This is a genomic window from Reyranella sp. (assembly GCF_050185545.1).
Lineage (GTDB): Bacteria > Pseudomonadota > Alphaproteobacteria > Reyranellales > Reyranellaceae > Reyranella.
The window spans coordinates 1-97,690 of sequence record NZ_JBFWZI010000006.1 but is presented as its reverse complement, the minus strand read 5'-3'; the positions used below and the strand labels follow the sequence as shown (position 1 = coordinate 97,690).

Annotated in this window: 82 protein-coding genes and 2 pseudogenes; 43 read left to right on the top strand and 41 right to left on the bottom strand. The window is 66.3% G+C overall.

Annotation, left to right across the window (positions count from 1 at the left end):
• Together AB7O82_RS03140 and AB7O82_RS03135 are read left to right on the top strand one after the other, a co-directional pair.
• Positions 1 to 182 (top strand): annotated as a pseudogene (locus AB7O82_RS03140) (c-type cytochrome); the annotation flags it as partial.
• A 199-nt stretch (positions 183 to 381) separates the two neighbouring features.
• Positions 382 to 1,341, top strand: a pseudogene (locus AB7O82_RS03135) (PAS domain S-box protein); the annotation flags it as partial.
• Between the two features lie 496 nt (positions 1,342 to 1,837).
• Here the strand turns inward: AB7O82_RS03135 and AB7O82_RS03130 are convergent.
• The gene (locus AB7O82_RS03130) at positions 1,838 to 2,038 is read right to left on the bottom strand and encodes a hypothetical protein (RefSeq protein ID WP_428553604.1); all 201 of its coding nucleotides are present in this window, start codon (positions 2,036 to 2,038) and stop codon (positions 1,838 to 1,840) included.
• Between the two features lie 248 nt (positions 2,039 to 2,286).
• Between AB7O82_RS03130 and AB7O82_RS03125 the strand changes: the two genes are divergently transcribed.
• Entirely contained in the window at positions 2,287 to 3,054 is a 768-nt protein-coding gene (locus AB7O82_RS03125; RefSeq protein ID WP_428553602.1) for an HpcH/HpaI aldolase family protein, read from the top strand.
• Between the two features lie 190 nt (positions 3,055 to 3,244).
• Here AB7O82_RS03125 and AB7O82_RS03120 read toward each other — a convergent pair whose 3' ends face one another.
• The 6 genes from AB7O82_RS03120 to AB7O82_RS03095 form a co-directional block, all read right to left on the bottom strand.
• On the bottom strand, positions 3,245 to 4,105 hold the full coding sequence (locus AB7O82_RS03120; protein ID WP_428553610.1) for an ABC transporter permease: 861 nt from the start codon (positions 4,103 to 4,105) through the stop codon (positions 3,245 to 3,247).
• A 36-nt stretch (positions 4,106 to 4,141) separates the two neighbouring features.
• Positions 4,142 to 5,071 (bottom strand): ABC transporter permease, encoded by a 930-nt coding sequence (locus AB7O82_RS03115; protein ID WP_428553599.1) that lies wholly within the window; start codon positions 5,069 to 5,071, stop codon positions 4,142 to 4,144.
• The gene (locus AB7O82_RS03110; protein WP_428553596.1) at positions 5,071 to 6,057 is read right to left on the bottom strand and encodes an ABC transporter ATP-binding protein; all 987 of its coding nucleotides are present in this window, start codon (positions 6,055 to 6,057) and stop codon (positions 5,071 to 5,073) included. Before AB7O82_RS03110 ends, AB7O82_RS03115 begins: the two co-directional genes overlap by 1 nt.
• Positions 6,054 to 7,058, bottom strand: coding sequence for an ABC transporter ATP-binding protein (locus tag AB7O82_RS03105; RefSeq protein WP_428553593.1), 1,005 nt, complete (start codon positions 7,056 to 7,058; stop codon positions 6,054 to 6,056). Before AB7O82_RS03105 ends, AB7O82_RS03110 begins: the two co-directional genes overlap by 4 nt.
• A 7-nt stretch (positions 7,059 to 7,065) precedes the next feature.
• Entirely contained in the window at positions 7,066 to 8,703 is a 1,638-nt protein-coding gene (locus AB7O82_RS03100) for an ABC transporter substrate-binding protein (RefSeq protein ID WP_428553590.1), read from the bottom strand.
• A gap of 264 nt (positions 8,704 to 8,967) precedes the next feature.
• Entirely contained in the window at positions 8,968 to 9,753 is a 786-nt protein-coding gene (locus AB7O82_RS03095; RefSeq protein WP_428540357.1) for a crotonase/enoyl-CoA hydratase family protein, read from the bottom strand.
• A 396-nt stretch (positions 9,754 to 10,149) separates the two neighbouring features.
• Here AB7O82_RS03095 and AB7O82_RS03090 point away from each other — a divergent pair, with 396 nt between their 5' ends.
• The 4 genes from AB7O82_RS03090 to AB7O82_RS03075 all read left to right on the top strand — a co-directional run bounded on the left by AB7O82_RS03090 (position 10,150) and on the right by AB7O82_RS03075 (position 15,580).
• Complete coding sequence (locus AB7O82_RS03090) at positions 10,150 to 11,256, top strand: TRAP transporter substrate-binding protein (protein ID WP_428540351.1); 1,107 nt, start codon at positions 10,150 to 10,152, stop codon at positions 11,254 to 11,256.
• A 105-nt stretch (positions 11,257 to 11,361) separates the two neighbouring features.
• The gene (locus AB7O82_RS03085; protein WP_428540348.1) at positions 11,362 to 11,913 is read left to right on the top strand and encodes a TRAP transporter small permease subunit; all 552 of its coding nucleotides are present in this window, start codon (positions 11,362 to 11,364) and stop codon (positions 11,911 to 11,913) included.
• Positions 11,910 to 13,247 (top strand): TRAP transporter large permease, encoded by a 1,338-nt coding sequence (locus AB7O82_RS03080; protein WP_428540345.1) that lies wholly within the window; start codon positions 11,910 to 11,912, stop codon positions 13,245 to 13,247. The genes AB7O82_RS03085 and AB7O82_RS03080 overlap by 4 nt, the downstream gene beginning before the upstream one ends.
• 617 nt (positions 13,248 to 13,864) lie before the next feature.
• Entirely contained in the window at positions 13,865 to 15,580 is a 1,716-nt protein-coding gene (locus AB7O82_RS03075; RefSeq protein ID WP_428540342.1) for a tetratricopeptide repeat protein, read from the top strand.
• Here AB7O82_RS03075 and AB7O82_RS03070 read toward each other — a convergent pair.
• The 13 genes from AB7O82_RS03070 to AB7O82_RS03010 all read right to left on the bottom strand — a co-directional run bounded on the left by AB7O82_RS03070 (position 15,554) and on the right by AB7O82_RS03010 (position 30,547).
• Positions 15,554 to 16,312: an SDR family NAD(P)-dependent oxidoreductase gene (locus AB7O82_RS03070; protein ID WP_428540339.1), complete on the bottom strand. Its 759-nt coding sequence runs from the start codon at positions 16,310 to 16,312 to the stop codon at positions 15,554 to 15,556. The two genes, AB7O82_RS03075 and AB7O82_RS03070, sit on opposite strands and share 27 nt — an antisense overlap.
• A 9-nt stretch (positions 16,313 to 16,321) precedes the next feature.
• Complete coding sequence (gene purF, locus AB7O82_RS03065; protein WP_428540336.1) at positions 16,322 to 17,818, bottom strand: amidophosphoribosyltransferase; 1,497 nt, start codon at positions 17,816 to 17,818, stop codon at positions 16,322 to 16,324.
• Positions 17,819 to 17,828: 10 nt separating this feature from the next.
• Complete coding sequence (locus AB7O82_RS03060; RefSeq protein WP_428540333.1) at positions 17,829 to 18,431, bottom strand: CvpA family protein; 603 nt, start codon at positions 18,429 to 18,431, stop codon at positions 17,829 to 17,831.
• 21 nt (positions 18,432 to 18,452) lie between these two features.
• Positions 18,453 to 19,904, bottom strand: coding sequence for a DNA repair protein RadA (gene radA / locus AB7O82_RS03055; RefSeq protein ID WP_428540330.1), 1,452 nt, complete (start codon positions 19,902 to 19,904; stop codon positions 18,453 to 18,455).
• A gap of 235 nt (positions 19,905 to 20,139) precedes the next feature.
• Positions 20,140 to 20,916 carry an ABC transporter ATP-binding protein gene (locus AB7O82_RS03050; RefSeq protein WP_428540327.1) on the bottom strand — a complete coding sequence of 259 codons (777 nt, stop codon included), beginning with the start codon at positions 20,914 to 20,916 and terminating at the stop codon, positions 20,140 to 20,142.
• Positions 20,913 to 21,692, bottom strand: a complete 780-nt coding sequence (locus AB7O82_RS03045; RefSeq protein WP_428540324.1) for an MlaE family ABC transporter permease — start codon at positions 21,690 to 21,692, stop codon at positions 20,913 to 20,915. Before AB7O82_RS03045 ends, AB7O82_RS03050 begins: the two co-directional genes overlap by 4 nt.
• Positions 21,689 to 22,831: an alanine racemase gene (gene alr / locus AB7O82_RS03040; RefSeq protein ID WP_428540321.1), complete on the bottom strand. Its 1,143-nt coding sequence runs from the start codon at positions 22,829 to 22,831 to the stop codon at positions 21,689 to 21,691. The genes AB7O82_RS03045 and alr overlap by 4 nt, the downstream gene beginning before the upstream one ends.
• 169 nt (positions 22,832 to 23,000) lie before the next feature.
• Complete coding sequence (locus tag AB7O82_RS03035; protein ID WP_428540318.1) at positions 23,001 to 24,524, bottom strand: replicative DNA helicase; 1,524 nt, start codon at positions 24,522 to 24,524, stop codon at positions 23,001 to 23,003.
• Between the two features lie 606 nt (positions 24,525 to 25,130).
• Complete coding sequence (locus AB7O82_RS03030) at positions 25,131 to 26,675, bottom strand: ABC transporter ATP-binding protein (RefSeq protein WP_428618640.1); 1,545 nt, start codon at positions 26,673 to 26,675, stop codon at positions 25,131 to 25,133.
• A 10-nt stretch (positions 26,676 to 26,685) separates the two neighbouring features.
• On the bottom strand, positions 26,686 to 27,366 hold the full coding sequence (gene biuH, locus AB7O82_RS03025; RefSeq protein WP_428540312.1) for a biuret amidohydrolase: 681 nt from the start codon (positions 27,364 to 27,366) through the stop codon (positions 26,686 to 26,688).
• Between the two features lie 71 nt (positions 27,367 to 27,437).
• The gene (locus tag AB7O82_RS03020) at positions 27,438 to 28,367 is read right to left on the bottom strand and encodes an ABC transporter permease (protein ID WP_428540309.1); all 930 of its coding nucleotides are present in this window, start codon (positions 28,365 to 28,367) and stop codon (positions 27,438 to 27,440) included.
• Between the two features lie 2 nt (positions 28,368 to 28,369).
• Positions 28,370 to 29,407, bottom strand: coding sequence for an ABC transporter permease (locus tag AB7O82_RS03015; protein ID WP_428540306.1), 1,038 nt, complete (start codon positions 29,405 to 29,407; stop codon positions 28,370 to 28,372).
• 27 nt (positions 29,408 to 29,434) lie between these two features.
• Positions 29,435 to 30,547, bottom strand: coding sequence for a BMP family ABC transporter substrate-binding protein (locus AB7O82_RS03010; protein ID WP_428540302.1), 1,113 nt, complete (start codon positions 30,545 to 30,547; stop codon positions 29,435 to 29,437).
• Between the two features lie 289 nt (positions 30,548 to 30,836).
• Between AB7O82_RS03010 and AB7O82_RS03005 the strand changes: the two genes are divergently transcribed.
• The gene (locus AB7O82_RS03005; protein WP_428540299.1) at positions 30,837 to 31,493 is read left to right on the top strand and encodes a GntR family transcriptional regulator; all 657 of its coding nucleotides are present in this window, start codon (positions 30,837 to 30,839) and stop codon (positions 31,491 to 31,493) included.
• A gap of 266 nt (positions 31,494 to 31,759) precedes the next feature.
• Here AB7O82_RS03005 and AB7O82_RS03000 read toward each other — a convergent pair whose 3' ends face one another.
• Entirely contained in the window at positions 31,760 to 33,001 is a 1,242-nt protein-coding gene (locus tag AB7O82_RS03000) for a class I SAM-dependent methyltransferase (protein ID WP_428540296.1), read from the bottom strand.
• A gap of 233 nt (positions 33,002 to 33,234) precedes the next feature.
• Between AB7O82_RS03000 and AB7O82_RS02995 the strand changes: the two genes are divergently transcribed.
• Positions 33,235 to 34,266 carry a Fe(3+) ABC transporter substrate-binding protein gene (locus AB7O82_RS02995; RefSeq protein WP_428540293.1) on the top strand — a complete coding sequence of 344 codons (1,032 nt, stop codon included), beginning with the start codon at positions 33,235 to 33,237 and terminating at the stop codon, positions 34,264 to 34,266.
• Here AB7O82_RS02995 and AB7O82_RS02990 read toward each other — a convergent pair.
• From AB7O82_RS02990 to rpsF, 4 genes are all read right to left on the bottom strand, one after another.
• Complete coding sequence (locus AB7O82_RS02990) at positions 34,241 to 35,905, bottom strand: ABC transporter permease (protein WP_428540290.1); 1,665 nt, start codon at positions 35,903 to 35,905, stop codon at positions 34,241 to 34,243. The two genes, AB7O82_RS02995 and AB7O82_RS02990, sit on opposite strands and share 26 nt — an antisense overlap.
• Positions 35,906 to 36,387: 482 nt before the next feature.
• A complete protein-coding gene (rplI, locus tag AB7O82_RS02985; protein WP_428540354.1) occupies positions 36,388 to 37,023 on the bottom strand; it encodes a 50S ribosomal protein L9 in 636 nt (211 codons plus the stop codon).
• Positions 37,024 to 37,044: 21 nt separating this feature from the next.
• Positions 37,045 to 37,278 (bottom strand): 30S ribosomal protein S18, encoded by a 234-nt coding sequence (rpsR, locus tag AB7O82_RS02980; RefSeq protein ID WP_296346202.1) that lies wholly within the window; start codon positions 37,276 to 37,278, stop codon positions 37,045 to 37,047.
• On the bottom strand, positions 37,275 to 37,733 hold the full coding sequence (gene rpsF, locus AB7O82_RS02975; RefSeq protein ID WP_428540286.1) for a 30S ribosomal protein S6: 459 nt from the start codon (positions 37,731 to 37,733) through the stop codon (positions 37,275 to 37,277). The genes rpsR and rpsF overlap by 4 nt, the downstream gene beginning before the upstream one ends.
• A 295-nt stretch (positions 37,734 to 38,028) precedes the next feature.
• Between rpsF and fabD the strand changes: the two genes are divergently transcribed.
• From fabD to AB7O82_RS02925, 10 genes are all read left to right on the top strand, one after another.
• On the top strand, positions 38,029 to 38,970 hold the full coding sequence (fabD, locus tag AB7O82_RS02970) for an ACP S-malonyltransferase (protein ID WP_428540283.1): 942 nt from the start codon (positions 38,029 to 38,031) through the stop codon (positions 38,968 to 38,970).
• Between the two features lie 11 nt (positions 38,971 to 38,981).
• Positions 38,982 to 39,719 carry a 3-oxoacyl-[acyl-carrier-protein] reductase gene (gene fabG, locus AB7O82_RS02965; RefSeq protein ID WP_428540280.1) on the top strand — a complete coding sequence of 246 codons (738 nt, stop codon included), beginning with the start codon at positions 38,982 to 38,984 and terminating at the stop codon, positions 39,717 to 39,719.
• A 134-nt stretch (positions 39,720 to 39,853) separates the two neighbouring features.
• Positions 39,854 to 40,093: an acyl carrier protein gene (locus tag AB7O82_RS02960; RefSeq protein WP_428540277.1), complete on the top strand. Its 240-nt coding sequence runs from the start codon at positions 39,854 to 39,856 to the stop codon at positions 40,091 to 40,093.
• Between the two features lie 34 nt (positions 40,094 to 40,127).
• Complete coding sequence (gene fabF / locus AB7O82_RS02955) at positions 40,128 to 41,384, top strand: beta-ketoacyl-ACP synthase II (protein ID WP_428540274.1); 1,257 nt, start codon at positions 40,128 to 40,130, stop codon at positions 41,382 to 41,384.
• Between the two features lie 17 nt (positions 41,385 to 41,401).
• Positions 41,402 to 42,571, top strand: coding sequence for an endolytic transglycosylase MltG (gene mltG, locus AB7O82_RS02950; protein ID WP_428618638.1), 1,170 nt, complete (start codon positions 41,402 to 41,404; stop codon positions 42,569 to 42,571).
• Positions 42,572 to 42,574: 3 nt separating this feature from the next.
• Entirely contained in the window at positions 42,575 to 43,285 is a 711-nt protein-coding gene (locus AB7O82_RS02945; RefSeq protein WP_428540268.1) for a DnaJ domain-containing protein, read from the top strand.
• Positions 43,286 to 43,456: 171 nt separating this feature from the next.
• The gene (gene galU, locus AB7O82_RS02940; protein WP_428540265.1) at positions 43,457 to 44,332 is read left to right on the top strand and encodes a UTP--glucose-1-phosphate uridylyltransferase GalU; all 876 of its coding nucleotides are present in this window, start codon (positions 43,457 to 43,459) and stop codon (positions 44,330 to 44,332) included.
• A 4-nt stretch (positions 44,333 to 44,336) separates the two neighbouring features.
• Entirely contained in the window at positions 44,337 to 45,653 is a 1,317-nt protein-coding gene (locus AB7O82_RS02935) for a UDP-glucose dehydrogenase family protein (RefSeq protein WP_428540262.1), read from the top strand.
• A 108-nt stretch (positions 45,654 to 45,761) separates the two neighbouring features.
• Positions 45,762 to 47,162 (top strand): phosphoglucomutase/phosphomannomutase PgmG, encoded by a 1,401-nt coding sequence (gene pgmG / locus AB7O82_RS02930; protein WP_428540259.1) that lies wholly within the window; start codon positions 45,762 to 45,764, stop codon positions 47,160 to 47,162.
• A gap of 254 nt (positions 47,163 to 47,416) precedes the next feature.
• Positions 47,417 to 47,851, top strand: a complete 435-nt coding sequence (locus AB7O82_RS02925; protein WP_428540256.1) for a gamma-glutamylcyclotransferase family protein — start codon at positions 47,417 to 47,419, stop codon at positions 47,849 to 47,851.
• Here AB7O82_RS02925 and AB7O82_RS02920 read toward each other — a convergent pair.
• On the bottom strand, positions 47,820 to 49,274 hold the full coding sequence (locus AB7O82_RS02920) for a D-alanyl-D-alanine carboxypeptidase family protein (RefSeq protein WP_428540253.1): 1,455 nt from the start codon (positions 49,272 to 49,274) through the stop codon (positions 47,820 to 47,822). The genes AB7O82_RS02925 and AB7O82_RS02920 overlap by 32 nt on opposite strands.
• A gap of 166 nt (positions 49,275 to 49,440) precedes the next feature.
• Between AB7O82_RS02920 and AB7O82_RS02915 the strand changes: the two genes are divergently transcribed.
• From AB7O82_RS02915 to AB7O82_RS02900, 4 genes are all read left to right on the top strand, one after another.
• Entirely contained in the window at positions 49,441 to 50,148 is a 708-nt protein-coding gene (locus AB7O82_RS02915; protein WP_428540250.1) for a hypothetical protein, read from the top strand.
• Positions 50,149 to 50,213: 65 nt separating this feature from the next.
• Positions 50,214 to 50,639 carry an ATP-dependent Clp protease adapter ClpS gene (gene clpS, locus AB7O82_RS02910; RefSeq protein ID WP_428540247.1) on the top strand — a complete coding sequence of 142 codons (426 nt, stop codon included), beginning with the start codon at positions 50,214 to 50,216 and terminating at the stop codon, positions 50,637 to 50,639.
• 39 nt (positions 50,640 to 50,678) lie between these two features.
• A complete protein-coding gene (clpA, locus tag AB7O82_RS02905; RefSeq protein WP_428540244.1) occupies positions 50,679 to 53,003 on the top strand; it encodes an ATP-dependent Clp protease ATP-binding subunit ClpA in 2,325 nt (774 codons plus the stop codon).
• Positions 53,000 to 53,179, top strand: coding sequence for a hypothetical protein (locus tag AB7O82_RS02900; RefSeq protein WP_428540241.1), 180 nt, complete (start codon positions 53,000 to 53,002; stop codon positions 53,177 to 53,179). The genes clpA and AB7O82_RS02900 overlap by 4 nt, the downstream gene beginning before the upstream one ends.
• Before the next feature lie 550 nt (positions 53,180 to 53,729).
• Here AB7O82_RS02900 and AB7O82_RS02895 read toward each other — a convergent pair.
• The 5 genes from AB7O82_RS02895 to AB7O82_RS02875 all read right to left on the bottom strand — a co-directional run bounded on the left by AB7O82_RS02895 (position 53,730) and on the right by AB7O82_RS02875 (position 64,360).
• Complete coding sequence (locus AB7O82_RS02895; RefSeq protein WP_428540238.1) at positions 53,730 to 54,908, bottom strand: GNAT family N-acetyltransferase; 1,179 nt, start codon at positions 54,906 to 54,908, stop codon at positions 53,730 to 53,732.
• A gap of 57 nt (positions 54,909 to 54,965) precedes the next feature.
• Positions 54,966 to 58,079, bottom strand: coding sequence for an efflux RND transporter permease subunit (locus AB7O82_RS02890; protein WP_428540235.1), 3,114 nt, complete (start codon positions 58,077 to 58,079; stop codon positions 54,966 to 54,968).
• Positions 58,080 to 58,303: 224 nt separating this feature from the next.
• Entirely contained in the window at positions 58,304 to 59,440 is a 1,137-nt protein-coding gene (locus AB7O82_RS02885) for an efflux RND transporter periplasmic adaptor subunit (protein WP_428540232.1), read from the bottom strand.
• Positions 59,437 to 60,096: a TetR/AcrR family transcriptional regulator gene (locus AB7O82_RS02880; protein WP_428618636.1), complete on the bottom strand. Its 660-nt coding sequence runs from the start codon at positions 60,094 to 60,096 to the stop codon at positions 59,437 to 59,439. Before AB7O82_RS02880 ends, AB7O82_RS02885 begins: the two co-directional genes overlap by 4 nt.
• 568 nt (positions 60,097 to 60,664) lie before the next feature.
• Positions 60,665 to 64,360 carry a vitamin B12-dependent ribonucleotide reductase gene (locus AB7O82_RS02875; protein ID WP_428555454.1) on the bottom strand — a complete coding sequence of 1,232 codons (3,696 nt, stop codon included), beginning with the start codon at positions 64,358 to 64,360 and terminating at the stop codon, positions 60,665 to 60,667.
• A gap of 301 nt (positions 64,361 to 64,661) precedes the next feature.
• On the opposite strand from AB7O82_RS02875, the gene AB7O82_RS02870 reads away from it, so the two are divergent.
• The 4 genes from AB7O82_RS02870 to AB7O82_RS02855 all read left to right on the top strand — a co-directional run bounded on the left by AB7O82_RS02870 (position 64,662) and on the right by AB7O82_RS02855 (position 66,315).
• Positions 64,662 to 65,012, top strand: a complete 351-nt coding sequence (locus AB7O82_RS02870) for an NADH:ubiquinone oxidoreductase subunit NDUFA12 (RefSeq protein WP_428546060.1) — start codon at positions 64,662 to 64,664, stop codon at positions 65,010 to 65,012.
• 24 nt (positions 65,013 to 65,036) lie between these two features.
• A complete protein-coding gene (gene mlaD, locus AB7O82_RS02865) occupies positions 65,037 to 65,486 on the top strand; it encodes an outer membrane lipid asymmetry maintenance protein MlaD (protein WP_428546058.1) in 450 nt (149 codons plus the stop codon).
• Positions 65,486 to 65,713, top strand: coding sequence for a hypothetical protein (locus AB7O82_RS02860; RefSeq protein WP_428546055.1), 228 nt, complete (start codon positions 65,486 to 65,488; stop codon positions 65,711 to 65,713). The genes mlaD and AB7O82_RS02860 overlap by 1 nt, the downstream gene beginning before the upstream one ends.
• A gap of 98 nt (positions 65,714 to 65,811) precedes the next feature.
• A complete protein-coding gene (locus tag AB7O82_RS02855; RefSeq protein WP_428618634.1) occupies positions 65,812 to 66,315 on the top strand; it encodes a DUF2155 domain-containing protein in 504 nt (167 codons plus the stop codon).
• Here AB7O82_RS02855 and aat read toward each other — a convergent pair.
• From aat to AB7O82_RS02830, 5 genes are all read right to left on the bottom strand, one after another.
• The gene (gene aat / locus AB7O82_RS02850) at positions 66,252 to 66,899 is read right to left on the bottom strand and encodes a leucyl/phenylalanyl-tRNA--protein transferase (protein WP_428546050.1); all 648 of its coding nucleotides are present in this window, start codon (positions 66,897 to 66,899) and stop codon (positions 66,252 to 66,254) included. The two genes, AB7O82_RS02855 and aat, sit on opposite strands and share 64 nt — an antisense overlap.
• Before the next feature lie 10 nt (positions 66,900 to 66,909).
• Positions 66,910 to 68,253 (bottom strand): acetyl-CoA carboxylase biotin carboxylase subunit, encoded by a 1,344-nt coding sequence (accC, locus tag AB7O82_RS02845; protein WP_428546047.1) that lies wholly within the window; start codon positions 68,251 to 68,253, stop codon positions 66,910 to 66,912.
• 16 nt (positions 68,254 to 68,269) lie between these two features.
• Positions 68,270 to 68,725, bottom strand: coding sequence for an acetyl-CoA carboxylase biotin carboxyl carrier protein (gene accB / locus AB7O82_RS02840; RefSeq protein WP_428546044.1), 456 nt, complete (start codon positions 68,723 to 68,725; stop codon positions 68,270 to 68,272).
• Positions 68,726 to 68,749: 24 nt separating this feature from the next.
• Positions 68,750 to 69,220 (bottom strand): type II 3-dehydroquinate dehydratase, encoded by a 471-nt coding sequence (gene aroQ, locus AB7O82_RS02835; protein ID WP_428546041.1) that lies wholly within the window; start codon positions 69,218 to 69,220, stop codon positions 68,750 to 68,752.
• Between the two features lie 67 nt (positions 69,221 to 69,287).
• Positions 69,288 to 69,737, bottom strand: coding sequence for a MarR family winged helix-turn-helix transcriptional regulator (locus AB7O82_RS02830; protein ID WP_428546038.1), 450 nt, complete (start codon positions 69,735 to 69,737; stop codon positions 69,288 to 69,290).
• A 63-nt stretch (positions 69,738 to 69,800) separates the two neighbouring features.
• Between AB7O82_RS02830 and hppD the strand changes: the two genes are divergently transcribed.
• From hppD to AB7O82_RS02805, 5 genes are all read left to right on the top strand, one after another.
• A complete protein-coding gene (hppD, locus tag AB7O82_RS02825) occupies positions 69,801 to 70,889 on the top strand; it encodes a 4-hydroxyphenylpyruvate dioxygenase (protein ID WP_428546035.1) in 1,089 nt (362 codons plus the stop codon).
• 17 nt (positions 70,890 to 70,906) lie between these two features.
• On the top strand, positions 70,907 to 72,268 hold the full coding sequence (locus AB7O82_RS02820) for a homogentisate 1,2-dioxygenase (RefSeq protein WP_428618632.1): 1,362 nt from the start codon (positions 70,907 to 70,909) through the stop codon (positions 72,266 to 72,268).
• Positions 72,162 to 73,139, top strand: coding sequence for a fumarylacetoacetate hydrolase family protein (locus AB7O82_RS02815; RefSeq protein WP_428546029.1), 978 nt, complete (start codon positions 72,162 to 72,164; stop codon positions 73,137 to 73,139). The genes AB7O82_RS02820 and AB7O82_RS02815 overlap by 107 nt, the downstream gene beginning before the upstream one ends.
• 414 nt (positions 73,140 to 73,553) lie before the next feature.
• Entirely contained in the window at positions 73,554 to 74,198 is a 645-nt protein-coding gene (gene maiA, locus AB7O82_RS02810; RefSeq protein ID WP_428546026.1) for a maleylacetoacetate isomerase, read from the top strand.
• On the top strand, positions 74,195 to 75,670 hold the full coding sequence (locus AB7O82_RS02805; RefSeq protein ID WP_428546023.1) for a hypothetical protein: 1,476 nt from the start codon (positions 74,195 to 74,197) through the stop codon (positions 75,668 to 75,670). Before maiA ends, AB7O82_RS02805 begins: the two co-directional genes overlap by 4 nt.
• Positions 75,671 to 75,877: 207 nt before the next feature.
• Here the strand turns inward: AB7O82_RS02805 and AB7O82_RS02800 are convergent, their stop codons facing one another.
• Positions 75,878 to 76,651 carry a DsbA family protein gene (locus AB7O82_RS02800; RefSeq protein WP_428546020.1) on the bottom strand — a complete coding sequence of 258 codons (774 nt, stop codon included), beginning with the start codon at positions 76,649 to 76,651 and terminating at the stop codon, positions 75,878 to 75,880.
• A 15-nt stretch (positions 76,652 to 76,666) separates the two neighbouring features.
• Positions 76,667 to 78,043, bottom strand: a complete 1,377-nt coding sequence (locus AB7O82_RS02795; protein ID WP_428546017.1) for a M48 family metalloprotease — start codon at positions 78,041 to 78,043, stop codon at positions 76,667 to 76,669.
• Between AB7O82_RS02795 and AB7O82_RS02790 the strand changes: the two genes are divergently transcribed.
• The 3 genes from AB7O82_RS02790 to AB7O82_RS02780 are packed head-to-tail and all read left to right on the top strand — an operon-like array spanning position 78,027 to position 81,565.
• Positions 78,027 to 79,421 (top strand): gamma-glutamyltransferase, encoded by a 1,395-nt coding sequence (locus AB7O82_RS02790; RefSeq protein WP_428618630.1) that lies wholly within the window; start codon positions 78,027 to 78,029, stop codon positions 79,419 to 79,421. The two genes, AB7O82_RS02795 and AB7O82_RS02790, sit on opposite strands and share 17 nt — an antisense overlap.
• Positions 79,422 to 79,430: 9 nt before the next feature.
• Entirely contained in the window at positions 79,431 to 80,582 is a 1,152-nt protein-coding gene (locus tag AB7O82_RS02785; protein WP_428546011.1) for a pyridoxal phosphate-dependent aminotransferase, read from the top strand.
• Positions 80,579 to 81,565, top strand: a complete 987-nt coding sequence (locus AB7O82_RS02780; RefSeq protein WP_428546008.1) for a DUF3298 domain-containing protein — start codon at positions 80,579 to 80,581, stop codon at positions 81,563 to 81,565. The genes AB7O82_RS02785 and AB7O82_RS02780 overlap by 4 nt, the downstream gene beginning before the upstream one ends.
• A gap of 114 nt (positions 81,566 to 81,679) precedes the next feature.
• On the opposite strand, the gene AB7O82_RS02775 is transcribed toward AB7O82_RS02780, so the two are convergent.
• Positions 81,680 to 82,237, bottom strand: a complete 558-nt coding sequence (locus AB7O82_RS02775; protein WP_428618628.1) for a nuclear transport factor 2 family protein — start codon at positions 82,235 to 82,237, stop codon at positions 81,680 to 81,682.
• Here AB7O82_RS02775 and AB7O82_RS02770 point away from each other — a divergent pair.
• From AB7O82_RS02770 to AB7O82_RS02755, 4 genes are all read left to right on the top strand, one after another.
• The gene (locus tag AB7O82_RS02770; protein ID WP_428546002.1) at positions 82,230 to 83,387 is read left to right on the top strand and encodes an acyl-CoA dehydrogenase family protein; all 1,158 of its coding nucleotides are present in this window, start codon (positions 82,230 to 82,232) and stop codon (positions 83,385 to 83,387) included. The genes AB7O82_RS02775 and AB7O82_RS02770 overlap by 8 nt on opposite strands.
• A 12-nt stretch (positions 83,388 to 83,399) precedes the next feature.
• Positions 83,400 to 84,449, top strand: a complete 1,050-nt coding sequence (locus AB7O82_RS02765) for an acyl-CoA dehydrogenase family protein (RefSeq protein WP_428545999.1) — start codon at positions 83,400 to 83,402, stop codon at positions 84,447 to 84,449.
• 369 nt (positions 84,450 to 84,818) lie between these two features.
• Positions 84,819 to 86,111 carry an MFS transporter gene (locus tag AB7O82_RS02760; RefSeq protein WP_428545996.1) on the top strand — a complete coding sequence of 431 codons (1,293 nt, stop codon included), beginning with the start codon at positions 84,819 to 84,821 and terminating at the stop codon, positions 86,109 to 86,111.
• A gap of 126 nt (positions 86,112 to 86,237) precedes the next feature.
• Entirely contained in the window at positions 86,238 to 87,326 is a 1,089-nt protein-coding gene (locus tag AB7O82_RS02755) for a TRAP transporter substrate-binding protein (RefSeq protein WP_428545993.1), read from the top strand.
• Between the two features lie 138 nt (positions 87,327 to 87,464).
• Here AB7O82_RS02755 and AB7O82_RS02750 read toward each other — a convergent pair whose 3' ends face one another.
• Positions 87,465 to 90,512: an Rne/Rng family ribonuclease gene (locus AB7O82_RS02750; protein WP_428618625.1), complete on the bottom strand. Its 3,048-nt coding sequence runs from the start codon at positions 90,510 to 90,512 to the stop codon at positions 87,465 to 87,467.
• 485 nt (positions 90,513 to 90,997) lie between these two features.
• Here AB7O82_RS02750 and AB7O82_RS02745 point away from each other — a divergent pair, with 485 nt between their 5' ends.
• The 3 genes from AB7O82_RS02745 (at position 90,998) to prfB (ending at position 95,568) form a co-directional block, all read left to right on the top strand.
• Entirely contained in the window at positions 90,998 to 91,849 is an 852-nt protein-coding gene (locus AB7O82_RS02745) for an N-acetylmuramoyl-L-alanine amidase family protein (protein WP_428552229.1), read from the top strand.
• Positions 91,850 to 91,904: 55 nt separating this feature from the next.
• Positions 91,905 to 94,355: a penicillin-binding protein 1A gene (locus tag AB7O82_RS02740; RefSeq protein ID WP_428552227.1), complete on the top strand. Its 2,451-nt coding sequence runs from the start codon at positions 91,905 to 91,907 to the stop codon at positions 94,353 to 94,355.
• 90 nt (positions 94,356 to 94,445) lie between these two features.
• A protein-coding gene (gene prfB / locus AB7O82_RS02735; RefSeq protein WP_428552224.1) for a peptide chain release factor 2 occupies positions 94,446 to 95,568 on the top strand; the annotation gives its coding sequence in 2 pieces (ribosomal slippage) (positions 94,446 to 94,514 and positions 94,516 to 95,568; 1,122 coding nt in all).
• A gap of 154 nt (positions 95,569 to 95,722) precedes the next feature.
• Here the strand turns inward: prfB and AB7O82_RS02730 are convergent.
• Positions 95,723 to 96,079: a hypothetical protein gene (locus AB7O82_RS02730; protein ID WP_428552222.1), complete on the bottom strand. Its 357-nt coding sequence runs from the start codon at positions 96,077 to 96,079 to the stop codon at positions 95,723 to 95,725.
• Between the two features lie 236 nt (positions 96,080 to 96,315).
• Here AB7O82_RS02730 and AB7O82_RS02725 point away from each other — a divergent pair, with 236 nt between their 5' ends.
• Positions 96,316 to 97,158, top strand: a complete 843-nt coding sequence (locus tag AB7O82_RS02725) for an amidohydrolase family protein (protein ID WP_428552220.1) — start codon at positions 96,316 to 96,318, stop codon at positions 97,156 to 97,158.
• Positions 97,159 to 97,690 lie beyond the last annotated feature (532 nt).

Genomic DNA, 97,690 nt, shown 5'->3' with positions numbered 1-97,690 from the left:
GTACAAGCCCCCTGCAGGCAGCACCGGCCTTCCGCGCCCTCCATCTCCGGTACCCTGTGGAGAATCTTGCAGAGGCACTCGCCGAAGGCATCGTGACTGCGCATCCGGCCATGCCTCAGTTTCGACTGGAGGTCGGCGAGGTCGGCGACCTGATCGCCTATTTAAAATCCCTCGAAGGATGACCAGCGCGCGGCGAACGCGGCGGTAGGATGGCCTCGAGAGGCCACTGTCTCAGCATTTTCACGTTTTCAGGCAAGAACGTCCGCTAACGTACGGACCCCGGACAGTGAAAACCTTGCGCTTTCTCTGCATATCAAAACATCCCCAAGCTCGTTATATTATTACCATAAAGATACTGTGAAATGGGGACGGGCAGGGGCAATGCCGTACTCTCTTGGCTTCAGGCTGTACCCATGGCTTGAGCCCCTTCTCGCGATCCGGCGGAAATGGTGGGCAGCATACGGCATCGCGCTCGGCCTGGTGGCCGTTGCCCTGTTGATGCGCTGGCTGGTCGCGCACTACGTGGGACCAAGAGTTCCCTTCATCACCTTCTACCCCGCGATCATCGTTGCCGCGCTTCTTGGTGGGCTGGGCCCCGGCATCGTGGCGACGATGCTGTCGACAGTTGCGGCTTGGCACTTCTTCTTTCCTTCCGACTCTGTCTTTTCTCTTGGGACGCAGGAAGCGATTCAACTCCTGTTGTTCCTGTTCATCAGTGCGGTGAACGTCGCTATCGCTGTTGTGCTCAACGGACTGGTGGAGCGGCTCGTCGTCCAGCAGCGCAACATACGGCTCCTGCTCGATGCGGCTCCGAGCGGCTTCCTGCTGGTCGACGAGGCGGGAACGATCATGCTCGCCAATGCGAGCATTGCAAAGACGTTCGGCTACAAGCCCGAAGAATTGGCCGGCAAGCCTGTCGAGCTGCTGGTCCCCCGGTCGCATCAGGACGGCCATCGCAGGCTGCGGCTCGTGTACCAGCAAAATCCAGAAGCCCGCGCAATGGGGGCAGGTCGCGACCTCAATGGCCAGCGCAAGGATGGAGGCGAGGTCCCGGTCGAGATCGGGCTCAATCCAATCGAGCAGGATGGCAGGCAGGCGGTGCTTGCGACGGTATTGGACATCAGCGAGCGCAAGCGCGTCGAGCAAGGCCAGCGTCTCCTTATCAGGGAGCTCGAGCACCGCACCAGAAACCTGTTCTCTGTCTTTCACGCCCTGATTGTGATGACGGCACGTGACAGGGCGGGTGAGGGCAAGGAGCTTGTCCAGGACCTTACCGGTCGTGTGCAATCGTTGGCACAAACCTACAATCTCTTCTCCGCATCCTCCCAGAATCTCTCGCTGGCGAAGCTGGTCTCCATTCAGATGGCTGCGCTGCCGGGCCGGGTCAGGTACGAGGGGGACGATGTCTTGATCAGTCCGCGAATGGCCGAGCAGTTTGCCCTCATCATCCATGAGCTGCGGACGAACGCGCTGAAGCACGGCGCCTTGTCCAGCCCAGGGGGCAACATCGTCGTGACCGGCAGCCTGCAGGGCGACGGCTTCGTCTTCTCCTGGCGGGAAAGTGGTGGACCGGCGGTGACACCACCGACCCGTCGAGGGTTCGGCACGGCGATCGTGCAAGATGCGGCGAGGCAGCATTTCCGGCAGGTCGTGGTGGAGTATTTGCGCTCAGGTCTTCACTACCAGGTGCACGCCGACGTACGCGACCTCCAGCCCCAGGCAATAGTTACCTCGCCGGTAGCTCGGGCCACTCGAGTCGGTGCATGGAGTAAGGGGCAAGCGCTTCCGGCAGTGGGCTCGACACTCGGAGCCGAGGGGCACGGCCAATCGAGGCCGCTCACTTGCACTTGGCGAGGCAGTCCTGGGCACGGCCGCCGCACTGGCTCTTGTTGCCGGTGCGCTTCAGGCAAGCCTGCTCGTCGTCGGTGCACTTGCTGCGGCAGGTGGCCTGGGCACAGGCATCGGGAACGGCGATCGTGGTTGCTCCCGTGGTCGCGAGCAGGGCCACGAGCGCCAGGGTCAGGATCGTGTAACGCATGGTGCATCTCCCCCGAAATTTCAGATCGCGAGACTAGGGATTTCAGTCGCTGCGGTGCAAGCGCCCTCCAGAAGCCGGGCGGGCGGCGGCGTGCCGTGGCGGCAAGGATTTTGCCGGGCGGTCGCCGAACCTGGTGATCAGTGCCGATCCGGCCTTGCTGCGACGGTGGCCCTTGATTCGCAGGGCCGTTTGCGTTTGATAGCGATCAACCCGATCATGGGATGGAATGTAAGGCCGGAGGAGCGACCGTGCGACCCAACAAGATCAAGCAGATGTGGCGTGCCGGAAAATGCGCAACGCTGGGCTGGCTCTCCGTGTCCCACGGATTCACCGCAGAGGTCATGGCGCGCCAGGGCTTCGACGCCCTGTGCGTCGACCTGCAGCACGGCACTGCCGAAATGAAGGACGTCGCGCCGCTGTTGCAGGCGATCTCGCAGACCGACACGGTCCCGGTCGTGCGCGTCGCCTGGAACGAGCCGGCGGCCATCATGAAGGCCCTGGATCTCGGCGCCTACGGCATCATCGTGCCGCTGGTGAATTCCGCGGCGGAAGCCGCCATGGCCGTGTCGGCCTGCCGCTATCCGCCCGTCGGCATGCGTTCGTCCGGGCCCGTGCGCGCCGTGCACTATGGCGGCGCCGACTACGTCGCCCACGCCAACGACGAGATCGTCGTCATGGCCATGATCGAGACGAAGGAAGGCCTCGCCAACCTCGATGCCATCTGCGCCACGCCCGGCCTCGACGCGGTCTATATCGGGCCGGCCGACCTCTCGTTCGCGTTGGGCCTGGCGCCGCGTGGCGACAACCCGGATCCGCTCCACCTCGCCACCTGCGACAAGATCCTGGCGGCGGCGCACAACGCCGGCATCAAGTGCGTCATGCATTGCGCCAGCGCGGCGTTCGCCGCCGGCGCGGTGAAGCGCGGCTTCGACATGGTGATGTTGACGTCCGACCTGTCGTGCATGATCGCCGGTGCGCGGACGCAGCTCGACGAGCTCAAGGCCAAGACGGCCTGAGGCCCGGTACTTTCTCGGCGCTTCCGACTTCGGCTGCGCGATGGGAAAGCAAGGGTCCCCCTTGCTACGCTCGGGATGACAGCCCTATCGTCATCACGAGCGCAGCGAGTGATCTTCGTTTCAGTCACCCTCGCGACTGGAAGCGCTGATCGAAAAGTCACAGGCGCCGAGAAGGCCGTCATCGTCCCCGTCAACGCAGGGTCGGATCGAGCTTGTCGCGCAGCCAGTCACCCAGGATGCTGATCGACAGCGTCGTGAGCACGATCACGGTGGCCGGCGCAAGCATGATCCAGGGCGCGCGGGTGATGTACTCGCGGCCGTAGCCGACCATGTTGCCGAGCGATGTGAGCGGCGGCTGAACGCCCAGCCCGAGGAACGACAGGCCGGATTCCAGCAGGATGATCTCGGGGAAGGTCAGCGTCATCGACACGATCAGGGTCGAGGCGATGTTGGGCAGGATGTGCAGGCCGTAGATGCGACCGGGTCCGGCGCCGAGCTGGCGCACCGCCGAGGCGTAGCCCTGCTCGTTGGCCGCCAGCGTCAGCCCGCGCGTGATCCGGGCATAGCGTTCCCAGGAATGGAAGCCCATCAGGGCGACGAACAGCGGCAGGCTGTTGCCGAAGAAGGCGAGCACAGAGAGCGCGATGATCATGAACGGCATGCTGGCCTGGAAGTCGATCGCCATCAGGATCAGCGTCTCGACGTGGCGGCGGAAATGCGCGGCGAGGAAGCCGAGCGCCGTGCCCAGGGTGGCGGCGATCAGCGTGCCGAACAGGGCGATCAGCAGGCTGATGCGGATCGACATGATGAGCCGCGAAAGCACGTCTCTGCCGAGCTCATCGGTGCCGAGCGGATGGGAGATGACGCCGCCGAACAGGAGGGGCGGCGAGAGCCGCGCCTTGAGGTCGAAGGCGGTGATGGAATAGGGCATCAGGAAATCGGCGCCCAGGGCGACCACGACCATCAGCACCAGCCACAGCGCGGCCAGGCCGATGGCGAACGGCAGGCGCCCGATGCGGCGCACAATGTCGCCCAGGGTAGAACCTGGCAGGCGAACGGGCAGGGAATCGCGGAGGGCCATGGTGCCTCAGTGCCCCGCCGCCGCGCCGCGGACGCGCGGATCGAGCCAGCCATAGGCCATGTCGACCGTGAAGTTGGCGGCCACCATCCAGGCGGCGATCACCATCAGGATCGACTGCACAACCGCGAGGTCGCGGTTGGCGACGGCCGAGACCAGCAATCGGCCGACGCCCGGCCAGGCGAAAACGCTTTCGACGACGACAGCGCCCGCCACCAGGCTGCCGATCATGAAGCCGATGATGGTGACGGTCGGGATGGCGGCGTTCGGCAGCGCGTGGTGGGAGACGACGCGTCGCCATTGGACGCCCTTCGCCGAGGCGGCGCGGATGTAAGGCTGTCCCAGGACCTCGAGCATGGCCGAGCGCGTGAAGCGCGCCATGATCGCGGCACCCGAGGCGCCGAGGGTGACGATGGGCAGGATTGCGTAGATCGGCGAGTCGGCGCCGCTCGCCGGCAGCCAGCCCAGATTTACCGCGAACACCAGCACCAGCAGCAGCGCCAGCACGAAGCTCGGCATGGTGAAGCCCGCCACCGACACCACCATGGTCAGGCGATCGGCCAGCGAATTGCGATGCAGGGCGGCGTAGATGCCGGCGGGGATTCCCAGTCCGATCTTGAGCGCCAGCGCCGGCAGGGTGATGGCGAGCGTCGCCGGCACGCGCTCCATCACCAGGTCGATGGCGGGGCGGCCGTCGCGCATTGACTTGCCGAAGTCGCCGGTGAAGGCGTGGGCGATGTAGGCGAGGTACTGCTCCCAGATCGGCTGGTCGAGACCCCAGGCCTGGCGGAAGGCCTTGATCGCCTCGGGGGGCGCATCGACCGACATGATGAGCAGGGCGGGATCGCCCGACAGCCGCAGCACCACGAAGGCGAATGTCATGACGAACAGGATCGTGAGCGCAGCGCGCAGCAGGCGCGAGGCGGCGAACGACAGCATCAGGCGGCGACCTGCAGGGCGGGTTCGCCGACGCGATGGCAGGCGACCTGCCGGCCGCCGACGACTGGCCTCAAGGCCGGTAATTCGGCTCGGCAGGCCGTGGTCGCGAACGGGCAGCGCGTATGAAAAGCGCAGCCCGGCGGGACGTCGACCGGGTTCGGCGGATCGCCCTGCAGCAGCAGACGCTCCCGCCGCGGCCCCAGGACGGGAATCGCCGACACCAGCGCGCGCGTATAGGGATGCAAGGGCCGGGCAAACAGATCCTCCGCCTCGCCCTGCTCGACGATGCGGCCGAGATACATGACGGCCACCTCGTGGCTTACCTGGCGCACGACCTTCAGGTCGTGGCTGATGAAGAGGTAGGCGATACCGAGCCGCTCCTGCAGGTCGAGCAGTAGGTTCACGACCTGCGCCTGGATCGACACGTCGAGGGCGGAGATCGGCTCGTCGCACACCAGAAGGTCCGGCTCGGTCATCAGCGCACGCGCCAGCACGACCCGCTGGCGCTGGCCGCCGGACAGCTCGTGCGGATAGCGGGCGAACTGGTGCCTCTGCAGGCCGACCGCCGTCATGACCTCGGCCGCGCGCTCGCGCCGCTCGATCGGGGACCGGGTGCCGTGGATGGTCGCCGGCTCCATGATCTGGATGCCGACGGGCAGGCGGCGATCGAGCGCGCCCAGCGGATCCTGGTAGACCATCTGCAGGCGCGGCCGCAGCGCGCGCCAGTCGGCGCTGCCAGCGGCCGGCATCTCCTCGCCCATGAAGCGCACGGTGCCGGACGTGGGCGGGATCAGGCCCAGCACGAGCTTGCCCGTCGTCGACTTGCCGCAGCCCGACTCGCCGACAAGACCCAGGGTGCGGCCGGCCTCGAGTCGGAGCGACACGCCGTCGACGGCACGCAACGATGCCTTGGCGGTGAACGGGCCGCGGCCAGTGCGGACTTGATAGACACGGCGAAGGTCCGTCGCCTCGAGCAAGGCGCTCATTCGGCGGCCCTGGGCAGGGCCCAGGCGGAGAAGCCCGGTTCGATCGACAGATGACAGGCGCTGCGATGCAGCAGGCCGACGCGGCGGCTGGCCGGTGGGTCGCTCTGGCAACGCGGCTCGGCCACCGGGCAGCGCGGCGCGAACGAGCAGCCGGCCGGTGCCTTGCCTGGCTCGGGCACGGTGCCGGGGATGGCAGCGAGCTGGCGGCGCGGGCCCGTCAGGTCGGGAAGGGCCGCCAGCAGGCCTTGCGTGTAAGGATGTCGGGGGCCGCCGAACAGATCCTTGCCCAGCGCCTCCTCGACCAGGCGACCGGCATACATGACGGCGACGCGGCTGACGTTCTCGGCGACCACGCCGAGGTCGTGACTGATCAGCACCATGGCCATGCCGGTGTCGCGGCGGATGTCGCCCAGCAGGGCCAGGATCTGCGCCTGGATGGTGGCATCGAGCGCCGTCGTCGGCTCGTCCGCGATAAGCAGGTCGGGCTGACCGGCCAGTGCCATTGCAATCATGACGCGCTGGTTGAGTCCGCCGGAAAGCTGATGCGGATGGTCGCCGAGACGGCGCCGGGCATCGGCGATGCCGACCTGGTCGAGCAGGCGCAGGGCCTCGGCCCGAGCCGTTGCCCCGTCGAGCCGGCGATGCAGCTTCAGTGCCTCGACAAGCTGCCAGCCGATGCGATGCACCGGATTGAGGCAGCTCGACGGGTCCTGAAAGATCATGGCGATGCGCTTGCCGCGCACCTGCTCGAGCAGTCGCGGCGATGCCGCGACAAGTTGCTGCCCGTCGATGCGCACCGAGCCGCCGACGCGGGCTCGGGCGGGCAGGAGCCCCAGCGCGGCCAGCCACATCACGCTCTTGCCCGAGCCCGATTCGCCCACGATGCCCAAAGCCTCGCCCGGTGCGACCGCGAGGTCGATGCCGTCGACCGCGCGCGACAGTCGCCCATCCTTCTCGAAATCGACGGTCAGGCCGGCGATCTCGACCAGAGGTACGGTCATCGCCTGCTCAATTGGTGGCGAAGTTGACGGTGCGGAATTCCATGGCGAAGGAGGGCGAGGCCTTCCAGCGGATGTCCTTGCGCTTGGCGGTGAACGTGGCGTTCTGGTGCAGCACCGTGTAGGCGGGATCTTCGCGCTCGCAGATCACGAGCATGCGGGCAAACATCGCCTTGCGCCTGGCCATGTCGGTCTCGACCTCCATGGCAGCGGAGAGCTTGTTCATCTCCTCGTTGCTCCATTCGCCGACCTGCTGCTGCTGGCCCTGCGGGCCGTGCTGGGCGACGATCGAGGAGATGGGGTCGTTGTAGCCCGCGCTGTTGGACCAGTCGCGCACGGCGCGCTGCCCGTTGCCCTCGAAAATCTGCTGCCAGTTCTCCTTCATCTCTATCTGCACGTTGAGCCCGGCCTGACGCCACATCTCGACCAGCACCTGCGCCGTCGCCACCTGGTTGGTGTAGTAGTTGTTGAGCAGGCGGTAGGGGATCGGCTCGCCCTTGTAACCCGCGTCCTTCAGGAGCGCCTTGGCCGCGGCGAGATCGTAGTCCGGCACCGTCCAGTTCTCGACGAACATCGGTCCGTAGAACTCCCATTGCAGGCCGGCCGGCACGCGCGTGCGACCCGACCACAGCGCGTCGACGATCGCCTTGCGGTCGATCGCATGGGTGAAGGCGCGGCGGATGCGCGGATCGGCGAGCCGCGGATGGTTCTTGTCGAACACCGTGAGGCGGTGATTGACGATGGTGCTGCCCAGTACCTCGAACCTGGCGTTCTTCTCGATGCCCGGGATCTGGTCGGGCGGCACGTCGCAGATGAAGTCGAACTGGCCGGCCAGCAGGCCGTTGATGCGGGTCGCCACCTCGGGCACCACCACCATGCGCACGCTCTTCAATGGCGGTCGGCCGCCCCAGTAGTCGTCGTGGGCGTCCATCACCAGCGATTGGTCGGGCACGAATTCGCGCACCTTGTAGGGACCCGTCGCAACCGGCGCGCGCGACCATTCCATCCAGCTCTTCGCGTGGTCGAAGGTGCGGCGCGAGACGATGTCGCTGCCCATGCGGCCCAGCCGGCCTTCCAGGGTGACGTCGGGCGTGCGGTTGGTGAAGCGCACGGTGTACTTGTCGATCGCCTCGACCTTCTCCAACGCGGGCAACAGGCGCTTGGCGACCGCCGGCACTTCCGGAGGCAGGGTTTTGCCCTGGACAGAATCGCGGATCAGCACCGAGGTGAACAGGGTCTTGTTCGAGCCGATGTCGTAGTCCGGCCCGAACATGCGCTCGCGGCTGAAGGTGAAGACCACGTCGTCGGCCGTCATCTCGTCGCCATTGTGGAATTTCACGCCCTTGCGCAGGGTGAACTCGACGGTGCGCGCGTCGAGGCGCTTCCAGCTCTCGGCCAGGCCCGGCACCGCTTCGAGCTTGCCCAGCAGGTTCTGCATGATCAGCGGCTCGAAAAGGAACGAGAAGACGCGCTGGCCGACATTGGACTGCTCGCGCAGCGGCTCCAGCGAGGCGCTGTTGGCGATCTGCTGCACGGCGATGGTGATGCTGGGCCGCTGGTCCACCTGGCCGATGGCGATGCGCGGAAGGCTCAGGCTCGCGGCGGCGAGGCTCGTGGTGGCGATCAGGCCGCGGCGACGCAGGAACATGGCGCGAACTCCCCTCGATGAAGGCCGCGACGCTAATCCGCGAAGATGAACGGCAGGTGTCGGTCCTGTGACGCTTCTCTTGTGCGGTGCCGCATGAGCGGGGGCAGCTTCAATGCGCCGGGAGCGCGCCACTCCAGTGGCGCTCATGGCTTGCGATCGACGAAGAATGCGCCACTGGAGTGGCGCGCTCCAAGCGCATGACCAGCCAAATTTAACGCCTATGGGGCACCTCCCGCGATTACGGGGAGGGATTGAGAGGTTGACTTACCGACTATGGGGCCGTCCCACAGCTTCGCCATGCCGGCCGGTGCCCGACACGAAGCGCTGTGCGCCGGATTGGAACCCCTGCTGCATGGCGGGTGCGCTGCCTGCGATCTCGCGTCGGATCGCCTCATCCTCGGGAAAGTCCCATTGGCCCATCAACGACGCGCGATCCGACAGCATCGCGACCTGAGGCAGGCTGGCCAATTCGAGCGCCAGCCGCTCGGCTTCGCGGCGCGCCTCGCCCTTCTTCACCAGACGGTTGGCGAGACCCATAGCGTGGGCCTCGCGGGCATCGACGGCGCGGCCGGTGAGCATCATGTCGAGCGCGCGGCTCTGGCCGATCAGGCGCGGCAGGCGCACCGTGCAGCCGTTCGGCATCGGCCCGCCGTAGCGCCGGCAGAACACCCCGAACACCGCCGTCTCATCGGCAACGCGAAGATCGCACCACACCGCGAGCGCGAGGCCTGCGGCGACGGCGTGTCCTTCGACGGCGGCGATGACCGGCTTGGCGAGCGAGCGGCGCGTCACGCCCTTGTCCTCGCCGGCCCAGCAGAAGCCGATCGCTGCGCCGCTCGCCAGCTCCTTGAGGTCGGCTCCGGCGCAGAAGCTGCCACCCGCGCCGGTGAGCACGGCCACCCGCGCCGCATCGTCGACCTCGAACGCCCTGAACGCGTCATGCAGCGCCTTCACCGTTTCGACGCGGCAGGCGTTGCGCGCCTCGGGCCGGTTGATGATCACGGTGGTGACCGGGCCGTTGCGTTCGACCAGGACGTCGTTGCGGGTCATGTTGCGATCTCCTCCAGGAACTCCCCCGGCAGACCTTAACACGAGGCCAAGCTGCGAAGCGGTGGAGCCGGCGGCGACAAACTCGAAGTGGTTCGAGTCGATGGCCAGAGAGCCTCCGGGGACTGCACTCGCGTCGCTGCCGAATGCCTTGTCTTCGGTTCGACGGCCGTCGGGCAATCGAAGACGGCTTTCCGTGCACGGCAATCCGCGATAGAACTCAGAGCGAGTCAGCAAGATGGCGGTCTACAACATCGCCAATCGGTCGGGGTCGCAGCGATGCGGCCCGCCGGGTCAACCAGTCGACCCTGCAGCGTTGCGTAATCAGCGTGGTAACCCCGAATCACATTCGGGGCTGCGTAAATTGGGGAGGATAAACGCTTACGAGGAGGCAGTTTGATGAGAAGGTTCCTATTGGGGCTTGGGGCGCTGGCCGTGTCGGCCATGATAGCGTTGCCACTGCAGGCACAAGCGCCCGCGCAACCGCGCGTACTTAAGATCCAGACCAGCTGGCCGGCATCGTCCCAGGCTTTCGACCAGATGCAGGCCTTCGGCAAGCGGCTGGAAGTGGTCACCGGCGGTCGAATCAAGATGGAGGCCCTGCCGGGCGGCCAGATCGTGCCGCCGTTCGAGGTGCTCGACGCCACCCACAAGAAGGTCATCGACGGCGCTCACAGCTGGCCCGGATACTGGGTCGGTCGCAACAAGACCGCGATTCTATTCACCGGCGGTCCGGGCGGGCCACACGGGATGGACCTCATCGATTTCATGAGCTGGATGTGGCACGGCGGCGGCTTCGACATGATGCAGAAGTTCTACCGCGAAACCATGAAGATGAACGTCATCTCGATTCCGATGCACACCCAGAGCCCACAGGCGCTGGGCTGGTTCAAGCGCAAGATCGATAACGTGCAGGACTTCAAGGGCATGCGCTGCCGCGAGACGGGCATTGCCCAGGAAGTTTTCAACGAGATGGGGATGCGCACGGTCAACATGCCGGGCGGCGAAATCATGCCGGCGGCCGAGCGCGGCGTGATCGATTGTGCCGAATGGGTCGGCGGCATCGACGACCTGAAGTTCGGCTTCCATACCATCTGGAAGTGGCACTATGCGCCGTCGCTGCACGAGCCGGTCTCGATCGGCGAGCTGATGATCAACCTCGATGTGTGGAACACCTTCACTCCGGCCGACCAGGAATTGATCAAGACCGTCGCCTGGGAAACCCTCTTCTGGCACTGGGCGAAGTGGCAGCGCATGAACGCCGAGGCGGTCGAGGAGTTCAAGACCAAGCACGGCGTCAACGTCATGTACACGCCGCCGGAAATCCTGAAGGAGTTTCTCGCCGCTTGGGATCGTGTTGCGGCCAAGGAAGCCGCGAAGAACCCGATCTTCAAGGAAGTCTACGAGTCGCAGAAAAAGTGGGCGTCGGTCACCGTGCCGATGAAGAAGGTCTACTTCCCGCCCTACGCGATTGCGGCCGACCACTACTGGCCCGACAAGAAGTAAACAGCGAAGACTAGAGGCAAACCCGCACCGCGCGCCAGCGCGTTGCGGGTTCTGCCTCCGATTCGGCGCCGTAGTTTTCCGGGGAGAGTTTTTGGGGGAGAGTACATGGCAACGCCATCACCCGCCTATCTCGCGACGATACGGGGGATAGACAAGTTCACTGAATATACTGCGTACCTTTTCTGCCTGTTCAACATACCGCTGATTGGCGCGAACACTTACGAGGTGATCTCGCGCTATGGCTTCGGCGAACCGACCGAGTGGGCGCTCGACACCACCACCCAATCCTTCGGTGCGATGTTCATGCTGGGCGCGGCCTATGCCCTGGCGAAGGGCGGGCATGTGCGCACGGACATGTTGTGGGAGGGCTTCTCCGACCGCACGAAGGGCATGATCGATTCGGCCGGCTATATCCTGTTCTTCCTGCCGACGATGGCCGTTCTGGTGTTCATCAGCATCGACGACTTCTTCTATGCGATGTCGATCAACGAGCGGTCGAACACCACATCGTGGCAACCGATCCTCTGGCCGTTGCGCGGCGTCATCCCGCTGGCCTGCGCGCTGTTGTTCGTCCAGGGCATCTCGGAGCTTCTCAAGAGCCTGTGGGCCGCCCGAACCGGCGAGTTCCTCGTGCATCAGGAGAAGCTCGAGCTATGACCGGAGACCAAATCACCGGCCTGATCATGCTCTTCGGCATGATCACGGTCATCTTCGTGGGCTTTCCCATATCGTTTACGCTGCTGTTCCTGGCCATGGTCTTCGGCTGGATCGGCCTGGGGCTGGAGCTGACCTTCAACCTCACGTACCTCCAGATCTGGGGGACGATGAAGGACGAGGTGTTTCCCGCCGTCCCGCTGTTCATCTTCATGGGCTTCATGACGGAGCAGGCGGGGCTGATGGAACGGCTGTTCGGCGCCTTGCGCAATTTGCTCGCTCCGGTGCGCGGCGCGCTCTATCTGGCGGTGATTCTGACGGCCACGATCTTCGCCATGGCGACGGGCATTGTCGGCGCGGCGGTGACCGTTCTCGGCATCATGGCTGCGCCCATGATGATCAAGGCCGGCTACGATGCGCGGCTGTCCTCGGGCGCGATCGCTGCCGGCGGGACGCTGGGCATCCTCATCCCGCCGTCGGTCATGCTGGTGGTCATGGGACCGACCATGGGCGTCCCGGTGAACCTGCTCTACTCCGCCTCATTCGGTCCGGGATTCCTGCTGGCCAGTCTCTACATCATCTATACTCTCGGCCGCAGCTTCATGAACCCCAGCCTCGGCCCGCCGGTGCCGAAGGAAGACCGGGTCACGGACCCCCTTGTGCTGATCAAGGAGTTCATCGTCGGCGTGCTGCCGCTTGCGCTGCTGATCGGGTTCACCCTGGGCACGATCCTGGCGGGCATGGCGACACCCACCGAGGCGGCGGCCTGCGGCGCCAGCGGCGCAACCTTGCTGGCGCTCTGCTACCGCAAGCTGACGTTCACGGCCCTGAAGAATGCCGCCATCATGACCATGATGACGGCTGGCGTGGTGATCCTGCTGGCCGTCGCGTCCAACGTCTTCGGCGCGGTGTTCACCAAGCTCGGGACGGCACAGGTCATCACGCAGACCTTGGCAGGGATCCCGCTACCCGACATGGGCAAGCTGATCGTCATCATGATCGCGGTGTTCCTGCTCGGCTGGCCGTTCGAATGGCCGGCGATCGTGCTGGTCTTCATGCCGATCGTCCTGCCCGTCGTCGAAGGACTTCAGCTCGGCCTGAGCAAGCTCGAGCTGCTGATATGGTTCGGCGCCCTGATCGCGGTGAACCTGCAAACGGCTTTCCTGTCTCCGCCCGTGGCGATGTCGGCGTACTACCTGCGCAACGTCGTCCCGCAGTGGAGCCTGGGAACGATATATCGGGGGATGGGCGATTTCATGATCATCCAGGTGATCTGCCTCACCATCGTCATCCTGTTCCCCGACATCGTCCTGTGGCTGCCGCGGTCGTTGCGGTAGTCGATCCGGTCAGGGGCGGCATTGGCCGCCCCTGAACTCTTGTCGACGCCGCCGCGTAGCGGCTGTGCATGCGCGCATAGCTGGAGTCCGCTCTCCGGATCTTGCACGGCGCCGGTCGCGATGATCGTATTGAGGAAGAGGAGGGTCCCATGCCCCGCTCCCTCAGCCCTCTCGAGGAAGTCGAGCTGCGCCGCGTCGCCCACGGATCCGTCATGATCGATGCACGGATCGCCGCCCGGTTGCGCGCCGTAGCCCTGGTCGAGGAAGGGCCGGGTGGATTGCGTCTGACACCGCTCGGTCGCCGGCGCCTCGATGCGCTTCCTCGGGCGCCTCTGCTGAAACCCCGGGGTGAGGTGCCTGCAATCTCGAGCGTCATCGCGAACCTGCTCGACAGAGCTGACAGGCGCAGAAGGAATGGCGCTGTCGGGAGGCCCGCATCGTCGGGAGGGCGGCCGCACTCCTGACCGTGGAGACGCCGTCAACAGGGCGGCTGCGCGGCGCGCACGAGGACATCGATGGCAAGCGACCCAGGTCCGAGCGGAACTTCTCGAAGCGAAGACGAGCCTAGACCGCAGGCACAGGCACCGGGCAAGGCGTCCACGCCCGCCTTCGGGGCGATGGAAACGCTATCGAAGTGGCTGGAGCAGATTCGCAAGGTGACCGTGTCCGCGGCGGTCGTCCTGGGCGTCGTCATCGTGGCCGTCCTGGTGGTGCGCGAGGTCTCCAAGGAGGGAATGATCGTCGAGCCGGTGGTCGTTCAGTTGCCTGATCTGAAGTCGGCGCCGACGCCCGACCTCGCCGCACAGCAGATCGCCGCATCGCTCAATCTGATCCAGAGTGCCGGCGTCGCCGAATGGCAGCGGCTCTATGTCGATCAGTCGACCAATCCCATCGACCTTCAGGTTCCGGGAGCGCCGCTCACCCTGCGCGCCAGTATCCGCGAGATCGCGGCTCTGTTCGGCGTCACCCGGCCGACCATTCGGGCGTCGCTCGCGGTGCGCCGCGAGCCGGCCGGTTATGTGGGATCGGTCAGCCTGGTCGGCGAGCCGGGCGCGCGCGCAATCTGCGAGGCCGCCGACGTTCCGTCGGGCGTGGACGAGGTCCTGGAGTGCCTCGCCCTCAGCGTGATGACTCTGCGCGATCCCAAGGTCGCGGCACTCTACGTCTTTCGCGCCGAAGAGAAGGCCTGCAACAGTCTCGACACTCCGCAGGTGCCCGATGCCTCGGACGTGACCCGCGAGGAACGGCGCATCCGCAATCGGCGCGAGCGCTGTGCCTTCGAGCGGACGCAGGCGCTGATCGCCCGTACGCTCGAGAGCGGTCGCGCTGCCGACCTGCCCTGGGTGCCCTATGTCTTCGGCCTGGTCCATCTGGCGCGCGCGGCGGCACTGGCCGACATCGATCGCGCCCAGCAGCTCGGCGAGCTCGACCAGGCGATCGGACGATTCAGCGACACGCTGAGCCGCATGCCGAACTCACCGACAGCGCTTGCCGTCCTGATCGACGCCTTCATCCGCAAGGGAGTGTCGATTCACGAGACCACGCCCGGCATGGCATGGACGGACGATCCCGCCTCGCCCCTGCAATGGCAGCTCTATCTCGCCGAGTCGACGTTCGCCGAGGCGGTGGAGAAGTTGCGCGACATGCCGCAGCGACGCGACCGTGCCCTCGATGCCCTGGTCCGCCGCCTCGAGGGCCACCTGATCTACCGGCAATGGCTTCTCGTGGCGCATCGGCGAACGCAGCTGCCCCTGGTGACCGTGGCGCTTGGCCAGCCGGCCGAGCTCGAGATGCTGACCGATGCGGCCAACCGCTACGCCGCGGCGGCTGCCAACGGGCCGCAATCCGTTGGCCTGTTCCTCGAATGGGGCGACGTGCTGCGCGCCAAGGGCGAGTTCGACGGCGCGGTCGAGAGATATCTCCGCGCCGCCGACTTGAGCCCGGGTGACGCGACGCCGCGCCTCAGCATTGCCATCGCCTACCTGGATCGGGTTGGTCATGGTCCCGAGCCGGCCGTGCCGATCCATCTCCTGGTCGCTCTCGGGGCCTCGTCGAGCTATCTGTCATGGGCTTCCAACGGCAGCCCCGATCCGACCTTCATCGGCCGTGTGGTGCGGGCGCTCGGCCGCTCGGGCCACGCCGAGGACGGCGCGGCCTTCAAGTTCTGCCTCGAGGAAGCACTCAACTCGACGGGGACGCCGGACGACCACGATGTGGAGCGCTGGAAACTGGCCGCGGCGCTCAAGCTGTGCATCGACGAGGCGATCGAGCAGGTCAACGGCCGTGTCGTTGCCGCGCCGCGCGAGTTAGTGGCGCCCGCCAGGGTCCGCTGACCGGGCGAGGGCTGCGTCGCCGGCGACCAATTGGCCGTTCATCGTGCAGCCTGGAAGCGCGAGACGGACGAGGGACTCGGCGTGCGCCTCGGGCGGCGTCTGCCGTGCTTCATCCTCTCCGGGATAGGCTTGGCCGCGCATCGTCGTGCGCATCGGCCCTGGATCGAACAGGTTGACCCGCACCGACGTATGCGCGACCTCGGCGGCATAGATGCCGACCAGCATGTCGAGCGCGGCCTTGCTGGCGGCGTAGGCGCCCCAGTAGGGCACGGCGCGGCGCCCGACGTCGGACGTCACGAAGATGGCGCGCCCGGCATCGGAGCGGCGCAGCAGCGGGTCGAGCGAGCGGATCAGGCGCCAGTTCGCGGTCAGGTTCACCGCGATCACCTGCTCGAAGGTCTGCGGCTCGATATGGCCGAGCGGCGACAGGGTGCCGAGGATGGCCGCATTGCCGAGCAGCACGTCAAGACGGCCGAACCGCTCGTACAGCGCGGCGCCCAGGCGATCGATGCCCGGCCCGTCGGTCACGTCGAGCGGCACCAGCGTCGCCGAGCCGCCGAGGGCCTTGATCCCGTCGTCGACGGCCTCCAGCCCGCCGACCGTTCGCGCCACCAGGATGCAGTGCGCGCCTTCCCTGGCATATGCCAGCGCCGCTGCCGCACCAAGGCCGCGCGAGGCGCCTGTGACCAGCGCGATGCGACCGGCCAGGCGGCCGGCACTGCCGTTGGACATGGGCCGGCCTCAGGCCGATTCGACGAGAAGGGAGAGCTGGCGGTCCTCGACGCCCAGAACGTCGTCGAGCGCGATCGGATAGTCGCCGGTGAAGCAGGCATCGCAGAAGGTGGGATTGGCGGGGTCGCGTCCCGGCAGGCCCATCGCCCGGTAGAGGCCGTCGATCGAGAGGAAGGCGAGCGAATCGACGCCGATGAACTTCGCCATGCCGGCCACGTCGTAGCGCGACGCCAGCAGCTTCTCCCGCTCCGGCGTGTCGATGCCGTAGAAGCAGGGGTCGGTGGTAGGTGGTGCGGCAACGCGCATGTGCACCTCGTGGGCACCGGCGTTGCGTACCATCTCCACGATCTTCATCGACGTGGTGCCGCGCACGATCGAATCGTCGACCAGGATCACGCGCTTGCCTTCGATGTGGGCACGGTTCGCGTTGTGCTTCAGGCGTACGCCGAGATGGCGGATGTGGTCGGCGGGCTCGATGAACGTGCGCCCGACATAGTGATTGCGGATGATTCCGAGCTCGAACGGCAGGCCTGACTGGCGGGCGTAGCCGATCGCTGCCGGTACGCCCGAATCGGGCACCGGCACGACCACGTCGGCCGGCACCGGGCTCTCCCTGGCGAGCTCCATGCCGATGCGCTTCCGGGCGTCGTAGACGCCGATCCCCTCGATCCGCGAATCCGGCCGGGCAAAGTAGATGTACTCGAAGACGCAGAATCGCCGCTTCTCCTTGGCGAACGGCTTGATCGAGCGCAGTCCTGTGCCGTCGACGATGACGATCTCGCCCGGCTCGACGTCGCGCACGAAGCGGGCACCGAGGATGTCGAGGGCGCAGCTTTCCGAGCTCAGGATCCAGGCATCTTCGAGCCGGCCGATCACCAGCGGACGCACGCCCATCGGATCGCGCACGCCGAGCAGCGCCTCGTTGGTGAGCAGCAGGAGGGAATAGGCACCCTTGACCCTGCCGAGGGCGTCGATCAGCCGGTCCACCACGGTAGAGTAGTTCGAGCGGGCGATCAGGTGGTTGATGACCTCCGTGTCGGTGGTCGACTGGAACAGGCAACCCATCCGCACCAGCTCCTTACGCAGCAGGTAGGCGTTGGTGAGGTTGCCGTTGTGGGCCAGCGCCAGGCCGCCGAAATCGAAATCGGCGAAGATCGGCTGGATATTGCGGTCGGAGGAGCCGCCGGTCGTGGCATAACGGTTGTGCCCGATCGCAGCGTAGCCGTTCAGCTTTTCGATGACAGACGGGTCGCCGAAGATGTCGCCGACCAGGCCGGCGGCCCGGTGATTGTGGAAATGCCGGCCGTCGAAGGTGACGATGCCGGAGGCCTCCTGGCCGCGATGCTGCATGGCATGGAGGCCGAGGGCGGTGTGGGCGGCGGCATCGGATGTTCCGAAGATGCCGAACAACGCACACTCCTCGTGAAACTTGTCGAGGTCGTGGTCTATGCGTTGGGGGACACTGGACACGGCGGGGTTATAGCTGGTGTCTGCCCCCTGCGCCATCAAGGATGAGTCACTGCGGTTTAGTGTCCTTGTCCTTGGGCTCCGCATCCTTGGGTTCCGCATCGGCGGGCGCCGCCGGGGAAGGCGGGGAGACCAGGCCTTCGCCGCGACCCTGCAGGCGGGTGCGGAAGCCGGGTGGCAGGTAAGGCTCGATGAACCCGGCCATTTCCTTGATCATGGGGAAGGTGGCGCCCCCCTCGACCGCCGGCGGCAGGGTGCGCGGCCCGAGATAGCCGTAGAACAGAAAGGCGGCGCCGAGGGCCACCCAGGCGCACAGAACGCCGAACCCCGCGCCCAGGATGCGGTCGGGTTTGCCCAGTGGGCTTGCCCGCACGGCGCGCGACAGGGCGTTGGTCGCCATGACCAGCACGATCAGCGCGGCGACGAAGACCACCAGCATGGCGATGAAATAGGCCAGCTCGGTGCTGCCGACGAGCTTCTCGACTTCGGGCTGCAGGAGCTTGGCGTAGTTCAGGGCAACCCAGCCCGAGGCAATCCAGGAGGCGATGAACAGGATGGAGTGGGCGAAGCCGCTCGACATGCCGACCAGGGCGCCAAAGACGGCGACGGCCGCGACAGCGACGTCGAATACGGTGATCCCTAGCTGCTCCATCGTCTCCATACGCTCCGAGGCCTAGTTGCGCCGCCGATCCGCCAAGCCTTCGCGCTCCGGACGCCTTTGGCGCCGGTCGGCCGGTTGGAAACGCGCCACAAGGTCCGATAGATGGTCGATTTCGTCAATGGTGATGCCCTCCGGCGCGCGCGGCGTCGCTCCGCTGCCGGCTCGCGCGCGCGGCACCAGGGCGCTGCGGAAGCCGAGCTTGGCGGCCTCGCGCAACCGCGCCTCGCGCTGGCCGACCGGCCGCACTTCGCCGCCGAGACCAATCTCGCCGAACACCACCATGTCGGCCGGCACGGGCTCGTCGGCGAGCGACGAGACGACCGACGCGGCGACCGCAAGGTCGGCCGCCGGTTCGCTGATCCGCAGCCCTCCTGCGACGTTGAGGTAGACGTCGTTTGCGCCGACAGCGGCCGCGCAGCGCGCTTCGAGGACGGCCAGCACCATGGCTAGCCGGTTGGAATCCCAACCGACCACGGCATGGCGCGGCGTGCCGAACGAGGAGGGAGCGACCAGGGCCTGGATCTCGACCAGCAGCGGGCGCGTGCCTTCGATGCCGGCGAAGACGCAGGCGCCAGAGACCTGGCCGCGCCGCTCGCCGAGGAACAGGGCCGACGGGTTGGCGACATCGGCGAGGCCGCGGTCGGACATCTCGAACACGCCGATCTCGTCGGTCGGGCCGAAGCGGTTCTTGACCGTGCGCAGGATGCGGAACTGGTGGCCGCGCTCGCCCTCGAAGTAGAGCACCGTGTCGACCATGTGCTCGAGCACGCGCGGGCCGGCGATGGCGCCATCCTTGGTGACGTGGCCGACCAGCAGGATGGCGATGCCGCGGCGCTTGGCGAGTTCGACCAGGGCCTGCGCCGAGGCGCGCACCTGCGTGACGGTGCCGGGCGTGCTTTCGACCGTGTCGAGCCACATGGTCTGGATCGAATCGATCACCGCGACCCTGGGCGCGTCCGGCCGTTCCAGCGAGGCGACGATGTCGCGCACCGAGGTGGCGGCGGTGAGCTGCACCGGGGCATCGCTCACGCCCAGGCGCTCGCCGCGCAGCCGCACCTGATCGAGGGCCTCCTCGCCGGAGATGTAGGCACAGGCGGTATGCTGGCGCGCCAGGGCGGCCGCGACCTGCAGCAGGAGGGTCGACTTGCCGATGCCCGGATCGCCGCCGATCAGCAGCGCCGAGCCGACCACCAGGCCGCCGCCGCACACCCGGTCGAACTCGGCGATGCCGCTGCGGTAGCGCGGCGGTTGCGGCGTCGAACCCTTGAGGCTCGCAAAATCGAGCAGGCGCCCCTTGTGGCGCCCTGGGCCGCCGCGCGCCAGCCCGCTGCCGGCCGGCCCGGGCGGGGCCGCCGTTTCCTCGACGATGGTGTTCCATTCGCCGCAGGACTCGCAGCGGCCGCTCCACTTGCTGGTGATGGCGCCGCACGACTGGCAGGCAAAGCGCTTGAGCGGGCGGGCCATCAGAGGGGCTCGTGCGCGACGATCATTCTCCTCCCCAGCTTGCTGGGGAGGTGTCGCCGTCCTACGGCGACGGAGGGGTCATGGCTGGGAGCGCGCCACTCCGTGGCGCTCATGCATTGGCTGGTCCAGAAAGAATTTGAGCGCCACGGAGTGGCGCGCTCCCGGCCATGACCCCTCCGCCCCCTTCGGGGGCACCTCCCCCGTAAGACGTGGGAGGGATATGTGAATCGCACCCTCACAGCTTCCGCACCTGCATCCGGATCGGGCCCTCGGCGCGGCCGTGGATGAACTGGTCGACGCGCGGGTCGCCCGACCGGTCGATCTCGCCGACCGGGCCCTGCCAGATCAGCCGGCCGTCGTGCAGCATGGTGATACGATGGCCGATCTTGCGCGCCGACGCCATGTCGTGGGTGATCGACACGGCGGTCGCCCCGAGATCGCTCACGCATTTCACGATCAGGTCGTTGATCACGTCGGCCATGATCGGGTCGAGGCCGGTGGTCGGCTCGTCGAAGAAGATGATGTCCGGCTCGCGCGCGATGGCGCGCGCCAGGGCGACACGCTTCTGCATGCCGCCGCTCAGCTCGGACGGAAACAGCTCGCCGATCTCGGGACCCAGGCCGACGGCGCCCAGCTTCGCCATTGCCACGTCGCGCGCCTTCTGCGGTGCCATGCCATCGCTCTGGATCGGCCCGAAGGCGACGTTCTCCCAGACCCGCAGCGAATCGAACAGTGCGCCACCCTGGAACAGCATGCCGAACTTGCGCATGACCCGCTCGCGCTCGCGATTGGCGAGAGTCGTCGTCTCCTCGCCGTCGACATGGATCGAGCCGGAATCGGGCTGCATCAGGCCGAGAATGCATTTCAGCAGCACCGACTTGCCGGTGCCCGATCCGCCGATCACCACGACGGACTCGCGAGGCGCGACCGATAGATCAATGCCCTGCAGCACTTTCTTCGGGCCGAACGACTTGGTGACGCCGCGCAGCAGGATTTTCGCCGGGCCCGTCACAGCGCGAAGAACGCTTCGGTGATGAAGTAGTTGAAGGTCAGGATCAGGATCGACGCCGAGACCACCGCGTTCGTCGTCGCCATGCCGACGCCCTGCGCGCCGCCGCGCGAGGTGTAACCGTGGTAGCAGCCCATCAGGGTGATCAGGAAGCCGAACACGGCGGCCTTCACCAGGCCGGAGAACACGTCCTGGAATTCGAGGAAGTCCATCGTGTTGCGGAGGTAAGCGACATCGTTGAAGTCGAGCTTGTAGACGCCCACCAGAAAGCCGCCGAGGACGCCGATGATATCGGCGATCAGCACCAGTATCGGCAGGGTGATGATGCCGGCAATCAGGCGCGGCACGACGAGATAGCGGAAAGGATCGGTCGACAGGGTCGTCAGCGCGTCGATCTGCTCGGTCACCCGCATGGTGCCGATCTCGGCCGCCATGGCTGCGCCGACCCGGCCGGCCACCATGAGCCCGGCCAGCACCGGGCCGAGCTCGCGGGTCAGGGACACCACGACGACGTTGGGGATGGCGCTCTCGGCCGAGAAGCGGGCGAACCCGGTGTAGCTCTGCAGAGCCAGCACCATGCCGGTGAAGATCGCCGTCAGGCCGACCACAGGCAGCGAGTAATAGCCGATCTCCATGACCTGCCGCAGGATCTGCCGGCGATACCATGGCGGGCGCAGGCCCTGCCGCACGGCATGGAAGGCGAAGGCGGTGACGGCGCCGGTCGCAGCGAGGAAGGCGAGCGTCATGCGCCCGAGCAGGGTCACGATCGGCAGGGTCACGAGGCGGTCTCCGGGCGATCGACGTAGAGGCGCGCATAGCGCCGGCCGAGGGCGGTCATCACTTCATAGGCGTTGGTGCGCGCATGGTCGGCCAAGTCCTCCGCCGTCACGTGCCGACCGAGCACCTCGACGGTGGCGCCGAGCCGGCATTCGTTTTCGGGGATGTCGGTCACGTCGATCGTCACCAGGTCCATCGAGATGCGCCCGATCACCGGCACGCGATGTCCGGCAAGATAGACGTGCGTTCGATGGATGAGCGTGCGGAAGTAGCCGTCGGCATAGCCAAGTGCAATCGTGGCGATGCGGCTTGGCCGGACGGAACGCCACGCCCCACCGTATCCAACCGTCTGAAAAGCGTCAATTCGGCGGGTCTGCAGGATGCGTGCATGCAGCGATACGACCGGCAGCATGGGATTGGCCTGGTCTGGCAGCGGGTTGATGCCATAGAGCGCGGCGCCCGGTCGCAACAGGTCGAAATGGTAGTCCGGGCCGAGAAAGATTCCGGAGGAATTGGCCAGCGATGCTGGCGCACCCGGCATGGTGCGCAGGAAGTTGCGGAAGCGCGACAGCTGCTCGCCGTTGACCGGATTGGCCTGCTCCTCCGACGCCACCAGGTGGCTCATCAGCAGAGCCAGCCGCAGCCCGCGCAGGCGACCGCGCTCGTTGGCCAGGACCTGTGCCTCGTCGGGCGGGAAGCCCAGGCGATGCATGCCGGTGTCGATGTGGATGATCGCATCGAGCGGCCGGTTGAAGCGCTGCGCGGCGGCCCGCCAGCTATTGAGCTGCCCGAGATGATTCAGCGCCGGCGTCAGCCGGTGCTCGACGAAATCGCCATCGGTGCCGGGCAGCAAGCCGTTGAGAACGCAGATCGGATGATCGGGCACGACGGCGCGCAGCGCGATGCCTTCGTCGAGGTGGGCGACGAAGAACTGCCGGCAGCCTTCCGCCGCCAGGCGCGGACCGACCATCGCCGCGCCGGTGCCGTAGGCGTCGGCCTTCAGCACGGCGGCGCAATCGATCGGCCGGCCCTCTGCGCGACCGGCGTCGCGCAGGCCGCGCCAGTTGGCGGCTATCGCACCGAGGTCGATCGTCAGGATCGCGCCGGCCCGCCGCGCCGGGTCGTCGTCCAGGGCAGCCATCCTCCGCGCCCTTAGACCAGCACCACGGACTGAACCGCGAACAGCAACACCTGTCCCCCCAATGACATGTGCTCATGCGGACCGCGGGCGTTCCTCCCGCTCGTGATCTCATGAGCGGGCGGGACGCCCGCGGTCCGCATGAGCATGATTCCCACCAAGCCCCACACCCCTAGAACGCCGGCCCGAGCGGCCGCTCCTCGTCGGCCGGCAGGTTGTCGAACTTGGTGATCGAGCCTTCGAATGCCAGCCGCACGATGCCGGTCGGCCCGTGACGCTGCTTGGCGACGATCACTTCGGCCTTGCCGTAGGTCTGCTCGCAGCGCTGCTTCCAGGCGTCGTGGCGCTCGTTGAAGCGCTGGTCGCTCTCCTCGGCCCGGCGCGTCGGCTCGGAGCGTGTCAGATAGTACTCCTCGCGGTAGACGAACATGACGACGTCGGCGTCCTGCTCGATCGACCCCGATTCGCGCAGGTCGGCGAGTTGGGGCCGCTTGTCCTCGCGCTGCTCGACGGCGCGGCTGAGCTGCGAGAGCGCCAGCACCGGCACGTCGAGCTCCTTGGCCAGGGTCTTGAGGCCTCGGGTGATCTCGGAAATCTCCTGGACGCGGTTCTCCTGGCGCGAGCGGCCCGACGGGTTGAGAAGCTGCAGGTAGTCGACGACCAGCAGGCCGAGGCCGCGCGTCCGCTTGAGACGGCGCGCCCGGGTGCGCAGGGCGGCGATCGTCAGGGCAGGGGTGTCGTCGATGTAGAGGTTGAGATGCTCGAGCTGCTGGCTGACGGCGAGGACCTTGTCGAAATCGCTGCTGATCAGCTCGCCCTTGCGGATCTTCTCGGACGAGATCTCGGCCTGCTCGGCGAGAATGCGGTTGGCGAGCTGCTCGGCCGACATTTCGAGCGAGAAGAAGCCAACCACCGCCCCGTCGACCGCCACCGGCCGTCCATCAGGCCCATGCTCCTCGCGGTAGGCTTTCACTGCATTGAAGGCCATGTTGGTGGCGAGCGCGGTTTTTCCCATCGATGGCCGGCCGGCCAGGATGATCAGATCCGACTTGTGCAGGCCACCCAGCAGCTGGTCGAGCTGGAACAGTCCGGTCGCCACGCCGGTGAGCTGCCCGGCGCGGCTGTAGGCCGCCTCGGCGGCGACCATGGCTTCGGTGAGCGCCGTCCGGAACTGCTTGAAGCCGCCGTCGGTCTGCCCGACGCTCGCCAGGTCGTAGAGCTTCTTTTCCGCGACCTCGATCTGCTCCAGCGCCGTCGCTTCGAGCGTGGGCTTGTAGGCGCCGTTGACGACGTCCTCGCCGAGCGTGATCAGTTGGCGCAGCAGGTAGAGATCGTGGACCATGCGACCGAAATCGCCGGCATCGATCACATGGACGGACGCCGCGGCGAGGCCGGCCAGGTAGGCCGCACCGCCGGCCTCCTTCATGGTCTCGTCGCTCTCGACATAGGTCTTGAGCGTGACCGCGCTCACGACCTGCCCACGCTCGATCAGGCGGGCCAGCGAGTCGAACAGCTTGCCGTGCAGCGGATCGGCGAAGTGCTCGCCCTTGAGGAACTCGGCCACCCGATGATAGGCGGCGTTGTTCACAAGGATCGCGCCGAGCAGCGCCTGCTCGGCCTCGAAATTGTGCGGGGGCTCGCGCAGCCGGATGTCTTCGGTGCCCGGCAGGCGCGTGACGTTCGAGGTTCTGTTCATGGGCTCCATGGCAGAGCCTTTGTTAGAGACGAGAGGGGCCGTTCACCACCGCAAACGCGGCATGTGGATAGAAAGAATAACCTTAAAGTGGGGCACAACCCCAGTCCTACTTCGCTTCCTGTCGAGAGCGGGGAGCACGAATGGCCATGGCTCGCTTCGCGGCAGGCAAAACTGAGAAAAGCTCGCTGGAGAGAGTGGCGGTGAGATTTTGCGTCATTTGCGTCACAGCGTCATTATCGTTTGAGTTCAAATACTTGGCGGTGACGCAAATAGGCTCGTTTGGCAAAAGCTGCGTTACCGGAGTTTGCTGGGAGCGCGAGGCGCGACGGCGCCTGACGGCACCTCACCCCGGGCATCGAGCTTGTGCAAGAATCCGAGCGCATCCCGGGTCGACTCGCAAAGCTCATGGATACGGTAACTCGACTTCGTTGCCGAGTGTTCCGCATCGGCCACAGCCCGAGGCTCGCGCATGACCATCCTCCTTGATGCCGCGCAGTCGCCGACAACAGTCGCCGCCAGCCTTCCGCCAAGCTAGGCGAGATTTGCGCGGCGTCAATCCGGGTGCACCCCAATCCGGTCCACATTCGGCGACATCCCCATCCCCGTCTAATGCCCCGCCATGGCGCGGCCGATGGCGCCGACGTCTGCCTGGGCGGCGTCGGTCTGTAGGGCAAACGTGCCGTCGAACATCACGACGATGCGGTCTGACAGCTGCAGAATCTCGTCGAGGTCCTCGCTCACCAGCAGGATCGCCGCGCCGCGGTTGCGCGCCTGCACGATGCGTGTGCGGATCTCGGCGGCAGCGGCGAAATCGAGACCGAAGCAGGGGTTGGCGACGATCAGCAGGTCGCCCTCGCTCGAGAGTTCGCGCGCCAGCACGGCGCGCTGCACGTTGCCGCCCGACAGGGCCCTGATCGGCGCGTCCGGGCCGGGCGTCTTCACGCGATAGGCCTCGATCAGGCGGCGCGCCCTGTCGCGCATCGGCAGGCGCCTGAGGCGCACGCCGTCGGGAGACGCGGGCGGCTGGTCGAACGAGCGCAGTGCCATGTTCTCGGCCACTGTCATGTCGGCGACGCAGGCGTTGCGCAGTGGCTCCTCGGGCAGGCAGGCGATCTTGTGGCGGACCATCTCTGACCGGGTCGCCGTGTAAGGCTCGCCATGCACCAGCATGCGGCCGGCCAGGGCGTGGCGCTGGCCGGCCAGGGTCTCGACCAGCTCGCGCTGACCATTGCCTGAGACACCGGCCACGCCGACGATCTCGCCGGCCCGGACTTCCAGGACCAGGTCTTCGACCGCCAGCTGGCCGACGTGGTCGGCGACGCTCAGTCCCTCGAGGCGCAGCACGGGCTTGCCTGGCGGCCGCGCTTCGCGCTCGACGATGACGCGGTTCTCGCGGCGGCCGACCATCATTTCAGCCATCATGTCGTTGTCCAGTTCGCTGGTCGGCCTGGTGTCGACCAGCTGGCCGCGCCGCAGCACCGTCACCGTGTCGCAGAAGGCGTTCACTTCCCGGAACTTGTGGGTGATAGTGACGATCGTGAGCTCGCCGTCCCGGGTGAGCTTCTTCAGCGTCGATAGCACCTCGTCGGCCTCGTCGGGCGTCAGCACCGAGGTCGGCTCGTCGAGGATCAGCAGGTTTCGCTTGAGATAAAGCTGGCGCAGGATTTCCGCCTTCTGCTTCTGGCCAGCGGCAAGATCGGCCACCGGCGTGTCGAGCGGCACGGAAAACGGCGTCGTCGAGAAGTAGTCGCCGAGCAGGCGGCGCTCGCTCGCCCAGTCGATCACTGCCGGCAGCTTGCCGCGCGACAGCACGAAATTCTCAAGGACGGTCATGTTCGGCACCAGCGTGAAGTGCTGGTAGACCATGCCCAGGCCCAGCGCGTGGGCCTGCCTGGGATGGGCGATTTCGACCTCGCGGCCATTGAGCAGGATCTGGCCCTCGTCGGCCGCGTAATATCCCATGGCGCATTTGACGAGTGTGCTCTTGCCGGCGCCGTTCTCGCCCAGCAGTGCATGGAAGGCGCCGGCGGCGACCCTGACCGAGACATTGTCGAGCGCGGCCAGGGCGCCGAAGCGCTTGGAGAAGCCGATCAGCTCGAGCGACGGCGCGCCGCGATGCTCGGGAAAGTGGGCTGCGCCGATCACGCTCATGTCGCGCTCCTCAGGCGATCGCCTCGATCACGGCCGCCGAGCTGGCGACGGCGCCGAACACGCCGCCCTGCATCTCGACCATCTTGAGCGCCGCCAGATGGTTGCCCCTGTCGGTGGCGCCGGTGCAGTCGTCGAGGATCAGACATTCGAAGCCGCGATCGTTGGCCTCGCGCATGGTGGTGTGGACGCAGACGTCGGTGGTGATGCCGGTGAGCACGAGATTGGCGATGCCGCGCGTGCGCAGCATCAGCTCGAGATCGGTGGCGCAGAACGAGCCCTTGCCCGGTTTGTCGATCACCGGCTCACCCGGAGCAGGCGCGAGCTCGGGGATGATTTCCCAGCCCGGCTCGCCGCGCACCAGGATGCGCCCGCACGGGCCGGGATCGCCGATGCCGGCGCCGATCTGCTGCGAGCGCCAGCGCTTGTTGGCGGGCAGGTCGGCGAGGTCGGGGCGATGGCCTTCGCGCGTATGGAAGACATGCCAGCCGGCCTTGCGGACGGCGGCGAGCAGGCGCCTGATCGGCTCGATCGGCGCGCGGGTGAGCGAGAGATCGTAGCCCATCTTGTCGACATAGCCGCCGACGCCGCAGAAATCGGTCTGCATGTCGATGACGATCAGCGCCGAATTCTCCGGCCGCAGGTCGCCGTTCCACGGCCAGGGGTAGGGATGCGACTTCAAGTACCGGGTCACTGGGGTCTCCTCGCACCGCAGGGCATTTGACGGTGTTTGTTTGTCACATGCAGATGCCCTTCTCGCGCCGATCACTTGACGGCGCCGAGTTCGCCTGGTGCGCCACGCAGGCTGCGCTCGGGCGAGCAGGTGGCGATCATCAGGGCAAGCGTAAGCACATAGGGTGCGGCGCTGAACAGGTAATAGCCCTGGGTCACGCCGATCGACTGCAGGGCCGGGCTGATGGCGCCGGCGGCGCCGAACAGCAGGGACGCCCACAGGCAGCGGATCGGATCCCAGCGGGCGAAGATGACCAGCGCCACGGCCATGAGGCCCTGGCCGCTCGACAGGCCTTCGTTCCAGCTGCCCGGATAGTAGAGCGAGAGGAAAGCGCCCCCGACGCCGGCGAAAGCGCCGCCGATCGCGGTCGCGATCAGCCGCACCCTGCCGACCGACGCGCCGATGGCGAGCGCGGCGTCGACGCTCTCGCCGGCCAGGCGGACGATCAATCCCCAGCGCGTGTTGCGCAACGCCCAGGCCAGGGCGAAGGCGAGCACGACGCCGAGGATGAACAGGTAGTTGACCTGCAGCGCCTGGCGCACCTGCGGGATGTCGCTCCACCAGCCGAGATCGATGGCGCCCAGATTGGGCGCCTTGGGCTGGATGAAGGGCTTGCCGAGGAAGAAGGCGAGGCCCGTCGCGAACAGCATGAGGCCGATGCCGGTGGCAATGTCGTTGACCCGCGGCAGCTGGCAGATCGCGGCATGGAGGGCGCCCAGCAGCAGGCCCACCCCGGCCGCTACCAGCACGCCGAGCCACGGCGAGTCGGTCCCCAGCGCCACGCCGTAGGCGCTCATGGCGCCCATCACCAGCGTGCCCTCGAGCCCGAGATTGATGCGGCCGGATCGTTCCGTGAGGCATTCGCCGATGCTGACGAACAGGAAGGGCGTGCTGACCCGGATGGCGCCGGCCAGCATGGCCAGCGGCACGCCCCAGATACCCAGTCCCCCTCCCTCCGCCATCGTCAGCTCTCCTGCTTGCGCGGAAGCAGCCGCCCGTAGAGCGTCTCGCTCGCCAGGATGGCGACGAAAATGATGCCCTGCAGGACGACGACGGCGGCGTCGGGCAGGTCGAGACGCCGCTGCAGCAGGCCGCCGCTGGCGCCGATGCCGCCCAGCAGGATGGCCACCGGAATGATCGCCAGCGGATGGTGGCGGGCGAGGAAGGACACCAGGATGCCGGCATAGCCGTAGCCGACGGCGAGCGAGGCATTGGCCTTGCCGAGCACGGCGGCGACCTCGACCGTGCCGGCGATGCCCGCCGCCGCGCCGCCGACGCCGCAGGCCAGCAGCACGTAGCGCCCGACATTCAGGCCCATCATGCGCGCGGTCTTGGCGTTGCCGCCGATCACCTCCATGGCGAAGCCCCATGTCGTGAAGCGCAGGAAGGCGTAGGCGAGCAGGCAGGCGATGATGCCGAATACCAGGCCCCAATGGACGTCCATGCCAGGAATGGTGCCGATCATGTTGGCGTCGCCAATCGAGGCGGTGGACGGTTTGTTGAGGCTCTGCGGATCGCGCAACGGGCCCTCGACGAAGTGATTCATCAGGGCGATCGCAATGTAAATCAGCAGCAGACTGGAGATCGTCTCGTTGACGCCGCGCCATTGGCGCAGCGCACCGGCGAAGGCAATCCACAACCCGCCCGTCAGCATGCCGGCGGCGATCATGCCGAGCTGGGCCGCGAGGGGCGGCGTGCCGACGAGCGACGCACCGGTCGCCGCGGCGGCCACGCCACCCAGCACGACGGCCCCTTCATTGCCGATGATCAACAGGCCGAGCCTGGCCGGCAGCGCCGTGCACAGCGCGGTGAGGATCAACGGCGCCGCCCGGGCCAAGGTGTTCTGCCAGGAAAACCAGGTGCCGAAGGCGCCCTGGTACATCAGGGCGAAGGCCTCCAGCGGATCGACGCGGGCATACAGGGCCAACAGCAGGCCGAACAGGGCCGCCGACGCCAGCAACGCCAGCGTCGGTACGGCAATACGCTCGAGGGCTTGCCCCATGGCCGCCCGCTGCTCCCTGGGGACGACTTACGACGTCGAGCCGACCACGCCCTCAACCAGGTAGTTCATGCTTTCCAGCTTCGGCTCGGTCTGGCTGTAAGCCGTGCCGGCGGGGATCGCGGTATTGCCCTTGTTGTCTTTCAAGGCGCCCTTGAAGATCGAGAAATTGCCGGTGAGCATCTCGGCCTTCACGGCGTCGGCCTTGGTGCGCGCCTCGGCCGACACGGCCGGCCCGTAGGCGGAGGGACGGACGAACCCTGCCTTGAGGCCGCCGCGCACGAAGTTGCCGGGCGCCTGGCCCTTCTTCATGGCCTCGATGAAGTCGACATAGACCTTTTCCCAGTTCCACTCGGCGCCGGTCAGGTAGCCCTTGGGCGCGAGCTTGGACTGGTTGCAGTGATAGCCGCAGGTGAAGATGCCGGCGCGCTCGGCGGTCTCGATTACGACCTTGGGCGAATCGACGTGGCAGGTCACGACGTCGATGCCCTGGGCGATCATGCTGTTGGTCGCCTCGGCTTCCTTGACCGGCATCGCCCAGTCGCCGGTGAAGATGACCTGGGTGGTGATCTTGGGGTTCACCGACTTGGCGCCGAGCGTGAAGGCGTTGATGTTGCGCAACACTTGCGGGATCGGCTTGGCGGCGACGAAGCCCAGCTTGCCGCTCTTGGTGGTCGAGCCGGCGGCAATGCCGTTCAGGTATTGGCACTCGTCGATGTAGCCGAAGTAGCTGCCGGTATTCTTGGGATGCTTGCCTTCCTGCCACAGGCCGCCGCAATGACGGAACTGGATGGCGGGGAACTTCGCCGCTTCCTTCAGCATGTGCGGATCGAAATAGCCGAACGACGTCGGGAACATCAGGGTCGCGCCGTCGAGGTTGATCATGCTTTCCATCGACTTCTCGACCGCGACCGTCTCCGGAACCTTCTCTTCCTCGACGACCTTGATGCCGGGCATCTTCTTCAGGATGGCGGCCGCTTCGGCGTGCGCCTGGTTGTAGCCGTAGTCGTCGCGTGGGCCGACATAGATGAACCCGACGACGAGCGGCTTCTGTGCTTGCGCCGTGCCGGCGAGGCCGACGGCCGCCGCACTCGAGGCTCCAACCAGAAGGCCGCGGCGTCCGATCTTGAACGTGTGGCTCATTGCTTTCCCCCTGCTGCTGTCTTCGGCCAGTGGCGGCCCGGAGAGCGGGGAGCAACCAACATGCCATCAGCGTGCGGCGAACGACGTTGCGTGGGATTGGCGCCGAATCGGCGGAAAACAGGCCATCCCGTGAACTCTGGACAACCGATTACGGCCGGGCCAGCAAAGGGAATGGGCGAAGATTGTATGCAATATCGGCAGTTTGCATTCTGTTTGGGCATTGTGTGTACCGATGTTCGGATTGGCATCCAAATTGTATGCAGCATCCCGCCGAATGAGCGGATGGAGCATGCAGGCAGACAATCCCACCCTGGCGGACAGGCTCGCCACGGCGATCGCGGACGGGATCCTGAACGGCACGTTGACGCCCGGGCTGCGGCTCGACGAGATTGGCTTGGCCCGCCAGCACGGCGTCTCGCGCACGCCGGTGCGCGAGGCACTGCGCCAGCTCATGCAAAGCGGCCTGATCGACATGCGCCCGCGCAAGGGAGCGGTGGTCTCCAAGGCGACACCGGTGCAAATCGAAAGCCTGTTCGTCGCCATGGCGGAGATGGAGGCGACCTGCGCGCGTCTCGCCGCCATGAGCATGACGCCGATCGAGCGGCGGCGCCTGCAGGCGCGGCACGATGCCATGACGGCGCTGGCGGCGGCGGGCGACCCGGATGCCTATTCCGATGCCAATGTCGCCCTTCATTCGGCGATCTACGCCGGCGCGCACAATGCACCCATTGCCGAGTTCGCCCTGGGCCTGCGCCGGCGCGTCGGGCCGTTCCGCCGCGCCCAGTTCCAGGTCGAGGGACGGCTGCGGCGATCCAACCAGGAGCACGATGCCGTGGTCCGGGCGATCCTGTCAGGCGACGCCGCCGGCGCCCATGCCGCCATGCTTCATCACGTCAGCCTAGTCGAGGACGCCTTCGAGACCTTCGCGGCGACGAATGCGGCGTGACCTCTTCCCCAGCTTCGTTGGGGAGGTGTCGGCGTCTTCGCCGACGGAGGGGTCATGGGTCATGGCTGGGAGCGCGCCACTCCGATGGCGCTCATGGCTCATTCTTGGATCGCGGGCGTCTCGCCCGCTCAAGATTCATGAGAAGAGCGGGCGAGAACGCCCGCGGTCCAAGAGAGCATGACCCCTGCGTCGCCGTATGACCCTTCGACTTTGCTCAGGGCAGGCGGCGACACCTCCCAGCGAAGCTGGGGGAGGAGGGGTGACGCTTACTCCGCCGCCATCGAGCGAGTCGCGTGCAGGCCGCTTTCGGCATCGATCACGTAGTCGCGGATGAGCGGGGCGGCATCCTGGCGGCGGGTGAGCTGGATCTGGAAGACCATCTGATTCATGTACCGAAATGCCACCTCGCAGCCCGCGAGGTAGAACTCCCACATCCGGCAGAAACGGTCGTCGTATCCCGCGAGCTGCTTGATCTGCTCGCGGTTGGCGAGGAAGCGCCGGCGCCAGTGGCGCAGCGTCTCGGCATAGTGGAGGCGCTGGATCTCGATATCGGTCACCCATAGGCCGACCTTCTCGATCGCCGCGAGGACCTCCGACAGGGCAGGCGTGTAGCCGCCCGGGAAGATGTACTTGCGCAGCCACGTGTTTGTGCCGCCGGGCGGCTCCATGCGCCCAATCGAGTGCAACAGCATGACGCCGTCGTCGGTCAGGAGCTCCTTCACCTTGGTGAAGAACTCGACGTAGTGGGCCGACCCGACATGCTCGAACATGCCGACCGAGACGATGCGTTCATATCGGCCGGTTTCCTCGCGATAGTCGAGCAGCTTGAAGCGGACGCGATCGGCAAGGCCGCCCTCGAGGGCGCGGCGGCTGGAGACGGCATGTTGTGACGTTGACAGGGTCACGCCGGTCGTGTCGACGCCGAATTGCTGGCTGAGGAAGAGAGCCATGCCGCCCCAACCGGAGCCGATGTCGAGGACGCGCTGGCCCGGCTTGAGCAACAGCTTGGCCGCGATGTGCCTCTTCTTGTCGAACTGCGCCTCCTCAAGGGATTCGTCGCCGGTCCGGAAGTAGGCGCAGGAGTATTGCCGATCGCGGTCGAGGAAATAGTCGTAGAGCTGGTCCTTCAGGTCGTAGTGGTGGGCGACATTCTTCTGCGCCTTGCCGATCGGATTGTAGTGCTCCACGGTTCTCAGCCAGCGCTGCAGCGCGTAAGACCAGCGCACCATCGGCGTCGCATCGAGTGCCTGAATGCTGCGGCCGAGCAGGTCGAGAAGGTCGTAGATGTCGCCGCCGGCCTCGACGGTCATCCGGCCATCCATGTAGGCCTCGCCCAGGGCGAGCCGCGGGCGCAGGGCCAGCCGCAGGCCTGTCCACCGATCATGGACCCGCATGATGACCGACGGGCCAGGCCGTGCACCCTCGATGCGATGCGACCGGCCGGCCTCATCGATCACGGTCAGTTGGCCTTCACCCAATATGCGGGTGAGGACCTTGACGAGCAGCATCCTCGCTTCCCCCGGGGCAATGAGTCCTGGGGAAGCAACCGGACACTTCCCTGGGCTCCGTGTGGGACTTGAGCGGAAATGTTAATCCAAGTGGCAATTTCAAGGCAAAGGGGAGGAAGTGGGATAATTCCTCGTGGGGAAACGTGGAATTGGCCTGCACATGCGAGCGATTTGCAAACGCGCAGCCCACCTGCTACACGGAAGTGACAATTACTCGCATCTGGAGGCCCTCAGTGAAGAGACGTGCGCTGCTTGGAAGCGGTTTGGCGCTTGGCGCTGGCCTTACGGTATGGCGACGAGCCGAGGCCCAGGCGACGCTCAACCTCTACTCGGCGCGGCACTACAACACGGACGAAGCCCTATACGGCAATTTTGCCGATCTGAGCGGCGTCAAGATCAACCGCATCGACGCCGAGCCGGACCCGTTGCTCGAGCGGCTTCGGGCGGAGGGTGACAAGAGCCCGTGCGACATCTTCATCACCACCGATGCCGGTCGCATCGAGCGCGCTCGCCAGCTCGGGGTCCTGCAGCCGGTGACCTCGGAAGCGCTCGCCAAGGCGGTGCCAGCGCACCTGCGCGATCCCGACAACAACTGGTTCGGCTTCTCGGTGCGCGCCCGGGTCATCGTCTACAGCAAGGAGCGGGTGCCGGCCGCCGACGTTCCAAAGAACTACGAGGATCTCGCCGACGCCAAGTGGAAGGGCAAGCTGCTGATCCGCCCGTCCGGCCACATCTACAACCAGTCGCTCGTGGGTTCGCTGCTGGCCGCGAATGGTCCGCAGAAGGTCGAGGCTTGGGCCAAGGGAGTTGCTGCCAATCTCGCGCGCCCGCCTCGCGGCGGCGATACCGACCAGATCAAGGCAGTTGCTGCCGGCGAAGGCGACCTTGCCGTGGTCAACACCTATTACTTCGTGAACCTGATGCGCTCGAAGAAGCCGCAGGATCGCGAGGTCGCGGCCAAGTGCGCCGTCGTCTTCCCCAACCAGTCGAACCGCGGCACGCATGTCAACATCAGCGGCGGCGCGGTGGCCCGCCACGCGCCCAACAAGGCGGCGGCCGTGCGCTTCCTCGAATACCTCGTGTCGCCGCAGGCGCAGCGCTACTTCGCCGAAGGTAATTCGGAGTTTCCGGTGGTCGCCGGCGTCGAGCTGTCACCGGAACTGAAGTCGCTCGGCAGCTTCAAGCAGGACCAGCTCAATGCCCGGGTCTTCGCGCAGAACAACGCCGAAGCCCTGAAGATCATGGATCGCGCGGGCTGGAAGTAGTTCCCGATCGGTCGATCGCCCGACACAGCAGGATCACCGGCGCCAAGGATACCACGACGATCACGATGGCGCCGACGGCGGCCTGGGCGAGTCGCTCGTCGGAAGCGAAGCGATAGACGCCGATTGCGAGCGTGTCGAGATTGAAGGGCCTGATCAGCAGGGTCGCCGGCAATTCCTTCATGACCTCGACAAACGCCACGGCGGCCGCGGTGAGGGCGGGCGCCCGCAGCATCGGCAGATGCACATGACGCAGGACCTGCCGTGGCGTGGCCCCGAGAATGCGCGCGCTGGCGTCCATTGCCGGATCGATTGCCGCCAGGCCGGGCGCGACGTTGGCCATTCCGACGGCAAGGAACCGCACGGTGTAAGCGAGCAGGAGCGCGACGGCAGTGCCGCTCAGCACCAGGCCGAGAGGCAGTCCGAACAGCCCACGGGCCAGCCAGTCGATCCCGTGATCGGCCATGGCGAGCGGCAAAAGAACGCCGACCGCGATCACTGCCCCGGGGATCGCATAGCCCAGGGAGGCGAAGTCGATCACGTGGTTGAATGAGCGACGGCGCACCAGGCGTCCGGCGTAGCTCAGGAAGAGGGCGAGGGCGACGATGATCGCCGCGGCGCTGCCTGCAAGCAGCAGGCTGTTGACGGCATCGCCCAGGAACCGCGGGTCGTTCAGCGTCGCGCCTGACGCCGAGGCCAGCCAGCCGAGGTGAAAGGTCGGAACGACGAATCCCAGGAGGACGGGAAGTGCGCAGGCGAGGAGCGCCCCCATCGCCGGCCACGGTCGCAGCACGACCGGCTCGCTCCGGTGACGTAAATTCGACGCGATTTGAAAGCGGGCGCGACCGCGCGACCGGCGCTCCAGGATGACCAGCACCCCGGCGATCACGATGAGCACGACGGCGATTTGCGCCGCCCCCTGGCGATTGCCGAGGCCGTACCATGTTCGATAGATCGCCGTCGTGAAGGTGTGAACGCCGTAGTATTGCACGGTGCCGAAATCGGCGAGCGCCTCCAGCAGCGCCAGCGCCGCACCGCCGGCGACGGCCGGACGGGCGAGAGGCAGTCCGACACGGAGGAAGGTCCGCCAGGGGCCGTGCCCCAGGATGCGGCTCGCCTCCAGGAGCGACTGCGACTGGGCGAGGAACGCCGAGCGGGCCGCAAGATAGACGTACGGATACAGCACCAGGCTGAACAGGACGGCGACGCCGCTCGCCGACGCAAGCTCGGGAAACCAGTAGTCGTTGCGGTGCCAGCCCGTGGCCGACCGCAACGCCGACTGGACCGGACCGGCGAAGGCGAGCAGATCGGCATAGGCGTAACCGATAATGTAGGTCGGCAGCACCAGGGGCAGCACCAGTGCCCATTGCAGCAGCCGACTGCCGGGGAAGCGGGTCATCGTGACCAGCCAGGCGGTGCCGGTCCCGAGCACGATCGTGCCGATGCCGACACCGATCAGCAGGGTCATCGTGTTGCCGAGGATGTCGGCAAGCTGGGTCTCGGCCATGTGGCGCCACAGTTCGCCTTGCCAGACGAAGAGGCTGGAGGCGACGCCGACAATTGGCAGAGCGACGATAGCGGCAATTGCCAGGGCACCGAGCCGCCAGATCACGGCCGACTCGGGATGACGGAGCGGACACATTTCGAATCCCTCCCCCGTAATCGGGGAAGGTGCCCCGTGATACGGGGCAGAGGGGGAAAGCCACAGTCGAACTCTCTCTGATTCCGACGTCGGAACTTCAGAGACCCCGCCTGAGGCCTTCCCACTCCGCCCCCTTCGGGGGCACCTCCCCCGTAAGACGGGGTAGAGAAGGAGATGTGCGGAGGACACCTCTCCCGATAACGCAGGGCATTCGCATATGAAAGAAACGCCGTCACCCCGAGCGAAGCCGAGCGCAGCGAGGCGTAGTCGAGGGACCTTTCTTGTGCAGCACCGGCAAGAAAGGTCCCTCGACTACGCCGCCCTTTGGGCGGCTCCGTTCGGGATGGCGTCGCCTTTTCCAAATGCGAATGCCGTGCCCGATGACGGGGGAGGCACTGGAAACCGCGGCACAAAACAAAACGCATGCCGTCACAAAGTGACGGCATGCGCCGTATCGATGGGATCGTGCCGGGCGGCACGATCTACTTCTTGTCGGCCGCTGCTTCTTCTTCAGTCGCGGCCGGCGCTTCACCTTCGGCTTCGGGGGCCGGCTTGGCCTCGAACAGGGCTGCGGCCTGCTCGGCGGCGCGTCGCGCGGCCTCGGCCGCCTCGAGGGCGGCGCGTTCGGTCTCGGCGATCAGTGTGCCGCCCTTGGCGAGGAAGTCGGCCTCGTCCTGCGAGCGGGCGACCAGCGCGGTGATTTCCACCGTGACCTCGGGATGCAGGTGGACCTTGATCTTGTGCGCCCCCAGCGCCTTGATCGGCTTGTCGAGCTCGACCTGGCTGCGCTGGAGCTTGACGCCCGCGGCATCGGCCGCGTCCGAGATGTCGCGCGAGGTCACCGATCCGTAGAGCTGCAGGGCCTCAGAGGCCTGGCGAACCAGCGTGACCTTGAAGTCGCTCATCTTGGCGGCGACGGCCTCGGCATCCTTGCGGCGCTCGAGGTTCTGCGCTTCCAGCGTCTTCCGCTGCGATTCGAAGTAGGTGACATTGTCCTTGGTGGCGCGCAGCGCTTTCTTCTGCGGCAGCAGGTAGTTGCGGGCAAAGCCCGGCTTCACCTTCACGACGTCGCCCATCTGGCCGAGCTTGGGCACGCGTTCGAGCAGGATGACGTTCATCGGCATGGTTCGTCCTCCCGGTCAGGCGATGATGTAAGGCAGTAGCGCCAGGAAGCGGGCGCGCTTGATCGCCTGGGCGAGCTCGCGCTGCTTCTTGGAGGACACCGCCGAGATGCGGCTCGGCACGATCTTGCCGCGCTCGGAGACGAACCGCTGCAGCAGCCGGACGTCCTTGTAGTCGATCTTCGGTGCGTTGGCGCCGGAGAACGGGCAGCTCTTGCGGCGGCGCGTAAAGGGGCGACGTTGTGCGCTCATTCTTCTTCTCCCGGTACGCCGGCAACAGCGGGTACTGCCTCATCGCCGAAGCGCGAACGCTCGCGGCGCGGCGGGCGATCGCCCCAGCGGTCGCCGCGATCGCGGTCGCCCATCGGCCGATCGGCCTTCTCGGCGCTCCGCAGCATGATCGCGGAGGGCCCTTCCTCCAGTTCGTCCACGCGCACCGTCAGGTAGCGGATGATGTCCTCGTTGATCGACATCGTCCGCTCGAGCTCCTTCACGGCAGCCGGCGGACCATCGATGTTGAGAAGCGTGTAGTGACCCTTGCGGTTCTTCTTGATCCGGTAGGTCAGGGACCGCAGGCCCCAATATTCCTTCTTGGAGACAGTACCGCCCAGGCTGGTGACCAGCTCGGCGTACTGGGTCGTGAGAGCCTCCACTTGCGTCACAGGTACGTCCTGGCGCGCAATGAAGACGTTTTCGTACAATGCCATGTCGTTTACGGCTCCTTATGGCTGTTAACGACCCGGAGTTCGTCGCGTCCCGACCCCGCTGGAGCCCTGGACCGACCGGCAACCGCCCGGATCTAGCCGGCCCCTCGGCGTGCCAGGATGGCAGCGCGCTCGGACCGGCAAGGAGTTCGGGGCCGGTTGGGGCCCCGAAGAGCGGCGGTTATACCGACAAATCTTCCGAAATCAAGGCGTTCCGGCCTTCTCGCGAGTGCGCTATGAGGGGCCCGCTTTGGGCCAAGAAGCGCTTTGGGCCAGGAAGATTGGGGGGAAGCGGCCGATGACTCGCGCATTCGTATTTCCGGGACAGGGATCCCAGGCGGTCGGCATGGGCGTTGACCTGGCTGATGCCTTCGCCACGGCCCGCGACGTCTTCCAGGAGGTGGACGAGGCGCTGAAGCAGAATCTCTTCAAGCTCATGCGCGAGGGGCCCGAATCGGAGCTCGTCCTGACCGAGAATGCCCAGCCCGCCCTGATGGCGGTCAGCATGGCCGTCGTGCGGATCATCGAGAAGGATGGCGCCAAACCGTTGGCCGGCCTCGCCAGCCAGGTCGCCGGCCACTCGCTGGGGGAATACTCGGCCCTCGCCGCGGCCGGATCGCTGCAGCTCGCCGATGCGGCGCGCCTGTTGAAGCTGCGCGGCCAATCGATGCAGAAGGCTGTCCCGGTTGGCGTCGGCGCCATGGCGGCGCTGCTCGGCATCGAGCTCGAGCCCGCCCAGGAGGCTTGTGCGGAGGCCGCCCAAGGCGAAATCGTGGCGGTTGCCAACGACAATGGCGGCGGCCAGGTGGTCGTGAGCGGCCACAAGGCCGCGGTCGAGCGCGCCATCGAGGCAGCAAAGGCGAAAGGGGCCAAGCGGGGCATGATGCTGCCGGTCAGCGCTCCTTTCCACTGCCCGCTGATGCAGCCTGCGGCCGATGCCATGCAGGCCGCCCTGGAAGCGGTGGCACTGGGAACGCCACGCATTCCCCTGGTCGCCAACGTGCTGGCGAGCGAAATCACCGAGCCGGGCAACATCAGGCGGCGCCTGGTCGAGCAGGTGACGGGTCTCGTGCGCTGGCGCGAGAGCGTACAATATATGAAGTCGCAGGGTGTCGAGATGCTGGTCGAGTGCGGCTCGGGCAAGGTGCTGTCGGGCCTGGTCAAGCGAATCGACAAGGAGATGACCGGCGTTGCCCTCAATGCGCCAGCCGATATCGAGACCTTCCTGAAGACGGCGTGAAGGAGCAGCGGATGTTCGACCTGTCCGGCAAGGCGGCCCTGGTCACTGGCGCTTCGGGAGGCATCGGCGGGGCCATTGCCCGCGCGCTGCATGCGCAAGGCGCCGTCGTTACGCTGTCGGGGACGCGCGGCGACGCTCTCGAGGCGCTCAGGCAGGCGCTCGGCGAGCGCGCGCACGTCGTGGCTGCCCGGATGGACGATCCGGCGGACATCGACCGGCTGGCCAAGGAGGCCGAGGGCGCCATGGGCAAGCTCGACATCCTGGTGAACAACGCCGGCATCACGCGCGACAACATCTCGATGCGGATGAAGGACGAGGAGTGGGACAAGGTCCTGCAGGTGAACCTGACCGGGACGTTCCGGCTCACCCGGGCGGCGATGCGCGGCATGATGCGGCGGCGCTTCGGCCGCGTGGTGAACATCACCTCGATCGTCGGCGTCACCGGCAACCCGGGGCAGGCCAACTATGCCGCCGCCAAGGCCGGCCTGATCGGCATGTCGAAATCGCTGGCCCAGGAGCTCGCCTCGCGCGGCATCACCGTCAATTGCGTCGCCCCCGGCTTCATCGCGACGCCAATGACCGATGCACTGACCGACGAGCAGAGGAAGACGATTCTGGCGCGCGTTCCGGCCGATCGCCTGGGCACGGCCGAGGAGGTCGCCGCGGGCGTGGTCTATCTGGCGAGCGACGAGGCAGCCTATGTCACCGGGCAGACGTTGCACATCAATGGCGGGATGGCGATGATCTGAGTAAATTGGCTGCAAGTGCCTGATTTTGTGGACTTTCCGGCGCTAGCCAATGGCCGGGCAGCTATGTATAAGAGCCGGAAATCGCCGTCCCTCCGGCGAGGCCGAGATTTGAAAGACACGGGAAGGACAAGGTAATGAGCGATATTGCCGAACGCGTTAAGAAGATCGTCGTCGAGCACCTGGGCGTCGAAGCGGCGCAGGTGAAGGAGGAGGCCAAGTTCATTGACGATCTCGGCGCGGACAGCCTCGACACCGTGGAGCTGGTGATGGCGTTCGAGGAAGAGTTCGGCATCGAGATCCCCGACGATGCCGCCGAGAAGATCCAGACCGTCGGCGACGCCATCGGCTTCATCCAGAGCAACGCCAAGTCCTGATCGACGCCGGTTCCTGCCAGAAGGAAGGCGAGCGATGAGACGCGTGGTCGTAACCGGCATGGGCATGGTGACGCCGTTGGGTGACGGCGTCGACGTCAATTGGCGCCGTCTGATGGCGGCCGAGTCCGGCATCCGATCGATTCAGGCCTTCGACACATCGGACCTGGCGACCAAGATCGCCGGCGAAGTGCCGCTGGGCGACAAGGCGAACGGCCATTTCAACGTCGACGCCTATCTTCCGCCCAAGGAGCAGCGCAAGCTCGACAAGTTCCTGATCTTTGGCATCGCTGCCGCCGATCAGGCGGTGGAGGATTCCGGGTGGAAGCCGCAGGACGACGAGAGCCTCGAGCGCACGGGTGTGATGATCGGCGCCGGAATCGGCGGGCTGCAGACCATCTACGAGACGTCGCTGACATTGAAGGAACGCGGTCCGCGCCGGGTCAGCCCGTTCTTCATTCCGTCGGCCCTGATCAACCTCGCCTCAGGCCAGGTGTCGATCAGATACGGCTTCAAGGGCCCAAACCATTCGGTGGTGACCGCCTGCGCTACCGGCGCGCATGCGCTGGGCGATGCGGCGCGGCTGATCCAGTGGGACGACGCCGACGTCATGGTCGCCGGTGGCGCCGAGGCCGCGATCTGCCGCATCGGCATTGCCGGCTTCAATGCCTGCAAGGCGCTGTCCACCGACTTCAACGACACGCCGACCCAGGCGTCACGGCCGTGGGACAAACGGCGCGACGGCTTCGTGATGGGCGAGGGAGCGGGTTGTGTCGTCCTCGAGGAATACGAGCACGCCAGGAAGCGTGGCGCCAAGATCTACGCCGAGGTGCTGGGTTACGGCCTGTCGGGCGATGCCTATCACATCACGGCGCCGTCGGAGGACGGCAGCGGAGCGATGCGTGCCATGAAGGCGGCGCTGAAGCGCGCCAGGATGCAGCCGGACGACATCGACTACGTCAACGCGCATGGTACGTCGACGATGGCCGACGTGATCGAACTCGGTGCGGTCAAGAAGACCTTCGGCGATGCGGCCTACAAGCTTTCGATGTCGTCGACCAAGTCCGCCACCGGCCATCTGCTTGGCGCCGCCGGCGCGATCGAGGCGATCTACTCCATCAAGTCGATCATCGAGCAGGCGGTGCCGCCGACGCTCAATCTCGAGGAGCCCGACGAAGGCTGCGACATCGACCTGGTGGCCAAGCAGGCCAAGCAGCGCAAGGTCCGACACGCGCTCAGCAATTCGTTCGGTTTTGGGGGCACCAACGCGTCGCTGATCTTCGGCGCCGTTTGAGCGCGGGAGGCTGAGGCATGCTCAGCTATTTCCGCTGGGTCCTGTTCTTCATCGCGTTGCTCGTCACCGTCCTGGGTGGCGTGCTGTTCATCGGCAACCGGCTGCTCGATGCGCCGGGTCCGCTGGCGCAGACCCGCAACGTCGTCATTCCGCGCGGTGCCGGGCCTGCGACCATGGCCAGGATCCTGCAGGAGGAAGGAGTCGTCGCGCACGGGCGTCTGTTTCGTGTCGCCTTGATCATCGATCCGGCGCCCAGGCCCATCAAGGCGGGCGAATACGAGGTTCCGGCGCACATCTCGATGCGGGCGCTGGTGGAGCTGCTGCAGTCCGGCAAGGTCGTGCAGCGCCGCCTCACCATTCCGGAAGGCATGACGACGGCGGAGATTCTCGAGCTGGTGCGCAAGACGGAGGCGCTGACTGGCGAGATCACGCTCGACGTCAAGGAGGGCGACCTCTTGCCCGAAACCTACTTCTATTCGCGCGACGATACCCGTGACGGGCTGCTTCTGCGCATGAAGGAGGGGATGGAAAAGGCGCTCGACGAAGCCTGGCGCAAGCGCCTCGCCGGGCTACCGATCGCCAATCGCCGTGACGCTCTGGTGCTCGCCTCGATGATCGAGAAGGAGACCGGTATTGCCGCCGAGCGGCCGAAGGTGGCGGCCGTCTTCATCAACCGGTTGCGCCGTCGCATGAGACTGGAGAGCGATCCGACGGTGATCTACGGGTTGACCAGCGGCAAGGCGCCGTTGAACCGGGAGCTCACGCGCGCCGACCTGCAATCGTCGTCACCCTACAACACGTATCAGGTTGTCGGCCTGCCGCCGGGGCCGATCTGCAATCCGGGTCGCGCCGCCATCATCGCCGCGACCAATCCGGCGCGCGATCGATCGCTGTATTTCGTTGCCGACGGGCAGGGCGGCCATGCCTTCGCCGCCAACCTCCTGGAACACAATCGCAATGTCGAGCGCTGGCGGCAGATCCAGCGCGAACGCCAGGAGCAGCAGCTCCTCCAGCAGCAGCAACAACTACAGCAGCAACAGCAACAGCAACAGCAACAGCAACAGCAACAGCAACAGCAACAGCAGCAGCAGCAACTGCAACAGCAACAAGGACAGCAGCAGGGGCAGCCCGTGGTGCCGGCGATCACGGGCGCACCGCCGGCGCCGCCGCGGACGCCGCGGCAGTGAGCGATGCCGGTTGTCGTCCTCCTGGCCTTCATCGCGCTGGGGGTCATGGCTCTGGTCGTCTGGTGGCTCTTGCGCGCCAATCCGTCGACCATTGCGCGGGTCCTTCGCCCATTGCTCATGGTTGTCGGATTGGTCGGCGTTGCGATCATGCTGATCTTCGGCGTGCGTTTTGTGCCGGGTTTGCTGCCCGAGCTGTTCGGGCTTGCCGGCATCGTCGCCGCGGCGCTGCTCGCGCGTGCCTTGCGACGGCGCCCGTCGGGCGGATTCAGCTCGCCGGGAAACGCCCAACGGACGGAGGCTCGCACGGCCTTCTTCGAGGCATGGATCGATCACGGCACCGGCGATGTCGGCGGCGCGGTGCAGTCCGGCCGCTTCGCGGGTCGCACGTTCGACAGCCTGAGCGACAGCGAGTTGCTCGACCTGCATGTCGAGTGCTCCTCGGACACCGATTCGCTGCGCGTGCTGGAAGCCTATCTCGACCGGCGACTGGGGGAGGACTGGCGCTCCGCACGCCAGGGCCCGCCACCACGCGGCCCGCGCACCGACATGACGCGCGAGGAGGCGCTCGCCGTGCTGGGGCTTGCCGAAGGTGCCAGCGAGCAGGAGATCAAGGCTGCTCACCGCCGTCTCATCCAGCGCGTGCATCCCGATGTCGGCGGCAGCGCCGACTTGGCGGCGCGCATCAACCGGGCGAAGGATATCCTGCTCGGGTGACTCTGGGATTGGTTGTTGCAACAGGCACGTTCCGTTCGGCCGTTCCAGCCGAACGGAATGCTCCAGGCGGTTGACCTTGCCAGCCACCGCGACCCCGTGTCATCTAGCCCGACTGCAGGTCAATTCCCTGATTTCTCCATACAATCCAGCCGCTGAACGAGGTCGATGAGTATGGTGCAGCGTGTTCGCAAAGCGGTTCTGCCGGTCGCCGGTTTGGGCACCAGGTTCCTGCCGGCCACCAAGGCGATGCCGAAGGAGATGCTGACGGTGGTCGACCGTCCGCTCATCCAGTACGCGGTCGAGGAGTGCCTGGCGGCAGGGATCGATGAGTTCGTGTTCGTGACCGGCCGCAACAAGGGCGCGATCGAGGATCATTTCGACTCTGCCTACGAGCTCGAGGCGACCCTGCAGCAGCGCGGCAAGGCGCCCGAGCTGAAGCAGGCGCGCGACTCTGCCCTGAAGCCCGGGAATTCGGTGTTCACCCGCCAGCAGCAGCCCCTCGGCCTGGGCCATGCCGTTTGGTGTGCCCGCCCGTGGATCGGCGATGAGCCGTTCGCCGTGCTGCTACCCGACGAGCTGACGATTAGCTCGCCAACCTGCACGGCACAGCTCGTTGCCGCTCATGAAAAGACCGGCGGCAGCGTAATCGCAGTGATGGAAGTGCCGCGCGATCAGACCAGGAGCTACGGCATCGCCGCCGTGAAGGCAGAGAAGGATGGCTTGGCCGAGATGACCGGCCTCGTCGAGAAGCCAAAGCCCGAGGACGCTCCCTCGACGCTGGCCTGGATCGGGCGGTGCGTGCTCGAGGCCGGGGTGTTCGAGTACCTGGCACGGCACGAGACCGGTGCCGGTGGGGAAATCCAGCTGACCGACGCCATGGCCAGGATGATCGGCAAGCGGCCGTTCCACGCGATGCGCTATACGGGCCGGCGATACGACTGCGGCAATCGCATGGGGTTCCTCGAGGCCAACGTGGCGATCGCCCTGCACCGCTCAGACACCGCGGCGGATACGCGTGCGTTGCTCGATCGCCTCCTGAAAGGCTGATCTCATGCGCATCGCGATGATCGGTTCGGGTTACGTCGGACTCGTTTCCGGCGCCTGCTTCGCCCAGTTCGGTCACGACGTGGCGTGCATCGACAAGGAGGCCGCAAAGATCACGCGGCTGCGCAAGGGTGATATCCCGATCTTCGAGCCCGGGCTCGATCGCCTGGTCGCCGACAACGTGCGCGCCGGGCGGCTCTCGTTCGGCACCGACATCGATCAGGCAGTGGCCAATGCCGACGCCGTGTTCATCGCCGTGGGAACACCGACCCGCCGCGGCGACGGCCATGCCGATCTGAGCTACGTCTATGCCGCCGCCGCCGAGATCGCTGGTGCGATCCGCGGCTACACGGTCGTGGTCACCAAGTCGACCGTGCCGGTCGGCACCGGCCGCGAAGTGGCGCGCATCGTACGGGAGGCGCAGCCGGCTGCGGAGTTCGACGTCTGCTCGAATCCCGAATTCCTGCGGGAAGGCGCCGCGATCGAGGATTTCATGAAGCCCGATCGGGTCGTGATCGGGGTCGAGAGCGCGCGCGCCCGCGACGTGATGGCGGCGATCTACCGGCCGCTCAATCTCATCCAGACACCTATGGTGTTCACCAACATCGAGACGGCCGAAGTCACCAAGTATGCCGGCAACGCCTTTCTCGCCATGAAGATCACCTTCATCAACGAGATTGCCGATCTCTGCGAGAAGGTCGGCGCCGACGTCCACGACGTCGCGCGCGGCATCGGGCTTGACGGACGAATCGGCCGTAAATTCCTGCACCCGGGACCCGGCTTCGGCGGCTCGTGCTTCCCCAAGGATACCCTGGCGCTGGCCTACACGGCCCGCGAGGCCCAGGCACCGCAAACGATCGTCGAGCAGGTGATCGAGGTCAACACCCAGCGCAAGAAGCGGATGGCGCGCAAGGTCATCGATTTTTGCGGCGGGTCGGTGGCGGGACTCACGGTCGGTGTGCTGGGCCTCACCTTCAAGCCCAACACCGACGACATGCGCGACGCGCCCTCGCTCGACATCGTTCCCGCCCTGCAGGCTGCCGGGGCGCGCATCGTGGCGTTCGATCCCGAGGGCATGGCAGAAGCGGGGCGCATGATCCCGGGCATCGAGTTCGCCAAGACGGCCTATGACGCCGCCACCGGCGCCGACGTGCTGGTCGTGATCACCGAGTGGCACGAGTTCCGCGGCCTTGATCCGCGGCGCCTGAAGGAGTTGATGCGTCTGCCGCGCGTCGTCGACCTGCGCAACATCTTCGACCCCGAGGAAATGCGCGGCCTGGGCTTTGCCTACGAGTGCGTCGGCCGTCCCCGGTGGCGCTTCTGAAGTCTCATGCTCGCTTCGCAGGGGAGACACCCGGCACGCCCGGCGCGAACCACGATGCTGAGAAGATCGGGGCGGTGCCCGCCCCGATCTTCATAGGAGGAAAGGTGAATGACTGAGACGGTCCACAAGTTCGACCCGACCATACTGCGCGAGTACGACATTCGCGGCGTCGTTGGCGGCACGGTGCATGCCGCCGATGCGCGCGCCATCGGAAGGACTTTCGGAACGCTGGTGCGACGCAAAGGCGGCAAGCGCGTGGCCCTCGGCTACGATGGCCGCCTGAGCTCGCCCGACCTGGCGGCGGCGTGCATCTCCGGCCTGACGGCGGCGGGTGTCGACGTGGTCGATATCGGCGTGGTTGCGACGCCGATGCTGTATTTTGCGGTCTATCACGTGGAGGCCGACGGCGGCATCCAGATCACCGGATCGCACAATCCGCCCGACTACAACGGCTTCAAGATGATGATGGGCAAGAAGTCGTTCTTCGGCGCCGACATCCAGCAACTCGGCGCCATGGCGGCGGACGGGGATTGGGAGAGCGGGCAGGGGAGCGTCGAGAGGAGGGACGTTCTGGACGACTACGCGGCGCGCCTGCTGCGCGACGTCCGTCCGGGAAAGCGCCTCAAGGTCGCCTGGGACACCGGCAATGGGGCGGTTGGCGTGTCCATCCGCGCCGTCGTCGACAAGCTTCAGGGCGAGCATTTCGTGCTCAACGAGAAGGTCGACGGCACATTTCCAGCCCACCATCCGGACCCGACGGTGCCGAAGAATCTCGAGCAGCTGATCGGTGAGGTGAAGAAGCGCGGCTGCGACCTCGGCATTGCCTTCGACGGCGACGGCGATCGCATCGGCGCCGTCGACGGCAAGGGCCGCATCCTGTGGGGCGACCAGCTTCTGGTCTTGTGGGCGCGCGACGTGCTGAAGCAGAGACCGGGCGCCACGATCATAGCCGACGTCAAGGCGAGCCAGGTGCTGTTCGACGAGATCGCCCGCGCCGGCGGCAAGCCGATGATGTTCAAGACCGGCCATTCGCTGATCAAGAGCAAGCTGGCGGAAACCGGCGCGCCGCTTGCCGGAGAGATGAGCGGCCACATCTTTTTTGCCGACACCTTCTACGGCTTCGACGATGCGCTCTATTGCGGCCTGCGCCTGCTCAACATCGTCGCCAACGCCGACGAGAGCTTGGCCGACATGCGCGATCGGCTGCCGCAGCCGGTCAACACGCCGGAGCTGCGCTTCGATTGCGCCGACGAACGCAAGTTCGCCGTCGTCGAGGAGGTCAAGGCCCTGCTGCAGAAGCAGGGAGCCAAGTTCTCCGACATCGACGGCGTGCGCGTGAGCACCTCGGACGGCTGGTGGCTGCTGCGTGCTTCGAACACCCAGCCCGTGCTGGTGGCGCGATGCGAAGCGGCCGACGACGCCGGGCTCGAGCGATTGAAGTCCGAGCTGAAGACAGTCCTTGCGGCGAGCGGCGTCGACCTGCCCGACGACGCGTCGGGGGGCCACTAGAGCGGAGCTCAGGCCGGGAGTGCGCGACTACGCGGCGCTGATGCGGACCGCGGGCGTCTCGCCCGCTCATGATTCAAATGATGGGCGGGCGAGACGCCCGCGGTCCAAGGAAGAGCATGAGCGCCACGCCGGCGGAGGTTACTCCGCCTCAAGTGGCGCGCTCCCGGCCGGGAGCGCTCGGGATGACAACGTCGTTGTTGCGGGCGTAAGCTGCAATTGCCGGACTTTAAGACGACTGCTTCGTACGGACACCAATGCGCTTCTTCTTCTACGGGACGCTGCTGGACCGGGATGTCATGGCCCTAGTGCTGGGTCGGCGCCTGCCGCCGGCGGCGTACACCCCGGCCATCCTGCTCGGCCATGCGCGCCGTCGCGCCAAGGGCGCCAGCTATCCAACGCTCGTGCGGGACGCAGCGACACACGTGGCAGGCGCGGTCGTGGGCGGTCTGAGCGCGCGGGATGTGGCGCGGCTTTCGGCCTACGAGGGGCCAAAGTACCAGATCGTGCCGTTGCGGGTCGTGCTGGCGGGCGGCACGAGGACCGTGTCGGTGTTCGAACCGGTGGAGAGCAGGCTCGCACCGAGCCAACACCCCTGGAGCCTGGTCCTGTGGCAACAGCGCGACAAACGCGCCTTCGTCGATCGGTTAAGGAGAGCGTTCAGCGTGCGCCCGGCGTATTCCACACCGTGACCTGGATCGCCGAGCAGTAGATTTTCCGTTTCTCGAGGCGCTTGCACCCATCGATCGCCTGGGCTTGCGAGAGGTTGATCAGGCGGGCGCGATGAAAGGTCTTGTTGGCCATCTGGACCTCGTCGACCGTGACCGAGCCGGTGCGCATTGTGTCGGGAATGACCGACGACGCGCGCTCCAGCGCAAGTTGGGCCGCTTGTGGGTCGCCAAACGAACCGACCTGGATCACCCAACTGCCGACGGCGAGGTTGCGCTGCGCTCCAACCGGATCGGGTGCCGGAACCGCTGAACCCGCGCTGCGTTGGTCAACAGCGGTGGCTGCCATCGCCGCCGGCACAACTGCCGGCCCAGGCGAGGGAGCCTTCGCTACGGCGACTCGCGGTGTCGATTCGGGAATGATGAGATTGGGATCGAAGTTGGCGGCTGTGTACCGCGCGGAGGGCGGCTTGCGACTGGTGGTCCAGGGGGACAGGCGCCCCGAAGCAAAGCCCCGATCCATCAGTTCGGCCATGATGCGATCGCGCATGCCCGCCGTGTTGCCGCCCATCACCACGCCGATGAGGCGCCTGTTGTCGCGCATCGCCGACATGACGAGATTGAAGCCCGACGCCACGGTGTAGCCGGTCTTCAGGCCGTCGGCGCCTTCATAGGTGCCGAGCATGCGATTGTGGTTCTCGAGGATGCGGCCGCGGAAGGGATAGCTCTGGACGGAAAAGATCCCGTAGTAGTGCGGATAGTCGCGCATCAGTGCATGGGCGAGCCGCGCCATGTCGCGCGCCGTCGTGATCTGCTCGCTGTTGGGCAGGCCCGAGGCATTGCGGAATATCGTCGACTTCATGCCGAGCTGACGGGCCTTCTGCGTCATCTGCTGGGCGAACGTCGCTTCGTCTCCGGCCAACGTCTCGGCAATGGCCACGGCCGCGTCATTGGCCGACCGAGTTACCAGGGCCATGATCGCGTCGCGCACGGCGATCCTGCCGCCCGGCTGCAGGCCGACCTTCGTGGGTGGCGTGTTGAGCGCGGTGATCGAGACCGGCAGGCCGTCGCCCAGGGACAGTCGGCCGGAGTCGAGCGCCGAGAATGCCATGTAGATCGTCATCAGCTTGGTCAGCGAGGCCGGATGACGGGGCTCGTCAGGCCGGTCGGCGTACAGTTCCTGGCCCGACGAGGCATCTAGGATGAGATACGAATCCTTGGCATTCACCAGCGGATTGGGCACCCAGGCCGAAGAAGCCGGGCGTGTGACGGCCTTGGCCTTGCTCCGCACCTTTGCCGGTGGGACGGCTCGTTTGGCCGAGGCCGCCCGTTTGCCGGAGGCCGATTGCGCGTCCGCATCCGTCGGCACCATGGCCGCCGCGACAAAAAGAAATCCGACGGCCAGCCAGGTCAGAATGGCCGCGATGAGCTTGAGGGAAAGTTTCATCGCCAATACGCCATTACGCTCAATTCGATTTTTTTGCGCCCAGCCAATAACTTATGGACGATTTCTGCCATAATACTGGTAATTTTCGAGATATGCAATGCTCGACTGCCGCGTTGGCGCCAAAGTTGGTTCGGAAAGTGCATCGTTTGGTACCAGGAGAGCCACAATGAAGGCAGTGCTCACGGCCCTGTGTGCTTTGGGACTGGTCGCGGCATCCACGGCGTGGGCCCAGCGGGCGGATCGCTATGTCGATCCGCCGATCGTGCGAAGCTTCAATTGGTTCAGCTATGTCGGCGGCAATGATATCCGGGAAGCCTGCGGCCGGGATGGGCGGAACCGCCTGCGGCTGATCTACAACGCGATCTATGACGAGCAGGTCAGGACTTACGAGGTGTTCCTTCAGCCCGACGGTACCGCCGGCCTCGACATCGGCGTGCTGGCCGACCAGGGCTCCGTCACCAACCTGCGCATCGGCGATGCCGGTGACGTGCTGGGACCGTGGCGCATGCGACGCGGCCAGAGGCTCCTGACTCCGGCCGAGACGCGCGAACTCCTGGCCTTGATGCAGGCCAGCAACGCCTTCGGACCGCCGCGCGATGGGCTGCGGCTGCCGGATGTCGATTTCTGGTGGACAGTTGCCTCGTGTCGCGGCGGTGTCTGGGGCTTTCAAGCCTATCACCATCCGACCGACGGATTCGCGAACGTCAAGTTCGCGGCCAAGCTGTTCTCGTTCGACACCGTACCGGTGCCGGTGAACCCGCCACGCAAGCTGGTGCCAGCAGAGTTGCGTCGCGACTGGAACGCTCCACCGAACCATTGGAAGTCAAACCAGTGGACGTTGACCGTCGGCAAGGATGGATTGCGGCCGAGGTAGCGGAATGGGCATGGCTGACTATATAATTCGCAACCGGCATGGCCTTCAGGAGTGTGGTCTGGACGATGAGCTCTCTGCGTAGTGCATGCGAACAGTCCCTTCGCGGCGGGCGGCTGGGCGGTCCCGGTGAGCCGCCGGGTGGCCCGCCGGCGCAGCCGCCGCGTCGGGGGGACGACAACGGCAATGGCGACGGCGAGGGCCGCAGCGGCGCCCTGACGCTGACGCGCACGCGTACCAAGAAGCCGTCGATGTACAAGGTCCTCATGCTGAACGACGACTACACGCCGATGGAGTTCGTCGTCGATGTGCTGCAGCACATCTTCCAGAAGAACCGCGAGGAAGCGACCAAGATCATGCTGCACGTCCATCAGAAGGGCGTCGGCATCTGCGGCGTTTACACCTACGAGATTGCGGAAACGAAAGTGACGCAGACTGTGGATTACGCGCGCAAGAATCAGCACCCTCTCCAATGCACGTTGGAGAAGGAATAGTCGGGAAGAGTAGTTCGTTTCTCTGTCGAGGTGGTTTCGATGTCCATGCTCTCCAAGAACCTCGAGAAGTCTCTCCACCGCGCCTTCGGCCTGGCCGGCGAGCGGCGACACGAATATGCGACGCTTGAGCACCTGCTGCTGGCGATGACAGAAGACGAGGATGCCGTGCCGGTTCTCAAGGCATGCGGCGTCGACATCGACCGCCTGCGGCATGATCTCGAGACCTTCGTCGACAACCGGTTGAAGGGAATCATCACCCAGAGTCCCAGCGAGCCCCTGCCGACGGCGGGCTTCCAGCGCGTTGTCCAGCGCGCCGCGGTCCATGTTCAGTCGTCCGGCCGCAAGGAAGTGACCGGCGCCAATGTGCTGGTGGCGCTGTTCTCCGAGCGGGACAGCCATGCCGTGTCGTTTCTCGAGAACCAGGGCATGACCCGGCTCGACGCCGTCGACTACATCAGTCACGGCAAGGCCAAGGTTCCGGGACGTGCGCGCACCCGCCGCGTCAGCGGGTCGGAAGAGGAGAATGGCGGCGAGGCGGCGGTGAAGCAGGGCAACGAGGCGCTGGGCGCCTACTGTGTCGATCTCAACCAGAAGCACCGCGACGGACGGGTCGATCCGCTGATCGGTCGCGAGCACGAGGTCGAGCGCACCATCCAGGTCCTGTGCCGGCGCACCAAGAACAACCCGCTCTACGTTGGCGAGCCCGGCGTCGGCAAGACGGCGATCGCCGAGGGTCTGGCGCGCAAGATCGTCGAGGGCGAGGTGCCCGAGGTGCTGCGTGAATCGGTGATCTACGCGCTCGACATGGGCGCGCTGCTTGCGGGCACGCGCTACCGCGGCGACTTCGAGGAGCGCCTGAAGGCGGTGCTCGCGGAGCTGAAGAAGAAGCCCAACTCGGTGCTGTTCATCGACGAAATTCACACCATCATCGGCGCCGGCGCTACGTCGGGCGGCTCGATGGACGCCTCGAACCTGCTGAAGCCGTCGCTGCAGTCGGGCGAGCTGCGCTGCATCGGCTCGACCACCTACAAGGAATACCGCAACTACTTCGAGAAGGATCGCGCGCTGGTCCGCCGCTTCCAGAAGATCGACGTGCCCGAGCCGTCGATCGCCGACGCGGTGCAGATCATGCAGGGCCTGAAGCCGGTCTACGAGAAGCACCATCACGTGGCCTACACCGACGACGCCATCAAGGCATCGGTCGAGCTGTCGGCGCGCTACATCCACGACCGCAAGCTGCCCGACAAGGCGATCGACGTGATCGACGAGGTCGGTGCGGCGCAGATGCTGCGGCCGCGCGAGGCGCGCAAGTCGACCATCGACGTGCCCGACATCGAGGAGATCGTGGCCAAGATCGCGCGCATCCCGCCCAAGAGCGTCTCGAAGGACGATACCGAGATGCTGCGCAACATCGACCGTGACCTGAAGACGGTCGTGTTCGGCCAGGACAAGGCGATCGACCAGCTGTCGGCGGCGATCAAGCTCGCCCGCGCCGGCCTGCGTTCGCCCGAGAAGCCGATCGGCTCCTACCTGCTGGCCGGGCCGACCGGCGTCGGCAAGACCGAGGTGACACGCCAGCTCGCCCGCCTGCTGGGGCTCGAGCTGATCCGCTTCGACATGTCGGAGTACATGGAGCGCCACAGCGTCTCGCGCCTGATAGGCGCCCCGCCGGGCTATGTCGGCTTCGACCAGGGCGGCCTTTTGACCGACCAGGTCAACCAGCATCCGCATTGCGTGATCCTGCTCGACGAGATCGAAAAGGCGCATCCCGACGTGTTCAACGTGCTGCTGCAGGTGATGGACTACGGCAAGCTCACCGACCACAACGGCCGCACGGTGGATTTCCGCAACGTCATCCTGTGCATGACCACCAACGCCGGCGCCGCCGACATCGCCAAGCCGGCGCTGGGCTTCGGCCGCGAGGCGCGGCACGACGAGGACGACGATGCGATCAACCGCATGTTCGCGCCCGAGTTCCGCAATCGTCTCGACGCCGTCATCAAGTTCGCCAACCTCGGCCCGGAGAGCATGAGCAAGGTGGTGGACAAGTTCGTGGCCGAGCTCGAGGTCCAGCTCGCTGACCGCAAGGTCTTCATCGAGCTGAGCGACAGCGCGCGGCGCTGGCTGGCCGAGAAGGGCTACGACCGCTTGTTCGGCGCCCGTCCGCTGGCTCGCGTCATCCAGGAGTATCTAAAGAAGCCGCTGGCCGAAGAGGTGCTGTTCGGCAAGCTCGCCAACGGCGGCGGCACGGTGCGGGTCGACACCGAAGGCGAGGGCGCGGAGGCCAAGCTCGTCTTCACCTTCCTGCCACCCGAGCGCGGGGCCCTGCCGCCGGCAGCGCAAGAGCCTGTGCTGGCTGAGTGAAGGCATTCCGCCCGCTCCTGCTGGCCCTGCGCGCCGCGATGCTCGCCACCGCGGTGTTCTGGGTGGCGCTGTTCATCGTCGAAAAGGCGGGCTGGCAGGCGCCCCTGGGGGCAACCGAGCCGGTGATCTTCTTCGTGGTGTTCTTCTTCGGCCTGCTGATGGCCGGGAAGGGGTGATCTCCATTCCTCCCCAGCTTCGCTGGAGAGGTGTTGCCGTCTTACGGCGACGGAGGGGTCGAGCTCATTTGGACCGCGGGCGTCCCGCCCGGTCATGACTTGATGATGAGCGGGCGGGACGCCCGCGGTCCGCGTGACTCATGACCCCTCCGCCCCGTATGACGGGCACCATAGGCGTTAGAGCGACGTTCTTCGCTGGGAGCGCGCCACACTCCAATGGCGCACTTTGTCGTCGATCGACGGGCCAATGAGCGCCACTGGAGCGGCGCGCTCATAGGCGCTAACTTAACTTACAAAGGGACCTCACCCTGAGGAGCGGCCTGGAGGCCGCGTCTCGAAGGGTCGGCAACAAATCCGATGTTGCAACACCGCTATTCCAGCGATCTGGTCTGTCGCGCATCCTTCGAGACGGTCGCTACGCGACCTCCTCAAGATGAGGACTTTGCTGGACCGGCCAAAGTTAGCGCCTATGAGCGGCGCGCTCCCAGCGAACGACCCCAAATTTAACGCCTATGGGGCACCTCCCCCGATGACGGGGGAGGACCATGAGTCACCCGTCCCCTTCCTTGCGGAAGGGCGAATACTGCTGCAGCCCCTCGATCTCGTGCTGAACGGCGGGTCGCTCGCGCTTCAGATAGTCTTCGACGGCGCGGCGGAAGCCCGGATCGATGATCCAGTGAGCCGAGTAGGTCGCCACCGGTAGGTAGCCGCGCTGGATCTTGTGGTCGCCTTGGGCGCCGGCCTCGACGCGCTGCAGGCCGTGGGTGATCGCGTAGTCGATGGCCTGGTAGTAGCAGGCCTCGAAATGCAGGAAGGCGTGGCTCTCCAGGCAGCCCCAGTAGCGGCCGTAGAGCGTGTCGTCGCCCTTGAGGTTGAGCGCGCCGCCGACCGGCCGCCCGTCCGCCTCGGCCATCACCAGCACCACCTTGTCGGCCATGGTGGCGCCGATGATGTCGAAGAACGACCGCGTGAGGTAGGGCGAGCCCCACTTGCGGCCGCCCGTATCCATGTAGAACGCGAAGAATGCGTCCCAGTGGCGAGGCCGGATCTCCTCGCCGCACAGGGCCCGCACCACCAGGCCCTCGCGGCGCACCGATTCGCGTTCCTTTCGGATCGCCTTGCGCTTGCGCGATGCCAGGGCCGCCAGGAAGTCGTCGAACGTGCGATAGCCGCCATTGTGCCAGTGATACTGCTGGCCTAGGCGCTGCAGCCAGCCGTGCGCGCCGAAGCGCTTCCACTCGGCTTCGGTGCAGAACGTGACGTGGACCGAGCTGATGCGGTTGTCGCCCGCGATCTTGGCCAGCATTTCGATCAGCGCATCGCGCACACCATCCTCGCACGGGCCGGGGCGGGCGAACAGGCGCGGGCCGGGCACCGGCGTGAAGGGGACGGCGACCTGGAGCTTGGGATAATAGCGTCCGCCAGCGCGTTCCAGGGCCTGGGCCCAGCCATGGTCGAACACGTACTCGCCCTGAGAGTGCCCCTTGACGTAAAGCGGCGCGGCGCCGAGCAGGGTGCCGTCCTCCGCCTCGGCCAGCAGGTACTGCGGTTGCCACCCGGTCCGCCGGCCGACCGATTTCGAATCCTCCAGCGCCTTCAGGAAACGGTGGCTCAGGAACGGATTGCCGGCCGAGCCCGGCGCGAGAGCGCAGGCGTCCCACTGTGCCTCGTCGACCGCGGCGAGCGATTCGACGACCCGCAGCCCGATGGTCGGTGTGTCGTCCGGCATGCCGGGAGCATAGCGCAAATCGTGCCAGGAATTGCGACTTGAAAGGGGCGGCGAATTCTACTCGGCAGGTTTGTGCGAACGCGCAAGCTCGTCGGCCGACCGGCTGAAGCGCGCCTTACCCCACTGGCCGATCCGGTCGACATAGACCAGCGCCACCGGCACGACCACGAGAGTGAGCAGCGTCGAGCTGATCAGGCCGCCGATCACCGCATGCGCCATCGGTGCACGCTGGCTTGCTCCCTCGCCGAGGCCGAGCGCCAGCGGCATCATGCCGAACACCATGGCGAGCGTGGTCATGAGGATCGGGCGCAGGCGGATCGAGCCGGCCTCGAACAGTGCGTCGTGAACGGTGGCGCCGCGGGCCCGTGCCTGGTTGAAGAAATCGACCAGCAGGATGGCGTTCTTGGTGACCAGGCCCATCAGCATGATGAAGCCGATGGCGCTGAAGACGTTGAGGGTCGTGCCGGCGGTCAGCAGGCCGAGGAAGACGCCGATCAGCGACATCGGCAGCGACATCATGATGGCGATCGGCTGCAGGAAGCTGCCGAACTGCGATGCCAGGATCAGGTAGATCAGGATGACGGCGAGCAGCAGCGCCTGGCTGGCATTGGCGGAGCTCTCGGCGATGTCCTTGGTCGAGCCCCCGAACACGAAGCGGTAACCGGGCGGCAAGGGCGTCGCGGCGAGCAGCTTCTGCAGGTCGCTGCTGACCTCGCCAGTGGACCGGCCCGAGACGTTGGCGGTGATCCAGACCTCTCGATTGAGGTCGCGGCGGTTGATCTGGGAAGCGCCGACGTCGCTTTCGATGTCGGCGATCTGGGCGATATGGACCATGCGCGGCAGGCCGTTGGGCTCGGTGCCGGCGGTGAACCAGATGCGCTGCAGATCGGCCACGCCGGTGCGATCGTCGAGCGGCAGGCGAACCATGACGGTGTAGTTCTCGCCGTCCGGCGCACGCCAGAGACTGGTTTCGTCGCCGGCGAACAGGGGGCGCAGCGACTGCGCGACCAGCGCCGAGCCGAGGCCGAGGTCGGACGCCGCGTCGCGTCGCAAGCGGACGGAGAGCAGGGGCTTGGCGGCCTTCAGGTTGCGGTCGAGGTCGACGAGGCCGGGAATCTCCCGGGCGCGGCGCATGATGTCCTGCGACAGGCGGTCGAGTGTCGCGGTGTCGGATCCCTGCAGCGACAGCTGGATCTGCTTTTGCACGCCGCCGGCCGGACCGCCGGGAATGTTGATCGAGACCACGATGCCGGGGATGCTGGCCAGGCGGTCGCGGATCGGCTGGGCGAGCTGCTCGGGCGAGCGCTTGCGCTCCTTCACGGGCTTGAGCCGCAGGTAGAGGGTCGCCTGGTTCTTGCCGTTGGCGTAGCCGGTATTGACCGTGCCGTAGGTATAGTCGACCTCGGGGAATTCGCGCACCGCGGCGTCGACCTGGCGCAGCTTGGCCTCGGTGTATTCGAGCGAGGAGCCGACCGGCGTCTCGATGCTCACCACCTGCTCGCCGAGATCGGCCTGGGGAACGAATTCGAAGCCAATATGCCGGGCCAGGGCGAAGCTGCCGAGGAAGCTCGCGAGAGCGATCAGCAGGGTGATCTTTGGCCAGCGCAGGGACCAGCCCAGGACGGCACGATAGATCCGGTTGGCGTGCTCCTGGGCGCCGTTGACGATGCGGGCAAAGCGGGCGGTGCCATGTGCCTGCGGGTCGTACCAGACCGACGACAGCATCGGGTCGAGCGTGAAGGAGACGAACAGCGAGATCAGCACGGCGGCCGATACCATGATGCCGAACTGGAAGAAGAAGCGTCCGATGATGCCGCCCATGAAGGCGACGGGCAGGAACACCGCGACGATGCAGAAGGTGGTGGCCAGCACCGCGAGGCCGATCTCCTCGGTGCCGTCGATCGCGGCCTGCCGGTGCGACTTCCCGAAGCCGATGTGGCGCATGATGTTCTCGCGCACCACGATCGCGTCGTCGATCAGGATGCCGATCGCCAGGCTGAGCGCCATTAGGGTGAGCACGTTCAGCGTGAAGCCGAAGGCCGCCATCACCATGAAGGAGCCGAATACGGAGATCGGCAGCGCGAGACCGGTGATCACCGTGCTGCGCCAGGAGTGCAGGAACAGGAAGACGATGGCGATCGTGAGCAGGCCACCCTCGATCATCGTCCGCTGGACGTTGTCGACCGAGTTCTGGATGCCGCGCGAGCTGTCGCGGACGATCTCGAGCTTGACGTCGGCGGGCAGGAAGGCCTGCAGCTCGGCGACGGACTTGCGCACGCCGCGCGCGACCGCGATGGTGTTCGAGCCCTGGGTCTTGACGATGTCGATGGCGACGGCGCGCTCACCGTTCAGGATCGCGACGTTCTCGCGTTCCTGCTGGCCGTCGACCACGGTGGCGACCTGGCGCAGATAGACCGGCGCGGGGCCGCGGCGCGCGACGATCAGGTCGGCGAAGCTGCCGGGCTCGGCGATGCGGCCGGTGACCTCGATCAGCCGGTCGTGGTTGCCGCGCGCGACGTTGCCGGCCGGGAAGTTCTGATTTTCCTCGCGGATCGCCGCCATGATGTCGTTGACGCCGACGCGCAGCGAATGCATGCGACCGGGATCGAGCTCGATATTGATCTGCCGCTTGACGCCGCCCGCGATGGTCACCCGGCCGACGTCGCGCACGGTCTGCAGCCGCTTGACGATGACCTGGTCGGCGAGCGTCGTCAGGTCGCGCACCGAGCGAATGTCGGAGCGCACGGCGAGCGAGACGATTGGCTGATCGTCGGGGTTGAAGCGCTGGATCAGCGGCTCCTTGACCTCGGTTTTGAAGCCGGCGCGCACCTGCTGAACCTTCTCGCGCACGTCCTGCAGGGCCGCCTGCGAGGGCACCGACAGCTCGAACTCGGCGATGACGATCGACTGCCCTTCGAGCGACCGCGAGGTCAAGGTCTTCAAGCCCGCGATGGCATTGACCGATTCCTCGATCTTGCGGCTGATCTCGGTTTCCACCGTCTCGGGGGCGGCGCCAGGGTAGTTCGTGGTAACCACGACGACCGGGTAGTCGACGTTCGGAAACTGGTCGACACCGAGCTGCCGGTAGGAGAACAGCCCCATCACCAGCAGCGCCACCATCATCATGGTGGCAAACACCGGATTGTCGACGGCGATTCGCGTGAGCTTCATCGTGGGACGCCTAGAGCGCGCTTGGTTTGATTGGAATCGACTCGGCGTCGATTCTCTCATCCCGAGTAAGGCGCGGTTTACCGCGCCGTAAGCGAAGGTTCTCATCGCCAGGAGTTTCAATGCGCTCCCGTCGCAGGCGGCGATTAGGTCCTTCGCTGCGCTCAGGACGACAGAGGTTCGGACGTCGACCCGAGGGGTGGCGCTTCAACGTAGGAAATCCCGCTCTAGCGCGTCTCGGCGAGCTTGACCGCTTGGCCTGCCCTGAGGCCGGGCAGGGGCGCCGACACGATCGTCATGCCGGCGTCCAGGCCCTTCACCTCGACCAGCTCGCCGCGCGACCACGTGCGCACGGCGCCGACCGGCTTGTGCACCAGCACGCCGTTCTCGACCGCGAGAACGTAGTCGCCCTGGCCGTCCTTGCGCATGGCCGAGACGGGCACGGCGAGCGCGTGGCCCTTCTCCTGCACGACGACGCTGCCGGTGGCGAACAGGCCGCCGCGCAGCGCGTCGTGACGGTCGACGATCTCGACATAGACGGGGATCGACCGCGACCCGGGCTGAGCGGTCGGGCTGATACGCGTGATGCGGCCGGCGAACGCCCGATCGCCGAAGCCTTCGAGGCTCACCTTGGCGGTCTGACCGACCTTCAGGCGCACGACGTCGGCGGCCGGCATCTGCGCCGTGACCTCGACGTGGCTGGTGTCGAGAAGGGCCAGGATCTTGCCGTCGATCGGCAACGATTCGCCCTGGTTGGCGATGCGCTCGCCGACCACGCCGTCGAAGGGGGCGCGAACCGAGGCGTCGGCCAGGTTCTTCTTGGCGATCTCGAGCTGCGCTTCCGACACCGCGACCATCGACGCGCGGTGTTCGGCGGCCGAACGCGCCTGGTCGACGGCCGATTGCGAGACGATGTTGCGGGTGGCGAGCGTCTCCTTGTCGGCGCGATCGCGAGCCGTCCAGCGCGCCTCGGCGCGCGCCGCATCGACCGCAGACTGGCGTTCGTTCACCTTGGCCTGCAGCTCGCTGGTCTCGAAACGGGCGAGGACCTGCCCTTTGGTCACCTTGTCGCCCTCGCGCACCAGCACCTCGGCGAGACGGCCGGCGACGCGCGCCTTGACGATGGTCTGGTCGACCGGCTGGGTGGTGCCGGTAAAGCGCACCGTATCGACCAGACCGCGCGGCCTGATGGTGTGCAGCTCTGCGGCGATCAACTCGAGGGTACGATCCGGCGCCGGCTGCGCCGTCCCGGCGGGCGCATTCGCGGTGCCAGGACCCTTGCCCGACTTCCACGCGAACGCGCCGGCGGCGAGCAGGGCGCCGACGGCGAACACGGCGAGCAGGACTTTGATCTTTCGCGTCATGGACGCAACCCCCTCAGGACGAAGTCGAGGTAGGCCTCGTAGAAACGGTCGCTGTCGGCGGGCAGCGACTCGTCATGCGGGGCGAGGGAGCGCAACCAGACGGAATGCATGGCGAGCGGCTGCGCGAGCAGGATGGCAGACATTTCGATATCGTCGACGGGGCGGAACTCGCCGCGCGCGATGCCGCGACGGAGGACCTTGGCGAACAGCTCGCGGCCGTGCAGGTCGAAGTTGGAGCAGTAGAAGCGCGCGACGTCGGGAAAGTTGCCGGCTTCCGCCAGGATCAGCTTGATTACGCCCCCCAAGGGGCTTTCGGCGAACTCGCGGAACTTCGCCACCAACTCGCGCAGCAGGTCTGTCGTGGGACCGTCGAAGGCGTCGACCATGTCGTTGGCGCGCAGCAGCGGTTCGCCGATTGCCTCGACGATCACCGCCTTGAAGAGCTCTTCCTTGTTCTTGAAATAGAGGTAGGGGAGACCCTTGCTCACGCCAGCGGCTCGGGCGACGTCCTCGAGCTTGGTGGCGGCAAAGCCCTTGGTGACGAAGAGGTCGAGGGCGGCGCGGGCAATCTCGGGGCCGCGGACCTCCGGACGCCGTGTCCGGCCACCCGACTCGGCGGACGACGGCTCGCTAATGACTGAATGGTCAGTACCCACATTCCGCTATGTAGTCTGAACGAGGTTAACCATCAAGCTCATTTTCCTCTCCCGTCATCGGGGGAGGTGCCCAGTCATACGGGGCGAAAGGGGGTAGGCCCCAATCGAGGCGTTTGAGATTCCGACGTGGAAATTGGAAAGATCTGGACGGCGCTCTCCCCCTCCGCGCCCTGCGGGCCACCTCCCCGATGACGGAGGAGGAAGTTGATGGCGTCGGTGACCAGTCGACACAAAAAAAGTCCGGCAGACCGAGGTCGCCGGACTCGTACTCAGTTACGCCTTTCCACCCCCGCAGGCGGGGTGTCGCATTGGCATTAGACGAATAACACAAGAAGTGGGCTTCCGGTGGGACCATGGGGGTCCCACGCGGAAGCCGAAAGGCGTTTGATTAGAGGGGCCAAAGTCTGACTTTGGCTTGTTTTGCCCTTCCTTCTTTACTGCTTCTTCTTCTTCGCAGCTTTCTTCTTCGCAGCCTTCTTCTTAGCAGCCATGACTGTCTCCTATGGTTAGCTTTGAGGCACCCAACCGCTAGGGCCCCGGGTTACGCAGGTACGCGTGCCGCGCATGCTCAACTGCATCCCGTGGTGCCGCCGCAGGTCGTGCATTTGAGGCACGTCCCGTTGCGGACCATGGTGAAGTTGCCGCATTCCGGGCAGGCATCGCCTTCGAACCCCCGAAGCTTCGCCTCGAGAGCGAAGCCGAGAGCCGAAGAGGATGCCTCTCCGAGCGCGACGCCGACGACGGCCGCCTGGGCGTTTGACGCCGTAGCGACGGCTGGGCCGTTCGTCAGTTCCGTGGGCGGGAGGCCGGCAGCGATGGCCTCTTCGGCGATCGCGACATTGCCGGCCGTCCGGCCGTTCAAGACGTAGAGATTGCTGCGTGTGTAGCCGACGCTGGCGATGCGGTTGACCGCGGCAGCGGCGGCCTTGGCCGCCTCCGTGCCGGGCGCCGGCAACTCGCCCTGGATTTCGCCGCGGCCGACACCATCGGGCCGCAGGTCGGCCTGCTCGACATGGGCCAGATCGCTGCGCCCGAGATAGGAGATCGCGAGCTCGCGGAAGATGTAGTCGAGCAGCGACGTCGACATCTTGATGGCGTCGTTGCCCTCGACCATGCCGGACGGATCGAAGCGCGTGAAGGTATAGGCTTCGACGAACTCTTCGAGCGGCACTCCGTATTGCAGGCCGATCGAGATGGCGATGGCGAAGTTGTTCATCAGGCTGCGGAAGGCCGCGCCTTCCTTGTGCATGTCGATGAAGATCTCGCCGACCCTGCCATCCTCGTACTCGCCGGTGCGAAGATAGACCTTGTGGCCACCGACGATCGCCTTCTGGGTATAGCCCTTGCGACGCTGCGGCAGGCGCTCGCGTCCGGCGCGCACTTCGCGCTCGACGATGCGTTCGATGATCCGCTCGGCGATGACCGGCACGCGCGCCAGCGGCGGCTGGTCCAGCTCGTCGTCGTTGGCCGCCATGTCGTCGCCCAGGACCAGCGCCGACAGCGGCTGGGAGAGCTTCGACCCGTCGCGATAGAGCGCATTGGCCTTCAGCCCCAGGCGCCACGACAGCTCGTAGGCATTGCGGCAATCGTCGACCGTCGCCGAATTCGGCATGTTGATGGTCTTGGAGATCGCGCCCGATACGAATGGCTGCGCCGCCGCCATCATGCGGATGTGGCTTTCCGCCGACAGGCAGCGCGTGCCCTCGCGACCGCAGACATTGGCGCAGTCGAACACAGCCAGGTGCTCCTGCGCGAGATCAGGCGCGCCTTCGAGCGTCATTGTCCCGCAGGCGTGCAGGTTCGCCGCGGCGATGTCGCCTCGCGAGAAGCCGAGCCGCGCCAGCACGTCGAGCTTGGGATCGGCCAGCGCCGTCTCGTCGAGGCCAAGGATGTCGCGGCAGAAGGCGTCACCCAGCACGTGGCGCGAGAAGGCGAAGCGGATGTCGAAGGCGGTGGCTGTCGCCTTTTCGATCCTGTCGATCGTCGTCCTGTCGAAGCCGCGCTCGGCCAGGCTGGCATGATTGATCGCCGGCGCGGTCGCGAGCGAGCCATGACCCACGGCTTGGGCGACGATGCGGGCGATGGCGGCCTCGCCGTAACCCAGGCTGCGCAGGGCGAGGGGGACCGTCCGGTTGATGATCTTGAAGTAGCCGCCGCCCGCGAGCTTCTTGAATTTGACCAGGGCGAAATCGGGCTCGATGCCGGTGGTGTCGCAGTCCATCACCAGGCCGATCGTGCCGGTGGGAGCGATCACCGAGACCTGGGCGTTGCGATAGCCATAGCGCTCGCCCAGCACCAGGGCATCGTCCCACTGCCGCCGCGCGGCTTCGGCGAGCGCCGGATCGGGACATTGACGGGCGTCGAACGGAACCGGCGCGATCGAGAGCTCTTCGTAACCCGTCGCCTCGCCGTGAGCGGCACGACGGTGATTGCGCACGACCCGAAGCATTGCATCACGGTTGGCGGCGAAGCCGGCAAACGCACCGAGCTGCCGCGCCATCTCGGCTGAGGCGGCGTAGGCCGTCCCCGTCATGACGGCGGTCACGGCCGCGGCGATGGCACGGCCGGGGACGCTGTCATAGGCCAGCCCCGATGCCATGAGGAGCGCACCGAGATTGGCGTAGCCCAGTCCCAGGGTTCGGTAGCGATAGGACAGCTCGGCGATGCGGCGCGACGGGTACTGCGCCATCATCACCGAGACCTCGAGCACGACGGTCCACAACCGCACCGCGTGCTGGAAAGCCTCGACGTCGAACGACCCGTCGGCGCGACGGAACCGCATCAGATTGAGCGACGCCAGATTGCACGCCGTGTCGTCGAGGAACATGTACTCGGAGCACGGGTTCGAGGCGTTGATGCGCCCCGAGGCGGGGCAGGTGTGCCAGTCGTTGATCGTGGTGTCGTACTGCACGCCCGGGTCGGCCGAATGCCATGCCGACTCGGCGACGCTCTGCCAGAGCCTGCGCGCGCCCACGGTGCGGGCGGTCCTGCCGGTCGTCCGTTCGACCAGCGCCCACGGCTCGTCCGCCTCGACCGCGCGCAGGAATCGGTCGGTGATGCGCACCGAGTTGTTTGCGTTCTGGCCGGCGACGGTGAGGTAGGCTTCCGATTCCCAGTTGGTGTCGTAGGTCGCGAACTCGATCTCGCGATAGCCCTGGCGCGCGAACTGGATGACCCGCTGGATGTAGTTTTCCGGCAATATCGCCCTGCGGGCAGCCGAGATCTCGCGGCGCAGCGCCGGGTTGCGCTTCGGATCGAAGGCCTGCTCCCCGGAGAGGCCGCCATCGACGCAGGCGCGCATCACCGCATTGAGATGCCGATTGGCGAGCTGCGAGCCGGCGACCAGTGCGGCGACCTTCTGCTCTTCGATCGTCTTCCAGGCGATGAAGTCCTCGACGTCCGGATGGTCGATGTCGACGCACACCATCTTGGCGGCGCGCCGCGTCGTGCCGCCGGACTTGATGGCGCCGGCCGCGCGATCGCCGATCCGCAGGAAGGACATCAAACCGGAGGACCGCCCGCCGCCGGCGAGTCGCTCGCCCGCGCCGCGCACGCGCGAGAAGTTGGAGCCGCTGCCGGAGCCGTACTTGAACAAGCGCGCCTCGCGGACCCACAGGTCCATGATGCCGCCTTCGTTCACCAGATCGTCGGCGACGCTCTGGATGAAGCAGGCGTGCGGCTGCGGCCGCTCGTAGGCCGACGTGGACGGATAGGCGAGGCCGTCGCGATGATCGACGAACCAGTGGCCCTGGCCCGGGCCGTCGATGCCATAGGCCCAATGCAGGCCGGTGTTGAACCATTGCGGCGAGTTGGGCGCGCACACCTGCGTCGCCAGCATGTGGCAGTGCTCGTCGTAGAAGGCGCGCGCATCGGCCTCGCTGTCGAAGTAGCCGCCACGCCAGCCCCAGTAGGTCCAGGCGCCGGCCATGCGATGAAATACCTGACGGGCGCTGGTCTCGCCGGTGAAGCGATCGGCCTCGGGAAGCTGCTGGAGTGCGACCTCGTCGGGAATGGCCCGCCACAGCCATTGCGGCACGTCGGGCTCTGCCACCGGCTTCGTCCGCGTCGGCACGCCCGACCGCCGAAAATACTTCTGGGCGAGGATGTCGACGGCGACGGCCGACCAGTCGGCCGGCACGTCGACCCCCGTCGCCTGGAACACGATCGAGCCGTCCGGATTGCGGATTTCGGAATCGGCAGCACGAAACGCCACTCCTGCGAATGGCGATCTTCCTGCTTGCGTATACCGACGCTCAAAGCGCATCGACGGTCCCCCGTGCCCGTTTCCCGTCTTGTGAAGTCCTTTGCGGGAGGTGCTCGGTCGCTTTCGAGCACGCACATGTGGGCACTGAGCGATAGTAAATTACAAAATCTTGTGTGCGCAACTACATTTTGTAGAACAAGGTGTTGATGGTACTAGATGATGCAAGTGCGCAACAGGGGTCAAAAGTGCCGCGTTTGCCTGTCGTCGAACGATGTGGATCAAGTCATCGAGACAGCCGCGTTGCGCGCTTCCAGGCCTCCGCGTACAAGCGGCGCGGTTACATTCGAAGCATGGGTTGCGCATGACGATCGGCACGTGGCTGTTTACCAAGAGACGCGGCGAGCTCGTTGGCACCGATGCCGAAGGCAATCGCTACTTCCAGGACAAGCGCGTGATTGCGGGGCGGCGACGCAAGCGCTGGGTGATGTACAACGGCGTTGCCGAAGCCTCGCGCGTTCCCCCCGATTGGCACGGCTGGCTGCATTACACGACGGACGAGGTGCCGCCGGCCGGTGGCCTTCCGCGCAAGACCTGGCAGAAGGAGCACGTGCCCAACCTCAGCGGCACTGCCGGCGCCTACCGTCCGCCGGGCCACACGCTTTCCGTCGGCGAGAAGCCCAAACCGCCTTACGAGGCGTGGCGGCCGGGCTGACGCCGCCGTTGGTGGGGAAGGGGCGTGGGTCGCAATATCGTCGAGACGATCGTGGGTGCGCTGGTCCTGCTGGTGGCCGGCGTGTTCGTGTTCTACGCGTTCGCCAAGTCGGATCGTGGTTCGCCCAACGGCTACGAGATCATCGCCCGCTTCGACCGGATCGATGGCCTGAAGCGCGGCGCGGACGTGACGGTGAGCGGGGTGAAAGTGGGCGCCGTCACCGGCTTCGAGCTCGACCGCAGCACCTACCAGGCGATCGTCCGCATGATGGTGTCGGCAAATCTCGATCTGCCGGTCGACACGCATGCCAAGATCGTCAGCGAGTCGCTGCTGGGCAGCATGGTGATCATTCTCGAGCCGGGCAGCGACAAAACCATGATCAAGGCGGGCGGCGAAATCGACAAGACGCAGGGGGCGATCCCCTTGTCGGAACTGATTGCGAAGTTCATGTTCGGTGGCACAGGGTCCAAGTGATGAACACGCGTCCCAAGTTTCCCCCGACCTGGCGCCAACCCGACGGCAAGCCGGTGTCGTGCCTCGAAAAGATCAAAGTCCTCAACCAGAACATCCAGGAAATCGAGTCGCTCTGCGCAGATGCGCTCGAGGATGGAGTCCTGATGGGATGCGATGCCGATCAGATCAAGGCCGCCCTGCACGAGCTGATCGAAGGGCTCGAGGTGCCCTATACCGGCAAGCGGTGAGAGCTTGCGAGCGTGCACCACGACACAGTGAAAATGCCGGCGGTTCCAGGTGGAAGCTCATGGCTGGGGGCGCGCCACTCCCTTGGCGCGTCTTCTCTATGATCAACGATGATCGCGCCACGGGAGTGGCGCGCCCCCAGCGCATATTCCTGGCGCTGTTCGCGTCGGTTGCCAGCCTCGGCATCGTCGCCGCTCAGGCACAGCAGCCGCCACAAACGCCGCAGACCGCACCGCGGGCGGCAAGCGTAAACCTGCGGCCGATTCCCGACGGACCGGGCAGGCGGGTCGCCGAGTTGCAGGGTCTCGACAAGGTCACCGCGCGCACCCAGCGCTTCGTCGCCCCGGTCGGCGAGGCGACACGCTTCGGCACTCTGGAGATCTCGGTCGGCGACTGCCTGGTCAATGTTCCGGAAGCGCCGCCCGAGGCGGTCGCCTACCTCACCATCATCGACCACAAGCCGGGCCAGCCCGAGGAGAAGCTGTTCGCCGGCTGGATGTTCGCCTCGACGCCGTCGCTGTCGGCGCTCGACCATGGCGTCTACGACGTCCGCGTGCTCGCCTGCACGATGGCGCAGGGGTCGGCGCCACCCAGGTCGCGCTGAAATTCCGCGGGCTGCTCGATCGCTGCCGCGAGCAGTCGGCGGAACTCCTCGCGCGCGATTTCGATGGCGCCGAAGCTGCGCAGATGCTCGGTCATGAACTGGCAGTCGAGCAGGCGGAAGCGGCCGATGATCAGCCGCGCCACCAGATGCACCAGGGCCACCTTCGAGGCGTCGCGCTGGCGCGTGAACATGCTCTCGCCGAAGAACGCCGCGCCGACCGAGACGCCGTACAGGCCGCCGGCCAGCTGCCCGTCGGTCCAGCATTCGACGCTGTGGGCGTGGCCGCGGCGATGCAGCTCGGTGTACAGCTCGACGATCGGCGCGTTGATCCAGCTCTCGGGATGGCCCGGCCGCGGCTCGGCACAGGCGCGAACCGTCTCGGCAAACGCCGTGTCGGCGGTGACCTCGAAGCGGCCGGCGCGGATGGTGCGCGCCAGGCGATGCGGCAGATGGAAGCCATCGAGCGGCAGCACGGCGCGCCTCCTGGGATCGAGCCAGTAGAGCTTCGGATCGTCGCGCCGTTCGCCCATCGGGAAGACGCCGATCCGATAGGCCTGCAGCAGGAGGTCGGGCGTAATCTCCATTGCCGGAAAGCTACTTCTTCAGGCCGACCAGCTTCTCCAGCCAGTGAATGTCGTAGTCGCCGTCGATGAAGGCCTGCTCGGCGACGATGCGAAGGTGCAGCGGGATCGTGGTATCGATGCCGCCGATCACGAACTCCTCGAGCGAGCGGCGCAGGCGCATCAGGCATTCGTTGCGCGTCGCGCCGTTGACGATCAACTTGGCGACCATCGAATCGTAGTAGGGTGGCATGACGTAGCCGGTGTAGAGGCCGGAATCGACGCGCACGCCGAGGCCGCCCGGCGGATGATAGTCGACGACGCGTCCGGGGCAGGGCACGAAGGTCTCGGGATGCTCGGCGTTGATCCGGCATTCGATGGCGTGACCCTGGATCACGATGTCGTCCTGCGTCATGCCGAGCGGGGCGCCGTTGGCGATCCTGATCTGCTCGCGCACCAGGTCGATGCCGGTCACGGCCTCGGTGATCGGATGCTCGACCTGGAGACGGGTATTCATCTCGATGAAGTAGAACTCGCCGTCCTGGAACAGGAATTCCAGGGTGCCGGCGCCGCGGTATTTGAGCTTGCGGACCGCCGCGGCGGCGAGCTCGCCGATCCGCTGCCGTTGCCCGGCATTGAGGGCCGGCGAGGGCGCTTCCTCCAGAACCTTCTGATGGCGCCGTTGCAGGGAGCAGTCGCGCTCGCCGAGATGGACGCCGCCGCCCTTGCCGTCGCCCAGCACCTGGATCTCGATGTGCCGCGGCCGCGCCAGGTACTTCTCGACATAGACCGCGTCGTTGCCGAACGCGGCCTTGGCCTCGGCGCGGGCAAGCGAGAAGGCCTCTGCGGCCGCCGCCGGGTCCGCCACCACCTTCATGCCGCGTCCGCCGCCGCCGGCGACCGCCTTGACCAGCACCGGCCAGCCAATCCGCTCGCCGAGCGCCACCACCTCGTCGCGCGTTTCGACCGGCCCCGGCGAGCCGGGCACCAGCGGCAGGCCGAGCTCGGCCGCCGTCTGCTTGGCGATGATCTTGTCGCCCATCATGCGGATGTGCTCGGCGGTCGGTCCGATGAAGGTGAAGCCGTGCGCCTCGACCGCCTCGGCGAAGCGGGCATTCTCGGACAGGAAGCCGTAGCCGGGATGAATTGCGTCGGCGCCGGCGATCGTCGCAGCCGAGAGGATCGCCGGGATGTTGAGGTAGCTGTCGCGCGCCGGCGGCGGGCCGATGCAGACCGATTCGTCGGCCAGCCGGACATGCATGGCGTCGCTGTCGGCCGTCGAATGCACGGCCACGGTCTGGATGCCCATCTCGCGGCAGGCGCGATGGATGCGCAGCGCGATTTCCCCGCGGTTGGCGATCAGGACCTTGTCAAACATCGAGGCCGCGGCGTCCCTATTCGACCACCAGCAACGGTTCGTCGTACTCCACGGGTTGGGCGTTCTCGACCAGGATGCGCGTGACCCTGCCGGCCTTGCGCGCCTTGATTGGATTGAATGTCTTCATCGCCTCGATGATCAGCAGGGTCTGCCCGGCGGTGACGTCGTCGCCGACCGACACGAAATTCGGCTTGCCGGGTTCGGGGGCAAGATAGGCGGTGCCGACCATCGGCGATTTCACGGCGCCGGGATGCTTGGCGAAGTCGCTGGCCGGGCTGGTGGCCGCCGCCGGCGTCACTCCCGCCGGCGCGGCGGCGGCGGCCATCACGGGCGCGGCCGCCACCGTCACCGTGGGCCGCGCGACCCGGATGCGGCGATCGCCGTCGGACAGCTCGATCTCACCGAGGTCGGTCTCGTGGAGGATCTGCGCCAGCTTGCGGACGAACTCGGTATCCATCTCGAACTTTGCCATGAGGCCAGTGCTCCGCGATGAGGATCAGCGTGCCAGCAGGCGGGCCAGTGCCTGCAGGGCGAGAAGGTAGCCGTGGCTGCCCAGCCCCGCGATCACGCCGACCGCAGCCGGGCTGATATAGGAGTGATGGCGGAAGCTTTCACGCTTGTAGATGTTGGAGAGGTGAACCTCGATAACCGGCAGCTCGGCGGCGTTCAGGGCATCGAGCAGGGCGACCGAGGTGTGAGTGTAGGCGCCCGCATTGATGACGATTCCGGCGTTTTTCTCGCGCGCCGCCTGAATCTGTTCGACCATGGCGCCTTCGTGATTGCTCTGGGCGAACTCGATATTTATCCCCAGGCGCTCGGCCTCCTTGCGGCACGCCTGCTCGACGTCCACCAGGGTTTCACGGCCGTAAATCTCGGGCTGCCGCTTGCCAAGCATGTTGAGATTCGGCCCATTGAGCACCAGGACCGGCTTGGCGGCCGCATGCTGCCGGGCGACCTGTGCGGCCAAATCTGCCTCCCCATCTTGCAAAAGCGCCGGGGGTTATAGCATGGCGACTCCGAGCGACAAGGCAGGCTCAGCCGGCGTCCCGAAGGGTCTTGGCGTGCGCGAACAGGCGCTCCGTGAGGGCGTCGAAGCGCTGCCGCTCGCCGGCGTCGAGGGCTTCGTACAGCCGCTCCTGATATCCCAGGGCAAGCGGCACGATGCGGGCATGCATGGCGCGCCCGCGCGCGCTCAGCCGTAACGAGGCCCGGCGGCGATCCTTGCGGTCGGTGGCGCGTTCGATCAGCCCGCGCTCCATGAGACCGGCGACGGCCCGGCTGACGGCGACCTTGTCCATGACGATGCGCTGCCCCACTTCAGAGGCGGTAAGAGGGGCGAAGCGGCCCAGCGCCGCCATCACCCGCCATTGCGTGACGGTAAGCCCGAACGGCTCGGCATAGAGGTCGTGCAGCGACTCGGACACGAGCTGCGCCAGCACCGACAGCCGGTAGGGCAGAAAATTCTCCAGTTCGAGGGCTTGCAAAGCGTCCGCCATAATAGTTACGTTTGAAACTAATTTCGGATCGAGGTCAACCGGAGGTCGAGCATGGCAACCGTCAAGGACTCCCCCGCGGGCGTCGACGAGATCAATCCGATGGGCACCGACGGCTTCGAGTTCGTCGAGTACACCGCGCCCGATCCGGCGGCGCTCGGCGCGCTGTTCGAGGGCATGGGCTTCGTGCGCGTCGCCCGGCACCGCTCCAAGGACGTCTCGCTGTACCGTCAGGGCGACGTCAACTTCATCGTCAACGGCGAGAAGGAGAGCTTCGCCCAGGGCTTCGCCCGGGTGCACGGACCCAGCGTCTGCGCCATCGCTTTTCGCGTGAAGAACGCGGCCTTCGCCTACAGGCGCGCGCTCTCGCTCGGCGCCTGGGGCGTCGAGAACAAGGTCGGGCCGATGGAGCTCAACATCCCGGCGATCAAGGGCATCGGCGATTCGCTGATCTATCTGGTCGATCGCTACGGCGAGCGCGGCACGATCTACGACGTCGACTTCGAGTTCCTGCCGGGCATCGAGCATTCACCCAGGGGCGTCGGCCTGACCTACATCGACCATCTGACGCACAACGTGCACCGCGGGCGCATGGCCGAATGGGCCGACTTCTACGAACGGCTCTTCAACTTCAGGGAGATCCGCTACTTCGACATCGAGGGCAAGCTCACCGGGCTCAAGAGCAAGGCGATGACCAGCCCATGCGGCAAGATCCGCATCCCGATCAACGAGAGCACCGACGACAAGTCGCAGATCCAGGAATATCTGTCGGCCTATCACGGCGAGGGCATCCAGCACATCGCGCTCGGCACCAGCGACATCTACGGCACGGTCGAGGCGCTGCGCGGCCGCGGCGTGCCGTTCCAGACCGTGCCCGACACCTACTACGAGCAGGTCGACGCCCGACTGCCGGGCCATGGCGAGGATCTCGGCCGGCTCTCCGCCAATCGCATCCTGATCGACGGCGCGCCGACGAAGGGGGGCGGGTTGCTGCTGCAGATCTTCACCCAGACGGTGATCGGACCGATCTTCTTCGAGATCATCCAGCGCCGCGGCAACGAAGGTTTCGGCGAAGGCAATTTCCGCGCCCTGTTCGAGTCGATCGAGCTCGACCAGATCCGGCGCGGCGTTCTCAAGGCATAGATCGAACGGAGGAAACCATGACCAGGAACTGGATTCCGCTGCGCCAGGTCGAGGGTGTCGCCTCGCGCCAGGCCCATGTCCGCCTTCCCGAGGACACCTACGAGCGCGAGATCAGCAAGGAAGGCTTCTTCGGACCGTCGGCGCAGTTCCATCACCGGCACAAGCCGACCGACTGGATCGAGTTCGACGGCGCCATCCGGCCGCGCGCCTTCGACCTCAACAAGCTCGCCGCCGGGGCCGCGAGCCCGTGGCAAGCGCAGCTGGTGATGTCCAATCCGCACCTGCAGATGCGCATCTGGCGGCTCGACGCGCCGATGGAGGAACTGGCGCGCAACAGCGATGGCGACCAGCTCCTGTTCATTCACGAAGGCGAGGGGGCGCTGTACTGCGACTACGGCCATCTCGAGTATCGTGACGGCGACTACATCGTAATTCCGCGCGGTACGATGTGGCGCCTGTCGCCCGGCAAGCCCACCCTGTCCCTGACGGTCGAGGCAACCAACGAGCATTTCACCCTGCCGGAGAAGGGGCTGGTCGGCCGTCACGCCATCTTCGACACCGCAATGCTCGATACGCCGAGGCTCGACGATGCCTTCCGCGCCCAGCAGGACGAGCGCACCTGGCGGGTGTCGGTGAAGCGCCGCAATCAGCTCTCGACGGTGACCTTCCCTTTCAACCCGCTGGATGCCGTGGGCTGGCACGGTGATCTCAGCGTGGTGCGCATCAACTGGCGCGATCTGCGGCCGTTGATGAGCCATCGCGCCCATCTTCCCCCGTCGGCCCACACCACCTTCATGGCCGGCCGCTTCGTCGTCTGCACCTTCGTGCCGCGCCCCTTCGAGAGCGATCCCGAGGCGCTCAAGCTGCCATTCTTCCACAACAACGACGACTACGAGGAGATCATCTTCTATCACAAGGGCAGCTTCTTCAGCCGGGACAACATCCATCCCGGGATGATGACGATCCATCCTTCCGGCTTCACGCACGGCCCGCATCCCAAGGCCTTCAACGCGGCCACCAAGGGCGGGCGGACCGAGACGGACGAGGTCGCGGTCATGATCGACACGCGCGATGCCGTCGATGTCGCGGCCATGCCGGCCGGTGTCGAGTTCGAGGGCTACGTTATGTCCTGGAACCCGCGGGAGCTCATGCCGGCGGCGGAGTTGTTTCTCGTGGACCGCGGGCGTCCCGCCCGCTCTTGTGCTTGCGGGGGCGGGACGCCCGCGGTCCGCATGAACGCGACGACTTGGAGACACCATGAAGCTCGGCTCATTGAAGGAAGGCGGCCGCGACGGCACGCTGATCGTCGTCGACCGCGCGCTCCAGCGGGCCGTGCGGGCGACCGGGATCGCGCCGACTCTGCAGAAGGCGCTCGATGATTGGGCGGCGGTGTCGCCGAGGCTCGTCGAGCTCGCCGGGCAGCTTGCCCAAGGCAAGGCGCCGGGCGCCTTCGCCGTCGACACGAAGGCGCTCGCGGCGCCGCTGCCGCGCGCCTTCCAGTGGGCTGACGGATCGGCCTACGTCGTGCATGTCGAGCTGGTCCGCAAGGCGCGCGGCGTCGAGATGCCGCCGTCCTTCTGGACCGACCCGCTGATGTACCAGGGCGGCTCGGATTCGTTCATTGGTCCCAACGACGACATCGAGGCCGGCGACGAGGCGTGGGGGATCGATTTCGAGGGAGAGATCGGAGTCATCGTGGACGACGTGCCGATGGGCGTGTCGGCCGAAGCGGCGCGCCGGCACATCAAGCTGGTGACGATCCTGAACGACGTCTCCCTGCGCAACCTCATCGTGACCGAGCTGACCAAGGGCTTCGGCTTCTTCCACGGCAAGCCGGCGACGGCCTTCGCGCCGGTTGTCGTGACGCCGGACGAGCTGGGTGCCGCCTGGGACGGCGCCAAGCTCAACCTGCCGCTGATTTCGACCCTGAACGGCAAGGAGTTCGGGCATCCCAATGCGGCGACGGATCTCACCTTCGATTTCGGCCAGCTGATCGCCCATGCCGCCCGCACGCGGCACCTCGAGGCCGGCACCGTCGTCGGTTCCGGCACCGTGGCCAACCGCGACGCCGGGGTCGGTTGCTCGTGCATCGCCGAGCGCCGGGTGCGCGAGACCATCGAGGGCGGCAAGCCCGTGACGTCGTTCATGGCCTTCGGCGACCGTATCCGGATCGAGATTCTGGACCGCGCCGGCCAGTCGATCTTCGGCGCCATCGATCAGAAGGTCGTGCGCTACACGCCGCCTGGGTGAGTCTTCTTTTGGACCGCGGGCGTCTCGCCCGCTCATCTCATGTGTCATGAGTGGGCGAGACGCCCGCGGTCCAAGAAAGAGCCATGACTCCTTCGCCCCGCATTTCGGGCACCTCCCCATAGACGTTAAGCACGAAGGAACCTCACCCGGAGGCGCGGCACGGAGGGCCGCGTCTCGATTCGGGCGAAGTAACCTTCGCCCTTTGGTCGGCAACAATGAAGGGCGCTGCGACACGATTTTTCCAGCGATCTCCCCTGTTGCCCATCCTTCGAGACGCGCCCCTACGGGCGCTCCTCCAGAATGAGGTTTCCTTCTACTTTAACGCCTATGGGGCACCTCCCCGACTAGGCGCTGGAGGATCGGAGATGTGTCGACTATTTCGGTCAAAGCCCTAATCTGCCGGCGGAGGCGGCTATGAAGCTGATTGGCTATTTTCGTTCGTCGGCGGCGTTTCGAGTCCGGATTGCCCTCAATCTCAAGGGCATTGCCGTCGAGCATGCGTCGCGCCACCTGCGCAAGGGCGAGCAGGCGGCGGCCGACTATGTCGCGCTCAATCCCCAGAAGCTCGTGCCGGCCATGGTGCTCGACTCCGGCGACGTCCTGACACAGTCGCTGGCCATCCTCGAGTACCTCGAGGAGACCCATCCGCAGCCGCCGCTGCTGCCCGGAGACGCGGTCGACCGCGCCCGGATCAGGGCGCTGGCGCTGATCTGCGCGGCCGACATTCATCCCATCCAGAACCTGCGGGTGATGGCCTATCTGCGCGACAATTTCGGACAGAGCGAGGAGAGTGCCTTCGCCTGGTCGCGCCACTGGATCGACACGGGCTTCGAGGCCTACGAGGCGTCGATTGCCGGCGACCGCAAGACCGGCACCTTCAGTCACGGCGATCACCCGACGTTGGCCGACCTTTGCCTCATTCCCCAGGTATTCAATGCCGCACGATTCAAGGTGGACATGAAGAGATACCCGACGATCCAGCGCATTTTCGAGGCCAGCATGAAGCTGCCGGCATTCGACGCCGCCCAGCCGTCCAGGCAGCCGGACGCCGAGCCATGAAGAAGGGCATCATCGCGGGGCTGGTGCTGCTCGGGCTGATCGGCATCTGCCTCGCCGCCGTGCCGCTTATCCAGATCCACGTCGCCGACCTGCTGAAAGCCGAGATCGAGCGCAGCGGCACCACCAAGGTCGGCAGCGTCGAGGTCGCCCTGTTCGACCGGCAGATCGTCCTGCTGGATGTCAAGACCACGCGTCCAGCCGGCGAAATGACCATCGGGCGCGTCGATGCATCAGGGCTCGACTGGCCGATCCGGGAACTCCTGCAGGGGCGTACGCCGCTTCAGGGCATCCGCTGGGGCGACCCGCTGCAGGTCAAGCGTCTCGAGGTGAAGGACTTTCGCGCTGTCGATCAGATCACAGAGGTGAGCCTGGCATCGATGGTCGTCGACGATTTCGATCTCGACCGGTTCGATCCCGGCGAGCCCGGCCCCCATGCCGAGCGACAGCGCGTGGCACGCGCCCTGGCGGCGCTCGAGGTCGGTCGGCTGGAATTGCACACTCTCTCGATCGCCCAGCAGCAGAAGGGCGACACGTTCGGTCTCGCATCGTTTTTCGTCGAGCGATTCGACCGTGGCCGCATCGCGCGGCTGACGGTCAGCGACATGGAGGCGACTGCGAAGGGAAAGAAGGTCGCCGAGGTCAAGGTCGGAGATTTCGACGTAAGCGGCCTCGATGTCACCCGACTGCTGGGTGCACTCGGCTCCAGCGAGTGGGAGCCGGGCATGCCGATGGGCCGTGCAAACCTCGCCAGCGGCCGCATCTCGGGGTTCGGCGGCGACGCCTTCTCCCGCTACGGGATTTCTCTCGGCAGCATCAGCGTCGAGACGGTGCAGGAGTCGAAAGACGTCAGTCGCACGCGGACGCGCATCGAGGGCTTCGTGCTCGCTCCGCCGTTGCGCGGCCTCGAAGCGCTGCAGTTGCGCATCGCCCTGCAGTCGATGGGTCTCAAGGAGATCAAGCTCGATCTCGACTGCTCGGGTCTCGAGGACCGCGCAAAGGGGGTGCTCGCCGTCGAGCAGTGCGCCCTGGTCGGGCCAGGCCTCGGCGAGATCGATTTCTCGGCGCGGCTCGTCAATGCCGATGCGGCCTTCTGGCAGGCGATCGATGAAGGCGATCTGGACGGTCTGCAGATGACCTCGGCTGCGCTGGGATCGGCCAAGCTCGTGGTCGCCGACAAGAGTCTTCTCGAGCGCAGCCTGAAGGCGCTATCGACCGTGACCGGCCAGCCGGTGGCGAGGACCAGGACCAACCTCGCCAACGAGATTCGCCGATATTCGCCACCCGGCGTGCTTATCTCGGAGAGAATGACCAAGTTGTTCGACACCATTGCGCAGTTCATCGAGCGCGGCGGGACGCTTACGATCGACGCCAGGCCCGATCCGCCCGTCGATCTCGACCGCTTCACCTACCTGATCCGGCCCGATGCCGACCTCGTGAGCGGTCTCGGGCTTACGGCGACGCTGTCGAAGTAGCGTTCTTCTTCTCCCCAGCTTCGCTGGAGGGGTGTCGGCGTCCTACGCCGACGGAGTGGGCATGGTCTTCCGGACCGCGGGCGTCCCGCCCGCTGATGATTCATTAGCATGAGCGGGCGGGACGCCCGCGGTCCGCATGATTCACGACCCTCCGTCGCCGGTATGTCGGCGACACCTCCCCAGCGAAGCTGGGGAGGAGGGAGAACCTCATCCCGCCTTGCGGGCGTCGGCGATGAGCTGCTTCAGGGTCGCGGCATCGATGGCGCCGGGCACGAACTGCTTGCCGATCACGAAGGCCGGCGTGCCGCGCACGCCGAGGGCTCCGGCGAGGGCGAGGTTGCGGTCGATGATCTGCTTCAGCTTCGGGTCCTGCATGTCTTTCTCGAGCTGGGCGCGATCCAGCCCGGTCGCGACGGCGATCTCGAGGATGCGGTCGCGGTCGAGCTTGCCGCTGTGCTCCATCAGGGCGTCGTGCAGGGCCTGGTGCTTGCCTTGCTTGGTCGAGGCGAGGGCCGCCAGGGCGGCGATCCGCGACGCTTCGCCGAGGATCGGCAGGTCCTTGTAGATGATCTTCACGTTGCCGTCGGCGGCGACCACCGACTTGACCGCCTGGTGCGCCCGCTTGCAATACGGGCACTGATAGTCGTTGAAGTCGACGACCACGACATTGCCGTTGGGGTTGCCGCCGATCGGGCTGTCGGGGTCGCGAAACAGCTCGGCCTGGTTCTCCCGCACGCCTTTCTGGGCGACGGCATCGCGCTGGCTGTCCTGCCGGCGCTCGAGTTCCTGCATGGCCTCGACCAGCACTTCCGGATTGGCCAGGAGATACTCCCGGACGCTCTTGCCAAAGGCGCTGCGATCGCCGGCCGAGGAGGGGGCCGGCGCCGAGCTGGCGAGGCGCATTGGCGTCGTCGCCAACGCGGCCACGAGCGCGCCCGCAGCCACCAGGCCGGCCGAGATGACGAGAAGTATGATCCGCATGGTAAATCTCCGGGCCTAGCGGCGCCCCGCCGGCCGCGTGTTGATGTAAGCCTTGATATCCTGTGCCCGCTGCCAGGCCGGTGTCCCTGACTGCAGATGGCGCGTGGCGGCGTCGGCATGTGCCTGCGCCTCGCTGCGCTGGCCGCGCAGCACGGCCATTTCGGCGCGGGCCAGCGACGTCATGCCGGGGTTGTTGAGCTTCGAATAGCCGGCCGCCATCAGGCGCCAGAGCTCGAAGCTGCCCGACTCCTGCTGCACCGCCTGTTCGAGGTTGCGAACCGCTTCGCGGCTGTTGTCCGGCGAATTGGTGTCGAGCAGGGCACGCGCGTAGTCGATCTTGATGATCCCCGCGGCAGGAAGAAGCTGAACGGCGCGGCGATACGACGCCACGGCTTCGCCGGCCTTGCCGTTCTCGTAAAGCATCTGGCCACGCACCTCGTGGAAGTACGGGTCGTTGGGATATTCCTTGAGCAGCCCGTCGATGGTGAGCAACGCCGAACCGAGGGCGCCCTTGCGATACCAGGCGATGGCGCGGGCATACCGCGCCGGCACCGCGCGGTCGGCCTCGCTGAAGCGCGCCAGCGCCGTGTCCGGCGTGATGAAGCCCATCAGCTTGGCGACCATGCGATGGTGCATGTTGAGCGCCTGCGGCGTGTCGGGCGTATTGGCATAGGGCGAGCGCTTCAGCGCATCCTCGAACGTCGTGATGCGGCCGGGCGTCAACGGATGGGTCGACAGATAGGGATCGCGGCGATTGATCTGCAGGCGCTCCTCGCGCTGCAGGATGCGCAGGAACTCGACCGTGCCTTTTGGCGACTGCCCGGTGCGTTGCAGGTAGGTGATCGCCGCATGGTCGGCCGCACTCTCCTGCGTCTGCGTGTATTGCAGGAACGATAATATAGAGCCCGGCGCCCGCGGTCCGCTGACACCCGTGGTCGGGCCGCCTCTTCCGGGCGAGCCGCCCGACAAGGCGCCGGCGGCCAGTGCGCCACCCCCCAGGATAGCCTCGAGAATCTGCAGGGTGGTCAGGTTGCGCAGTTCCTCCTGCATGCGTGCGAGATGGCCGCCCGCAATGTGCCCGCTTTCGTGCGCCAGGACACCGATCAGCTGGTTCGGCGTCTCGGTTCGCATGATCAGCCCGGTGTTGAGGAAGATGCGTTGACCGCCGGCGACGAAAGCGTTGAGCGAGTGATCCTGGACGATCATGATCTCGACCGAGTTGGGGTCGAGGCCGGCGGCGCGCCAAACCGGCATGACCAGCGTGCGGATGGAGTTCTCGATCTCGGCGTCGCGGATCAGATTGAGACGTTGATTTTGCTGGGCGCTCACGGCACCAAACGGCGCCAGCGCGAACAGCGCGAGGCAGAAGAGGGTGATGATGCGTCGAAACACGGGCGGCACGAGGTCCTGGCAGGCTAGGAACGCGCTTTGGCCGCGTCAATTGCGCAACCTGGCGCTGGTGGGAACGGTTGTGCTGGTCGCTTGTGGCTGCAGTGAGGCGGACCGCGAGTCCGATCGCGCCGCAAACGCGGCCAATCCAGCCGGCAGATCACCTGGACGTCAAGGACTATCTCAGGTTCTGAGGTCCGGGTCGTTCGCGGCGGTTTCGGCCGACGAGAGCCGGGCGGCCGAGATCGGTCGGGACGTTCTGCAGAATGGCGGCAATGCGACCGACGCCGCCGTGGCCATGTATTTCGCCTTGGCCGTGACATTGCCCTCGGCGGCAGGCCTCGGCTCCACCGGGGCCTGCATCGTCCACGACGACAAGACCCGGGCGGCGGAGGCCTTCGTGTTCCCGCCGATTGCGGCACCAGGGCCCGTCGCCGGTCAGACGTTCGTCGTGCCATCGAGCGTTCGCGCCTTCACGTTGATGCACATCCGGCACGGCCAGTTGCGCTGGGAGCAAACCGTGGCGCCGGCCGAGCGCATGGCGCGATTCGGCGTGCCGGTCTCGCGCGCGCTGTCGCGAGACTTGCAGGCCGGAGGTTCTCTCCTGCTGTCCGATCGCGAAGCGCGACGCATCTTCGGCAAGGGGGGCGGCGTGATCGGGGAGGGGGACACCTGGGTCCAGGCGGACCTCGCGGGTACGCTGGGCAGCATTCGCCAGCGCGGCGGCGGCGAGTTCTTCCAGGGCACGCTGGGGCGCACGCTGTCGGAGCAGATTTCCCAGGTCGGCGGCAGCTTGCCGCTCGAGGCGCTGCGCAGCGCGGTGCCGCAAGCCGGTGCGCCGACCACGGAAGGATATGGCCGCCGCCGGGTTTACGTCGCGCCGCCGCCGGCCGCCGGCGCGATGGCGCTGGCGGGCTGGAAGGGGCAGGCACCGAGTGGGCCGGTGCCCACCGATTCGAACGGCTTCTCCGGACTTGTCGCAGTCGACAGCAAGGCGGGTGCCGTGGCATGCACCTTGTCGATGGGGCAGCTGTTCGGGGCCCGTGTCGTCGTGCCCGGCACCGGCGTGATGCTGGGCGCCATGACGCCGGTTGCCGGCTCGGTCAGTCCGATGATTGTGGCCAATCCGAACAACGGCGAGTTCGGCTTCGCCGGCGCCGGCGGCGGCGCGCCGACCGCCGCACAGGCCACCGGCAAGATTGCGTATTCCGTGCTCGAGCAGGATCAGACGGTGATGTCGGCGCTCGGCGCTCAGCGCGGGCAGGGCGGTTGGGTCAATGCGATCGCCTGCCCGTCGGGACTGCGCAGCAGCCCGGCGTCCTGTCAAAGCGGCATCGATCCGGCGAGCGCCGGATTGGCGCTGATCGCCGCGATACGCTAGGCGCGCTGCATGTCGGGGAAGCTTTCGCGCCGAGGCGGCGCGGTCGATCCGTTCATCGTCATGGACGTCATGGCTGCGGCGGCCGAAAAAGAAGCGGCGGGCGATACGGTCATCCACCTGGAGGTCGGCCAGCCCAGCACGCCGGCGCCGAAGGGCGCGCTGGCTGCCGCCCATGCGGCGTTGGACACCGACAAGATCGGCTATGTCGCCGCACTCGGAATCCCGCTGCTCCGCGAGCGCATCGCGCATCACTATCGAGAGACCTACGGCGTCGACGTCTCCCCCGACAGGGTGATCGTGACCACCGGTTCCTCGGGCGGCTTTCCGCTGGCCTTTCTCGCCAGTTTCGATGCCGGCGATCGGATCGCGCTGGCCGCGCCGGGTTATCCGGCCTATCGCAACATCCTGACAGCGCTCGATCTGGAAGCGGTCGACCTGCCGACCTCGGCGGCCGATCGCTTCCAGCCCACGGTCGCGGCTCTGGAGAAGGCCGGGCGCATCGATGGCCTGATCGTGGCGAGCCCGTCCAATCCCACGGGCACAATGGTCGGCCATGCCGAAATGAAGGCCTTGGCCGAATGGTGCGACCACAAGGGAGTACGGCTGATCTCCGACGAGATCTATCACGGCATCGTCTACGAAGGGGACACCGTCTCGGCGGTGGAAGTTTCCGACAACGCCATCGTGGTCAACAGCTTCTCCAAGTACTTCTCGATGACCGGTTGGCGAGTCGGCTGGCTGGTCGTGCCGGCCGATCTCGTCCGGCCGATCGAGCGTCTGACCCAGAACTTCTTCATTTCGGTGCCGACTCTCAGCCAGCATGCCGCTCTCGCCGCCCTCGACTGCAAGGACGAGCTCGACGGCCATGTTCGCCGCTACCGCGCCAATCGCGATCTGCTGCTGGCCGGCCTGCCGACCGTCGGTCTCGATCGCTTTGCGCCGGCCGAGGGCGCCTTCTATCTCTACTGTGACGTGGCCCATCTCACCAATGACAGCCGGGAGTTCTGTCGGCAGATGTTGCGCGAGGCCGGCGTGGCGACGACGCCGGGCGTCGACTTCGATCGCGCCCGCGGCGCCGGTACGTTGCGCATTTCCTTCGCCGGCTCGACTGCCGAGATGGAGGAGGCGGTACGGAGGCTGAAGGCATGGAAGCGGCTGTGAGAGTGCTCATCATAGCCATTGCCGTCACCTTCGCTGTGCCAGCCCTGGCGCAGCGGGGCCCGAGCTTCGACTGCAGCAAGGCATCCAACGCGATCGAACGGACGATCTGTAAGGAGCCCGAGCTCGCCACTGCCGATCGCGAGCTGGCGGCTGCCTACGGCACGCTCGTGGGTCGTCTCGGTGCGGCTGCCAAGGATCATCTCGCGAAGGACCAGATACGCTGGATCACGAGCCGCAACCGCGATTGCGCCGCCGAGCCGGACGAAATGATGACGTGCATCAAGAGTCGCTACGCCGCGCGGACCACCAACCTCGGGGCCTTTGGCGAGGGGGCTTATCCCTTCCTCGGCGCCCGGTCGATCGAGCAGCGGGGCAAGCTCGGCCAGATCCGCTTCTCTTACAGCATCGAATACCCGCAATTCGACGGCACGACGGCCGACTTCTCGGCAATCAACGCCAGTTACGCCGCCGCCGCACGCAAGGCCGCCGAGAACGCGACACCCAAAGCAGCCGATTCGGGCGTCGACGGCGAGCAAGGCTGGACGTACCAGCAAAGCTTCGAAGTGTATCGTCCGGGCCCGGAAGCCGTGACGATTGTCGAAACCTTCGACGGCTACAGTGGCGGCGCGCATGGCTTTGGCGGAAAACGGTGCACTCTGGTCGATCTGCGCACCGGTCGCAGCGTCGGCCCCGCCGGCGTCTTCGCCGCGGGCGATGCCTGGCTTTCGCCGATGGTCCGGCTGGTCGGCGCGGACCTCAAGAAGCAATTCGTGGAGAAGCCCGGTTTCGAGGATGCCCTGGAGCCCAAGAGCCTCGCCAAGCTCCTGGGCGAGGCGCGCCACTATTGCTGGAAGGCCAACCAGCTCGAGCTGGTCTTCAATCCGTATGAGGTTGGCCCTTATGTTTCCGGCCCCTACGAGGTGACCATCCCCTACGATCGCCTGCGCACACACTTCCGACCCGGCGGCCCGATCGCGCGGTAATCGTTTAATCTCCAGCTTCGCTCAGCGAAGCCGGGGAGGTGTCGCCGTGATACGGCGACGGAGGGGTCAAGGTTCATGCGGACCGCGGGCGTCTCGCCCGCTCATGATTCATGATCATGAGCTCGCCGGAAGCTCCATTGATTTTCGTTCGCCTCCCCAGCTCGCCTGAGCGACCTCGATCGACGGCACCGGGCCGGAGTGGTGGCCGATCATGCGCCAGCCATCGTTTTGTCGCGTGAAGCTGTTGGTGGCCATGAGCTGGCCCTGCGGAAGGATCTCGCGGCACACCACGAGGGCCAGGCCTGGCCGGCCGGTCACCCACTCGCCGACGCAATGAACCCGTGGCGCTTTCGGATGGTTCATGATGGCGCGCCAGCTCGCCATGATCTCGGCGCGGTCGATCAGCGGCGATTGGCCCGGATGAAGACAGATCACGGCGCCGCTTGCCGCCCAGATCCGATCCATCGCCTCGAAGTCGCGATCGCTGAAGGCACGATAAAAGGCCCGGTTTGCGCCGAGTACGGCGTCGCGCTCATCGTCGTCGAATTCCGCCAGGAGCGGCGGCAGGCGGGGTGGACGGCGGGGCATTCGACCCTCGAAACTGCGTGGTTGCGTCGCCAAGCATAAGCCGACAGAGAAGAGGCCTCCAACCGCCGAGACGACGATGTCCATCCCGAAACTCGAATTCCCGCCGTTCCATCTGCCGCCGGAGGCCGAGGCGCTGCGCAGCGAGGTGCGTGCGTTCCTCGGCGAGACGCTGCCCAAACTCAAGACGGAGGATCGCTTTCCGAGCTGGAACACGCGCTCGTCCGAGTTCAGCAAGGCGATGGGCAAGAAGGGCTGGATCGGCATCACATGGCCGAAGAGGTACGGCGGTAGCGAACGCAGCTTCCTCGATCGCTACGTCATCACCGAGGAGCTGCTGGGCAACGGCGCGCCGGCTGGAGCTCACTGGGTCGCCGACCGGCAATCGGGACCGCTGCTGCTGCGGTTCGGCAGCGAGGAGCAGCGCGAGGCGATCCTGCCGCGCATCACGGCCGGCGAATGCTACTTCAGCATCGGCATGAGCGAGCCCGACTCCGGTTCCGATCTGGCATCCGTGCGTACCCGCGCCGAGCCGGTGCCCGGTGGGTTTCGCGTCAACGGCACCAAGGTGTGGACCTCGGGTGCGCATCACAATCATTACTGCATCACGCTGGTGCGGACCTCGGGCCAGCATGGCGATCGCCACAAGGGCTTGAGCCAGCTGCTCGTCGACCTCAAGACGCCGGGCATCACCATCCGCCCGATCATCAATCTCGCCGGCCGTCATGATTGGAACGAGGTGACCTTCAGCGATGCGTTCATTCCCGAGAGCTGCCTGATCGGCAACGAAGGCGACGGCTGGCTGCAGGTCACCAGCGAGCTTGCCTTCGAGCGCAGCGGGCCGGAGCGCTTCATGCAGAACTTCTACATCCTGCGCGAACTGGTGCGCGTGCTCGGGCGGCAGCCGGCTAGGCGCGCCAGCGCCATCCTCGGCCGGCTGATCGCGCGACTATGGAGTCTGCGCCAGATGTCGGTCGCCGTTGCCGGCATGATGCAGGGCGGCAAGTCGCCGGGGATCGAGGCGGCGCTGGTCAAGGATCTCGGCACGATCTACCAGCAGGACCTGCCCGAGATCGCCCGTGCGATCGCCGAGTCGGACGCCACGACCGAGGAGGACATGGCCGATTTCCTCGACGTCGCCCAGTACGCCACGATGATTGCGCCGTCCTACACAATTCAGGGCGGTACGACCCAGGTGCTGCGCGGCATCGTCGCGCGCGGCCTCGGTCTGCGTTGAAGGGGAAGTCCGATGGACCGCGAAACCCGCGACATGCTGCTCGAGACTGCCAACCGTTTCTTCACCGATCGGTGTGGACGCGAGATCGTCAACAATGTCGAGAAGGGTGCCTGGCCGGCAGAGCTTTGGCAGGCGATCGAGGAGATGGGGCTGCCGCACATCGCCGTTCCGGAGGACAGGGGCGGCGTCGGCGGCACCCTGGCCGACATGCTGGCCTTGCTGCGGCTCGCCGGGTCCCATGCCGTTCCCGTGCCGCTCGCCGAGACCGCGCTGGCCAGTCTGCTGATCGCGGCCGCGGGAGGTGAGCCAAAGGGTGGTCCGGCAACTCTCGTCCTTGGTGCTCTGTCGCTGAGCGCCGGTCGCGTGACGGGCCGCGTTGAGCGCGTTCCCTTTGCAATGGTTGCCGACCGCTTCGTGAGCGTCGTCGGCGACAAGCTGGTCGTGATCGGCAAGGGCGGCGCAAGGTGCGAGGCCACGCCCAGCCACGCCGGCGAGCCCTACGGCACTGTTGTTTTCGATGGCGCGACATCGGAGTTCGTCGGCGATTCGCCGGTCACCGGGGAGCGTGCCGTCGAGCTGGCAGCGGTCACGCGGGCAATGCAGATGGCGGGGGCAGCCGACAGGGTGCTGGCGATCGCCGTCGAGTACTCCAAGCAGCGCGTGCAGTTCGGCAGGCCGATCTCGACCTTCCAGGCAATCCAGCACATGCTGGCCGAGCTGGCGAGTTGCGTCGCCGCCACCATCGCGTCGGCCGAGGCTGCCGCGCGCGATGCCGATGAAGGGGGACTGTCCGACGGCGGCAGCTTTTCGATCGCCGCCGCCAAGAGCCAGGCCTCGGAGTTCGCTCACCGCATTGCGGCGATCTCGCATCAATCCATGGGAGCGATGGGATTCACCCACGAGCATGTTCTTCACCACTACACGCGCCGATTGTGGGTATGGCGGCGCGATTTCGGCAGCGAGAGTTTCTGGGGCGAGAAGATCGGCTCGGCCTACGCCAAGGCAGGACCTCAGGCCTTGTGGGCCTCGATGACCGCGAGCCGCTATGCACGGCCGGCCTAACGCATATCACATCCTCCCCCCGTAATCGGAGGAGGTGGCCCAAAGGGCCGGAGGGGAAAGCCGGTGCGATGATGGTTCCGATTCCGACGTCGGAAGCCGGCTCATCTCGACTTTGGCTTTCCCCCTCCGCCCCCTATGACGGGGCACCTCCCCCGATGACGGGGGAGGGACTTGAAGGATCTCTGCATCAGCGCCGCTGAATAGATGTGGTGAGAAAGGCGCTGTGACCATGCCGTAGAGCGAAAAAAGTCAAAGCGTCGGACTCTGCTCGCGTTGAGACTCGCGGCGGACAAGCGCACACTTCGCCGCGCTACGAAGCGTCGGAGGCTCTACGCGTAAACCTGTTCCACTTCCGGGGAGGTTTAGCAGATGTCCGTTTCCAGCATTCCAAGTTCGTCATCGTCCGTACCATGGTGGAAGGAGCCCACCAAGGATCAGTGGTACGCTTACATCGCGGCCTGGCTTGGTTGGACGCTCGATGCGTTCGACTTCACGATCTTCCTGTTGATCATGCTGCCGATCTCGCAGGAGTTCGGCGTGCCGCTGACGGCCGTTGCAATTGTCTTCACTCTGACACTCTGGCTGAGGCTGGTCGGGGCGACCGCGGCTGGCTGGGTGGGCGATCGGATGGGGCGCAAGACGCCGCTGATGATCTCGATCCTGTGGTACTCGCTGTGCAACTTCATCGCCGGTTTTGCACCCAACTTCACGTTCCTGCTGGTGTTTCGCGCCCTGCTCGGCATCGGAATGGGCGCCGAATGGCCGGCTGGCGCGGCTCTTGCCATGGAGTCCTGGCCGGCGCGCTCGCGCGGCTTCATGAGCGGCATCCTGCAAGGTTCCTGGGGATTGGGCTTCGCCCTGTCGGCGGGCGCCTATGGCCTGCTGTACGACGACATCGGCTGGCGCGGACTGTTGTGGATCGGCATTCTGCCGGCGCTCGTGGTCGTTTGGATCCGCTATTTCGTCAAGGAGCCGGAGGTGTGGGCCGAGAACAAGCGCCAGCAAAGCGAGAAGAAGGCCGAAGTGACGCTGCCGCTGTTCGTCATCTTCAAGCGCGAATATCTCTACAATACGCTGACTGCGTGCGCCTGGATGGCCTCGGCGTTCTGCGTCTACTACTCGATCTGGGCGCTGTTCTCGACCTACCTGCAAAAGGAATTGCAGTGGACGCCGATCATGGTGGCGGTGCCGCTGTTCTGGGCCAACATCGTCGTGTTTGCGGGCAACGGGTTGTGGGGAGCCGTCGCCGACAAGTGGGGGCGCAGACCAGCAATCTATGTGCCTGCCCTCATCGGCATCGTGATCACGCCGCTCTACCTGTGGACCAAGGATCCGACGATGATCATCTTCGGGTTCATCCTGCAGGGCATCTTCGGCGGCGCCATATACGGCCAGAATCCGAGTTACCTCTGCGAGCGCTTTCCGACCGAGGTTCGGGCCACTGCGTCGGGCTTCGTCTATCATCAAGGCGCCATCTGGGGTGGTCTGGTTGCTCCGGTGCTGACCTACTTCGCCGTCGAGATGCAGATGGGCTTTGCCGTGCCCATGATGATCAGCACGGCAGTCTTCCTGCTGCTGGTCGTCATCTTCGTGCTCATGGGGCCCGAGACAAAGGGCAAGGAGCTCACGGCCGATCTCGAGGTCATCAAGGTGACCGACTGAGAGGGAGGACATCGCCGACCAGACCGACGCGGGCGCGCGCGCCGGAATTGCGCGCGCTCCGCGGTGGCGATCTCTCCGGCCGGGAGCTACTATCCGCGCGGTACGCTTAGGAGAGGATAACGTCCGATGAGAGTAACGCGTCGAAAGCTCGCCCCCGCTGCTGCGTCGTTTGCGGCGCTGGCGGCGACGTCACCGGCCTTCGGTCAACCGACCAGCGAGAACGTCAAGTGGCGCCTGACATCGAGCTTTCCCAAGAGCTTGGATACGCTGTTCGGTGCCGCGCAGACCATCGTCCGCATCGTCGGCGAGATGACCGACGGCAAGTTTGCGTTGCAAGCGTTCGGAGCCGGCGAGATCGTGCCAGGCCTCCAGGTGCTGGATGCCGTTGCCAATGCAACTGTCGAGTGCGGCCACACCTACACCGGCTACTACATCGGCAAGAACCCGTCGTTCATCTTCGACGGCTCGCTGCCGTTCGGCTTCACCCCGCGCCAGCACCAGGCCTGGGTGATGTTCGGCGATGGTCGCAAGCTGATGGACGAGGTCTATGACAGCTTCGGCGTCGTCGCGCTGCCGGCCGGCCAGACCGGCGGCCAGATGTTCGGCTGGTTCCGCAAGGAGCTGAAGACGCCGGCCGACTTCGTCGGTCTGAAGATCCGGACCGCGGGGTTCGGCGGCAAGGTGTTCGCCAAGCTCGGCGCCGTGCCGCAGCAGATCGCCGGCGGCGAAATCTATCCGGCCCTGGAGCGCGGCACGATCGACGCCTGCGAATGGGTCGGCCCCTACGACGACGAGAAGCTCGGCTTCAACAAGGTGGCCAAGTACTACTACACGCCGGGCGTCATGGAGCTCGAAGCCACCAACCACCTGATGATCAACAAGGCGGCATGGAATGCGCTGCCGCCGCGCTATCAGGCCATCCTCCGCTATGCCTGCAACTACAGCGCAACCGAGATGATGGCCTCGTACGACGCCAAGAATGCAAAGGCGATCGCCCGGCTGGTGGCTGCTGGCACCCAGCTGTCGGTCCTGCCCGAAGAGGTGATCAAGGCTCTGCGCGGTGCTCTCGAAACGGTGCTCGACGAGGAGGCGGTGCAGAACGAGCAGTTCAAGCGCATCCTGGCGAACTGGCGTCAGTTCCGCGCCGAGCAGCATCGCTGGTTCTCGATCGCCGACACGCGGGCCGAGCTGGCAGTCTACCGCAGCGAAAGGTAGCCGCCGGTCATGCTCTTCCGGACCGCGAGCGTCTCGCTCGCTCAGATTTCATGAGCGAGCGAGACGCTCGCGGTCCGAAAGAACCAATTCCGGCTCGATGCCGGCGATAGAGCCATCATCTCGCGATAGAGATCGCCCCTAACGTCGCCACCAGCCGCGGCGCGGCTTCTCGGGCGGCGCCGTGATGACGGGGACCGGCGGTGGCACGGGCTCAGCCGCTGGCGGCGGCGCTGGCGCCGGTTCGAACACGGGTGGCAGAGACGGTGGCTCGGGCGGCGCAGGCGGGGCCGCGAGCACCGCAGGCGGTTCCGGCTGCCTGGGTTCGGGAGCCGGTTCGATCGCCGACGGGACCTCCGATTGCGACACAACCGAGTCCAGGGCGGGAGGAGGCGCCGGAGGCGGCGGTGGCGTTGGCGGTGAAGCTGCTTCGATGTTCACCGGCGGACCCGGATCGAAGGCGCTGCCCTCGGCGGCCAGCGGAGTTGCCTCCGCCGGCTCGCCGGGAGCGTGCTCTTCCGGCGCGCCGTCCATCGGCTGGGCGTCGACTGCGCTGCCTTCCGGACGCTCGCCTTCGCCGTTGTCGCGCCGGCGCCGGCGTCCGCCCCGGCGGCCGCGACGGCGGCGGCGATCGCTGCGCTCCTCATCGCCCTGCGGCTCATCGGCAAGCTCCTCGCCGCGCGGTTCGGCCTGCCCGTCGTCGCCACGTTCCTCTCCGCTGCGCTCGTCGCGTTCGTCCGTCACGTCTCCGTCGTCGCCTTCGCCCGCCGCTGCTATCTGCTCGAAGCCCTCGGTGCTGGTCTCGCCATTTGCCCCCTGGTCGCCGAGGCCATCACGCTCGCCGCGATCATGCTCGCCCTCGGGCGCTTCGCCGGCGATTTGCGCGCGGTCGACCGACTCGCCGTCGCCGTCGCCGTCGCGACGGCCGCGCCGGCGCCGCCGCCGACGCCGCCGGCGATTGCTGTCGCGGTCGCCATCCTCCTCGCCGCCTTCGTCGCGCTCGGCCGCCTGGCCCTCCGCGAGCACTCCGTCGGCGTCCTCGGCCGCTTCGACATCCTCGCTCGCCTGATCGCGACCGACCTCCTCGTATGTCGCGCGCGCCAGCTCCTGCTGCGGCCGCTCGCGATCGTCACGCCGGGTCCGAATGCGTTCGATCTCGCAATCTGCGGCATGCAATTCGTCGTCAGCCTCGACGGTCACGGCCATGCTGTAGCGGTGCTCGATCTCGGACAGCGTCCGCCGCTTCTGGTTGAGCAGATAGAGCGCCACGTTGGGCGGCACGCTGACGATGATCTCGCCGGCGCGGCGGCGCACACCTTCCTCCTCGATGGCACGCAGCGCCTGCAGGGCCGCCGACTCGATCGAACGGATCCTGCCGGTGCCCGCGCAGTGGGGGCAGATCTCCGTCGAATGCTCGAGCAGGCTGGGCCGCAACCGCTGGCGCGACAGCTCGAGGAGCCCGAACGCCGATATGCGACCGATCTGGATGCGGGCGCGATCGCTGCGCATCGCATCCTTTACCTTGTGCTCGACCTGCCTTTGATGCCGCGTCTCCTCCATGTCGATGAAGTCGATCACGATCAACCCGGCGAGATCGCGCAAGCGGACCTGCCGGGCAATCTCCTCGGCTGCCTCCAGGTTGGTGCGCAGCGCCGTCTCCTCGATGTTGCGCTCGCGGGTCGAGCGGCCGGAGTTGACGTCGATGGCGACCAGCGCCTCGGTCGGGTTGATCACGATGTAGCCGCCACTGCGCAACTGCACCGTGGGCGAGTGCATGGCATCGAACTGGCTTTCCACCTGGTAGCGATGGAACAGGGGAATCGGCTCCTTGTAGAGCTCGACCTTGCTGGCCTGGTGCGGCACCAGCTGGCGCATGAACTCGGAAGCGGCGGTGAAGCCCGCTTCGCCTTCGACCAGGACCTGGGCGATGTCGGTGTCGTAGACGTCGCGCAGCGAGCGCTTGATGAGGTCGCCTTCCTCGTAGATCAGGGCTGGCGCCGTCGAGCGCATGGTGAGCTCGCGGATCGAATCCCACAGCCGGGACAGGTATTCGTAGTCCCGGCGGATATCGATCGGGCTGCGTTCGAGACCGGCGGTACGCAGGATGACTCCCATGCCCTGCGGCACGTCGAGCTCGCTCAGCACCTCCTTCATGCGCTTGCGGTCGGCCGGATTGGATATCTTGCGCGAGATTCCGCCACCGCGCCCGGCATTGGGCATCAGCACGCAATAACGGCCGGCCAGCGACAGGTAGGTCGTCAGCGCAGCCCCCTTGTTGCCGCGCTCCTCCTTGACCACCTGGACCAGCAGGATCTGCCGGCGCTTGATAACTTCCTGGATCTTGTACTGGCGGACCGAATGGCGTCGCCGGCGCTCCCGCTTCTCGCGCGTGTCGACGGCCTCGTCGCCACCTAACGTCTCGACGGCGCCCTCCGGCGGCGGCGTGTCGCCGGGCTCCGCCATCTGATCGCCTTCGGGGATCTCGGCCGGCACATCGCTCGGCGCTGGCGCCTCGATCGTCGCTGCGTCGAGGACAGGGCCATCGAGGCGCTCGACGACGATTTCGGCTGGCTGAGCGTGCGGCGCGGACTCGGCAGCGATCTCCTGTTCGGCGGAAGGTGCGGGCGGGGCTTCAGTGACCGCAGATGCCGGTGGCGCCTCCAGGTCCGGCCATGGTTCGGCCGGTGCCTTTTCGGCAGGCAAAGCCTCGGCCGTTTCTGGCCGCGAGGGCGACACTTCCGCCAGCGGCGCCGGTTCGCTCACCGTGGCGTCGCTCGCCTCGAGAGCCGCCGCCTGCTCGGCGACCGGCTCGGCTCCCGCGTCACCGGCATCCTCGGGCACATCCTCGTCGGGCAGCTCCGGTTCCGAATCCACTTCCGACTCGTCGTCGGCCTCGGCGTGCAGGCGCTGCTGCTCGGCGATCAGTCGCTCGCGGTCGGCGACCGGGATTTGATAATAGTCGGGGTGGATTTCGGCGAAGGCCAGGAAGCCGTGGCGGTTGCCGCCATACTCCACGAACGCCGCCTGCAGGGACGGCTCGATGCGTATGACTTTCGCCAGATAAATGTTGCCCTTCAACGGCTTGCGTATCGCCGTCTCGAAATCGAATTCCTCCAAACGTGTACCATCGACAACCACCACCCGGGTCTCCTCGGGATGGCTTGCATCGATGAGCATGCGCCGCGCCATGGGCTCGCTCCCGAGGCGCCCGGTTCCAGCCGGCGCGAGCAACCAGCGGCCGAGCCGCCTCCTTGGTGCGAGGGGGGCGGTGCGCCATCAACCCGTCGAACGGCCAACTACAGCCAAGACGGGGAAGCATCGCGCCGCCGGACCGCAACTGGGTCCTGCCGACCTCGGGTTTTCCATAGCCACCGCCTGCCTGACAATCCCTCTGCAGGTCCGCCGCACTCAACTTCAGCGAAGCGCAAGCTCGACCCGGCTCGGAGACTGCCGTCGGAGCGCACCGGCCTCTAGAGGAGGGCGCTTCGAACGACGGCGACTGCTCGCGAGCCGCAACATACGGGGTTCAGCAGGGAGCGACAATCAAAAGATTGATGACCATTCACACTATCCCATAAGGGATTGATTTCTCTTGAAATTATTGAAATTTCTGTGTATCGAGGTGAAGTTGTTTTGTTAATTGCCAGCAATCTATTCATAAACTTGATCCAGCTATGCCTGCCCTTCGCCGTCGGGATGTTTTTGTCGCGTTGGCCGCCCTTGGTGCCGGTTGGGGCACTGTCCTGAGCGAAGCAGACGCCGCGCCCAAGAAGAGGGCGCGCCAGGTAACGGCTCCCGCTGTCAAATCTGCCAAACCGTCGAAACCAGCGGCGCGAACGAGGTTGATTGCCCTCGATCCCGGGCACGGCGGCCGCGACCCCGGAGCAATCGGAGTACGCGGGACCCAGGAAAAGCGTGTGGTCATGGCTATCGCCACGCAATTGCAGGTTCAGCTGCAGGCCGGTGGCGCCTATCGGGTCATGCTGACCCGAAGCGGCGACAGCTACGTGCCACTGCGCGAGCGCGTCGCCCGGGCGCAAGCTGCCAAGGCCGACCTGTTCCTGTCCCTGCATGCCGATGCTCACGCCGACTCGGAGATTCGCGGGGCGTCCATCTACACCCTGTCGGAGGACGCCAGCGACCGCGAGGCGGCGATGCTGGCGGCGCGTGAAAATCGCGCCGATGCCGTGGTCGGCGTGCGCTTCGCAAGTCAGCCGGACAGTGTCGCCCAAATGCTGTTCGCGATGAGCCAGCGCGGCACAGTCAACGATTCGCGGCGCCTCGCCGACACGATCGTGCAGTCTTTTTCCCGCAATGGCGTGCGCCTTCTGCCCCGCACCCATCGCCAGGCCGGATTCGCAGTGCTGACCTCTCCGGACATCCCGGCAGCTCTTGTCGAATTGGGATATCTCTCGAATCCGCAGGACGAAAGGCTGCTCACCATTTCACAGCATCAGATTTCGCTTGCACGGGCACTGCGGGCTTCGGTCGACGCCCATTTCAGGGGCGCCACAAGAAAGGCGTAAGTCGGGAGCATCCTCCCGCGTTGCCCCCTCTGAAGGCTCCGCGTAGAAAAAGGCCGTGTTGAACCTGTTCAAAGTCTTGCTGGCATTCGCCACGGCAGCCGTGATCGTCGGCGCCGGCATCATTGCGGGCCTGTTCTGGCACTTCAGCCATGGCCTGCCGGACCACAAGCAGCTTGCCGACTACCAGCCGGCAACCGTGTCGCGCCTTTATGCCTCCGATGGCCGGTTGCTGGCCGAGTACGCCCGCGAGAAGAGGGTGTTCGTGCCGGTGGCTGCGATGCCCAAGCGCGTGCTCGAGGCGTTCGTCGCGGCCGAGGATCAGCGCTTTTTCACCCATCCCGGCATCGACTTCATCGGCGTCGTGCGCGCCGTGATCGCCAACGTGACCAATCCCGGCAAGCGCCCGGAAGGCGCTTCCGGCATCACCCAGCAGGTGGCCAAGAACTTCCTGCTCACCAACCAGGCGACGCTGGCGCGCAAGATCCGCGAAGCCATCCTGGCGTTCCGTATCGAGGAGACCTATTCCAAGGAGCGCATCCTCGAACTGTATCTGAACGAGATTTATCTGGGCTCGGGCAACTACGGGGTCGCGCAGGCCGCGATCAACTATTTCGACCGCTCGCTCGACGAGCTCAGCCTGTCGGAGATCGCCTACCTCGCAGCGCTGCCCAAGGCGCCGAACCGCTACAACATCCAGCGCCACGAGAAAGAGGCCTACGCCCGGCGGGATTATGTGCTCGGGCGCATGCAGGACGACGGCTATATCACGGCCGCCGAGGCGCAGGCGGCAAAGGCCGAAAAGCTCCAGCTGCGGCGGCGCGGAGCCACCGAGGTGGTCCAGGCCGACTTCTTCGCCGAGGAGGTGCGCCGCAATCTTCTCGCCGCCTATGGGGAGAAGGGCTTGTACGAGGGCGGCCTGACCGTCAGCACCACGCTCGATCCGGTGATCCAGGCCGCCGCCGACAACGCCTTGCGCGAGGGGCTGATCACCTATGACCGGCGCCATGGTTGGCGCGGCCCCTATGCCCGCGTCCAGGACATGAACGTGTGGGAGGAGGAGTTCGCGCGCATCGCCCAGCGACGGCCGCTGTTCGGGCCTGCGGCGTGGCATCTTGCCGTCGTCGCCAAGGTCGAAGCGCAGTCCGTGCAGCTCGTCGGGTTGCCGGATGGCGAGGGCACGCTCCCGTTTGCCGAAATGACGTGGGCGCGGCCTACCCTGCAGGATCAGCGGGTCGGCAATCCGCCGCGCGGCCCGAAGGACGTCGTCGCCGTGGGTGACGTGATCGTCGTCGAGAAGGTCGCGACCGGCGCCGGCAACAAACCCTATCCGCCCAGGACCTATGCATTGCGCCAGGTGCCCAATGTCGAAGGTGGCGTCGTGGTGATGGATACGCAGACCGGCCGCGTGCTCGCCATGACCGGCGGCTGGTCCTACGGCCGCAGCCAGTTCAACCGCGCCGTCCAGGCGGCCCGGCAGCCCGGGTCGTCGTTCAAGCCATTCGTCTACCTCGCGGCGATGGACGCCGGCTTCACCCCGGCCAGCATCGTGCTCGATGGGCCGTTCAGCTACGATCCGGGCTACGGCCAGCCGATTTGGTCGCCGAAGAACTACGGCGGCGACTTCCTCGGACCGGCGACGGTGCGCCGCGGCCTCGAGATGTCGCGCAACCTCATGACGGTGCGCATGGCGCAGCAGATCGGTATGAAGAGGGTGGTCGAGGTCGCCAAGGAGTTCGGTGTCACCGACCATATGGGCGCTTACCTGCCAATGGCGCTCGGGGCCGGCGAAACGACCTTGCTGCGCATGACCATGGCGTACGCGATGCTGGCCAATGGCGCGCTCGAGATCACGCCCAGCCTGGTCGACCGCGTGCAGGATCGCAACGGCAAGACCATCTATCGCCATGAGCCGCGCACCTGTCGCGGTTGTGGCGAGCAGGCGCAGGGCAGGGCACCGGTGCCGCCCGAGATCGTCGATCCGCGCAAGCCGTTCCACGATCCGGCGTCGGTCTACCAGGTCGTCAGCATGATGCTGGGCGTCACGACGCGCGGCACGGCAGCCCAGCTCGCCTCGCTCGGACGGCCGATCGCCGGCAAGACCGGCACGACCAACGATGCCCGTGACAACTGGTTCCTGGGCTCGACGCCGGACATCACAGTCGGGATCTTCATCGGCTTCGACGAGCCGCGCACGCTCGGGCCGGGCAACCAGGAGACCGGCGGCGGCAACGCAGCGCCAATCTACCAGAGCATCGCGCGCGAGATCTTCAAGGGCAAGCCGCCGACGCCCTTCCGCATTCCGCCTGGCCTGCGCATGGTGAAATACTCTTACGAAGGCGGCGCGATCGACGAGGTCTTCAAGCCCGGCACCGAACCCGGTTCCGAGGGCTTCAACTCGACGCCGCTTGACGGCTCGGGGCAGTATTCCGGTATAGACAGCGGCGGCCCGCAGCAGGCGGGCGGCGGCCGCCGGCCCGGCCTGAGCGGCACCGGCGAGACCTATTGATCCTGCGGACCGCGGGGCTCGCACCCGCTCAGGAACGGCCACGCGCCAGGGCGTGACGGTCCGATGTGATGGTCCAAGTAAGGAGTGACAATGCGCGCCGAAGCTCAAGCCATGGTCAACGAAATCGAGGAGTCGCTGTCGCTCCTCAGGAGGCGTCTTTGACTACGACCGTGCGGTCGTCCGTCTCGACGAGCTGAATGCGCGCGCCGAGGATCCGGCGCTGTGGAACGATCCCAAGCAGGCGCAGTCGGTGATGCGCGAGCGCACGCGGCTGGAAGCCGCCCTCGCCACGATCCGCCGCTTGCGCGACTCGGTCGACACCAATGTCGGCCTGATCGAACTCGCCGAGGCAGAAAGCGACGAGACCATGATCGCCGAGGCGGAAAGGGCGCTGGCGGAGTCGCGTGGCGAGGCCGCCAAGGCCCGGCTGGAAACGCTGCTCTCGGGCGAGGCCGATGGCAACAACGCCTATGTCGAGCTCAATGCGGGTGCCGGCGGCACGGAAGCCCAGGACTGGGCGGAGATGCTGGCGCGCATGTACACGCGCTGGGCAGAGCGGCGTGGCTACAAGGTGAGCTGGCTCGAAGAGAGCGCTGGCGAGGAAGCGGGCATCAAGTCGTGCGCCTTCAAGGTCGAGGGTCCCAACGCCTACGGCTGGCTGAAGACCGAAAGCGGCGTGCACCGGCTGGTGCGCATCTCGCCGTTCGACGGCAACGCGCGGCGGCAGACCAGCTTCGCCTCGGTGTGGGTCTATCCTGAGGTCGACGACGACATCGAGATCGAGATCCTCGACAAGGACCTCCGCGTGGACACCTACCGGGCATCGGGCGCGGGCGGCCAGCACGTCAACAAGACCGATTCGGCGGTCCGTATCACCCACATCCCGACCGGCATCGCAGTCGCGGTGCAACAGGAGCGCAGCCAGCATCAGAATCGCGCCAAGGCGATGCAGATGCTGAAGGCGCGCCTGTACGAGGTCGAGTTGCAGAAGCGAGAAGCCGAGCGCCTGGCCGCCGAGGCGAACAAAACCGACATCGGCTGGGGCCATCAGATCCGCTCGTATGTTCTGCAGCCCTACCAGATGGTGAAGGACCTGCGCACCAACGTCGAGCGATCGGACCCGCAGAAGGTGCTGGACGGCGATCTCGACGACTTCATGGCCGCCTCCCTTGCCGCACGGGTCGGCGAAGGCAAAGAGAAGGAAGCTGCGTAGAGCGCATGCCTGAGGGGCGGATATTCTGGATCAGGTTCATGCTCTTCCGGACCGCGAACGTCCCGCTCGCTCAGATTCATGAGCGAGCGGGACGTTCGCGGTCCGGAAGAGCATCAACATGAGTGAACACTGCTCGCTGGCGCGCGAATCACCGCTACCGTTGCGGCGTCAGGATCTCGCCGCCAACACCCTCGCGATCGGCGATCGTCCAATAGCCCTTGAGCGATCCGTCGGGCAGGAGCTCGTAGACGATCAGGCCGTAGTCCGAGCCGAGCTTGTAGAACGCGGCAAAGGCCTTGTTGGCCAACATGCAGATGCCCTTGGAGCTGGTCGAGCCGGTCTGCCAGCTGATGTTGCACGTCGATCCGCTGGGGGTGATGCGCGCCGTACCGGTGTAGGTCGAGCCATCGGGATTGGAGCCTTTGACCGTGTAGTTCCCGCCGACGGATTGTGCCGAGGCGGCAGTGGCAATGCCTATCGCCAGCGCTGATCCGAGAAGCAATGTGCGCACTTGTGTCCCCCATCGCCTTTGTAAGTGGCACGCCATTGTAGGGTCGCTCCCCTCGAAGACAATGGTGGCGTGCGTCGATGGCGACCACGTGTGGCCGGTCGCGCTTGAATGGTCGGGCGGTGCACCCTAGCCTCGCGCGAACTTCGCTGGGGAGGCACGCAGCACGCGGGTCTGCACCACCGATACTGAGAAGATCGGGGCGGTACCCGCCCCGATCTTCATAGGAGGAATGACCGATGCCGACGATCGACGCACAAGTCCATTGCTACGAGCGCAACCATCCGGGCCGGCCGTGGGCTGCCGTGCTGGCGGGGCCGCCGGAGGTCACCGCCCAGGACATGATCAAGGCGATGGACGAGGTCGGAGTCGACGGCGGCCTGCTGGTCTCGGTGTGGACCATGTATCGCTGGGACGCGAGTTATGCTGTGGCCGTTCAGAAGGCTCACCCCGATCGGTTCGCCGTCATCAAGCCGGTCGATCCCAACGATCCCAAGGTCGGCGACACGATCGCCGAATGGGCCGCCATGGACGGAACGGTCGCGATCCGCATCATGATGGGCCCCGATGTCTCTACGGATGCCGCCGACCCGGGGATCGGTCGGGTTCTCTCCGCCGCTGGCAGGCATGACCTGCCGGTCAACCTGATGTGCCGCGGCCGTCTCGAGCAGGTCGCCGAGATGGCGCGACGCCATCCCGACACGACCCTCGTCATCGACCATCTCGGCCTCGAGCAGCCGATGGCGCCGCCGGCACCACGTGAACCCTGGGTCGAGCTGCCGAAGCTCCTGGCGCTGGCGCCGCACAAGAACATCGTCGTCAAGATCACCGGCGCCTGCACACTCAGCCACGAGAAGTTTCCCTACAAGGACATCTGGGATCCGCTCGGCCGCATCTTCGACGCCTTCGGCTTGCAGCGTTGCATGTGGGGCACCGACTGGACGCGCGCCGTCGCCTTACTCACCTACAGGGAAGGCGTCGACTCCTTCCGCGTCACCGACCGCCTGTCCGCCAGCGATCGCGCCCAGCTGATGGGCGGCTCGCTGGAGAAGATCTATGGCTGGTCGCCGGGGAAGCGGTGAGTAAGCTCTTCTCCTCCCCAGCTTCGCTGGGGAGGTGTCGCCGTCTTACGGCGACGGAGGTCATGGCTGGGAGCGCGCCACTCCGATGGCGCTTTCTTGCCGATCACACATCCCATGAGCGCCACTGGAATGGCGCGCTCATAGGCGCTAACTTTGGCCGGACCAACAAAGTCCTCATCGCCGCGCAGCGGCCGTCTCGAAGGATGGGCGACACACGAGATCGCTGGAGAAGCGGTGTCGCAGCACCCGGTCTGTTGCCGACCCTTCGAGACGCGGCCCTCCGGACCGCTCCTCAGGGTGAGGCCTTCTGTAAAGTTAGCGCCTATGAGTGGCGCGCTCCCAGCTAAGAAAGCCGTGACCCCTCCGTCCGCGAAGACGCGGACACCTCCCCAGCGAAGCTGGGGGGGAGCATGAAGAGCGCCGCCGCTTACTTCAGCCCCTTGACCGCTTCCAGCACCTCGGCGACGTGGCCCGGCACTTTCACCTTGTGCCACACCTTGGCGACGGTGCCGGTCTTGTCGATCAGGAACGT

Bases quoted from the DNA above. Each gene is read 5' to 3' on its own strand.
- AB7O82_RS03000 (WP_428540296.1), bottom strand. From the start codon at position 33,001: ATGCTGCTCGTCAAGGTCCTCACCCGCATATTGGGTGAAGGCCAACTG.
- AB7O82_RS03115 (WP_428553599.1), bottom strand. From the start codon at position 5,071: ATGCTGTCGTTCGCCGCCTCGCGCCTGCTGCGCGCTGCGCTCACGATC.
- clpS (WP_428540247.1), top strand. From the start codon at position 50,214: ATGAGCTCTCTGCGTAGTGCATGCGAACAGTCCCTTCGCGGCGGGCGG.
- AB7O82_RS02885 (WP_428540232.1), bottom strand. From the start codon at position 59,440: ATGACGCGAAAGATCAAAGTCCTGCTCGCCGTGTTCGCCGTCGGCGCC.
- purF (WP_428540336.1), bottom strand. From the start codon at position 17,818: ATGGCGCAGGGGGCAGACACCAGCTATAACCCCGCCGTGTCCAGTGTC.
- AB7O82_RS02925 (WP_428540256.1), top strand. From the start codon at position 47,417: ATGCGCTTCTTCTTCTACGGGACGCTGCTGGACCGGGATGTCATGGCC.
- alr (WP_428540321.1), bottom strand. From the start codon at position 22,831: ATGGCTGCCCTGGACGACGACCCGGCGCGGCGGGCCGGCGCGATCCTG.
- AB7O82_RS03075 (WP_428540342.1), top strand. From the start codon at position 13,865: ATGGAAACGCTATCGAAGTGGCTGGAGCAGATTCGCAAGGTGACCGTG.
- AB7O82_RS03030 (WP_428618640.1), bottom strand. From the start codon at position 26,675: ATGAGCGTGATCGGCGCAGCCCACTTTCCCGAGCATCGCGGCGCGCCG.
- clpA (WP_428540244.1), top strand. From the start codon at position 50,679: ATGTCCATGCTCTCCAAGAACCTCGAGAAGTCTCTCCACCGCGCCTTC.
- AB7O82_RS02805 (WP_428546023.1), top strand. From the start codon at position 74,195: ATGAAGAAGGGCATCATCGCGGGGCTGGTGCTGCTCGGGCTGATCGGC.
- AB7O82_RS03020 (WP_428540309.1), bottom strand. From the start codon at position 28,367: ATGGCGGAGGGAGGGGGACTGGGTATCTGGGGCGTGCCGCTGGCCATG.
- AB7O82_RS03100 (WP_428553590.1), bottom strand. From the start codon at position 8,703: ATGTTCCTGCGTCGCCGCGGCCTGATCGCCACCACGAGCCTCGCCGCC.
- AB7O82_RS02960 (WP_428540277.1), top strand. From the start codon at position 39,854: ATGAGCGATATTGCCGAACGCGTTAAGAAGATCGTCGTCGAGCACCTG.
- AB7O82_RS02760 (WP_428545996.1), top strand. From the start codon at position 84,819: ATGTCCGTTTCCAGCATTCCAAGTTCGTCATCGTCCGTACCATGGTGG.
- AB7O82_RS02755 (WP_428545993.1), top strand. From the start codon at position 86,238: ATGAGAGTAACGCGTCGAAAGCTCGCCCCCGCTGCTGCGTCGTTTGCG.
- AB7O82_RS02745 (WP_428552229.1), top strand. From the start codon at position 90,998: ATGCCTGCCCTTCGCCGTCGGGATGTTTTTGTCGCGTTGGCCGCCCTT.
- AB7O82_RS02750 (WP_428618625.1), bottom strand. From the start codon at position 90,512: ATGGCGCGGCGCATGCTCATCGATGCAAGCCATCCCGAGGAGACCCGG.
- AB7O82_RS03105 (WP_428553593.1), bottom strand. From the start codon at position 7,058: ATGACCGTACCTCTGGTCGAGATCGCCGGCCTGACCGTCGATTTCGAG.
- AB7O82_RS03010 (WP_428540302.1), bottom strand. From the start codon at position 30,547: ATGAGCCACACGTTCAAGATCGGACGCCGCGGCCTTCTGGTTGGAGCC.
- AB7O82_RS02770 (WP_428546002.1), top strand. From the start codon at position 82,230: ATGTCCATCCCGAAACTCGAATTCCCGCCGTTCCATCTGCCGCCGGAG.
- galU (WP_428540265.1), top strand. From the start codon at position 43,457: ATGGTGCAGCGTGTTCGCAAAGCGGTTCTGCCGGTCGCCGGTTTGGGC.
- AB7O82_RS03090 (WP_428540351.1), top strand. From the start codon at position 10,150: ATGAGAAGGTTCCTATTGGGGCTTGGGGCGCTGGCCGTGTCGGCCATG.
- accC (WP_428546047.1), bottom strand. From the start codon at position 68,253: ATGTTTGACAAGGTCCTGATCGCCAACCGCGGGGAAATCGCGCTGCGC.
- accB (WP_428546044.1), bottom strand. From the start codon at position 68,725: ATGGCAAAGTTCGAGATGGATACCGAGTTCGTCCGCAAGCTGGCGCAG.
- AB7O82_RS02765 (WP_428545999.1), top strand. From the start codon at position 83,400: ATGGACCGCGAAACCCGCGACATGCTGCTCGAGACTGCCAACCGTTTC.
- AB7O82_RS02870 (WP_428546060.1), top strand. From the start codon at position 64,662: ATGACGATCGGCACGTGGCTGTTTACCAAGAGACGCGGCGAGCTCGTT.
- AB7O82_RS02785 (WP_428546011.1), top strand. From the start codon at position 79,431: ATGTCGGGGAAGCTTTCGCGCCGAGGCGGCGCGGTCGATCCGTTCATC.
- hppD (WP_428546035.1), top strand. From the start codon at position 69,801: ATGGCAACCGTCAAGGACTCCCCCGCGGGCGTCGACGAGATCAATCCG.
- AB7O82_RS03085 (WP_428540348.1), top strand. From the start codon at position 11,362: ATGGCAACGCCATCACCCGCCTATCTCGCGACGATACGGGGGATAGAC.
- AB7O82_RS03070 (WP_428540339.1), bottom strand. From the start codon at position 16,312: ATGTCCAACGGCAGTGCCGGCCGCCTGGCCGGTCGCATCGCGCTGGTC.
- AB7O82_RS03035 (WP_428540318.1), bottom strand. From the start codon at position 24,524: ATGAACAGAACCTCGAACGTCACGCGCCTGCCGGGCACCGAAGACATC.
- AB7O82_RS03005 (WP_428540299.1), top strand. From the start codon at position 30,837: ATGCAGGCAGACAATCCCACCCTGGCGGACAGGCTCGCCACGGCGATC.
- fabD (WP_428540283.1), top strand. From the start codon at position 38,029: ATGACTCGCGCATTCGTATTTCCGGGACAGGGATCCCAGGCGGTCGGC.
- AB7O82_RS02895 (WP_428540238.1), bottom strand. From the start codon at position 54,908: ATGCCGGACGACACACCGACCATCGGGCTGCGGGTCGTCGAATCGCTC.
- radA (WP_428540330.1), bottom strand. From the start codon at position 19,904: ATGGCCCGCCCGCTCAAGCGCTTTGCCTGCCAGTCGTGCGGCGCCATC.
- AB7O82_RS02990 (WP_428540290.1), bottom strand. From the start codon at position 35,905: ATGTGTCCGCTCCGTCATCCCGAGTCGGCCGTGATCTGGCGGCTCGGT.
- maiA (WP_428546026.1), top strand. From the start codon at position 73,554: ATGAAGCTGATTGGCTATTTTCGTTCGTCGGCGGCGTTTCGAGTCCGG.
- AB7O82_RS03080 (WP_428540345.1), top strand. From the start codon at position 11,910: ATGACCGGAGACCAAATCACCGGCCTGATCATGCTCTTCGGCATGATC.
- AB7O82_RS02820 (WP_428618632.1), top strand. From the start codon at position 70,907: ATGACCAGGAACTGGATTCCGCTGCGCCAGGTCGAGGGTGTCGCCTCG.
- AB7O82_RS02890 (WP_428540235.1), bottom strand. From the start codon at position 58,079: ATGAAGCTCACGCGAATCGCCGTCGACAATCCGGTGTTTGCCACCATG.
- rpsF (WP_428540286.1), bottom strand. From the start codon at position 37,733: ATGGCATTGTACGAAAACGTCTTCATTGCGCGCCAGGACGTACCTGTG.
- aat (WP_428546050.1), bottom strand. From the start codon at position 66,899: ATGGAGATTACGCCCGACCTCCTGCTGCAGGCCTATCGGATCGGCGTC.
- AB7O82_RS02935 (WP_428540262.1), top strand. From the start codon at position 44,337: ATGCGCATCGCGATGATCGGTTCGGGTTACGTCGGACTCGTTTCCGGC.
- AB7O82_RS02915 (WP_428540250.1), top strand. From the start codon at position 49,441: ATGAAGGCAGTGCTCACGGCCCTGTGTGCTTTGGGACTGGTCGCGGCA.
- rplI (WP_428540354.1), bottom strand. From the start codon at position 37,023: ATGAACGTCATCCTGCTCGAACGCGTGCCCAAGCTCGGCCAGATGGGC.
- AB7O82_RS02875 (WP_428555454.1), bottom strand. From the start codon at position 64,360: ATGCGCTTTGAGCGTCGGTATACGCAAGCAGGAAGATCGCCATTCGCA.
- rpsR (WP_296346202.1), bottom strand. From the start codon at position 37,278: ATGAGCGCACAACGTCGCCCCTTTACGCGCCGCCGCAAGAGCTGCCCG.
- AB7O82_RS02945 (WP_428540268.1), top strand. From the start codon at position 42,575: ATGCCGGTTGTCGTCCTCCTGGCCTTCATCGCGCTGGGGGTCATGGCT.
- pgmG (WP_428540259.1), top strand. From the start codon at position 45,762: ATGACTGAGACGGTCCACAAGTTCGACCCGACCATACTGCGCGAGTAC.
- AB7O82_RS03095 (WP_428540357.1), bottom strand. From the start codon at position 9,753: ATGACCCGCAACGACGTCCTGGTCGAACGCAACGGCCCGGTCACCACC.
- AB7O82_RS02855 (WP_428618634.1), top strand. From the start codon at position 65,812: ATGATCAACGATGATCGCGCCACGGGAGTGGCGCGCCCCCAGCGCATA.
- AB7O82_RS03110 (WP_428553596.1), bottom strand. From the start codon at position 6,057: ATGAGCGCCTTGCTCGAGGCGACGGACCTTCGCCGTGTCTATCAAGTC.
- mltG (WP_428618638.1), top strand. From the start codon at position 41,402: ATGCTCAGCTATTTCCGCTGGGTCCTGTTCTTCATCGCGTTGCTCGTC.
- AB7O82_RS03015 (WP_428540306.1), bottom strand. From the start codon at position 29,407: ATGGGGCAAGCCCTCGAGCGTATTGCCGTACCGACGCTGGCGTTGCTG.
- AB7O82_RS03060 (WP_428540333.1), bottom strand. From the start codon at position 18,431: ATGGAGCAGCTAGGGATCACCGTATTCGACGTCGCTGTCGCGGCCGTC.
- AB7O82_RS02775 (WP_428618628.1), bottom strand. From the start codon at position 82,237: ATGGACATCGTCGTCTCGGCGGTTGGAGGCCTCTTCTCTGTCGGCTTA.
- AB7O82_RS02790 (WP_428618630.1), top strand. From the start codon at position 78,027: ATGATGCGTCGAAACACGGGCGGCACGAGGTCCTGGCAGGCTAGGAAC.
- AB7O82_RS02920 (WP_428540253.1), bottom strand. From the start codon at position 49,274: ATGAAACTTTCCCTCAAGCTCATCGCGGCCATTCTGACCTGGCTGGCC.
- AB7O82_RS02800 (WP_428546020.1), bottom strand. From the start codon at position 76,651: ATGCGGATCATACTTCTCGTCATCTCGGCCGGCCTGGTGGCTGCGGGC.
- fabF (WP_428540274.1), top strand. From the start codon at position 40,128: ATGAGACGCGTGGTCGTAACCGGCATGGGCATGGTGACGCCGTTGGGT.
- AB7O82_RS03130 (WP_428553604.1), bottom strand. From the start codon at position 2,038: ATGCGTTACACGATCCTGACCCTGGCGCTCGTGGCCCTGCTCGCGACC.
- AB7O82_RS02860 (WP_428546055.1), top strand. From the start codon at position 65,486: ATGAACACGCGTCCCAAGTTTCCCCCGACCTGGCGCCAACCCGACGGC.
- AB7O82_RS02725 (WP_428552220.1), top strand. From the start codon at position 96,316: ATGCCGACGATCGACGCACAAGTCCATTGCTACGAGCGCAACCATCCG.
- fabG (WP_428540280.1), top strand. From the start codon at position 38,982: ATGTTCGACCTGTCCGGCAAGGCGGCCCTGGTCACTGGCGCTTCGGGA.